Genomic DNA, 115,343 nt, shown 5'->3' on the forward strand with positions numbered 1-115,343 from the left:
TAACAGTGAGCGTTACGACGGATTGCACAATCCCGCCGTTGCCATCACTGATCTCGACGACGAAGCTGTCGGTGCCGTTGTAGTCGGCAGTTGGGATGTAGGTGTAGGCACCTGTGGCCGCATCCAGGGTGAGCGTACCGTTGGTGGGCGGAGTAGCGACCGAGTAGGCAAGGGTATCGCTGTCGGCATCATTAGCGGCCACTTGACCACTGAACGCAACATCTTCAGGTGTGGTGACGGCATAGTTGCTCGTCGCTGGGTCGAATATCTGGCCGGGGAGATTCGGATCGACAAGCTTGGGAACGTCATTTACTGGTGTAATTGTCAGCGTCAGTGTAGCAACATCAGTTCCGCCATTTCCATCGGAGACCACGTAAGTCACGACAGGTACGGCACCGCTATAATTGGCCCAAGGCGAGAAGCTATACGAGCCGTCCGAGTTGATTGTCAGTGTGCCGACACCATTTATCGTCGCGGTATCTCCCGCAAAAAAGACCGTGGCGTCGCCCGCGACAGCAAACAGGGAAACGATCATTGGGTCGCCATCTGGATCCGTATCATTGGCGATAAGGCCACTGGCAGCATCGACCGTTAGCGCACCATCCTCGATAACTGTAGCCGTATCATCGACTGCCGTAGGAACGGGGTTGCCTACCGTCACGATGAACGTTTGTGTAGTCGATAGGCCCGTACCATCAGGGCCGTCATACGCAGTGACAGTTACTGTATATGCGCCACCGATTCCGCCTTGGCTCGCGTCATGGGCAATCGTACCCGAAATGACCCCGGTCGCCGGATTGTACGTGCGCCCTGGTGGAAGTCCGGAGATAACATAGTTCAGCGTGTCACCGTCAGGATCAGAAAAATAGGACGATATGTCGTAATCGAAATTCTCGCCATCTACGCGCACTCGATCCGGCATCGACGTGCTTGCAGGGGAATCTTCGACCGCAACCATATTAAGCGTCAGCGTAGCAGTGTCGGTGCTCCCCTTACCGTCTGATACGGTATAGGTAATGATCGGAATCGGGCCAGCGTAGTTAGACTCAGGGACGAAAGTGTAGCTGCCATCTGCATTGATGGTAAGCATGCCGAAACCGACCATGTTGGCCGTAATACCAGCTGCGTAGCTCACCCCTTCTGCAACAAAATCGGTGATAACCAACGGGTCGCCGTCAGCGTCGACATCGTTGGACAGCAGTCCAGAGCCCGCAACAACGGAGAGAGTTAAATCCTCGGTTACGGTGCTAAAATCGTCCCCAGCGATGGGTGGATCGTTGCTTGGGATTATGCTCAGGGTTAGGGTTGCGGTAGCGTTGTCAGATCCGTTAGACACGGTATAAGTCGCGATCGGAACCGCACCAATATATTCTGGCGCTGGAGTAAAACTATAGGAGCCGTCGGCATTAATCGTCAGGGTACCTATGCCAGCCAGTGCTGCCGTATCACCTGCCGTGAAAGTGCTGCCATCTACCGTAAACTGGGTAATTAACATCGGTTCGCTACTTACATCATTTGCGAGCAGTCCGGCTGATGCATTAACATTCAGCGTGCTGTTTTCGGTGACTGAATTCGTATCGTCGGCCGTCAATGGGGGATCAACCAGATTGACGACAGTCATATCCACTCTTGCGGTATCCGTACCGCCATTGCCATCCGAAACGGTGTAAGTGAAGTCCGCCATGCCCACATATCCCAAGCTCGGCGTAAAAGTCAGCGTGCCATCTACATTCAGCGTCACGATTCCCCCCATCACGGCGACGCTTCCCCCGGATATGATCGCAGTGCCGTCAATCTGAGTGATGGTAAGGGCATCATTTTCGACATCAATGTCGTTTAGACGAGGGTCGAAGGTCAGTGCAACGCCTTCGTTAGTAGCGAGCGCATCGTCATTTGCGACGGGTAAGTCATTGACAGGAATCAATGTGATGGTTGTGGTCGCAACAGCCGAATTTAATGTGCCGTCATTGGCGGTGACATGGACTATTCGGTTTAACGTAGTCGGGTTGTCACTCGTATTACGGAATCCGATTCCTCTGATTGCTTCGGCATACGCTGCCTTGCTCGCGTTACCGGTGAGGGTGACGGTGATCTGACCTGGAACTGACTGTTCTATCAGCGCGGTGATGCCCGCTGGTGGTGATGATAAGATCATCAACTGATCGCCCGCTTGAGCGTTGGTAAGAACGATGGAGGCAGACTGCAGTGTTTGATTATCATCATCATGCACGCTGCTGTCCGTATCGGCGACCGAGATCGACGCAGATCCCTCAGTGTACGTCGTCGCGAAATCGACCCCGGGCGAAACATCTGCAGCAATGTCTCGACGAGTTGTGAGGACACTAATATTGTCAATTCTAATTGCGTCGTCGCTCGCTCCAAAAGGCTCGTTGTAAGCGAAGGTTAAATCGCCGGTCGGAGCAACATTGTCAGGCAAATTGAGTGTGACCCGATAAGTCGTGTATGCGCCGGAAACCGAAGTTAATATTGTAGAAGGGCTACCACTCGACCCATTGAGAAACGTAATTATGCCTACCGCGGTATTGTCGTTTGCCCCCGTACCTGCCGATCCATCGAAAACAGCATAAGCCACACCGCCGACCGAGACGGTGAGTCTCCCCGGCGGGCCAGCGTTGTTGTCCCATGCCAGGTTGAAAGTGAGTTGTACCGCCCCCGATGGGGCTTGTCCCACATTCCATCCGGCAATACCGCTCTGTGTAAGAACGGCGGGATTAGCTGCTTCCCAGCCATTGGCGGTAAAACCGGGTACAGCCCCTGGCGATGACCAGCCCGCAGAGCCAGTGAGTGACCCGTTTTGCACAACTTCGCTCGGTGTTACGCCTGAGTTGAGATCCACCACCGGCGGCTTGGGCGCAACCGTGTCGCGATAATCAAGATCGTAGAAGGGCGATAGTGCATCCGATCCATTGGCGGCAGTATCGTTATCACTGTCGGCAAGGTTGAAGGTGCCGGCGACAATATTTTCGTCATTGGCGTCGAAGCCGTCATTGGCATTGGATCCTTCGAAAATGTCGAGAAGTCCATCGTGATCGGTATCGGTAGTTGATGTAACACTAGTTGGCTGACCATCGCCGCGCTCGATGATGTCCGTAATACCATCAGCATCGGAGTCGAAATCAATCTGGTCACTTAGGCCATCACCGTCAGTATTGACCGGAATAAGCCCGACGCTAACTGCACTTGTTTTGTTGCCCACATTGGCGTCATAGGCGTCGTCAAGGCCATCTGCGTCGGCATCAACACCAGTTGGTGCAACATAAGTCGATGTCTTCTGCGCCTCCACATTGTCGGTGATTCCGTCATTATCAGAATCAATATCTAAATGGTCGAAAATCCCGTCACCATCTGTGTCGCGTGGCGCCGATGCTGCGGTGCGCAAAGCAAGGCCAATCTCACGAATCTGCGTAGTATTCCCGGCAGCGGGCCCGTAAATATAACTGCTTTGCGCGATGACACTGAAAGAAGCCACTCCAAAGTAGGTTTTGCTAAAAGTGTAGTAGTCAGGATTTGTATCCAGATAATGGTCAGTGCGCAGATTAGTGAGCACCTCTCTTCCGAGTTCATTACCAATAGAATCATAAAGTACGATGGTTACGTTTTGCAGACCATCCCCGGCCCCAGAACCATCGGTGGCCGAGTTATCGTTGGCTATAACAAAGGAATCAACCGTAAGTCCTCCCGTCGGCAGCCCAGAGGCGCCGCCGATGGTCAAAATGAAATCGGGGTAGTCAGCTGCAGTACCCGTTGGATCAATGGATAGTCCCGTATTTGAATACGATCCATCGGTGAGTTCACCGAGCGACCCGCCTGCGCTAACCGCGCCTGATAGAGTGGGAACACCCCAATAATTTGGCCCGACGTAGTCGGCTGGTGGGTACTGGGTATATTCTAGGACATCCAGGATCCCGTCATTGTCGTCGTCTATGTCAATACTTTCTATGATGTGATCGTTATCGACGTCGAGCGTTGGATTGTCGCGATAATCCAGGTCATTGGACATCGGCAAAGCGTCTTGGCCGTTCGCCGCTGTATCGTTGTCGGTGTCGGCGAGGTTGAAGATGCCCGCGCCGTCTATATTCTGGTCGTTGGCATCGTAGCCATCATTGACGTTTGATCCCTCAAAGATGTCGAGCAGGCCGTCGCCATCGGTATCACTGAGTAAGGTGACACTAGATGGCTGACCATCGCCGCGCTCGGCGATATCTGCAACACCATCGGCGTCGGAATCTGAATCCAGCTGATCAATCACGCCGTCGCCATCTGTGTCAACAGGTGTTAATCCAACACTGGCCGCACTAGTCTTATTACCGACGTTGGCATCATAAATGTCGTCAAGGCCGTCACCGTCAGCATCAACGCCGCTAGGCGTGATATAACCTGCAGTCGTTTGTGCTTCGATATTATCCGTGATGCCGTCGTCATCAGAATCTAGATCAAGCCGGTTTACCACACCGTCCCCGTCGGAATCCTTCCCTACCAAGATATTAACTTCGCTGAAGCCGATCTGGCCTGACCAAGCCGTCAGATCGTGGAATTCAATCCGTGCGACACCATTTAGCCCCCCGACATAAAACTGGAAGGGCTGGGAATTGTCCGGAATCGAGCCTGCATTGGAATAGCCCGTGATAGAACGGAGGACTGTTCCATCTGCTGCATAAATTCGGATTTCCCCTATTGATTGCACACCCTGTCCGTCGGCGAGGGCATTGCCGACGTTATTATAAAATTGGATAAATTGAACATCATTTTGAGGTTTCGTGAAGTTGTATTGAACTAAGTCGAGTTGTCCGGTGTAGTTGGCGTGATATCCATTCCCTCCATCGTTGGGGGCGATGATTCCGTCGATAGTTTCGTCTATCGACCACCCAGCTGTGGGTGTCGCCGATGCCGAGCCTGAACTAGGCGAAACAATGGTAAGATTAACCCCTTCGACCGTATCCAGAATGCCGTCGTTGTCATCGTCGATATCGGCGGCGTTGGCGACGCCATCGCCATCAGTGTCGATGGTGGTGAGCGTAGCGGTAGCAACGTTAGACGCCGTTGGAGCGGTGCCGGAAACAGCTGTAACCGTGATGGTGCGTGAGGTTGGTGTTCCATTGGTAGTCTCGAAACGTATGTTATTCAACGCCCTTTGGTAGTTAGCCAGCGTACTGTTGCCGGTCAGTGTCATTACGCCAGTCGCTGGATTGAACGCTGTGACAGTGATTCCGGTTACGCTAGCCGTCAAGTACAAATTGTCGGCAGCTGTTGGATTGATAAGGGTTATGGTCATCGACGTGAGATTGTTGCCCTCTGGATCGGTGACGCTAACTGCGAGTCCGATCGGAGTAGCCCCCTGATCATAATTCGCCGTGTAATTAGAGCCTGCCGTCGAAGAGTCAAGATCGATGCGTGGAGCATCCCCGACAGCAGTGATTGTGATGGTGACGTTTGCCGTCTCGGCCACGCCGCCGCCGGAGCTTACAGAATAGCTGAAGGTCGCGGTGCCGGAATAATCCGCCGCCGGCGTGAAGCTGAGTTTCTGTTGGCCCGCGTCATTGATCATAGTCACCGTCCCATTGGTGACATTGACGCTACCGTTCATAGTGATTGCCTGACCATCAACTGCGGTAATCATACGACCCGTATTTTCAAAGGTGTCGTTCGCAAGGACATCAACGATAATAGGGGTGTCTTCCAACGTAGTGGCGGTGTTAGCGACAATGTCTGCAACTGCAGTAACCGACTGTGCGACAACATCAGTTGCAGCAGAAAATGCCGTTGTACCGCCAGTGCCGTTGCCAGCAATATCGAAGCGACCACCATTGGTGCCTTGAGTCTGATCCCAAGCTCTAATAGTCAGGGCGTCGGCCATGGTGCCGTTATAGTCGGCCGTGGATTGGAAATAGATGCGCGATGTAGTGGCATTGGAGAGCAACAGCGCGTTGGCTTCGGAAACGCTGCCGACCTGAAGCCAGGTCGTACCGCTGTTGGTCGAATACCACCAGATGCCGTTGACAGAGTTTGTACCAACAATGGCGATGCCCTTGACCGCGCCCGTATCTACGTCGCTGACGTTAGTGTTGTTGATGTTGAGAGCCGCCAGCGTGACGTCTACGCCAACTGCGCCAACCGGTGCAGAAATATTCACATCTTCGTTAAACGCAGTTAGTGAGCGCACTACATCAGTCATTACCGGCGCATCGTTGACCGGCGCGACGGTCACCGCGATTGTGTCTGTGGCAGTGGAGAAAGCAGTGATCCCGCCATTGGTAGCGGTCGTAACCTTGGTACCCGCGGTGCCAGAGGTTTGATCCCAGCCGCGGAAGGTCAGCGCCGTGGCACCTCCCGTGCCATTGTAATTCGCAGTCGTCGGCTGGAAATAAAGACGGGTATTTGCATTATCAGCGAGTAGCAGCGCACTAGTGTTTGATACCGTACCTATGGCCTGCCAGTTCGCGCCACCATCAGTGGTGTACCACCACACGCCATTAGTAGGCGCAGTAGCAGTGACTGCAATGCCTTTCACTGCGCCTGCGTCGATATCGCTAATGCCTGAAGTAAAGCTTGAGACCAACTGACCGATCGCTGTTCCGTTCGCTGGCACTCCCGAGTCTTCCTGTCCGGTGTAGCTCAGCATTGGTGATGAATCGACGACTGGTGCATCGTTGACTGGACTGACATTAATAGTTGCATTATCGGTGTCGGTGAACGAACCAACAGCGCCGCCGCCATCTTTTGTAACTATCTGCAAATTCACCGGGCCATTGTAATTGACGACAGGCGTATAGGTGGGCGCCGAGGCGCTAGCCAGAAAAGCGTTGACCGCCCCGAGCGTTCCCGAAAGGGTTAACGTTCCTGTTCCAACGCCTGTTAGTGTGACACCGTTACCCGCCGTTGCGGACAGGACACCCGAATCCACGGTGAGTTGGACGATGTAAGTACCGTTTGCGCCATTATCGATGACTGAGATACCAGTGAGCTGGCCTGCCGTGTCTTCGGGAGTAATCCAGCCCGCAACGGGCAAGTTGTTGGCCGGCGCCTGCGGATCGTCACGGTAGTCGAGATCAGTTCCGCGTGGCGCTGCGTTGGAACCATCCGCTGCCGTGTCGTTATCGCTGTCGGCGAGGTTATAAATGTGATTGGTGTCGATGTTTTCGTCGTTAGGGTCGAAGCCGTCATTAACATTCGAGCCTTCAAAGATGTCGAGCAGGCCGTCATGATCCGTATCATTGGTGGATATGATGCTTGTCGCCTGACCGTCGCCGCGTTCAACGATGTCACCAATGCCGTCATTGTCTGAGTCGGAGTCAATATAATCCTTTGTGCCATCGTTATCGGTATCGACAGGGATCAGACCAATACTAGCGGCGCCGGTCTGATCACCCACCGCAGCATCGTAAACGTCGTCCAACCCGTCAAGGTCAACATCAACTCCACTCGGGGCAATATAACCGGCAGTCGTCTGAGCTTCGATGTTATCGGTAATGCCGTCATTATCTGCATCAAGATCGAGTCGATCGAGAGTGCCGTCATTGTCGATGTCGCTACCTGCGTAATCTACCAGTAACGTCATGTCGTCAAAGCCGGCATCGCCGTCGAGTCGTTGAGGGTAGTTTACCGAGTTGCTAGTTGAATACTGTCTTATCTCTATATTCGCTGCAGTACTAGAGCCGGTATTGAATGCGAAATTGCGATTGACCCAACCGCTGGAACCGTAATATTGGATTCCCCCCGTAATCGATACACCGTTGACAAGGACATCTAAATTCACGCCAGTGGTGGCCATGCGAAAGGAGAACGTCAGATTTTGATTAGGTCGGACATCAAGGCTTTCATTCCACACCACTGCCCCAGGGCGCCCTAGGACGTCTGGGAGGTCATTCGTAACTAGGTACGCACCCCCTGTTCCTCCAAATGGATTCCATGTCGCAGTATAATTCCCACCAGTAGAACCATTATCGACTACGCCATTATACGTTTCATATGATGAGGCGTATGGGCCTGTCATTGAATCTTCGATACTGGAATTGAAACCTGCATAACCTGCAGAAAAGTCACCGTTCGTAATTACGTTGCGAGGGCCCGGGTTTTCCACGGTGTCTAAGATACCGTCATTATCGTCGTCGATATCCGCGGCATTGACAACGCCGTCGCCGTCGCTATCGATGGGAGTAAGCGTTGCAGTTGCTAGGTTGGAAGCCGTTGGTACTGTTCCTGAAATAGCACTAAAGGTAATTGTACGAGGAGCCGTTGTAGCCGAAGTGCTCTCGAACAACACGTTGTTAAGTGCTGCCTGATATACGGTAAGCGTTGCGTTGCCGGTCAGTGTCAGTACCCCAGTTGCAACATTGTAGCTGGATGTAATTCCAGTTACGGCAGTTGACAACCATAACCTGTCAGCAACTGTAGCGCCCGTAAGTGTGACAGTCATCGATGTGAGATTGTTATTCTCGGGATCGCTCACCGTGATCAGATTTCCGAGGTATACACCACCCTGGTCGTAATTTGCCGTGTAATTTGAGCCGGCGGTTGACGAGTCAAGATCGATGCGTGGAGCATCCCCGACAGCAGTGATTGTGATGGTGACGTTCGCCGTCTCGGCCACGCCGCCGGAGCTTACAGAATAGCTGAAGGTCGCGGTGCCGGAATAATCCGCCGCCGGCATGAAGCTGAGTTTCTGTTGGCCCGCGTCATTGATCAGTGTCACCGTCCCATTGGTGACGGTGACGCTGCCATTAACCGCGATTGCTTGGCCATCAATAGCTGAAATCACACGACCTGCATTTTCGAAGGTATCGTTCGCAAGGACATCAACGATGATCGAGGTATCTTCCAACGTCGTGGCGGTATTGGCGACGATGTCCGCTACTGCAGTGACCGTCTGTGCAACAACATCAGTGGCAGCAGAAAATGCCGTCATACCGCCAGTGCCGTTGCCAGCAATATCGAAGCGACCACCATTGTTGCCTTGAGTCTGATCCCAAGCTCTAATAGTCAGGGCGTCGGCCATGGTGCCGTTATAGTCGGCCGTGGATTGGAAATAGATGCGCGATGTAGTGGCATTGGAGAGCAACAGCGCGTTGGCTTCGGAAACGCTGCCGACCTGAATCCAGGTTGTGCCGCTGTTGGTTGAATACCACCATGTGCCGTTGACAGAGTTTGTACCAACAATAGCGATGCCCTTTACCGCGCCCGTATCGACGTCGCTGACGTTAGTGTTGTTAATGTTGAGAGCCGCTAGCGTGACGTCTACGCCAACTGCGCCAACCGGTGCAGCGATATTCACATCTTCGTTAAACGCCGTTAGTGAGCGCACTACATCAGTCAATACCGGCGCGTCGTTGACCGACGATACACTCACCGCGATAGTATCGGTGACTGTCGATACGGCTGCGGCAACGTTACCAGCACCAGTTGTAGTCGATGCCTTTGCGCCTACGGTACCACTGGATTGATCCCACGCTTTGAAAGTCAGAGCGGTACCCGTAACCGCGCCGTTAAAATTCGCGGTGGTCGCCTGGAAATACAGACGCGTGCTTGCGGTATCAGCTAGGAGTAGGGCGCTCGTGTTGGAGACAGCCCCAACTGCCTGCCAGTTTGCCCCCCCGTCTATCGTGTACCACCAAACACCTTGCGTCGGGGCATTAGCCGTTATCGCAATTCCTTTAAGTGCACCTGGGTCAACATCCGTTATGCCGCCTGTGTAGCTGGAGAGGAGCACGCCCACATTTGTGCCATTCGTTGGGGCGGACGCATCCTCTACAGCGGTGTAAGTCAGGTTCGGCGTGGCGTCGAGTACGGGAGCGACGAGCAGGCCGTTCCAGTCGCGGGCGTCGACATTACGTGCCTCAATGGATCCTCTATTTCTTTCAAGATCCCAATCACCGCCCAGTGACGCGGCGCCAGTGTCGTCAGTAGATGCGGCGACATCTGCTCCTGTAACTTCGGCCAAAGTCTCTACGGCGGCAGACCCTGCGTCACCAAAACCGAAATCGCAGCCGTAGACAAGAATATCGCCATCAACACTTAGTGATCGTCCAATTTCTGCCAATTGGGCGTGGTAGGTGGTCTGCATACTATCCTGCGATAGGCTGGCATAGCCTACTTGCAAAACGCCTGCTTCGCCGTGGCTGATAATGTGTACGGAGTCGATATTAGTTCGACCCTGCAGCGTGTCGGCGATGAACTGGATCCCGTTGACGTTTTGCTCAATAAAGTGCACTTCTGCGCCGGTCGGCACGCTAGCGGATAGTTGATCTGCATCGGCCACGCCGCGATCTATGAAATAGACGGCCGTAGGCACTGCGTCAGCCTGCCTTGCCGACGGCGCTTCGGGTGCAGATTTTTGCGTGTTTTGTACCGCATCCAATGCGGCCACCAAATTTGCGTGATCTGCGGCGTCAGCCGGCGGCGGCGCGTGATGATCCTGTTGCGCCACATCCTGCACGGTCTGCGCGGCAGCAGCGTCCAGAAGTACGCGTGGCTCTAAAACTTGCAGAAACAAAGGGGAGGTCATCAGGGTGCCAGGCTTGGCCACGTTAGCTGAATTCTTGGAATGCTTGCCTGAATGGCGCGATTTATTATTCACAGCTGATACCTCATGCAGAATTTGGAAGTGCTATGGAGCACACCGGAGCGCCGCTGAAATTGACGCGGTGAACCAATGCAGCAAATACCGGAACGGCAAGGCCGGACGTCGAACGCCTTCATCACGCTCCGGACTCTCTTATCAACACATAGGCAACACGACGCAGAATGCGTCCACCCAAGCTTTGCGCCGCGCCGCGTATCTGCATCTCACCCCGAATTTCGGTCATTGGCAGTGCCTGCGACGCGTCTTCAACAGCGCTAATTACTTCGAAAACGGCATCTTCGGAGAGCGCCTTCCCTTCGTACTGTCGCGACGGGACTACGCCGCCATGTGTGGATGCGAGCATCCAGTTATAGAGTTGATCCGTCGCAGCTGCACCAATCCGTATGACCTTTAGGTTAATAGCGTCATGTATACGCAGGTCGTCCACAAATTCACCTTGATCACCTTTTTGTATACGCTTCACATCCGCTGCTTCGACATACCCTCGCGCCTCCAAAGCGCCAGGTTTGGCCACTAACACTAAACGGGTTTTGTCATCGATCCAGCGTCCTGGGGAAAGCTCAGGCGTCAATTCGGCCACGATTCCGTCGATGGGCGAACGCACTGCCAAACGGGCTCGCTCGCGCTCCAGACCGGTAATTCGATCTCGCTCCAGACTCAGTTCGTTTGAGAGCACTAGGGTTTCTGAGAGATCCCGCTGATCCGCGCCGCGGCGATTCAGTCGATCGAGCAGCAGCCGCTCGGTATCTCGAGCGTTCTTTACTTGTTGATCAATTTCCGGAGCTATCAGTGCTATCAATAACTGACCTGCTTGAACAGGATCGCCTTGTTGAACAAGCACCCTTTCAATCTGCGCGGGACGGGGGGCGAACGTTGGCATTTGCTGGGTGGCAGTCAGTACGGCCGGTATACGAACCGTATAAGGAAAGGGCACCAACAGTACCGCTAAGAGTACTAGCAGGACTGATGTAGTGATTCGGACACGGTTACCAGCCTCGTGGCGACGTTCAAGCCACACCTTAATTTCTCGCCAAATGGGCATGGCAATAAACCATATGATTTCTACTCCAAACAAAAACACCCCGAGCAATTTGAAGAAGTAGTGGTAGACCAGTAATGCAATGCCCAGGAACAAAAAGAAGCGGTAAATCCATGTGGCAAACGCGAAGCCAATAAGAAACGACCGGATGCGACCATAGAGAGGCTCGGGGGGATCGTCGCAGTAGCCGAAGAGCACCTCACGCATCCACCAGCGCGCCATTGCGAATGAGCGATCTTGCAACCCTGGAAAACCAATCAAGTCGCTGAAAAGGTAATACCCGTCGAAACGCATAAGTGGGTTGAGATTGACCGCAAGACTTAGCACCCAGCCGGTTGTTGCTAGTGCAAAGGCCGCGTGGCGCATGACACCATCGGGAAGGAATACCCACGCGAAGGTGGCCACTACAGCAACCAATAACTCGACCACCATGCCAGCAATGTCAATCAGAACGCGCTGTCGGCGTAGTGGTAACCGCCAGGCATCTGTGGTGTCGGTATAAAGAATGGGAGTCATCACGACGAATGCCACGCCCATGGTGCTCACCCGCGACCCCATACGAACGGCTGTATAACCGTGCCCAAGCTCATGAAGCGTCTTCACCAGCGCAAGACTCAAACCAAACGTAAGTACCCCGGCTACGGAAAACATATCTGGGAAAGTGTGTAAAAAAGCGTCCCATTGGCGGGATACCAAGTACAAGCTAAACAGTCCCAATATCGCAACAGCTATCCAGAAGAACGGCTGAAAAAAAATCGTAAGGAGAGGCAAGGTGCGGCGAAGGAAGGCATCTGGCCTGACTAGAGGAATTTTGAAAAACAGATAACCGTGTAGCAATCGGCTGCCGGGAGAGCGTTTGCCCGATGTAGCTAGTTGTCGCACTCGCGTAAAAGTCTGTTGGGGTACCGGACGCACAAGCTCATTACGTTGAAGAAATTCTATAAGTGTTGCGATTTGCTGATCATCCGGCCCGTGCCCGCTCACGCGAGCCACAGCAATACGCATAGCTCCCACGGTGCCAGCGCGCCATTGCGATAGCATCTGCATCGCATCGCGGTCGATAGTAAAAAAACGATGTGCCAGCGGGTCGTGGATTCTCCAGAGGCTATCTTGCTGGTAATTACTTCCACTTGCGCCCCCTTCAATCAAGCGCAAATCCTGACGCATTTCAGGCAGAGGCAGCGTATCGAACTCTATTGTTTCCGGCTGCGCAGCACTGGGTGGGGTTGAGGTATGCATGGCCCTAAATTCCAGTCCATTGACGCATAGCTGTAATTGGGCGGCGTAGTAGGTAATACCACAACGACACCGATTCACCATAAATCCTTGCGGTGCCTCGCAGGCCTAGCCGTTCAGGCGCGACGGCAGGATCCGTGATGTGTGCCGTTACCGTAAAGCTGGAAACGCCAGCTGCATCGGTTTCAGCCTTATAAGCGGCACGCACCACGCGCGCTTCGAGCGAATCCAATGGTGCCGCATCCAAGAACACCTTCACTCGTGCGCCCGCTTGCAGGTTAACGGCGTCAGAAACCGGCACCTTAATTTGGTACTCAACATTCTGCGGATCGGCCACGCGCATTATCGCTTCACCTGCCGCCACCGGACGCCCCACCCAGTCACGCGGGTCTCCGTACAATGCTACGCCCGCCTGCGTGGCATGCAGAATAGTTTTTTCCAACATCGCTTTTGCGTAGTTGCGCTCCGCAATGGCTACGCCTTCTTCGCTCTTGGCGACAGCCATTTCGCGTTTTGCCGAAATATCCTCCACTGAAGCCTGCTGCAGACGCAGCATCTTGGCACGGGCCACCTCCAGTTTTTGCGACGCTACTTCGAAGTCGCTACGTAGCTGAGTGTCTACCAGTTGAATGAGAGGAGTACCCTTGCTGACTTGCGCTCCCGGTAATATCAGGATTCGTTCTACTACACCTGGCATCGGCGCTGCCATTACCAATGGACTTTGCGGGGATACTTCAACCGGCGCAAGGGTGGTCAAAGGGACATGGATAAATGTAGATACAACCGTAAGGGCGATCAGCGCGATGTAGAGCTTGGTCTGATGCCGACGCAAAACTGTAGGCGGTTTACCACGACCTTCGATGGCGCTTAAGCCATGTGCGTAGGCACCAGCCAAACGCAAAGCGAGCGTTTGATGGGATTCTTCCCATTGAGTATTACGCGCAAGAAGCCAGCCAGCCTTCACCAATTGATCAGCATCCACAAGGGGCACCCACATCAAGTGACGCAAGGCGGCCTCGTCAGTGCAAGGATCTTGCGGATCAGCGTACGCAGGAAGATCGAAAACGTAGACACCGCTTTCGACGCCATGTAGCCGCCAAATGGTATCTACAATATGTTCATACCATCGTGTCATGGGTGAATCACGGTTGACGTTTGTCAGCCCAGACACCGCCACGGTTTTCCACCGGATTTTTAATTCACGACTGGTCGCGGAGAGTGTAAATCGAAGGGAGGTAGATGAAGACTTGGCTTCCAATACCAATGCCTGACCGAAAGGCAGCAATGCAATAGGTTCATTGGCCAAATGGTGCCAGAGAGCCTCGTTCGTCGCGCAACGGCGTAGCTCTCCTTCAATTCGAATCAGATCGGTGCTTGTAGTACTAATGGAGCTACGCGCCGCGCTGCCAGAACTTGAGCGGGCGTCAGCTCCCGCCGCAGTTGTATCCAGGCGGCGCGCCTTGAATGCTGAGGTTCCCGACCGCTGAACACGTTCTGATACGTTATCGGTCGACGACGACTCGGATTCATTTGAAGGTGGAGCTACGGGTGGCACCATGATTCGGTTACCTCTGTATACATCGCAAAAAAATTGAAAAGACTGTTAAAACGAGATCTGTCTACAAGAGCACAGGACACCGATGGTTTTAACCTTTCAATTTTTAGTGAAGCCCGCGTCTACGGTACCGTGACCGATTTCCAGTGCCGCGGACGGCATACAGCCTACTGAAATATTGCATTCAGACGCATTCCCTTTCAGAGCCTCGTGTGCTGATTGGTTTCGAAGTGTGGGATCAGCGGTTTTGCCAGAATCTGCAGGGTCGTTCTGCTTTTTGTCATTGAGCAACGCACTGCCACTCATTCCGGGAAGCACGCCATCAGGAAAAGTAACCACATCGGCGATAATTTTTATTGTCTGACTCACTGCATCCACAGCTCCCGAAATGCGCGTGACGGTTGCTTGGAGCGTGTCTCCGGTTTCGTCCACGACAAAGTGTATGGCCGAACCTCGCTTCAACCACGGGAGCCATTTCGAAGGCACAACCATATGCAATTCAAGCGGGCCGTCTTTGACGATTTTGAGCAGTTTTTCATTGGGTGGTGGTGTTTCGTCTACACGAACCATCGTCTCGACCACGCTGCCGGAAAAGGGCGCCAATACTTTGCAGCCAGTCATGCGTTCGCGAATAACATCAGCCTGGGCTTGACGCTCTTGATGCTTCAGACGGGCAACGTCGGCGTCAGCGCGCCCCGTTGCGTCCATTGTCAGCAACTCACTTTGGACTTGGGCGTTTCGTGCTTCCATTGCAGCATCCGCACGCGCCGCCCGTAATTCGGCATTGAGCCGACCGCAATCAAAGGCGACCAATATTTGCCCTTCTGTGAAGTGGTCACCCTCACGAAAGGCCATTTGCTGGATTCGCTCCGATACTGAAGACGACAACACGACCTCGCGTTCCGCGCGTAAAACACCACGTGCTGCATTTTCCGTAGAAGAAGCGGTATTGCCCCATGTTGAAGATCCTGATATCAGCAATGCTGCAACGAGCGCTGCAGAGCAGACGGTATGAATGGGCGAACGTCGAGAATCATTCATGGGTCATGCTCAAAAGTTTGCCGTCACTGTTAGAGTCTTCTTGCGCCTCTATCATCGCGACAGCATCCCGACGCTTGGCCCACATGACTCGCAGCTTTTCTGCCAGAACAGTGACCGGCTCGGCGGTACTCATACCTGATTCGATAGGATCTATGCCCAATGAGGCAAAAACGTTGGCGTATGCGTTTTGCAAGTCGGCCAGAGCCATGTCGTAGCGCATTTGGGATATCAAAGTATTCATTTGCTCGCGAATCAAGGTCTGTCGGCTAAGCTTCTCTACCTTGAACCCCGCGTCTATCTGGTGCTCTATTCGAGCCTGTACTTCATTGTATCGCTGAGTTGTCGTAAGCTCCTGGAGCCGCATTGTATACCGAGCACGGCTAACTTCTACCTGCAATGCTACTGCCGTCGTCAGCGCCAGCTGTCTCTGGTCAAGCAATTGGCCCTGTGCCTTTACCTTTTCTTTTTCGGCAGGAAGACGAAACACATTCATAAGATTCCAGCTGGTTTGAGCCCCCCATCCGACCCAGTTTTCGTTATACAGATAGCTATTGCTGCTTGCGTTCATGCCCCCAAAAATTCGTAGGCTAGGAAGCATCCGTAAGTATGCGGCTGTATTTTCCTTGTCGTTACTACGTAGTTGATAAGCGACTTCACGTAGTTCAGGTCGGTTCTCAATCGCGATGCGTAACCACGCCACCTCGTCTCCAGCATCTATGCCTGGTAATTCCAGGGGTTTCCAAGCAAGTGAGGGTGATGGCAGGGCGACTGTGTATCGCATACTCGGGGGCAGATTCATCAATGCGGCTAACTGGCGTTTGGCGACACTAAGCTCACGCCCTAAGGCTTGCACATCACGACGGATACCTAGTAATTCACGTTCGTAACTCAGGGGAGTCAGCGGGGCTGTGAGGCCTTGTTCCTCTTGCCGCTGCGCTTGCTCCAATGCCGTCTTGGTACTGCGTTCCAACTCATAGACGCGATCAAGCATCCGCTCAGCGCTTGCGGCTCGCCAATAAGCAGTACGCACATCCTCGATTAGCCTATTGATCACTTTGCGTCTACGTTCATCCGCAATGCTGACCTCGTCCGCGGCTTGCTGAGCGCGGACATACGCTAAGCCGAAATCCAAGACATCCCAACTCAGGGTCAAATCTCCGGAAACGACGTTTTTTTCTGACGAAGTCGAGGGCTCCAACGATGTCTGGCCTGTCAGCAGAGACTGACTGGTGCCCCCGGAATCATTGTTGCGTCCCGAATAATCTACTGTAGCGACGAATTTGGGCAGCATATTGTAATGAGCAAGATTTAGTTCTTTTTGACTCAAAGCCAAACTCATCATTTCAACACGAGCATCTAGATTGTATTTGATGGCGCGTGCCATCGCTTCGTACAAATCGATCGGCTTACTTATGGGCTCTTGACCCGCAGTAGCGCGAGCCAGAAGATCAACTGCACGAGCCTGGTTTTCGTAAGATTCAAAAGAACTCGGCTGAACAGCGCAGCCCGTCAAAACAATTGTCAACATTACGCTCGCCAAGGATGGCGCAAATTGCCAATTCAGAAGGGTGGAGGATTGTGCTTCAAGATGATAGGGAAGAGGTTTCATTACCACCACTCCTGTTCGCTCTATTCGAGACCCTGATTGGCCCGAATTCACGCACCATTTTACAGCAATAGATATTTTATTGACGTGCGAAGCCAGTTGCGACGCAAGTGAATCTATTTGACTGTTTTTTAACGATTTTTTAGCATCTAGTTTCATTGGTGAAGTTCAATTTATTTTTGTTACTAAAAACCCTAGCAGATGTTTTCAAATAATGCTCGGGCTTTTTTTAGCATTTGACCATCGGTGGCATGGTGGCCCTTTTATATACAGAAAGTATTAGTTGATTAGTTGGGCGGTAAAGCCGTTTCGACAAGACGCTCATGACGAAAAAAAGTTCAAATATATATATGGGCAAACAAAATTTTGAATCGTTGGAAATTTTCGCTAGGCCAAGCTAGCCTTTTTGAATGTTTTTGTTTTCGAATAGGTTGAAATCTGCGCTGGACAACGAGTAGGGAAGGGTAACGTTTGAAAGAGACAAATAATTCCAAGGTGCGTCGTGGTAATTCAAAGCCTGCGAGGATATATTCCTGGCTCACTTACACCCTACCGATATGTATCTTTACGGCCGGCATGGGGGTGTCCTTATTGATTGGAACGTTGGACGTTGCTGAAAGAAAAAATATTGCGGCGGGTAAAGTCATCGCTGCAGTTGCTGTACTGCGAGCGAAACTTGAGGGGAGGATAAGGTCGACGTTTGATGTGACCGAAGGGGTTGCCCAACTGATACAAGTCGATGGAGCTATGTCGGCTGATCATTTTTTTGGTATGTCGAAACAAGCGCTTGAAGCGAAACCTTTAATTCGCCGCATACTGTTTGCACCCAACGACGTCGTCCAGTTAGTCTATCCCGTTGCGGGTAATGAAGGGGTGTTGGGGATGAACATTCAAAAAATACAAATTTATAGAGAGGCAGTGTTAAGAGCTCGCGATGCCAAAGAGGCGATTTTGGCTGGGCCGGTTGAGTTGTCTTTAAAAAGGGGCGTCGGGTTTATATATAGAAGGCCCGTATTTCTAAACGCGGGGGAAGTTAGGGGGGGATATTGGGGCAGCATTTCAGTTGTTGCTGATATGCAGCATCTTTTAGTGCCAGTGTCTCAGAAGGAGGCTTCTGGCCTTCAAATTGCCGTGCGTGGAACTGACGGCCTAGGTTTTGATGGGGGAATGATTATAGGTGACCCTTTGTTATTTGAAGAACATCCAATTACCAGTGTTATTGATATCCCCGGTGGAACGTGGCAGCTAGGAGCGCTGCCCGTCAATGGATGGCCGTCCGATTCGATACTCGGTTCTATTCTCTTTCAAGGTTCAGTATTATGCACCGTTCTACTTACTATTTTTTCCGCACGGTTATGTAAAAGCCAGATTGTTATCCGCTTGCGCCACGCCGAACTTTCAAAGGAAGTTGAAGTTCGACGTGCGGCTGAGAGTTCCTTAAAGCAAAGTGAGAAGCGTTTTCGCTCCTTATTTGAGCGATCGCCGGATCCCACTCTAATCCTGGGGGAAGGTGGGTTTTGCACCCAAGCAAACGCCTCCGCTAGGGAAGTATTTGGTTATGACGATATGGAAATTTTTTCCACAATAAAGGCGAAGGATATTTCCCCTCCGTTCCAAAGTGATGGCCAATCAACGGAAGTCAAAGCTCGATTGATGCTACAAGTGGCGATAAAAACAGGGGTTCATCGTTTCGAGTGGTTACATAAACGTGCAGATGGAAGTATATTTCCAGCCGAGATTACATTATGCACTATGACTCTTGCTGAAAAACCTGCCTTGTACGCGGTTGTTCGCGACATTACAGCAAGGAAAGAAGCCGAGCATTCATTGTCGATCCAACAGGACTTGTTGCAAAATATCGTGGAAAACGCACCTTCCCTGATTTATATATATGACACAGAGGGCAGGCTTCAACTGTGCAATCGCTTGTTCGAGCAAGCTGCAGGATTTAAATTTGAAGAAATGAAAGGAAAGCAGCGAGATGATTTTTTGTCCATCGAAGAGACGAAAACCTTAAATAAAAACGATAAAAAGGTTTTGGCGGCTAAAGGAATTGTACGATTCGAAGATCGCTTGAAACGTGACGGCCAAGTTCGAGTATATTTGACAACAAAATGCGTTCTACGTGCCAAGGATGGAAAGCCAACCGGGATATTGGGCATTTCTACTGATATCACCGAAACCAAGCAAAAAGCGGAACAGCTTCGCCTCGCTGGTGTGGTAATAAGCCACACAGCCGATGGCGTTGTAATCACTAATTCTAGGGGGCACATTTTATCCATCAATGCGGCTTATGAAAAAATTACCGGCTATAGCCTGGAAGATTCCATAGGCCATAAGCCAAGCATGCTTATTTCTGAAAACCAAGACAGAGTTTTCTATCAGAATATACTGAAAAACCTAAAGAATGGTGGGTTTTGGAGGGGGGAGCTGTGGAACAGGAGAAGGGATGGAGCCCTTTACCCGATGTGGATGACGATTAATACGGTACACAATGAAGAGGGGAAAATCACAAATTATGTCGGTGTGTTTTCGGATGTTTCGGCGATCAATCAGTCTCTCGCTGAGCTAGAACAGATGTCACATTTTGATCCTGTTACAGCGTTGCCTAATAGGACGCTTTTTCATGAGCGACTTCAGCATTCACTTGAACTCTCTAAAAATACCCAATTAACGATAGCGGTGATGGTATTAGATTTGGACGGATTTAAAACAGTCAACGATAGTCTTGGTCACTCCATTGGCGATCTACTTTTGAAACAAGCGTCATCGCGTTTCTTGTCATGTGTACGATCCGGTGACACAGTTTCTCGTATAGGGGGCGACGAGTTTGCATTGATCTTGAATGATCTTAGAGATCCTGCTGACGCAATTATTGTATCGGAAAAACTTTTATCTTCCTTCAAAAAGCCATTTAGTCTTCAAGGTGCGAATATTTTACTCACTGCCAGTATAGGCATATCGGTTTCACCGCAGGATTCTGAAACACCTGAACAGTTGCTGAAACAGGCGGATTCAGCGATGTATGGGGCCAAGGAAAGCGGACGTAACAATTATCGTTTTTATCAGCCTGAAATGACGCAGCGAGCACAACAACGACTAGATAGTGAATATGCCTTGCGACGCGCAGTACAAAATAAAGAATTTGAAATTTGGTATCAACCAAAGATAAATCTTTCGACTCACACGCTTGTGGGTGCTGAAGCACTCATCCGGTGGCGCGATCCAGTTCGAGGACTGGTTCCACCAACGGATTTTATTCCTTTAGCAGAACAAACTGGACTTATTACTGATATTGGCGAATTTGCTATTGAAACGGTCTGTAAGGATATCAGGCGCTGGACGGATCACCAGCTGAATTATGGAGTTGTCGCCGTGAACGTGGCTTCATTGCAAATTGAGCGTAGCGATTTGCTAGAGGTAATTAAAGGTTTTCTTGAAGCGTATGTGTTGCCTGCCAAATCGTTAGAAATTGAAGTAACAGAAAGTTTGATGATGGCAAATCCGGAACACACCAAAATTGTTCTAAGACAGCTACAGCGCCTCGGCATAACCACTGCCATAGACGATTTCGGTACCGGCTATTCTTCGCTCGCATACTTAAAAATGCTGCCTATTAATAGTTTAAAAATTGATCGTGCATTTGTTTCCGGTTTACCTCATGATTCCGTTGACAGGGCAATTGTCAAAACGATCGTTGACTTGGGTCATGCTCTAGGATTCAAGGTCGTTGCAGAGGGGGTTGAAACTGAAGAGCAACATTCCTTTCTAAAAGATTCAGGGTGTGACGTCGGACAAGGATATTTTTACGGCCGACCCATGCATATCGTGGCCTTTGAGTCTTGTCTCGATAGATTAAGTAAGAATTTTTACACGATATAGTCACCTATTTTTGTGTTGGTATTAGTAATTTGCTTATGAAATAAATAGTTGACCGAGCAGGGTTGGCAAGCAATTTGAACGATGACTATAGTGACTATATCAGCCAGTTCGCGGTAGTAGGTGCTGATCGTAAGACGATCAGGAATCGCTTGCCTCACTCGAATGAATAGCTTCTACGAGTATCAAAAATTGTTTGACGGAGCCGCAGTTTGCATGAACTTACTGACTACACGACTATCGCGCTGGGACGGGACGGGTTTCGGGAGTCACAAATGCCTCTTTTGCAATTGCGTCTACCGCGCCTTCGACCTGATCACCGAGATGCTCGAGCAATAGGGGTTTGAACAAGTCGATTTCTCCTGCGTGAACTGGGGGCGGCACATTGACCCAAGAGTTCGCTCGACGTCTCCCAGGCATGTTGTGACAGCTTATCCTCGCAGCGACGTCCGCCGGCCATTATTCCCCGCTTGGATGAAAGACCGCCTGATGCGACGCAGTTTCCGCTGCTAAGGTGGACTTGCAATCATAAACTGGGAAACCGGCCCCCGCTGAACCGAAGTTTATATAGAAGGGTGGCTATTATTCATATATTCAAGAGGTGGAGAAGTAGCCGCGTCTGATCTTGCCTTTCACCTAGGCGTCGCTCATGATTACCCTTCATTGGAATGATAGGTTCGATGGATAAGCAACTCGCAGGCCTATTTTTTCTGGTGACCCCAGGATGGGTGATAATTGTCTTGTCTGTCATGTATTGAATGTCGCGTTGAGGGTCACAACAGTGGATGTAGTAGCACTAAGTAACAAATGAAGCGGGAGGCAGATCGGCTGCTCGGGCAGATTGTGCGTGCAGATTCGATGATTGTTGCGGTTAAGGTCGGGGCAGAGCGGATGGTTCATATTGAACATGGAGTTCGCCGGTGGGCTCAGAGCAGGTGTCGCCGAAAGGCTCTACAACACTTTTGATGATGAACTTGTGGAGCGGCAGAAAGTGCGGACATCTATCTAGAATGGCCCACCGCTTTGATAGAGTCGGCCAACCCGACACGTTCGGGTTTGGTTAGGCACATACCGATGTAATTCCCATCAATACCATTCGTCTAAGCAGCTCATTGCCCGTCATGTCAAGTGGTTTACCTTATCAGCGATACGCTGCCAGCGCGTAATGAACTGGCTTGGAATCAAATTTCGGGATTGTTTTTTTCAAGCAATGCAACGCTGTAATCGTAACCTGATATTTGCGGTACCGGCTTTTCCAAGCGTGCACGTACCAACCAAGCTCGCGTATTTGAGATATCAAATCCATTTTTTATCGAATAAAGCCGCTTTGCAAGATCGGTTGATATTCGGAAGTTACCGCATCCACCACTGCAGTACATTTCGACCCATTTTGTTGATTTTACTTGAATGTTTGCATCAGAATTGCAGATTAGGCATTTCATGCTAGATCTCCATGACGGCTTGCGTAGTGTAGTTGGCAAAAAAGGAGGAGGTCAGCAAAGTGGGAATAAAAAAGCGCGGCTTATGCCTTTATTGATATCAGCCTGTGTAGCGCCCCAGCACTACCATTTGCTCTGTGTTGCATCCAGTAGAAGTTTTGTAGTAGTGGAGTCTATCGAGAGCACAGCTTCGGGTAAATAAGGGTGGAAAACCTAGGTAGCTTAAAATGTTTCCTCCGTAAAATTAGTTGCATATCGCAATCCGCGTTGCTGTGCACCGACTATTTATTTCCAGTTTGCCATTGATTAGCTCTTGTTCCGCCACTGCAAGGGACGCTTCAATGGGAATCGATCATGTTGCGAACTTTGGCTAGCAACTCACTTATCTGGAATGGTTTAGTAAGCATCTCCATTCCGGCGCCGAGGAACGCTTGACGATTGGTCGCCGTTTCAGCATATCCAGTCATGAAAAGTATGGGTAAACGTGGACGCCAGCCGCGCGCCAGATCCGCCAAGTCGCGTCCGCTCATGTCAGGTAAGCCAACGTCCGTGAGCAGCAAATCGATTGTGGAATCGCTTTCTAGTTGATCCAGAGCCGTTTTGATATCCGGGGCAAGAGCGCAGCGATAACCGGCGTCCTGGAGTACTTCGGCGACAAACATCCGCACCGAAGGCATGTCTTCGACGATAAGTACGTGTTCACCAGCCCCTTGCGGATCGACAATTGGCGCAACATTGTCGACGTGCTTAGGTTCACAGGTGGCTGGCAACATGATCGTCACTTCGGTGCCACGTCGAGCGACGCTGCGGATGTGAGCACCACCACCTGACTGTCGGGCGAAACCGTAAATCATTGATAAGCCGAGGCCGGTACCTTGACCGAGCGGTTTGGTGGTGAAGAATGGGTCGAAAACTTTGTCGATCACACTGTGTTCAATGCCGGTGCCGTCATCCCGAACCGACAGTGCCACATATTCCCCGTCCTTTAAATTCGGATCACCATGGGTAGACGCGGCGTACGTATGAATCCAGATATTGCCACCCTCGGGCAACGCGTCTCGGGCGTTGATTACCAGATTGAGCACCGCACTTTCCAGCTGCACCGGGTCGACCAACGCGATTGCTGTTTTATTTGTTAGTTCCAGTTTAAGGCTGATGCGTTCGCCAATAGTGCGTGTCAGTAAATCTTCCAGCGAGCGCACATGCTCGTTGACATCTACCGGACGCGTGTCGAGCGGCTGTTGGCGTGAAAAGGCCAGCAAGCGGTGGGTTAAGGCAGCGGCGCTCATGGCAGAGCTCAGGGCCGCTTTTGCATAATACTGAATCTTTTCCGGTCGCCCATCAGCGACGCGCCTCTCGATTAATTCGAGGCTTGTTATGATCCCGGTCAACAGGTTGTTGAAATCGTGGGCTATTCCGCCGGTGAGCTTACCGAGCGCGTCCATTTTGTGCATTTGGAGTAATTGGGATTCGGCGCGCACGCGCTCGGCGACTTCCTTGGCCAGTTGCGTGGTGGTGTCGTCCAGTCGTGCCAAATTAAAGCGTTACCACGACATGATCGAAAACCGTTGCGGTGCCATCGCATATCTTCCATCAGCATCACCGGTTTGGCGAAGGGTTTCAGGGCAAAGGTTTCGGCGCCTGCAACACCGACACGTTCGGCTTCTTCACCATGGCCCAGGCCGTCGATGATCAGCGCGCTGATGTTGCCGTCTTCATAGGCCAGGTGCCAGACATCGCCGCACGCAGGATCGTCGTGCAGTGAATGCTGGCTGACCCCAAAACGAATGTCCGTTGCACGATCTGCGCGCGGATGCACCACGCCACGGGCATCGGCGTAGACACCAAAGACTTCGGTCGGGCGCGAAATCGAGCCGAGGCCAGTGCCTTGGGGGCTACCAGTCGAGAAACCATCGGCCAGACAAGCCTCCAGATCAAAACCGTGGGGGCGGTCAACGGCGAGCATTTCGGTGCCAAAGCTATTTGGGCGCGGCAACACCCGAAGGCGCATTTCACCGTGGCTGGCGTGCTTGAGTATGTTACTGGCAAGCTCTTTTGACACCAGCGCCCACGCCTCCGCCATCACCATCAAAACCATGAAATTCTGCGAGTTGCTGCGAGGAGCGTTGGGGATAACCCATCTGACTGCAATCCTGAATGGGCAAGACGTTTATCGACTCAGCAGTACTCATGTCCATCGGGTGATCGTTATTCGAGTGCCTTTGCCAGGCTCGGTGTCCAGTTCGAACTCTTCGACTAGCCGTTTTGCGCCAGTCAGACCCAGACCCATTCCGCTGCCGGATGTCCAGCCGTCGGTCATCGCCAGTTTGATATCGGCGATGCCTGGGCCTTCATCGCGAAACGTCAGACGCAGACCGACCTTGTGATCCTCATCGAGTATTTGCCAGTCCATGTCGCCGCCACCGCCGTACACCATGGTGTTGCGCACCAGCTCGCTGACGGCCGTGACCATTTTTGTCAGGTCGATCAGGCGCATGCCGCAGTCGGTGGCGAGCTTGCGCGCGGTCTGACGCGCGAGTACCACGTCTTGCTCGATATGGATCGGTTGAGTACCGCTACTGCGCACGGTCATTCTTGCAAAACTCGTACCTGCAACAGTTTCATTCCGCGCTCGACGTTCAAAGCGGTACTGACGCCTGGCAAGGTCATGCCGAGTTCAACCAGGGTAATCGCGACCGCTGGCTGCATGCCGACCAGCACGGTTTCGGCGTCCATGATTTTCGACAGCCCGGAAATCGTGCCGATCATCCGGCCAATGAACGAGTCGACCATGTCCAGTGCCGAGATGTCGATTAACACCCCGCGCGCCGAGGTTTTGCTGATGCGCTCGGACAAATCGTCCTGCAGGGTGAGAGCGAGCTGGTCGTGCATGTCGACCTGAATCGTCACCAGCAGAAAGTCGCCCATCTGAAGAATCGGTATACGTTCCATGCTTAAGCCGTCTTAACGAAGGTGGTACCCAAACGGGTCAGTGCCAGCTTCAGCGCATCGGCCAGATTGGCTTTGGTCACCACGCCTTGCAGGTCGAGGCCAAGGTGGACGATGGTTTGCGCGATTTGCGGGCGTACGCCGCTGATGATGCAGTCGGCACCCATCAGGCGGATCGCGGTCACGGTTTTCAGCAGGTGTTGGGCAACCAGGGTGTCGACGGTTGGCACGCCGGTGATGTCGATGATGGCGATTTCCGAGCCGGTATCAACAATGCGTTGCAGCAGCGATTCCATCACCACTTGGGTGCGTTGCGAATCGAGCGTGCCAATCATCGGCAGCGCCAGTATCCCGTCCCACAGTTTCACCACCGGGGTCGACAGCTCCAGCAGTTCTTCTTGCTGACGCTTGATCACCGCTTCACGAGATTTCTGGAACGTGCGGATGGTGTGCATGCCGAAGGCGTCGAGCAACTCGGAAATTTCCCAGAGTTGTTCGGCGAGCAGCGCCGGTTGTTCTTTGTAGTGAGCTTGCAGCAGGTTAAACAGCGGGCCTTTGAGGGAGAAAATGAAGCTGGCGGTTTGCTGCGAATCTTGGCCGAGCAGGGCGCGGCTGTGCGACAGCTTTTCGAGGAACTGGCGGGTGGCTTCCCAACCCGGCGTGTTGACGTTGGTGCCGTTGTCGTTCTCGAGGCCGCTGACCACCAGTTGCAGAAATTCGGAGGTTTGTTGCTGCAGGTCGTGTTCTTTCAGATTGCGCGCGGAACCGCTGGCTTGCAGGCCGTTGATCCATTCGCTCAGCAGTTGCGTTTGCTTGTTTTTCATCGCATCGAGTGTGCTGTTCTGCAGTGCTGCCATGTGCCTATTGCTCCGTAGCTAAATGGGGGGCCGAGCGATCGGGGTGTGGAAAATGACATCGGCATTCAAATTTTTTTTAGTAAGGCGAGACTTTACATGTTCACCTTGCTCCTAGCTTTTGATTTTTCAAGCATCAGTTCAACCAGCATTAATACTCGGGCATTGCGGTGCAAGCATTTCGTCGAAGGTTTCTCGCCTTCGAGATGAGGCTAGATTGCTGTGTTTATATACAGTGCCTCGCAGCGAGCTCTTACTCATGAATTTCGAAATGGCTAAATCGATCAGGCTGCAGCAATGGCACACAACCATTGCTGATAATGACTTTCGAATGCAAAACCCCGAGGGTCATCGGGAAACCCTCCTTGAAATGGCAGCGACACTGCTGAGGGAAGGACTGATAAATCCGCTCGAGCAATTCGACTTGAAGGAAATGGCTGATGCCGCTTATTGGCATATGGTGGAAGAGCTTCAGCATTCTCCAGACCACTACCGAGGTGCGTCGACTTACAACGTCGTACAGCTCGACAACGGAAAATTGCTGGGAACAATTAGACGTTCAATTTTTAATTATGCAAGTGATGCGCCGAGAGGGGCGTCATTTTCGTACGACGGTAAGGTCTACACCGACTCGGAAGGTGCTCGTCTGACTATGTGTCTTACTCAAAAAATCGGAACGATCACCGGGCTGATTTTGCAATTGTCAGGTAGAAAATACCGATTGATTGAAACTGAGCGGATGATCGAAGGGGTGACGCACCATCCTCTGTCTGACGGTGATACATACCGACTCTTTATAGATGTCGCCCAAATCGCTCAGGAAGCTCGTGATTTACGAGTTTTTCAAAGAGTTCGACCTCACATTCAATCAGCAGTCTTCTGCATTTGTCCCACCTGCCTCGATAGATTTGGCGATCGCGATGATTGTCAAAATTGCGCCGGCAAAGGTTTCGTGACGCGGACTTTCCCCCCGGTTCAGCGTTGAAAGCGTGTTGCACTGACGCTCTCACAGGATTTGAGTTGAAGAATTTTAGCCAATCTGCGCATAACTTTTTGAAGCACGACGCTTTGGATTGGGGAGAAGGTAGACGTTTGAGTGATTCAGGCTAACCAGCTGCGTTTTTGTACGTAGTGAATAGAGCGGGATAACAGACATATAGCCGATACGTGCCATAAACCTGAGAGATTGTGGCGGACAATGAATGCATGGGCATTTCTAGCTGTGAACATAAAAATTGACGAAGCGAAATGCTCTGCTTAGCTAAAGCGAACATGGCTTATAGAAGGCCAGCCATTATGTTCAACAGACGCAGAGGACAGCAACATGCCTGATGACCTAAGCAAAACCGGAAAATCGGATCGCGACAAGATTAACGTTAATCAGCCGCACGAGCTGCGAGATTGGGCGAAAAAATTCGGTGTAACTGAACAGCAGCTCAAAGACGCAGTAAACCAGGTAGGAGTGCAAGCTGAGGACGTTAAAAAGCATTTAGGGAAATGAGAACGACGCGCCTGCGGCAGGAGTCAAGGGTACCCACAGACGGGGGCTGTCTCAGAAACGGGTCACATTCCGTTCGAGTCGGACATTCAGGGCTCATGGGGCGAGGTGAATGTCGGGGTGGATTATCAGGCGGATCGGCGCACGACGTTTACCGCTTCGGCGGGGTATCGCCAGGGGGGCCATGGCGACAGTCAGGCTACGACGCCATGCTTGGGTTCAAAATCAACTTTTGAGAAAGCATACGAGCCGGGCGCCCGTCACACGATGGAATGAGCGGAAATTTAAGCGATTTTTGAATCGTACCGTTGATGGGGCGTCGCCAGATTCGTTTCGGACTCGTTCTGGGTCTCGCAGAAAACCGACCATTATTTTTTGTTTCAGAGAAGGAAAATAGCGCCATCAGGCAGTAAGGAGGGCTTTAACGCTTGCGATGACTACATCAATCTCGAATGGCTTTGAAAAAACGTCTACGAAAAGGTCGGCTCTCTGTCTACCTAGATGAGCCTGAGCGCCGCTCATCAGCATCAAGGGAATTGTTTTAAATTTATCTTGAGCTTTGACCGCTTCAGCAAATTCCAACCCTGTCATCCCGGGCATCATGTAGTCAGTAATAATGAGATCTGGCCGTTCTCTTTCGAGGATTTCAAGAGCTCTCAAAGCACTCCCGGCCGTAACCGTTAGGAACCCCTCATCCTCCAAAGCGAAGCTCAAGATGTCGGCGATGAGATACTCGTCGTCAATTATTAGAATTGTGGTCATTATTTTCTTTCTTCCCAAGTGAACGCCACGCACCGTACGCGTTGGGCATACCCTGGTCGCCGTCTCATTGCCATTCGCATTGTTCAGACCTTTTTCAAGACGATCCCGGTGTCGCTCATTACGATCTCAAGTCGGGAAGGGTCGTAAGCGCAGTCTCTAATCTTGAGAATCGAGAGCTGACGTTGAAGTTCAGTCTCATGCTGCCCAAATTGGATCAACAGAAGGTTATCCATGACCCCGGAAAGCTCCGGCGCAGAGCCAACCGACTGATCGTTCAGCAGTCGTTGAATTTCCCATGCAGCAATAACGGTTACTCCTCGCGCACGCAGTTCTGCCATAAGCGCAGAAAAAATTCCGTGCACTCGACTCTGGTCATAGGCGACCCTTGCCATGGCTACTAAATCATCGATGAAAACGCGCTTAATATGCTTTCGCTCAACGATCTCAAGAAGCTCATAAGCCAGACGGTCAATCAGGCCTGTTGATGCGGGGTTCCATACGAGGTGTAAGGCTCCAGTTTTTTCCAAAGCTTGGAAGCTAAAACCAAGCGCTTGTGCCTTGAAGCGCATTCTTTGAGGTGATTCGTGAAATCCGAAGAAAAGACCAGGGTGCTCAGGCGTGCACCCAGTTAGAAATTGCGCGCCGAACGAAGTCTTGCCTGCGCCGGACGGGCCCATGATCAAGGTGACAGACGACGACAACAAACCACCGCCAATCTGCGCATCAAGTGTCGAAATGCCGCTACTAACGGTCGTGAAATGATCACTGTCCATGAGCGCGGATCTTGTAAGGACGCTTTCTATCCTTGGATAGATGGAAATTCCATTTTCATTAATCTCGAATTCATGCCCCCCGGAAATCGCTGCACTCCCCCTGGTTTTGCGAAGTCGGATTTTTCTAACGGTCTTCGATTTTATTGACTCTTCACCCATCTCGATGACCCCGTCAACCATCGTATGCTCCGGGCTTCCATCATCAAGTTGTGAACTGGTCAGGAACAGTACGGTGCATCCAGCAAAGGCTGCATGCCCTTGCAGTTCTGAAATGAATTGCTTGGTATCCAGCGGTGATTCTGCCTTCGATCGAGCGTTTAGCAGTCCATCCAATATAAGAAGGCTCGATTTTTGACGGCTAATTTCTCTTCGTAAAAGCTTCACTACCGCGTCCAGGCCATCATTTTCCAAGGTGTCAAAAGCACTGACGAACTGGATGTTCTGATTTACCTGAGCTTTATCGTAGAAGCTCAACGTGGACAAAAACTCAAAAAGTCTGTCATGTGGCTCCGCTAGCAGTGTCGCAAATAAGACGCGACCTTCCTGCGCGATGTGGTTAAAACCAATCTGGTTGGCCAAGATGGTCTTGCCCGAGCCGGGTCGTCCTTGAATGATATAAGACGCACCCGCAATCAACCCCCCCTTCAGCAGGGTATCGAGCCCCTTGATTCCACTTTCAAGGCGTTTAAGCTGATTCAAATCGAATCCCTCTGCTGATGTTCATCAGGTCTAAAGATTAGGCGGGCCTTCCTAGAAAGCGTCTATCACCAGCATCCGCCGCGCTCGGTTATGTCGCAACGTGAGTACTGCATGACTGTCCATACCGTTACCGGACAGCAAGCGTCCTGGAGATTTCGGAGTGCCCCAAGTTTACTTCAACAACCGGGCGTTGCCGATTGCTTTCGGAATCAGCTAGCGAGTATCAGGATCTTATCGCCTAACTGCCCATTATTGGGGGCGGAAATTTGGCGGAGAGAGGATAGGAATGACCGAAATCCAGATTTTTAGGTAAACGATACGGATATTTTGGAGCGCACCCGAGGTCATCCTTATGTGGATAAATCCAGCATAAATACCAATCAGGAGGTGACGCTAATGCTTAGCTATCTATTCATAGGAGCCTCCGATGTAAACTTATCAGCGCGCTTCTACGAAGCTGTCCTTTCGCCACTGGGTTATCAGAACGAGTTAGCGGAGGGACATTTCTGCTTTTCGCTTCCTAGCACCGCTGACAAATGCAATGGCCCCGGAAGCGTACATATCGCCAGTCCCTTGGATGGTCGCCCTGCGTCAGCAGGTAATGGAATGATGCCTGCTTTTCGGACGAAATCTCGCAAACTGGTGGATGAAATCTATGCCGCAGGCATCGCTTGCGGCGGGACGGATGAAGGCAGGCCAGGAATACGTGAAGCTTATACAGATGACTTCTACGTCGCATATTTACGCGACCCCGTCGGAAATAAGATCGCTTTCTTTTGCAAAGGTTGAACTCAGCTGCGCATAAAGCAATCGGTATAAACCGCTAGATTTAGGGGCGTTCAGAGCCAAATGCATGGAGGAAGTCTCTATTTGGTTTGCGAAACCCACATCACAGGCTTTAGCGCAAAAGCGTGTGATTGAAGCTGGCGTGTATGGCTTGGAGATAAGTCAGTGCGTGTGCGGTGTATTCGTTGGATCCAAAATCTGAAGGACATTTCCCTTGCTCCAAGCATCCGCTCCTGGCGCTATGGCCGGAGAAGGAATATCAGCTCGCGCCTTCCTTCGTTCAGCGCTATCGATCCCTAGTCGAAGGTCTCTTTCGGCCACCAGCTTTGGATCGACCTGGCCTTCAGCTGTGAAACCCATCATTAGCTGAGGAACACCTAGTGGGAGGTTTTTATTGAGGTCTGTGTGCCACGTATGCCAGGTTTTTCCGTATGTGTGGATCAGCTTTTGCATCAATGCATGTTCAGCAATCTGCGGAATGCCGGGAGCGACTAATTGCCCCGACTTAACTTCTTGAACGTGACTATGCCATAGCGCTTTCTCAGGTTCGGGCAGAGTAGCAAATAACTGCTCGCTGATGATGTACTCAACCCCCATCAGCTTCGCATCCTTGCGATTGCCGTCATAAATAACGCACTGAATCACTTCCTCATTAAGAATGGCGCAATAATGATGTGCCTCCATCTGAGCATCGATGTGGCCATTGTAGAAATGGAAGCCGTCAAGATAGGCATTCAAGGCGTCCACTGGGGGGCGTGATTGAAGCAGGGCCGCCCCTGCATCTAAGGTTTGAGTGGAAGGGCTTTCAGCGGTGCCCGGCGCCCTCACTTTTGAGTCCGTGTTGTTCCCTGCGCACCCGGAAAGAGCCGTCAATAAAGTGAGTAGCGCTGTGAAATGTAGAGGTCTGAATGCGTTAAGGCCTGTCGCATCATAAACGTAGCGTTCCATAGTATTCTCCATGCTGCCTTTGATATGGCAAAAGCAACCCTACAACGAAAAAGCAGCGAATTTCGGACGTTCCGGAATGCAATGATCCCTCGGCCCGAACAACCGCCGAGGGAGGCGCATTCATTGATTACAGCCTTTTTTTGCCAAGCGAGTTATTTCTACGTTTTAGTGCAAACAGTACGCCACCCAATACAAGTGCGCCGATCGCAATGACTATCGGGGAATGGTTCGTGGGGGCACGCCAGCCACCCTCGATACGACGTTGCTCGTTTGAAGGGGAGTATAAATTTCCCGCAGATGAATGAGCTTGAGGGCGGTGTTGCAAAGCTAAACGAGTAAGCCAGCCAGAAATCTGTGGAAAACCTGGTATCAGGAAATGGGCTATCCGAGCCAACGTCGCGGCTCTGCCAACTGTCACGCTTTGTTTTGGACGTAATGCGCAGCGAACCATGGCAGCTGCGACAAGGCGAGGGTCATACACTGGCGGAGGCGGCTTTAGAGCATGGCCGGTGAAATCTCCACCATCACGAAAGCCTGGGGTATCCATAACGGCTGGATAGATATCGCATACATGTATGTCGGGAGATCGGTGAAGCTCCCCACGAAGAGCTTCACTCAATCCACGGAGACCATATTTACTAGCTGAGTAGGCTGCAGCGTAGGGTTGGGCAACCCAGCTACCTAACGACAACGTGTTGATTAATATGCCGCTTTTCTGCGATTTGAAATACGGCCAAGCTACGTATGCTCCACGCAAATATCCCAGAAGATCTGTTTGCAGTACCTGTTCGTGCGCTTCAAGGGGTGTTTCCTCGAAGCTGCCGACTGCACCCACGCCGGCGTTGTTAATCCATATGTCTATTCTTCCATCGCCATAGGAAGCGGCTTTTTTTGCCAAAGCGCGCATTTGGTCGCTGTTCGTGACATCCGTCGGCACAGCCATTGCCGACGCACCACGTTCCACGCATTCCCCAACTACATCACTTAGCGCTTCATAGTCCCTAGCCGCTAGAACCAGCCTGGCACCTTCAATAGCAAACGCGTGCGCCGCTGCTCGGCCTATCCCACTGGAAGCACCGGTGATGACCACCAACTTATCGTTCAACGTGTTAAACGACTTCTCGGGGGCAATCGCTGCAGACAAACTGGACTCGTCTGCGAACGAATCTTTCTTTGAGTGAAACTCGATTTCGTTCAGTTGCAAACGAGCACCGTCTGCCAGGGTTAACGTCAGGTCTTCTATCGTGCCTGCGAGACTCTCTGGAAAAATAGGATCTCCGTAAATATCAAGTTCATCATAAAAAAAACGCGTGCCCTCTAGCCAGCCGATGGCCGTCATCAACTCTGGGCCGAGGTAGTATTTACCGTCGAGAAAAAATCCAGGGAAGTGTCGAGTACGCTCAAGGCTTTCAACGACGTAGCGTATACCTGGCTTCATACCGCTCGAAGGGTCGATCATGGTTTTATCCTCGGTTTCGCTGGTGTAGCAATAGAGGACTGGCACCACCTAGCGTTCCATCAAAATGACGAGCAGTCCGGTATGATCCGAAGCAAAACCAATCCTATCTTTATAAAATTAATTCTTGCATGATGAGTAGTGGGCTAAAAATTAAACTCCATTGAGAAACTAACGGTTCTCTAGTTATAAGAAAAATGAAACTGACCGTTAAAAAGGACGCCTCTGTTTAACTCCTTGCATCCTGGATTAAATTGGCAGACTCTCTCCGACTTTACTCTCTTCACTGTATAGGTTGATGATAAAATCTTAACGGCTTAACAGAGAACCAAACCCAGTCTTTATCACGCAACATTCCAACCGGTTGACTATCAACGCTAAAAATAAAATTGCTTTCACTACCGTTTGGAAAAGTAAGCTCGATCATAGAAGGGTATGACAAATCAGCTATGTCGGGGGCGTAAATCCCTAGAGAGCCCGGAGCGTTGAAAAGATCAAATGTATTGTTGATGCCACTGTATTCCTGCTTGATACCTTTGTTGTATTGGAAAAGTACCTGATCAAAGGTCATATCTTCTCCTTCTCGAAAATACAAAATAATTATCCCGTACGCCCTTACCATTATCCGCTTCCTGCGTTCATTTATAGCTACAATTACGAATAAAGTTTAACCGAAGTATAGCTGGCGTGAGCGCCCTGAACAATAACCTATAAGTGTGTTGGTTTTATGGGCCGTTATGAAATGGTTTAAGCGCCGCTCCGATTTTGAATGTCATGTCCATTTTTATGCTTGGTAGGGGATCAAACTTTCGTCTTTCTGTAATCCATGCGCGAGTTTGATCAATGTCGAATCTTAAGCCTTGCAAAGTCATGCAGCTTAAGAGAATAGATGATAGCCGACAGCGTCCGCACTCTGGGCAATGGAGATCTTGAAAACAGCCGATTGTCGCGATTTGCGCCCCCTGGTGATCGCAAATTGGGCAGTTCATAAATACTTCATCACATAATCCTTTCTGTCTTGTTAATTCCATTCGAGCCGCAGGCCTGGATATTTGCAATTAATTAATAAATGACGAAATGCCACGCAAGCAGACAAGCATAGATGTATAGCAGTCGATTTATAAACTCGATAGAACGTTTGGCTATTGAAAAAGCGTGTTTTAATTCTATCTCTCGATGCGCAAATCGCTTCAGCGGTATAGCTGTTGTAGGGGAAATTCTGAAAATTAACCACTAGTGGTTCCTTCCCGCGTGATGTGCATTTGATTTCATTGTGTTTAATAGTCGTTAGGTCATCACGTCTTGAAGTGCACTCATCATTTTCTTGGAACTCCCCCACTGATGCTCCGTCCTCTGAGGGAGGGGAAGCTGTTTAATTCGGCACGCCCCGCAACTAACTTTCATTAGGAAGGCGAGGGTACGTCATGAACACAGCAGACAACACAACAGGAAATCAGGGTAGTCAACAGGATCCGCCCGCATCAGAACAAGATTATGAGCACCTCAAGGAGAACGTGTCGGACGTGTTGGGAGGTGCCAGGGAGCAAGCTGATGCTCAGTTTGGGCAATACCGTGACACTGCCGCCGATCAGATCGGAGCGTTTGCTGAAGGAGCAAAATCCTTTGTTTCCGAGCTGGAGGATAAGGATGCCCTTGGGGTTTCGCATTACTTGACGGATGTCGCAGAGTCGATGGCTGGATTAGCGGAAAATTTGCGAGGCAAGAGTGCTGAGCAGCTTCTGCATGACGGTGCGGAATTAGCGCGAAGTAATCCCGCTCTTTTCATTGCGGGCAGCATTGCGCTTGGTTTCGGATTATCCCGATTTCTTAAAGCAGGGGTGTCAACGGCCATTACGCCTACTTCCATTAGTGGAGCAGATACTCCAGCAGCGCGATCTGAACTGGCCTTCGGTGCGAATCGCCCCAACGAAACCTCAATTTCTCCCACCGCCAGCGCAAGTCCGGGCCTCGCGACGGGCAGCACTCCTTCATCCTCAATTCAATCTTCTAATCCAGCGAGCGACGTGCTAGCTCCGTCGTCCGATTCCTCAAGCCAAAAAGGAGAAATGTAATGGACAGAGACAATTCAGACTTGCCCGAAGCCCGACCACTTCCTCATCAGGAAGATGCATCTGTTGTTGGCCTACTGAAGCAGCTGTCTAGGGAAGTGCCTGCTTTATTCACCAAGGAACTGGCATTGGCAAAGGCAGAACTTCAATCCAGCCTCACTACTTTGAAGGCCGGTATCGCGGCGGTGGCGGGAGGGGCCATTGTATTCTTGGCGGGCTTTATAATCCTGCTGTTATCAGCAGTCTATGGACTGAGCCTTTTTATGGCTCCGTGGCTTGCGGCGCTTATCGTCGGTGTCGTTGTAATGATCATCGGCTTCGCGATGCTGCAGTCTGGTAAAAAACAATTCGAGCCCTCTCACTTTAAACCCGACCGAACGCTGGACGCTTTGAACAAAGATCAGGAAGCACTGCGGAGGAAAGTGTCATGAAAAGCGAGCTAGAGATGGAGTCTGAAAAAAGTCCGGAGCAGATTGAGCGGGAAATCGACGCACAACGCGCGAGTATTGGCAACATTGTCGATAAGCTCGAAAGTAAATTTACTCCCGGCCAAATTATTGATCAGGCGTGGGGATTGATGCAAAACAACGGTTCGGCTTTTATCGGCAATCTCGGTACCAGCGTCCGGAACAATCCGGTACCCGTTGTCCTGACATCGATAGGATTGCTCTGGATGATGATGAGTCAGAACCGCCCACCAGTACCTCAACCTGTTTATCGCACTGGCGCCGATGACAAAAAGGGTGAATGGGGAGAAGGTATCGCAGACGGCTTGGATAGCGCGCGCGACAGCCTTCATCAGACGACTGACTCGTTAAAGGAGGGCTACCAGTCGCTTAAAGAAAAAGCGGGACAACTTGGTGATAACGTAAGCGCTGCTAGTGAGAATTTTAGCTATACACTGCATGATGCTGGAGATCGTTTGAACCGCCGCACCCAGGTTGTGGGTCAGCAGTTTAACCAGCTACTGCAGGAGCAGCCATTGGTTGTAGCAGCGGCGGGCATCGCGTTGGGAGCTTTAATCGGTGCCGCGTTACCGGCAACCACTACAGAACAGCGCTACATGGGCCGCACCAGCGCAGGTTTGGTGGATAAAGTAAAAAAACAAGCCCAAGAAGGATATGAGGCTGTCCGCGATACCGTCACAAGAACCACTGACCAAGAGAATGGACAAGGGTCGACAGCATCGGATGGAAGATCCGCTTCTGATCCGTCGGCCGATCTTTCCCAAGGATTGGGTACTTCTTGAAGAAGATAATGGCGGAGGCCTTGGTAGGTCTCCGCCATTTTGTATGAACCATTTTCGCGGGGCCGACATGTTCCTAGCAAAAGCTTTCCTTTCCCGCCAAAACAGTGGGACATCGTGACCTCGTACTTTTAAACATACTCTTGAGCAGTCAGTAGATGAGTGGGTAGCGACGGCGTTTATGCTTTCACGAAAGGTGCCTGCGCGGATGCAAAAGGTTAGCGTGATGAAGACGACCTCGTAATTTTTATATGATGGTGGGCCACATTGACGAAGCATGGCGGCAAACAAGCTAACGCGAATTGGAGGCGCGGTTTTGGAAGACGACGATTTTGATTCAGGTCAATACGGTCGATGTCATCCAGTGAAGCGGAGCCTGCCCCTCGTCAGGATCCTTGAACGATCCTTTAACGCTCCGCTCAACTGAGAAATACTCAGGGTGAGAGCCATGAACGAATTCAAGCGTTTGCTGACACCAGTTCAAGAGACGCGTCTTTTGGCTTTTGATAGCTGGTACAAGGCATTTGAGGATCGTCGCCTGCGTTTGGATTGTCCTGATGCGTTTCATGAGGAGCTACTGCGGCAAGCGGACGAAATGGATCGCTTAGGCGTAGTGACTTGGGACGAATGGAGGGATTTAAGAATACTGGCGGATCAAGCTTATCTACGCACCATCGCTGGAGAGAATTACGTCTGAAAGCTTTGGAAATGCCATCAAGGGAGCGTATGGAATGTTCCGAATCTCTGTAGGTCAACCAAGTAATACTTGTGTGAGTGCAGCTCATGTCAATTGCCAACGAAACCGTTAAGTACCTGCGTGACAACAATTTGGTGGTGACTACAGCAGAGTCTTGCACGGCGGGAAAAATCGTAACTCTTCTTTCCGAGGTAGAAGGCAGCGGCGAATTTATTGAATGCGGCTACGTTGTCTATTCACCCCAAGCTAAGCAACGTGTGCTCCATGTCAGCGCACAGACTATCGCGACCTTTAACCTGACCAGCGTCCAGGTTGCGAGCGAAATGGTTACGGGGGCTCTGCGCGACAGCACAGCAAATGCTGCCATCGCCACTACGGGAATTCTTGGGCCGGACGATGTCGATGGCATCCCTGCAGGAACAATTTGTTTCGCCTGGGCGTTTCAGTCGAATGGTGAGTGCTATGTCTACACTCACGAACATCAGTTCTTCGGTGGGCGCTGCCAAGTTCAAGCGAAGGCGACTGACTATGCGTTGCGGTGGCTACCGCATTTTCATCAGCGTGCATGTGCTGGAGTGAGAGACGAGGCTTGATGAACGAGGACTCGAATCAACCCGACTTCAAGAGACGCGAGCACCCAATTCGCGAGGACATGCGCTATCAAATGAAGGTATGGCGTTTCGAGCGCATTGGCTGGTACTTGTTAGTGTTGATCGTGCTGATGGCGTTAGTCGGCTTGTTTTCCAGAGGATTACTCAGTTCAAGAGACGTGCACAGCGCTGACGGCAAATTGAGGGTGGAATATGAAATGTTCCATCGCAATGGATCCACCAACTCAATGAAGATCAGCGTAAGCGCGATGCCCGACTCTGCAGTGGAACTGGAATTAGCAGGCCAATTGTTGGACGGTTTCAGAATCGAAACGTTACAACCTGAACCCCTGCGCTCAAGAAGCTCTTCACAGGGCATCAGGCTTTGGCTACAAACCGACCTCGATGGGCAAGCGAAACTTTACATCACCCTGCGAGGGGATGGCCTGGGCTTCTTCCAAAGTCGAATCGTTTCACCAGGCACTAACGGTGTAAAGCTCGACCAATTCATTTTCCCATAGGTGATTTATGGATTCGGTATTACGTGCGGGTGTCATGTACCTGGCGCTTATGGTGCTATTCAAGATCGCCGGACGCCGTTCCTTAGCTGAGCTGACCACGTTTGATTTCGTTTTGTTGATGATGATCGGGGAGGCCACTCAGCAAGCCCTGCTAGGCGACGATTTTTCGCTGACCAATTCAATGATTGTCATCGTTACATTGATCGCTATTGATGTTGGATTATCGCTGCTAAAACAGCGGTCGGAATGGATATCGCGACTGATCGATGGTGAGCCCACCATCATCGTGGAGAACGGCAAACTCCTGCACAAACGACTTCGACATGCTCGACTGGTGGAGGCCGATGTGATGGAAGCTGCACGTTCCAGCCAAGGCATAGAAAAGCTTGAAGAGATCAAATTCGCAATCATTGAACGCAATGGGAAAATCTCAATCATCGCCCATGAAAACTGAAACCGTAGTAGGTAGCTGATTTAGCGGGACAGCGAAATTCGTTTGGAACACCTGCGTTTATCAGAGGCCTAATAATTAACAGACGCAGGAGGTTGAGTCATGTCAGAAGCTACCAGCTATTTCGCGATCGCCGTCGCCGTGATCATTGTGCTCGTCGATCTTTGGGCAATCGTCAGCGTGTTTCGAAGCGATAAGACTGTAGGGATAAAAGCAGCCTGGGCTATCGGGTTAATCATATTTCCGGTGCTGGGTTTGATCGTCTGGGGCGTTGCCGGGCCACGTGGCATTAAGGAAGGGCCAACGTCGCCTGAGCACAGCAAAGGATAGCAACCACCCGTTGGTCGACAGTATGTAAGGCTTTTGAATTAAGCCGAGCACATTCGCTTCAGATGAATATGGGATGGCATTCGGTCTCTTACCGAGTGAACCGCAGCCCTGATTCGCCTGAGGAGAAAGTCATGTTCCTACATAACAAACGACTCCATACACCGTGCGCGTAGCCCAGCCCAATCCCGGGTTGGCCAATCTCTTATTGGAACAATTCGGGGGGGCTCAAGGGGAGCTCGCGGCGGCATCACGCTACTTCACCCAGGCCTTGGCAGAAGATGATCCAGGCAGGAAAGATCTGCTGATGGACATCGCCACCGAAGAGCTCAGTCACCTTGAAAGCGTTGGCTCGATCATCGTGATGTTGAACAAGGGCGCCAAAGGAAAAATGGCCGAAGGAGTCGAGGAAGAGGGCGAGTTGTACCGCGCCATAAACGGCGCCGGCAACGACTCGCACATCACCAGTCTGTTGTACGGCGCCGGTGCTCCGTTGACCAACTCGGCATGCGTTCCATGGTCGGCAGCTTACGTCGATACCATCGGCGAACCCACCGCAGACATGCGCTCCAATATTGCCGCTGAGGCCAGAGCGAAAATTGTTTACGAACGGTTGATGAATGTCACCGATGACCCGGGTGTGAAGGAAGCCCTCGGCTTTTTGATGACGCGTGAAATCGCTCACCAGTTGTCGTTCGAAAAAGCCCTGCATGCCATTCAGCCGAACTTCCCCCAAGGCAAACTGCCGGGTATGCCGGAATTCACCAACGTCTACTACAACATGTCGCAAGGCGAGGGCAGCACACGCGGCCCGTGGAACGAAGGCGACGATTGGGATTTCGTCGAGGATCCCACGCCAGCCGTGGACGGTGGCAATGGCACTGCGACGGTGCAACTGAGCGCCGAGGACGAAGCGCTACTGATGGATATGAAACTCAGGACGATTTCCGATCCGGACAGTAACCCAATCACGGGCGCAGACCTGGGAGCCGGGGTACAAGGCGATCCTGAACGTTGAGCACGTCACCGCACGCCAGCCGGCAGTCGGATATTCAGCTTTTGCAGAGTGGACACTTCAATCATGACCAAGAAATCAAACCATCGTGATCCCAGTTTTACGCAAATGTTTATGGCCACAAGCGTCGCGTTTGAACGTGACGCGCAGCATGTGTCCGCGCGGTTTTTGCGAGCCCTCGCCGGATCCACGGGAAAACGCGTCCCAGGAAAATAGGAGACTGCCATGCCCGATCCCTTGACCTCCGCAGCCTCGTTCCGCTATTGGATCGCCCGTTTCTCAGGCTCGGGATGGGGCGGACGAGTCTTCTGGTCAGTACTGATTTGTGTGACCATTCTCCTGTTGATCAGCGGGTACGGCGCCTTCGTCGGTGCCAACCAACAAAATCTGCAATTTGCCTTCCTCGGCGGCTTTTCAGGCTTCGCTGCGACGGCCGCCGGAGCAGTGATTGCGATTGCGTTGCGCGATATCGCCTCGCGCACCCAAGACATCATGCTCGGTTTCGCCGCCGGGATGATGCTGGCCGCCAGTTCGTTTTCGCTGATTCTGCCCGGTATCGAAGCGGCTCAAGCGCTCTGCGGTAATCAATTGCTCGCCGCTTGTGTCGTCGTTGCCGGATTGGGATTAGGCGTCGCATTGATGGTCGGCTTGGATCGCTTCGTCCCTCACGAACATGAGAAAAGCGGCCGCCGTGGCCCTGACGCGCAGCGCGTCAATCGGGTCTGGCTGTTTGTCCTCGCGATTACCCTGCACAACCTGCCGGAAGGCATGGCCATTGGCGTCAGCTTCGCCAACGGCGACATGAAGGTGGGCTTGCCGCTGACCACAGCAATCGCCATTCAGGACATTCCCGAAGGTCTGGCAGTCGCTTTGGCGTTACGCGTAACCGGCATCTCCGCACTGCGGGCGGCGCTGATTGCGGTAGGTTCGGGGTTAATGGAACCGATTGGCGCCATCGTCGGTTTGGGCATTTCCAGCAGCTTTGCCTTGGGCTATCCCATTGCACTCGGTCTGGCAGCGGGCGCAATGATTTTCGTGGTGTCCCATGAGGTCATTCCCGAGACTCACCGCAACGGTCATGAGACTCCTGCGACTCTGGGGCTGATGCTTGGTTTCGGGGTGATGATGTTTCTTGATACGGCACTAGGGTAATGGGTGCCTTTTGTCCGGATTTGAAAATATTTTATGAACAGGTTTTCGGTGATTCAGTCAGTTTTGATGCACAGAATGTTTTTGTTTGTCCTGGTACTCATTGCGGATGCCCGAATGGGCAATACCATACTGACCAAAAGGAAAATTGACATGGCTAGAAAAACCGTTGAAGACTTGTTTATCCACGAACTCTCCGATGTCTACAGTGCAGAGAAACAAATTACCAAGGCGCTACCCCGTTTGGCTAAGGCTTCGACAAATCCGCTACTTGCTGAAGCCTTCACCTCTCACTTGGAAGAAACCCACGGGCAAATTGAGCGTATTGATCAGTTGGTAGAGCTTACAGGCCTGAAATTGAAGCGCATGAAATGTGTGGCGATGGAAGGATTAATTGAGGAGTCCAAGGAGCTGCTCGAAGAAATCGATAAAGGAGCTGTGCTTGACGCCGCGTTGATTGGTGCCGCACAGAAAGTCGAGCATTATGAAATCGCAGCCTATGGAACACTAATCGCCATGGCGAAGCATCTAAAGCTTAATGATGCGGCAGCCCTCTTAGAAGCTACTCTCACGGAGGAGAAGGGCGCGGATGAAAAACTGACGAAGATCGCCGAACAGGGCGGTAATCAAGCGGCTACCCTCGAAAAATAGTGCCGGTTGCACCTTCGTTTAATTTCATCTCTATTCCGTGGCAACCGCAAATTGCCACGGAGTAGTTAGGCTAATTGGCTTAGATTTCGCTGGTATCCTCTTTTGTCAAAAATCCTGACATCTCAGACATCAGAATTCATATCCTCCAAAAGCGGCGCAGAAATGTTTGGCTCGCCAAAAGAGCGTCTGATGTTTTATCGACAAGAAATCCAATACGAAACGAAAATACTGTCGAATCGAACGGACGCCTTTCTTACTGCTCAAGCGTTCTTGGTGATAGCGTTTACATCGTGCATGGCGAATGTTAACCCCGAATGGGGAAAGCTTTGTACGCTTGTCGTATCCCCACTGCTCGCTCTCTTAGGCGTTTTGAGTTCGATGAATGCTTGGCCTGGCATTCGATCGGCTTATGACATAATTGATCATTGGTACTTCAAGCAGAGCGAGCTTTTGCGCAGTGAGCCCATCATGGGCAGGGCATATGATGAAACGTCACTGTTCTGCAAGCGCGAGGCATCGCACAAGGGATATCGCAAAGCGCTGCTATTTTCTGTGGGAACGCCATACATCTTCGCTGTGTTCTGGCTAATAGTCGGTATTTGGTCGGTGGCCATCCAGTTCACTAACCCTTTCGATTAACAGAAAAACTTCGTTAAAGACATCCCTACTGCCATGTAATTTCTTGGAGCAACACCCGGTTTCGCAACTCCTACCAAAAAGCTTCTCAATTAGCATGCGACTCGGAAGTCGGCAGAGCCAGATTAGGAAACTGATTCGTTATTCGTACTTCTCCGTAGTATATGGACAATATAAGGTGCTAGGAAATGTTGCTCGTCAGGTGCTGTCACGGTCTGAGGATGCGCTATGGTTTTCTCGAAGTAATATTTCCACTAGTTTTCTTCAAAAGTTTATACCTTTTTGTTGATTCCAGTATTACCGTCCCCGTCGCCGACACATTTTGATCCATGATTGATATGCCTGCGTACGTTTAGCATCAGCCTGTGCTTTGGCTTCGATGAATCGAATCCAGGTGCCATTGTCTTTTTGACTTTCATCAAAGAGTCGATAGGCAATATCATCGAGTCGATCAGCCTCGAAAAATAGGCTTTTTATCCGCGCTGCCTCGTCATCCTCGTCAGCGCAATGGAAACCTGGCTCCTGGATAACCATGACTATCCCTCCGTCCAGACCACGGCTGCTGTTTCGCGCCATTTCACTTCTGTTACGCCGAACCGTTCCGCTTGCGGTTTCGACACTACCTTTAACGGAGGTCTACCTGGTTTAGGAATCGGAGCGATGCCGGCGTCACAGCTGGCCCAATGCCAAGCCTCCGCATTGCGCATTGATTTAGCACGAATGATGAATGACTTCGGTATCCCGTGAAGCTTGTACTCAATGACGAAAATATCAACATTACCCATGAGTTCCTCCTTTGGCTCATTAACGTAATGAGTCGCGCTGCAAAAAAAAATTCAAACTGTTTTCTAACAGTTATATGTTCGTGGATGAACTGTTTTCCAGCAACGGATCAGACCACTCGAACCCCGATTTCAGAAGGGGAGGTGTCGTGCATGTGTGCGCACAATCGGCTACTGAACGAGCGGAACGAGTAAGAAGCATTCCGGCAATGCGTAAAATTCGACGATCAGCCAATTGCTACACGCTGCTGAACTGTTGACGCGGTTCGTCATGCTCGCGGGGGGCTGTATACGACACTAGTTCAGACTCGTTCCGACTCGCGACGAACTGTATGGGTATTGGTAGACCATAGTTCTCCACTCAAACACGTCACCCTCGTGTGCTGAACGAGAGCCGTGAAGATCAACTCGTTCTCCTTTCGCGTTTCGTAACGGATGCATGTCAGTTCAGTCCCGGGCATCTTCATCATAGCCACGTAGATATGTGAACCTCTTCTCAATTTTGCACGTACGTTGCTAAGGATTGAAGTCAAGTGCGTGAATCTTTGATATAAACTGCCCGTTCGATTGTTCGATAATCGGGCCCTGATAAAAAAGTTCTTAAGTTAATTATTTGCTCATACAGAACGCTTAGGTATTCAGGTAGACGAGGAAATGAATGACAATTCAACTTTCTGATCTGCAACCATATTTAAGTGCAGTGAAGGCCGCTAGGTTGGCTCGCAATAACTTGTCGCGACAGATCATTAATGAGGAAGAGGCAAAGTCTTTGCTGCAGCTTGCCGACTTGACTTATTTTAAAGCATGTGACGAACTGGCCAAGCTCGCCGAACGGGCGAAAGCGATGACGCCTGAAAATTAAAGTCATTAATTAGTTCTTGGATTGCCGCTATATATTTTAATTGCATGTTTATTAAATGTGATTTTCTAGCGCGTTTGTCGGTGAATCAATTAATGATTATAAGTAAGCATGTTCTTCCTTTCTTTTAAGTGCACAAAAAGCAGAGTGGGAAGTAAATTGTTTCGTTAACATGCTTGACTATTATCATCATTTGTCAAAAACCAATTAAAACGGCTTTCGGTGAAAAATGATTTCCGCGCTTGAACTGCGCCACATAATCGAAGGTGGGTTCCTACCTTCAGCATGCATTTGCACCCTAAACCCTGACCGATCTCTACAGATTCGAATATTCGAACCAGTTACGGTCAGAATAGAACTGCTTGTCACGGGCATCGCTTCGGCGAAATTGACCACGAGCCGCGCGATAGTAAATCTGATCGCCGAACTGAAAAGTGAGATGGAGGGAATCCATCGCCTCCACCAAGAGGCGGTTGACGCCAAATGAAACGGGGTCACGCCCCGATCACTAGCTGCCTACCTGATTCACGATCTCCATATGGGGTGGGCAGGTTGTAGGAGTGTTGTAATCGCTATGATAAGACTATCCAATGACCAAGGCTTATGAAGGTAAATGGTTCCCAGAGGAACATTGGACGGGTCGAGTAAATAACCCGAGGTAAGAATTGCAGGTATGACTGGCCATTTTGCATTCACCATCTCGATCAGTTCTGTACCTTGTATCTGGCCTGGCACCCCGTGGTCAGCGATGACTAGACAGCAGCGTTGATTTGTCTGCAAGAGGTAGGTCAAAGCGTCATCTGCGGTAGTAAACGCTACGGATTCAGCTCCAATTTCCGTCAATATGCTTACCATCAAGGTTTGCAGTGTTGCATCATCTTCAACAACGATGACTTGCCCAACGATCGGTAATATACCTTCCCAATCCACCTTCACATTTGCTTCCTTAATCGGCCATTTAGGCTTGGTGGCCACATTCTGACGTGAGTTTGTCACTCAGAAAGAGCGCGCTGGTAGCGTAGCCCATGAGCGCAAATTTGAGCATTTTTATTAAGAAAAATTTTGAGCTGTGTCAATAAATCGACACTGGGGAGTTTTATATCCTTGTGAACCCCTCACGGAAATTTTCGTGTTGAAGGTGAGACCGTTTGTCCGAGACGCTTTTAATCGATTGAACGTAGGTTCTTACCCGTTTGACTGATAAATCAGAGCAGACAAATTTTTCCTTCGTCTGGCTAACGGGAGAACACCATGAAAGCAATCGTTTACAACGGCCCGCGTGATGTCAGCGTGCAGAATGTCGCGGATGCCAAAATTGAAAAACCCACCGATGTACTGGTTCGAATCACCACGACCAATATCTGCGGCTCGGATTTGCACATGTATGAAGGCCGCACCTCGATGGAGACCGGGCGGGTGTTTGGTCACGAGAACCTCGGTGAGGTGATCGAGGTCGGCGCGGGCGTCGATCGCGTTAAAGTCGGTGACCGTGTTTGCCTGCCGTTCAACATCGGTTGCGGGTTCTGCGAGAACTGCGAAAAAGGCCTTACCGGTTTTTGCCTGACCGCCAATCCCGGTAGCGCGGGCGCCGCTTATGGTTTCGCCGACATGGGCCCTTATCAAGGCGGCCAGGCGGAGCTGCTGCGTGTGCCGTATGCCGACTTCAATTGTCTGGTGCTGCCCGAAGATGCCGAGGAGCGCGAAGACGACTACGTCATGCTATCGGACATTTTCCCGACAGGCTGGCACGCCACGGAACTGGCGGGTTTGCTGCCAGGCGAGAGCATTGCGATATATGGCGCAGGCCCGGTTGGCTTGATGGCGGCGCATTCGGCAATGATCAAGGGCGCGTCGCAAGTCTTCGTCGTCGACAACCATCCCGACCGTTTGAAACTGGCCGCGCAGTTGGGTGCGACCCCGATCAATTCACTGGAAAAAGAAGCGGTGGATCAGATTCTCAATCTGACCCATGGCGAAGGTACCGACCGTGGTTGCGAGTGCGTCGGTTATCAGTGCTGCGATCGCCACGGCCATGAAGCCAATCACTTGACCATGAACAATCTGGTTGCCTCCACCAAAGCTACCGGCGGCATCGGCGTCGTCGGCGTGTTTGTCCCGCAGGATCCGGGGGCCGAAAACGAGCTGGCCAAGCAAGGCAAGATGGCCTTCGACTTCGGCTCATTCTGGTTCAAAGGGCAGCAGATCCGTACCGGTCAAGCCAACGTCAAACACTACAACCGTCGCCTCGCCGAGCTGATTCATCACGGCCGCGCCAACCCGGCGCAAATCATCTCGCATCGCCTGAAACTCGCCGAAGGCCCAGGCGCCTACAAGCACTTCGATGCGCGTGATAACGGCTGGACAAAAGTGGTGCTCAAACCGGCGACTTGAGCCGTTCTGCAAATCGTGCCGGCTGCACGAAGGCCGGCGCGGATTCTTACCGTGGAAGCTGAATCACCGCACCTGACATCGGTGTGAGGGAACAATAATGATTAAAAACCAGCGCAAAATCGTCTTTGCCTTATCCGCCATTGCGGCCATCACCTTGATTAACGGTTGCGCCCGAGACCCGGAAAAACCGTCAGTCACGCAACTCGCCGTGAGTGGCACCAAAAGCATGCTGCGCACAGACGCCGACATGCAGAAAGTCCTGACCAAATTCGCCAGCTTCGACGGCAAGGCCATTGAAAAAATCACCCCCGTTGAAGCGCGCCAGCAACCGACCATCGCGGGCGCCGTCAAAGGCGTGCTCGCCGATCAAAAACGCGACGCTTCGCCCACCGTGCTTGTCCCCGGCGTGACCACTCGCGAGATCCAGGTGCCCGGTGCCGCAGGCCCCATGCCGGCGACGGTGTATACGCCAGAGGGCAACGGGCCGTTCCCGGTGGTGTTGTATTTCCATGGCGGCGGTTGGGTGTTCGCCGATCGCAAAGTTTATGACGGCGGCGCGCGTGGCTTGGCTAAACAGGCCAACGCTGTGGTGGTTTCGGTGGACTATCGACTCGCTCCGGAAAACAAATTCCCCGCGGCGCACGATGACGCCCTGGCCGCTTACCGTTGGCTGACCACCAAGGCATCGACCGTGAATGGCGATCCGAAACGCCTTGCGCTGGCCGGTGAAAGCGCCGGTGGCAATCTCGCCGTGGCCACCGCGATCGCCGTTCACACTGCCGGGTTGACGGCGCCAAAGCACGTGTTGTCGGTATACCCGGTTGCTCAGTCGAACACCGACACCGAGTCCTACATGAAGTACGCCGATGCCATTCCGCTCAACCGTCCGATGATGCTGTGGTTCATTTCACAGACCACCCGCAGCGCGGCAGACACCAAAGACCCGCGCATCGATCTGGTACACGCCAACCTGCAAGGCCTGCCGCCGGTGACATTGATCAATGCCGAGATCGACCCGCTTCGCGATGACGGCGCGCAACTTGAACAAGCACTGCGTAGCGCCGGTGTGAGCGTCGAACGCAAGCTTTATTCCGGCGTGACCCATGAGTTTTTTGGCACGGCAGCCGTCGTGGAAAAAGCTCAGGAAGCACAAACCTATGCTGGCGAGCGAATGAGAGCTGCGTTCTCGAACCAACAGTGAAAGCTCATTTAGACATTGTAAAATCGCAGCTCTTACGGAACACCTATCCGATAAAACTAATTTCCAGCGCAGGCTGACGTTTTAATAAGACGTATTACAGGAGGACGTTATGAACCGAGTATGGGCATATTTTGGTCTGTATTCATTGATGATTTTGCAAGGCTGCTTCGAGGGTAAGAATGATTCACCAAATAAAAAAGGCGATACAAGCAAGTCGTCGTTACAAATTCAACAAGGAAGTCTCTAATATTGATTCATAATGCCGCCCGAGAAGGAATGAAGAAAGAGAAATAATCAAAGCGACGAGGCGGGCGGCATTCGGTCACGAAAACTGTCGAAAAGTAAGAGCGTGCAAGAGAACGCAGCCGCACTGCGAGTGAAGAGCGAACAAAGGAAACCTAAGATGAGTAAAATTCTTGCCTTTTATTGTCATGTGACATGCGCAGAAGTCTTTAACGCATCAGTTTTTGCGGTTCTCATCCCCAAACCCCTAGGTTCAGGTCTGGATTTGCAGCCGCCTACCCCGAACCGATTATCAGGTAAATCCCCTCTATTTTGAACGGAACCCCCTTTTTTGCTGCCTGATGGGAGGTAGGGGTTGCCGGCGGAAATCTCGTTCATGCCCATAGCGAGCTTCCCGCGAACGCCAAGTGCAAGGTTTGTTGTGGCTAGGTGACGTAAATGATCTGGGCTTCTAGTCTGAAATTGGGAGATAAATGATGCGTGCCATTCCCGATGAAAATCTGCCTGATGAACCCTTGCTCTTCGAAACAACCTTCGAGCGGATGTCGTCCGACGAATCTAAAATCAGCGAGCAATTAGCTGAAGTACTTCATTCGATTATGGAGACTACTTTCAAAGATAGCGGGCATGCCATTAGGGGGGTTCACGCCAAATCGCATGGGCTATTGCGAGGAAGTATCACAATTCTAGATGATCTTCCCGTAACGCTCTGCCAAGGTGTATTCGCTACGCCAGGAAAACTGCCGGTAATTTTGCGCTTTTCGACAAATCCCGGAGATATCCTTGAGGACAACGTCTCTACTCCCAGAGGCTTGGCCATGAAGATTATAGGGGTTGAAGGGGCGCGTTTGCCTGGGAGCGAAGGGGCTATCACTCAAGACTTTGTCATGTTAAATGCCAAAGCTTTTGCCTCGCCAACACCGAAAGCATTCTTGAAAACATTGAAGCTGTTAGCGAAAACTACGGACAGAGTACCCAGAACGAAAAAGGCACTATCAGCCCTTCTTCGCGGCGTCGAAAGAACCCTAGAATCCGTTGGCGCAGAGAGTGCAACGTTGAAAAGCTTGGGAGGACATCCACAAACACATATTCTTGGGGAAAGCTTTAACACTGCATTGCCGATATTGTACGGGCTCTACTATGCAAAAATCGCCGTAGTTCCGGTTTCATCGTCATTAATTGCTTTGACTAACAAGGTTCTTGATTTGTCAGACAGCCCGGACGCATTGCGCGACGCCGTAAAAGAATTTTTTGAACAAAATAATGGTGTGTGGGAAGTGCGTGTTCAATTGGGAACAGATATCGAAAAGATGCCAATTGAGGATGCTTCTGTTGAGTGGCCGGAAATTTTGAGTCCCTATATAACGGTGGCTCGTATAGATGTAGGTCGTCAGTCTTCTTGGAGCGAAGAAAAAATTAATGAGATTGAAGAAAAAATGTCGTTCAGCCCTTGGCATGGCATATCTGCTCATAGACCTTTGGGAGGTATAATGCGAGTGCGCAAACCTTCTTATGAAATGTCTGCAGGCTTTCGGGCGTTACATAATGGATGCCCTATCCATGAACCCCGTGGCTAGAAGTATTTGTGAAGTCTGCGTTAAAAGAAATACCGAAATTTTAAACATCTATCTGAAGTTCTAGTCCTCCGTCGTCAAGTCTTCGAACATGAACCACATTTCCGACAAGAGTATCTTGGCTTTTGAACCTTAAATTTACGGAGTGAGCTTTGTGCAGATCGTCTGGAACAGGCGCTTTGATGATGATTTGGAACGCTCCAGGCGTTATGGCCAGAACTTCAACTTCGCATTCGATGATTTTTGCGATGGGCCCAAGAAAAGTATCAATTAGGTAGTTCAAATGGCATTCGATATTTTTCATCACAGCCTCTTTTTTGTTTAATTTTCAGCTTTAAAGAAGATGATGTTCAAAGAGGTCGAAAATCGAGCATGCCGCGCCAGTCCCAAGAATTATAAGCATTAATAAAACTGTCATTACTAACGGCTTCGAGCGCATTTTCTAGATACCGACTGCTTGAGACTACTTAACTATAGACTGATTTTTTTTGACATTCCATAATTCGACTAATGGGGATGGGGTGACTTTAGGCGAGACGATCGCCGCAACGGAGCTGCTACTGATACGACGCCATTCCTTAAGCACGGTCTTTAATCAACGCAGAATCCTCAAAATCTCAAAGGCGGCTTCCCGCGCGTTGGGTCGACTCCAGCGTGGCGTCACGCAGCGTCTTCATCACTTGTGTTGCGACCGTCGGTATGTGAAAAAATCGAACGGTAAAAGCAGCCTGCATCTCCAAGCTATATGCCCCCAACAATGAGGGTGTAGAGAGGTGTTTATGAACGATGAACTAAAGGAACAAGGTGGAACCGGGCAGGACGATCCAGTACCGACGTCTCCTGATCCTTTGTCCCCTGGTCGTACGGAGGTTGATCCGACCCGTGAGCCCGGTATTGACGAGTTACCTGGTAACGAGGGTGAGCGACCACTCGAGGATGATGATACGGGCGTTGATCCGGACAAAGTAAGGGAGGAAACGGACAACGCAGTAATGGATCAGCAACAAGACCCCCGTTGACCTGCATGATGCGCGGTGAGAGAGCGCCGTCCCGACCGGAGCTCTTTTTCACCTTTTAGGTAAGAGGCATCACGATATTATCTACGATATAAAAAGATCGGAATGAGGAAAAATTCCCATGGATAATACCCGTAAAGACGAGAAACTTGCTGAATGGCGCGGACTTTTGGAAAATTCAGAGTCAATCGCATGCGAAGGTGAGCGTTACGACGAACTTCTAAAACGGGCAGATATTTTAGAACAGGACGGAATAATTTCTTCAGCGGAATGGCGGCAATTAGTTCGCGAAGCGGCAGCGATTTTTGACAGGCGTATTGTGAGCTCGGAAGACACAAATCAGTATTGAACGAATCAGATTTTATGCCAAAAACCCGTGAAACATAGCGGGTTTTTCTAACGTAGCTTCATTATGAATTAGACCAGGATTAGACGCTATCTCAGTCGTATTACTCCAAAAAGTAAACTTCATGTCTCCCTCCGGCACAAAGGACAGGAGTTTGGAAGCTCTACGGGAAAGTTTTTATTTATTATGAATGCTAATGTGTTTGCGAGTCGTCGGTAAGTTTGTTGGGAAGGGCGACCGTTTGTCATGTCAACAAATATTAGGAAGTGGTTTCGCTGTCAATGATTCATCGAGTCATAGGATTTGACAGGATGTGGGGGTGAAAATTCATGAATGATCTTGATGATTTCCGAATGCGCTCTCATGAGCTGCTGCTAGATCTCGATTCCGCTACGTGCAGAATGATGATGCTCGTTTCTTCTCGCACGACGAATGGGCCAGAATGGAGCGACGCGGTAAACGAACAACATGCATGCTTTGAGCGCTGGATGACCTTTATAAATTATGGCAGCGAGCAGGAATCACTTTGACGCGCCGTCGGCAATGGATAATCTTTGTCGATACCATTCGGTGTGAAAATCTTGCGCTTCCATCAACAGTTGTTGTAGCTCCGCCTCGTCAATCAAGCCAACTTGCCGCAACGATCGACAGTACCCCAAGGCCCCGTGGTAAAGTTTTTTAAACGCATTTTCCTTTCTTGCGTCTGCAAAAATATGGAAGTGGCTACGTGCCTTTGCTACGGCTACGGCCTTAATTAATGGCATGGTAGGGCTCCCCTGTATTGCTTAATAGCCTTGAGCCATCCGTGGAAATTTTAGGAGAGCCCACCCAAGCCGTTCGTCCCAGACACTAGAACTCTCGGTAGTGCATTTGTGCTCTCGTTTGCACTCGCAGCTCGTCCTATTCAGTCGGGCGGGTTGTGATCACCTCAGATCCTGTAACTCGTTGCGACAGGCTACCAGGAAGCTCCTGAGTCGCTGAGGGGTTGAGCTCTATTTCTTGATTAACTCCCAGTGAACTGTACTGTTCTCGTAGTTCTCGCAGTTCACGGGCGCTCATTTTGTCTAACCCAAGCGTCGCATTTTGCGCTTCCTTGGTGGCTCGAATTAGCTCATCAATTTTTAAATGAAGTATGTCGTTGTCGCGGTTTTGGGTGTTCTGGATCAAAAAAACCATCAGGAATGTGATGATCGTAGTGGAGGTATTGATGATCAATTGCCAGGTATCGTTGTAGTGAAAATACGGGCCTGTGAGGGCCCAGAGACAGATTAGAGCTAACGCACTCAGGAACGTTTTCGAGCTACCAGCCCAATTGGAAAGGGATTGACAGAATTTTGCGAATTTCATGATGGCAGGCTCTGGTGATGATTTCTTATAGACCTTTGAAACATCTTGAAATTCTTTCTTACAATTCTTTTTTTTGCAGCGATGGGTTTTGTGGGGGCGACAGCGATACCGCGATCACGGCATGGAGTCCGTTTGGGAGACAGAGCCTTCAAATGGAGACCGGGAGCTTTCTGATGACCAATAAAAAGCCCGCATCGCTGCGGGCTTCACACACGTCACACCACGGGTAGTCCTGCCCGCTCATAATTTAGGCATTGCTTTGTTCAAATCGTTTGAAAAAAAAGTTGTAAGTCGATCAATGGCAAGCGAACCAGCAGATCGTTGACGAGGTGTGAGGATGTAGGATCGCGCGCGATTACGCCGGTCGTTCCTTCAGCCGTCCAGCTTTAAGAAGATGAATCGCGCTGCTGGTGAAGGTGGATGGAGTCTATCTATGGATTCGAAGGTGACGGTCGTGGCTTCAGGTGGCTAAAGATGGTGTGACTTGCAGGCTTTTTCCTTGTTGAACGGCATGAGCGACCGTGCCCTTAGCTCCGCCGATGTCTTGTAAAAAAGCCAATGCGTATGAGCGGGTTCATGGTTCCTCGATGCGTGTATGCTTTGGCCGGATTAAACGTCTGTTCCTATGGCAGGGAAGGGCGTCTTCAGTTCAACGTTTGAGGGTTTTGAGTTTTGTCCAAAATTCCTTGGTTCTTCGTCCAATGAATGCCCAAAACTTAGACAATGGCGCAGACTCTGTAGAGCGCCTCACTGCTTTGCACAGCTACGAAATCCTTGATACTCCGAGGGAAGATGATTTTGATGAGCTTGTGAACCTCGCGGCATCTATCTGCGATGCTCCCATTTCTGTCGTGAACTTGATTGACAGTCATCGCCAGTGGTTTAAGGCGGAGGTGGGACTAGGGATTTCGGAAACACCGCTGGATGCCTCCATTGGCTTGAGAATTATCAAGTCTCTTACTAATCAGCTGCGTGGGGAATTTTCAATCGTCAACGGTCACCCAGGGGTACAGTGTCTACTTAGTTTCCCGAATGACTAATGGAATCTGAGACTATGCGGCTCATGTGCGTAGTTGAGCACCGTAATATCTTCGCAGGGAGGTTCACCCCGCTAAACGCACAGGGACGAGCTGTTGGGTTGCGAATGGCGAGGTAAACACTTCAAACCCTAGCTCAAACCGGTCAAGCATGCCAAGCAATCTTGGCTTTTTTGCAGTTCTGTCGATCGGCGGTTTTTTTGACCTTTACGGCACATTTTTTCTGTAAAAGCTTATTACGCAGAAGAAATGCGAATAGGCACTGATTTCGCAGCAGGCACTTTGCTCCGTTCAGCATGGTGCCACAGAGGCACCAGTGGATTGCATTCCGGGTAATAACCAGCAACGCATCCTTCTGGAATGTCGTATGCAACTATTTCGAAGGGCCCCACTTGCCGGATCACTTCAGGCTCGATAGCGGTCGTCAGCAGGACACGTTGCCCTACCGAGAATCCCAATCGGACGATATCGTTGCAATGCATAAAAATGATGTCGCGCGTCCCGTGAATACCGCGAAATCGATCGTCGTAGCCGTAAATAGTCGTATTAAATTGATCATTGCTACGGATGGTCATCAGTTGCAAAACCTCCCGAGACAATTCCTCGGTGAGGACATCATCGTCCTCGTTGAGCGTTTTTGGCATGACGAACTGGGCTTTACCACTCTTTGTTTTCCATTTTCGCTCTGCTACGGCTATTGGACGGTGAAAACCACCAGGTTCAATCATTCTATTTTCCATATTGTGGAAAATTTCTGGATAAGTAGATGCAATGGCGCTTCTGATTTTTGAATAATCTTCACTCCAAGCCCGCCAATCAATCTTGGTGCTGGATAGGGTAGCTAATGCCAAGCCTGCGACAATGTTAGTTTCCGCGCGAACATTGGAGCCAACCGGCTCCGCACTGCCGCGCCATCCGTGCACGCATCCAGTGCTGTCTTCCGTCGAGTGAGTTTGCTCAAGTCCGTTTTGACGGTCAATTTCAATCCTTCCCAAGCAGGGAAGCAACCATTGATTTTTTGCAGGGACTAGATGTGTGCGATTGAGTTTGGTGGCAATCTGTACGTTCAAGTGAAGGGTTTGCCACGCTGGTTCCATACGAAGTGTGTCGGGAATAGCTCGAAGGAAGTTACCGCCCAGTCCGATAAAACCACGTACTTGTCCTGTTAGAACGCCTTCGCATGCATCGACCGTACAGAGTCCCTTTTCTCGAGGAACTTTGAAGCCAAACTGCTTCTCGATGAGCTCAATAGGAACTTTATCGGGATCTTCGGTAATCCCGACTGTACGTTGCCCCTGGACGTTGGAGTGCCCCCGAACTGGGCAAATACCTGCACCAGGTTTACCGAAATTGCCCCGCATAAGCAGAAGGTTAACCAGCATCTGAACGTTCTCGACGCCGTGTCTGTGCTGGGTGAGTCCCATTCCATAAATAAACATCACACGCTTACTTTTTGAGTACACCTTTGCTGCTGCTTCTAAAGCTCCACGAGATAGACCTGAACGGCGCTCTATTCGCTGCCAGTGGCAGGCGCGTACGAAAGCGAAAAAGCTTTCGGAACCCTCCGTGTGTTCCTGGATGAACTTGCCATCCAAATATGGTTCTCCATTATTTTTCCGTTGTTCATTGTCCATCTCCAAGAGCGCTTTCGCGATCCCGATCACTGCGGCCGTATCGCCGCCGATCGATATTTGATGATACTGCGTACTTATAGTCGTTGATTCTGGCGTTAGCATTTCAATCGGTGACTGTGGATTTACAAACCGCTCCAGGCCCCGCTCACGTAATGGGTTGAACGTGATTATCGGCACGTTTCTTTTACGGACATCTTGTAGCTGGTGCAGCATCCTCGGACTATTACTGCCAACATTCTGGCCGAAAAAGAATAAGCAATCTGTCTGGTCAAAATCTTCAAGTGTTACCGTGCCAACAGGCACACCTATGCTTTCCTGTAAACCCACAGAAGTGCTTTCATGACACATGTTTGAGCTATCAGGGAGATTGTTAGTCCCATAGGCACGGGCGAACAATTGGTACATGAATGACGTTTCCAAAGACGCCCGTCCCGAAGCGTAGAAAACGACACTGGTCGGCACCATGGGCTTCAAGAGGGCACCTATTTCTGTGAACGCCTGATCCCACGTTGTTTCGACGTATCGATCAGATTCAGGATCGTAGCGTAACGGGTGAGTTAAGCGCCCGTGTTGCTCAAGATCGTAATCTGACCAACTACGTAGTTCCGACACCGTGTGGCCTTCAAAAAATACAGGATCTGTTTTAAGTGATGTCAGTTCCCACGCGGTCGCTTTCGCGCCGTTTTCACAAAATTCCAGGGCGTGCGGTTTTCCTGGTTTGGCCCAAGCGCAGCTCACGCACGCAAAACCGCTAGGCTTGTTTTGCTTGACTAAGGCGGCGACCCCCTTTGCGAAGGCCTGCTCTCGCCATAAAATTTTCATCACTGATTGTGCCGATCCCCACCCCCCGCATGCATGGGAATACGGACGGAAATGCGCTTTGGGATGGATGAGCATCGGGAGCTCCAAACGGCTAATTGGGGTCAATAGCTTTGGGACGCGATAGCGCAGAAAAAGGTTCGACAAAAGTGCTGTGCGGTCAATATAAAAGAAAGAGTTTGGCCAACTCTCTTGGAGCAGTTGGGGTATTGCGCAGGGTCTCCCATCCAATTGCATGGAATTGACATAAGTTTCCATTCAACACAAATGTCGCGTGGTTAAACGCGCGCCCACATAGCTGTTGACTCTGATAGGAATAGGCAATGCTCTAAGATAAACAGGCATAGGTGACCGAGTTTTCGATAGATATCATGGCTTCGTCCCTACTTATTGGAAGTCGCCATGAACAGCAGAAAAACCATCTTCATCACGGGGGTGAGCACTGGCTTCGGCAACGCGTTGGCGCAAGAAGCTCTTGCAGCGGGCCACCGTGTCATAGGTACCGTGCGTAGTGAAAGCGCCCTGCGCGCCTTTCAGACGCTCTCCGTGGATCATGCTCATGGGGTGATTCTGGATGTCACTGACTTCGCCCGGATCGACAGCGTAGTAGCTGCTATTGAAGCAACCCATGGCCCAGTCGACGTGTTGGTCAACAACGCCGGCTACGGTCATGAGGGCATCTTTGAAGAGTCGCCGCTGGAGGAAATGCGTCGCCAATTCGACGTCAACGTGTTCGGCGCGGTAGCGGTGACCAAGGCTTTCGTGCCTTATTTTCGCAAGCGTCGCACTGGTCATATTCTTAATATCACTTCTATGGGCGGCACCATCACGATGCCGGGGATCGCGTACTACTGGGGGAGCAAGTTTGCTCTCGAAGGTATCTCCGATACGCTGAGCAAAGAACTGCTACCTTTCAACATCTTCGTGACCGCCGTGGCACCAGGCTCGTTTCGCACTGACTGGGCCGGTCGTTCAATGCAGCGCACCCCACGAAGCATTGCTGACTATAACGCCAGTTTCGACCCGGTACGTAAGGCCCGCGAAGAAAAGAGCGGCAAACAGCTTGGCGACCCGCGAAAAGCGGCGCAAGCGATGCTGCAGGTTATTGCCAGCCCTACACCACCGGCACACTTATTATTGGGCAGTGACGCGCTGGGGCTGGTACGTGACAAGCTAAATCGCACGGCTAGGGAGATTGATCAATGGGAAGCGCTGACCCTTACCACCGACGGTTGAGCGGCCAGCGGAGGGGGACATCAATGAATCGGGCCGACTCACGCACCTCTCGCATGGTGCATTTGATGGAAACCCTCGCGCCGGTCGAGGGCTACAACCTCAGCGCGCTAGAGGATATCCGCTTTTTGCGTTCGAATCGGCCACTTACTCGCACTCCGGTGCTGTATGACCCGGGTATCGTGATCCTGTGCCAAGGGCGCAAGCGTGGCTATCTGGGCGATGACGTATACGTTTATGACGCCCAGCACTATCTAGTGGTATCCGTCCCAGTTCCTTTCACCATGGAGACCGATGCCAGCGAGGCGCAGCCAATGCTGGCGGTCTACATGCGCCTCGACTTACAAATGGCCAGCGAGTTAATACTGCAAATGGATGAAGCTCTCAGGCCAAGTGATGCCCAGCCCAAGGGCATGTATGCCTCGCCGATGGACGATTTGCTGCGCGCCTCGACGCTACGTTTTCTTGAGGCGATGAGCAGTCCGGTCGAAGCGCAAATACTTGGGCCGTCGCTGGTGCGGGAGATCTATTACCGCATCCTAACCGGCGAGCAAGGTGGCTCGATGCGCGCCGCGCTCAATCGCCAGGGTCACTTTGGTAAGGTCACTCGTGCGATCCGGAAGATCCATAGTTGCTACCAGGAGCGCTTGGATGTGGTGTCCCTTGCCCAAGAAGCGAGCATGAGCGTGCCCAATTTTCATCTGCACTTTCGCAGCGTGACGGACTCGTCGCCGATGCAATACCTGAAGTCGACGCGCTTGCACCAAGCGCGATTACTGATGCTACGCAACGCTATGACCGCTTCGACGGCGGCGTTCAATGTAGGCTACGGAAGCGCCTCGCAATTCAGCCGCGAATTCAAACGTTTCTTTGGGCGCACGCCCCAGGCAGAGATCGAATGGATGAAGGCGACCTACGCACTGCCTGCGCCGTCCACGCCATCTATGTACGTCTCGTCACATTAGCGATGAGCCGACCCGCTGCTCCGGCAACCCCAGTACCGTCGCTGTCCGCACCTGCCCAACATACTTTGGGCGGTTGAACGGGCGCCATTTATGCGGCAGCAACTTGGTAATCTCATTTGCCCGGTGCGTCAGCCGCGTCAGCACATCTTTGAGATAAGCATACGGATCATGCCCGTTGAGCCGCGCCGACTGGATCAAGCTCATGATCGCCGCCACCCGTTTGTCGCTGCGCAGCGAACCTGCAAAAAGCCAGTTTTTGCGAACCACCGCCCACGATCGGATTTGGTTCTCGCACCAATTATTGTCAATGGGTACGGCCCCGTTATCGAGATAGCGCGACAGCGCCGTCCAGCGTGTAAGGCTGTAATCCAAAGCTTTGCTGATCGCCGAGCCGTCATGCACGATCTATCGCTGGGCGATCATCCAGGCAGAGCATCCATCACCGGTACAGTTTTTTCTTGTCCTATTAGGCGGCGTAAATCCGGCTCAAGGTCGCGGACTCCGCTATCGATTTCGTAAAGCAACTGGATGTAGCGCAAGGCCTGTTCGGCGAGCTGGCTCTTGTTGGTGGCGTGCAATTCGAAGAACCTGCGGCGCGCATGGGCCATGAAAGGTCGCGTAGGCAGCCGCGCTTTTGGTCGGACAGTTCACTTTGACAGTATCACGCGGGTCTGGGATTTCAACGCAGATATTCGATGATGCAGCTTGCGAATTTGCGCCGGCTAGCTGCACGGGTAACGGAATAAAAGCAGGTTGCAGCTCCGTGTTTTTTTGCGTTTGCACCCGAATCCACTTGTGGACGAGGTTCGCGTTGAGGCTATGGCTCAGCGCGACGCTGGCAATCGAGGCACCGGGCTGGGCGCGCTCATGAATGACTTGGACTTTGTATGAATTGGAGTAGGAACGGCGTTGTGGCTGCATGAAATACCCGCTTAAAAGGCTAGAACTGGTGCTCACTTAAATTTAAGTGCACACCATGTCTTGGCTTTGCAGGACTGGGGTAGATGACTTGGCCGGACGGATACATCTAAAACTCTAAAATTTTCTGATCTCCCCCATAGCTTCTGCGATCGTTGCTAATGTCGTCTCTATGTCGCTCAATCCAGCTGATAGGGTGTCGAAAGAGAGGCGAATAGCTTCGGGACTGTCCACAGTCTGGTGCCCTCGCAATGAGGAGTGTTTTTCTGCTTCTTCGAGGTCTTCAATTAATTTTCGTAACGCACGAAGCTGGGCAAATATGGCCGGGAAAGGATGGGCAGCGTAGGTCATCAAAGTGTCCGAAGAGTTAATGGAGGTCACATGTTGATGACCAACTATCTGGGCTAGAGTTTTCAGAGTTCAGACAGGTGGCTATGCTATTTTGGCGGGCCGCCTCTGTGCTCAGCTTTTACCCCGGTAGTCCTTTTCGGTCGGGCTTTCTTCACCGGATTGACAAGCGAGGCGTCGATGCTGCCATCTTCGGCTGCGCTAGCCGGAACTAACGTTATCCCCGTAACACAGACAGCCAGCCCCGGCAGTTTTGTCTCAGGTTCGTCAGCCTTTGTGATCGACGTACCCGAAGCATTGAAATGCATCGTAAGCCCCCAATAACCTGTGTTGATATTCTGCTCGCGCAAAAGCGCCACGATCAAATCTTGAATTGAAAAATCCATCGCGTTGTTCGTCATGAAATGTGCCCCAAAAACACGCCGAAAAATTAAGCTTAGAACATGCTGGGCTTCAGTGAAAAACTCTCAAACACCGTATCGTTTATTTCCTCCTGAGGGGATGCAGTAGCGCCCCCTTTCGGGCCCGTGCGTTCGCTTGATGAAGAGCAGTGGGAAGACGACTTGATTGTAGGCGGCGGTTTTGGGAGGTTAATTGACGGCTTTTGAGCTGGCGGTTTCACTGCTGTGACTGCACAGTATTTCGCTTCACCGCAAATTTTCTGAGCCGAGAGCCATCTTGGTGGAGCTCCGTCTGCGCGGATGCGAGCCCAATTTTCTTTTGTTTCGAGAACCTGCCCCTTGTCACCCCGCCGGCCGCTGTAAACGACTCGCCACCAGACCCATCCCTCACGTTCAATGCTCCGGCATTAACGAATTGTTCAGGTGGTAACGCTATGGGGGCTGCAGCGGAGAATTTAGTAATAGATGAATGCTGCGGGTTAGGGTTGTTTTATTGGGCGTAGCGATTCCGCGTGATTGGACGGGTGATACTTCCTTTTCCCCATGAGCCAATAAAGTCCGAGGAGCACCAAGAGGGAGAAGAACCAGGCGTGCTTTGGTTGCGCATATTCATCGCCCTCGTTGTCAGCCGATCAAGCCCTGGCTGATGATAGTCTGTAGATATGCAGAGGTTAGCCCGTGGGCTCACTGCCGAAATTTGGAATAAACGCACGATGCGGTTCGTTATCCACCTTAGAAACCAGTCCGTTAGGGGCTTGGAAATCTACTGATGCCGCGAACTTTCACGATCCGTTGTCTGTCGACCGTGAGCGATTGTGCGGTGTCATATCCCTGCACATCTCCTGAGCATTCACCGTCTGCACCTGGGGGACGTTATGAACTGTCTAATTTGTGTTGGCATCGCAGAGCGCATTCTTTGCGCAGGGCCATGGGAGGAGAGAGTTTGTCCGGAATGCGGCCATTATCGTGTATGCGATGAGCTACTGCTGACGTTGATAGACAAAGGTCAAATTTTCGACGTGAGTAAAACAAGGCAATGGCTGCTGGCGAAGAGTGAAGACGGCGAAGTTCCAATGGTTAATATCACCGAAGCGCTTCTCATGTCTTGACTACCGATAACGTCCGTTCAAAGACCACGCGCTTCTCAAAGCAATGCTTCATGCAAACCTACGTGGATTAAACAATGTTCGATGACTTTCTGCTCGAAACTGTGAGGCTTCCAGACGCTACATTGCGTGACAGACACGGCGGCCAAGGAACACCCGTGCTTTTGCTTCATGGCCATCCTCGAACTCATGCAACCTGGAATCTCGTCGCCCCATTGTTAGCTCGGCATCACACGGTCATCTGTCCTGACCTCCGAGGTTTTGGTAAGTCCTCCATACCTGCAGATACTCCTGACCACGCCGGATCATCAAAACGCGCTAAGGCAAACGACTGCGTCGCTTTGATGCGCTATTTAGGGCACGAGCGCTTCGCCGTTATCGGACATGACAGGGGTAGCTACACCGCCTTTCGTCTCGCGATGGATCATCCAGATAACGTAACTCAACTAGGTATATTGGATGCGGTGCCAATCGTTGAAGCTCTCGATAGATGCGATTCAACGTTCGCCAACCGATGGTGGCATTGGTTCTTCTTCGGCCAGCCCGAAAAGCCTGAACGAGCAATCCTCGCCGATCCCGATGCTTGGTACGGCGGATCCCCAGCGCTGATGGGTGAAGAAGCCTACTTGGATTATCGGACGGCCATCCATGATCCGGCAACAGTCCACGGTATGGTTGAAGATTATCGTGCGGGATTGGGCATAGATCGTAGGCACGATGAAGAAGATCGCAGGGCAGGGCGGCGGGTATCGTGTCCCACCTTGATTTTATGGTCACTGCGCGATGATCTAGAACTGTTATATGGAGACGTATTATCTGTTTGGGAACCATGGACAACGAAATTATGGGGGCGAGGGTTGGACTGTGGTCATCATATGCCCGAAGAGGCCCCGTTAGAATTGGCGAACGAGATTCTCGCTTTCCTGAGTGAGTGCTGAGATAAAAACCCAGCGTGGAACCCTCTGGCGCCGTGTCTTGCCTGAATGTAGCGGTTTAGGTGGAAAGCGAGAAAGTACACGTTTTTAAGACATGGGACTTCGTTCCGCAAACCGCTTAGCAGTAACGCTTTCATCTATGGCTCAAATCGCATTTTAATGGTCATGCCAGCAGGGTAGGCCTTCAATATGAATTGTCCTGAGGGAGAAATATCGTTATGCCAACGATCAATGCACTCATCACCGGCGCTAACAAGGGTATTGGACTAGAGATTGCGCGCCAGCTGGGCAAGCGAGGCTATACGGTTTGGTAAGGCAGCCGTGACAAAGGGCGTGGCGAAGAGGCTGCAAATGGACTTCGTCAGGAGGGAATTGACGCTCGCTGTTTACTGCTCGACGTCGTTGACGCTCAGAGCATTAAGTCAGCTGTTGACCGTCTCGAAAATGAAATCGATGCGCTCGACGCATTGGTCAACAACGCTGGAATAAATTTCGGTCGCCCACCGGTTGCCAGTTTAGAGTCGGTGGACGAAATACGAGGGATCTTTGACGTTAACGTTTTTGGCGCAGTCAGAGTCACCCAAGCGTTTCTACCCTTGCTGCGCAGATCATCGGCAGCGCGAATTGTGATGATGAGCAGCGGCCTTGGGACAATTGCTTCAACGCTGGATTTAACGAGTGTGAACTGGGGAATCGGCTCCGCAGGGTATTGTGCATCGAAGACGGCTCTTAACATGTTTACCGTTAAGCTAGCGAAGGAATTAGCGGAGGAGGGAATTAAGGTGAACGCCGCCGACCCGGGTTTAACAGCGACCGACCTTAATGGCCACATGGGTAACCGCAAACCGGAAGATGCAGCTCCGATCGCAGTTCGCTTGGCCACACTTGACAGGTTTGGGCCCACGGGTGGGTTCTTTCTCAACGATAACGCGGACACGTGCCCCCCGAAACATCGTTGGTAGGTAAAATGAAGACGCGTTTTATCAACGGTTCAGACGTGGTGCCGCCCTTCAGAAAGCTCGTGTCCCAACAGTCCACGACAGTACGGGCAACCACAGTACATTCATCAATACATACGTGCCGGCGTGAAGTCCGGCAATCGGATGTGCTCTCGCAGGGAAGCATGCACGCCAGTCACCACCGTCAGGAGATTTGTCGTTTTTTTTGCGATGGACTCAACGGAGCCCCTTAACGCACTAGGATCTGTGGCCACGAATCAGCCTATATCTTCGAATTCCTCCTTGTCCTGACGCCTTTTCCACTAGACTTAGAACGTTCTCTGCGGCCCTTAAAAACCACATTGGCGCCTCAATTTTTTAAAAGGAAAAACGCCCGTGTCCTCGCCATGCCTAAACGATCTCCCCGAACCCTATTTCACAAAATCGCTCGCGCATTTGAATGCGATCCAGAACGCTCCGTCGCGCCATGCCTTATTCGAAGCGCTGGATATCGGATTGAATTATCTTCGAGAGTTGAGCGCTCGACACGTTTTGACCCTAGAGGAAACGGTAGAGCTTGGCCGACTATGGGGAGATGCGGCAGACAGACGCTTGCGGGCTTTACCTGAGCAGGGCGCGCCTGCTTCGATCCATTTTTTTACGAAAAATCCCCCCCTTGAGACAACACTCGATCCGGTCACGCAAAATGCTCTTCTGCATTTACTATCATTAGCTGAACGAGATACGGGTCAGTCGCGCAAAGCCGCCAATTTCTTATTAGCGTGGTGGAATGCTGTTGAAAATGGTGGATTTGATCTTACGGATCTTTATGGTTTGAACCAAGAGTCTGCATCTGCTTGCGCCGTTTTATTTGGTTGGGTAGCAAAACACGATGACACCCCTAAAAAACTTGGTTATGGCACTCGGTTTGAAGCTCTGGCCTTAAAATGGCGCTCACGAGAATAGCACTGCAAGCGACAGCGACTGTGCTGACTTTTAGCGATTGACGGGTAGCTTGGATCTCAATGAGTCACTCGACTTGTACCATTTACGGTCAAAACTTTTACTCTCTCTCCTGTCCGAAATACCTCATTCTCTTGAACCTGTTGAACGTAGGCCCGCATGCTTCCGTCATCTTCTCGGACGGTAATCTCAACGCCTTGGGTGCGCATCAAACCTTCTTCAGTCGCGGAGCCAATGAGTCCTCCAGCAACTGCGCCTATGACCGCTGCAACGATGCTACCCCTCCCGCCGCCAATTGCACTACCTCCTACTCCTCCAACAACAGCACCTGCACCCGCTCCAATGGGTGTTTTTGTACCCTCAATTTTGACCGGTCTCAATGAGTAAATAGTCCCCATCCTAACCGTTTGCGCTGCTCGCGCGTCATCTCTTGAGTACGAGTCACCGCCTAAATTCTGAGCACAGCCTCCGACGCCTAATAAGCTGGTTAACAGAATTGCCGCCGAAGATAAAGCTACAGATGTTTTCATCATGGATACTCCTACGTAATACGTTTGACACTAATTCCATCTAGCTGTCACGCAGATCTTTAGTCTGATTGGCACTTCAAAACCCAAAAGTCATACTGTGCAGTCATGACGAAAAAATGGCCCCTTTCTGTGTCGACGAGGAGAAAATTACCTCTTTGACATATTGGCTTTTATTGCCTATCAGCAATCAGCACTGCCATGCCAAGCTGCTCGACCAATGTTGGGTAGAATGTTGCTCTGGCGAGTTAATATTGTTGAATTTTTAAGGGGGGATGCAGATATGTGTTTTTCTCTCTGACTGACCAACGAAAAATATGGTGACGGAAACCTCTAACGGCATATTCGAACGTGAGAAATTTCACGGCTTGGCCTAGTTTTAAAAGGCACCTGTAGCTATGGATGCCGACTCTTAGATTTGCATGGAACACACTGGGCACAAAGTGAGTCTACTTGTTCGTAGCCGTTATGGAGAACCAAGATGCCAGAAGAGACGCTCAAATTATTAGAGAAATTGCTACTTGCTCGCGGCCCGGGTGGCCAGGAAGACGAGGTACGTGAAATTTGCTTCAACGAGCTGAGCAAATATTGTGACGATGTTTCGATAGACGATGCAGGGAATGTGAGAGGGTTAATCAAGTCACATGCGGAATCGAAGCGTGAACGACCCATTCGCGTCATGGCCCACCTCGATGAAATAGCCATGATTGTCAAAAAAGTTAGAAGCGATGGATCTCTTGAAGTGGTGGCGCTGGGTGGGGCGAAACCTATCAGCTTTGGCGTGTGCCCCGTAGAAATCATGGGAAATGCCAAGTGCCTACCTGGCGTCCTATCATATGGATCCATGCATAACAGCGGCACTTCTTCCCAAGGTCAAGACGTACTGAAAGGCGCAGTTACGTGGGAGGACGTTTATGTCGTAACTCGGTGCACCGTGGCTGAGCTGGCTGACGCAGGAGTACGACCGGGTACGCGGGTAGTTCTTAGCAAACACTGGCGTCGGCCCTACACATTGAAAGATGCAGTGGCAGCACACTTTCTTGACGACCGTGCCCCCTTAACAGCCGTGATAATGACTGCGCAGCGGCTAAACAGCAGACGGCCAGAGCTTAAGCAAGACGTATGGATAGTCTGCACAACGCTGGAGGAGGAGTCGAATGCCGGGGCGTTGTATGCAGCCTCTCGGTTACCTGGGGATACCACCATCGCCGTCGAAGTTGGCCCTGTGTTAGCCGAGTATGGAACCATTCTGTCTGCAGATCCAATTGTGAACACGGGTGATGAAAAAGGTTATTACACCCGTTCTGTTGTCGACGAGCTTATCAAAGCCGCTGAGTGTGCGGGATACACCCCACAAGTTGCGTTGTTAGTGAACTTCGCGTCCGACGCCAGCGCGGTGATGAGCGCGGGTATCGCCGCTCGCGCAGGTTGCCTAGCAATTCCAACTGAAAATACGCATGGTTTTGAGATTGTGCTTCTAGAAGGCATTGATGCCTGTGCAGCGACGCTTACTGAGTACCTAACCAAAACCATGGACGAATGATGCACGCGTCACTGTGCCTAGCTATCTTTCTTTATATTGCCTCGCGTCGGAATGAAGGAGTCGTCCATTGGTTATCGCATGCCTAGGTTGGGGGTCGTTGATTTGGAAACCTGGTCGCCTGCCTCTGTCGACCGGTTGGTTCGAGGATGGCCCTCTCGTTCCGATTGAGTTTTCAAGGGTGAGTGATGGCGGCGAATTGGCTACCGCCATCTGTATAAATGCCCCAGTCTGTAGAGTGTTTTGGGCCGTATTGAATGTTCAATCACTCGAGGAGGCCTGTGATGCACTGCGCGGCCGGGAGCAGATACCGAAAGATCGCCAGGATGGTGTCGGGGTATATATTTGCGCTGGAGCGGGGAGGGGGATCATCGCTGAATGGGCTTCGGCTCATCAGGTAGATGCCGTGATTTGGACTGCGCTTCCCCCCAGGTTCGAGAATGTTGAGGGACTCATCCCCACCGTTAATGATGCGATCTCATATCTTTCGAACCTCACTGGAGACACGCTGGATCATGCCCGAAATTATATTACTCAGGTGCCACAACAGATCGATACGCCCTATCGGCGTGAAATAACGCAAAGACTAGGGTGGCACGATTAACCATTTGAATCCGGTTTTGTATGAGTAAGCCCATGAAGGAACCTCGGGTTGATGAACAAATGCCCCTATGTTTGATGCCGACCAATTGTTGTTGGTATTTTTAAGGGTAAGTAATGGTCAGTCTCTTGTTTTGACAAGTGCGTTTAAGAGGCGCTGTAAATTTTCTCCGATTGTTCGGTCAGTCATTGCGGGAAATCTCCTGAGATTCATGCTACTACTTTTGATGACTGACGTCGCCTCCGGCGTTGGCTGTTGAACAACGCCCCGTCGATAAAGGATTCGTAATAACATTAAACGTCGATTTGCGCACAATCTACGTATGGACTCGGCGAACTAACTGAATTGACCTGTCCAGGTATCTTCGGAGGATGTCGTTGTTCGCCGATGACGATCGAGCCGGTTTCTTTGGTTCAGCGATCGCGTTTATTGTGGGTAACCTACCCGAAAAGTAAGTCATACTTGTCCCCAAGGTTAAGAATATACAAACCTGTTCCTAAGCAGCGATCAAGATTTAGTGGCATTTCCGCCACTCCTAAGCATAAAAAAGTGATCTGTCGAGAGTTTGTCCAGTTAGTTTGGCAGGATTCTCTGCTGCGCTCTGAAGCGCGCTACTCTTGTTCAATTGCCCCCATTCTTTAAAGCTGATTGGAGCGCCGTTTATGCTTAATGGATCAGTTGCTAGAACGCGATACGATCGCGGGTTGGAAACATTCAACGATCGGCTAAAAATTTCGTTATGCTATTCCGGAATCAGCTTAGAGCAGTTTGTTATTAAGCTGGCACCTTACTGCAACTGCACTGAAGTAGAAATCAGCGAATGGTTAAGGGGAGTCAAATGTCCTCTTTCGGCGCAAATTCCGCGAATAGCAATGATATTGAATGTCAAGATAGTCTGGCTACAAACCGGTCTTGGTGACATGCGATGCTCTGTCACTCCCTAACCAATATTCCTAGTGAAATACAGGCTGTCATCGTCGTCAATGAGCGATTGCTAGAGAAGCGGTCAGCCTGAGCGTGATAGCACATCCGTACAATTCGTAACTACCTCAAAGCGCTAATCTAAAATGGTAGAAAGCTTGCCGGTTGGCGAGGCTGTTACGGTTTCTTTGGGGAACGAGGAAGTTTTCTATAACAGGAGTTGGGAAAGCCGTTTTTTCTTTAGTTTAAAATCAGTTTCTCGAAAAAGTAGGATTTCGGGGCTGAAGCAGGCAATGCAAGACAACCTACTTATATTTTGTTGCAGGAGCGCGTATGAAAATTAATGAGCTGCTAACCCGTTTGGCAATGACTTTCGTCGTATTGGCATCCCCTTCAGCGTTTGCCGAACCAGCTAAACCCACCATTGTTCTGGTGCACGGTGCTTTCGCAGGATCAAGCAGCTGGAATGGGGTCATAAAAATTCTTGAGAAAGATGGATACACTGTTGTTGCCGCCGCAAATCCGCTGCGTAGCGTCAAGAGCGACGCTCAGTCCATTCAGAACCTCGTTAAAAGCATCAAGAGTCCAGTCGTGCTCGTCGGTCATTCCTACGGCGGCCCGGTGATAAGTGAAGCGGCTTACGGCCAGGCGAATGTGAAAGCTTTGGTGTATGTCGCTGCGTTTGCACCTGAAAACGGTGAGAGCGCCGTAGCACTAACGGGTAAATTTCCGGGAGCCACCCTTGGCCCTACTCTCGACACGCCTATTGCACTGGAAGGCGGCGGCAAAGATCTTTATATCCAGCAGGATAAATTTCCTAGTCAATTCGCAGCTGACGTACCCGTGGCCGATGCTCGCCTGATGGCGGCCACCCAGCGCCCCGTTACTGAAGAGGCGCTAAACGAAGCGGCAACAGATGCAGCATGGAAAACAATTCCGTCGTGGTGGATCTTCGGTGATAAGGACAAGAATATTCCTCCACAAGCGATGGCATTCATGGCTGACCGTGCTAAGTCCAGACAGACCGTTGTAGTGAAGGGCGCATCTCATGTGGTGATGGTTTCGAACCCTCGGCCAGTGGCGCAAATAATCGAGGCAGCTGCAAAGTCTTAATGGGATAGCCGAACCATCTAACAAGAACAATTGAAGTATTAATTAGCGCTCACGTGTTTAGTCATCATCTTTCGCGTAATGGCGAGAGTTGGAGGTACCGTGCCAAACCAAATCCGTACTCAATCCAGTTCACGTAGACAAATACTTAAAGTTGGCGCTACGGCGCTAGTCGCCAGTTCGATTACCGCCATTGGGATAGGTAGCGATGTTGCCCAGGCGGGAGCTACGGCCCCGATTCAAAAAGGACAGAACGCGATGACCAGCTTCACTACAAGTGACGGCACCGAAATCTTCTACAAAGATTGGGGCACGGGACAGCCGATTGTATTCCACCACGGCTGGCCTCTCAGTGCAGACGATTGGGATGCACAAATGCTGTTTTTCGTTTCCAAGGGATATCGAGTGATCGCGCATGATCGGCGCGGGCATGGTCGCTCCACGCAGACCTCGACCGGCAATGACATGGACACCTATGCTGCTGATGTAGCTGCCTTGGTCGCTCATCTGAAGCTAAAGAACGCCGTGCACATCGGCCATTCCACCGGCGGCGGCGAAGTAGCTCGTTATGTTGCCCGCCACGGTGCTGGCCATGTCGCCAAAGCTGTGTTGATCGGCGCGGTTCCTCCTGTAATGGTGAAGTCAGCCAACAATCCTGGCGGACTTCCGATCGACGTGTTCGACGGTTTCCGCTCTGCACTAGCTGCCAATCGTGCGCAGTTTTATAGAGAAGTACCCATTCCGTTCTACGGTTACAATCGCGAGGGCGCCTTTGTTTCTGAGGGGGTTAAGGAAAATTGGTGGCGCCAAGGCATGATGGGCGGTGCTAAAGCACACTATGACTGCATCAAGGCTTTCTCGGAAACCGATTTCACCGAAGACCTTAAAAAGATCACAGTTCCTGTGCTGATCCTACACGGCGACGATGACCAAATCGTTCCGATTGCTGACTCAGCGGAGCTGTCCATCAAATTAGTAAAAAACGGTACGCTTAAAATCTACAAGGGCTATCCACACGGAATGTGCACCACCCATCCAGAGGTGATCAACCAAGACCTATTGGCGTTCATCAAAGTTTGATCTGCAATAAGCCTCCTCCTAAGTTGGAGGAGGCTGTGTAACTCCAACTGTTGCAGCCACCGCAAGCCAGCCAACCGCGATAACCATCAGCTAATGTTGGTTGTCTCGGACAGCGCACGCCAATCTTTTATCTCTCCTAGAACACGGTTCATTTCCGAAGAAGCGATGCTGACAGCGTCGGCACCGACAACAAAACACAATGGCGGTTGTGGATGTTGGGCCACGTTAATAAATGTACTTGCGAGCTTTTCTGGATCGCCAGGCTGTTGCTGGTTATAGTTGTCGAACTGACTTCGTAGGGTGGTAGAGGTGCTGGAGTAATCCTCTAGTACGGAGTCACCGTATCGCACTGAATTTGCTGCCAAGAAATCAGTACGAAAGTAGCCTGGTAAAACGCTAGTGACTTTGATACCAAACTGCGCGACCTCATCTGCTAAAGAAGCTGAGAAACCTGCAACCGCAAATTTGCTTGAACAGTAAACGGTTGCGCCAGCGAACCCGGCCATGCCTCCTATCGACGAAACGTTAAAAATGTGACCGAAACGTTGGGTTCGCATCAGGGGCAGCACCGCACGCGTCACGTGCATCAAGCCAAACACGTTCGTTTCAAACTGCTCTTTAATTGCGACCTCGCTGACTTCTTCGAACTGTCCTAACTGTCCATACCCCGCATTATTAATCAGAACATCAATACGCCCGTATCTTGCAACCGTGGCCTCGACTGCAGATTGAGCTTGGCCCGGTACTGTTACATCTAATGACAGAGCGAGTAGACACTCAGCTTTTTCATTTGGAAATGCCGCTTGAATCGCGCCCGCGTTGCGGCTCGTTGCTACAACACGATAGCCCGGGTTGAGGGCCACTCGGACAATCGCAGCGCCGAGCCCGCGACTTGCTCCCGTGACAAACCAAACGGGAGCTTCAGATATCGGACGGTTCAAATTAGATAGAGTCATTAAGGATACTCATGGTGGTTGTGCAACCAATCTAAAAGAACGGCAGGAGCATGCGTTAGCCTAATACTGGCTAATTCTTGCCCAATGCTAGTGACATATCCACGTTGTGAATGGCTGGGAAACTATCATTGATTCATTTGGCCGGTATGACGATCTGCGAAACAAGACTTTCTACCCTGCAGGAGTCGATATAGAACAGCAGGCTCAATGGGCGTTCTCATTCTTCGTCCAGCAACACGAATTCGGATACTGCCTGCCTCCCCATTTTAGTCGTGCTCGTCTGTTGAGACGGCGAACTCAATCCGGACGGCGACATACATAAGCGCAAGTCTGATAAGGAAACTCGATAGTCTCGTGTCCGCGTAGCGCCGGGTGGGTCTGAATCAAATTCATCAGTTGCTCCGCCACCCTGTCTTTCTCCTCAGCAGGAAGCGCCGCGATGAAGCTGACTGACAGAAATCGATCAAGGATCACAGACTTTGCGCTGCCTTTATGGGTGTAATTGAAGCAGGTCAATTCGGGCTCCGAGAAACGGCCGTTGTTGAACGGACGGCGCCATTTGCCGGTATGAAAGCGTGGGGTATCGCCTTCGTAAGGCGTGATGATCTCAGTGATGGCGGCCACCCAGTCGACTGACTCGTCGCGCACGTTCCAGACCAGCCCGAGCCGGCCTCCCGGTGTAAGTACGCGGTGAATCTGGTGCACCACGGTGCGCTGGGTTCTTACGCAACGGTGTATTTGCGAAATTCAGTCGAGCAGGCCGACGTGATAGCGTTTTTGACTGGCATCACAGGCATCGAGTGCGTGCTAACTCGTGCGCAAGCCGCTGACCGCTTCGAATTGCCGGAAGACCGTATTGGTGATTTGATCGTTCTCGCGGAGCGGCTGACGGTGTTAGGGACTGCGGCCGAGGAACACGACTTATCCGGACTTGTGGTGCCTTTGCGCTCACACGGCGGCGTGTCCGAGCAAAAAGTACCATTGATTTTCAACCGCAAGTTGTCCGGTTTCAGCAATCCCGATCGCCTTCGTAACTTCGACATCATCGATATTGCGCTTAACCATTTGACTTGATTCCATGATGTCGCTGCGCTTGCCTTGTTTCACGCAAAGACTTGTAAGCGCAGCGAAGGCGTGGGCATAGCTATATCACTGGAAAAATCGCGGTAAACGACGTTCCACAATCTGCAGTGGAACTCACCGAAATCGTTCCCCCGTGCGCCGTAACGATTTCACGAACTATGAATAGACCGAGTCCTACACTGCGCAGCTCGCTATCTTTTTCTGAGCCGCGCTTCATGGGTTCAAACAGCTCTGCGACAGCCGATTCCGGAATCACTGGGCCGAAATTGTGAACCACTATGCTCGCGTGGTCGCTTTCCACTTGGGAGGTCACAGTAATAGGTTGCAGCAGGTCGCCGTAGGCAACACTGTTTGCCACTAGGTTTCCAATGATCTGTTGGATTCGATCTGGATCAAGTCTCACATCGCCGTTCCCCAATGTTTGATGAACGATTTCCGCATCGGGGAATGCTAGTCGAAGTTCTCCAACACCCTGAGCAACTATGGAGTGCAGCTCTAGAGTAGATAGGGAAACCGCTATGCCGCGACCCACTCTTGCCAGCGCGAAATCCAACAAATCTGCGATCATTCGATGGGCACGATCCGCAGAACTGCTGATGTGGTTGAGCATGACCTGTTCTTTGCCGCCAGGCATTTTCCGATTGAGAATTTCTGTGGCCATCTTGATGGCCGTTAACGGATTTTTGAGGTCGTGGCTGACGATGGCAACCATCTGCTCAGCAAATAATGCCCGTCGCTTGGATTTTTCGTAGGCGGTGTTGAGCTTCTCCTGAACCTGCGCGAGGGCAGCGTCGGCAGCCGTCTTTTTGGCCAAAAGTTCCTCTGCCAGCTGTCGTGCTTTCAATAACTCCAGTTCGTACCTGTCTCTGTCAGCGGTGCAGAACAACGCCAACTCATAGTAAACCCCTGACTCATGCTGCCGACGTACGCCGTTGAGGAGCATTGAAATGAGCGATTTATCCCGGTGGATCAAATCGAGTTTGACCTCTGCCACTGAGCCCTGCATCCGCATCAGAGGTGCCCAATGTGTCTGATGGAAAATTCGTCCGCCCATCGTGAGCAAGTTTTGGAATCGCTGGCCTTCCAGCTCACCTGGCCCACAACCGATCCAAGTGCAGAAGGTTTGATTGACGCGCACTATGCTTCCGTTTTCGAGCGTGACGATCAGGCCGCAAGGGGCATGGTCAAATAGCGAGTCTGGGTCGGGGAGGCCTGCTGTTTTACCTGCCATCGCTAGCTTCTGTCCAAGGCAGCAGGAACCTGTCCATAGCTTCCGAGCAAGCGCTCGGTGCACTCATGTGCGGGCAATGGCCAATATTGTCCACAAGGCAAAGTGTGCTGTTGGGCATTATTTGATGCAGGTATTCGCCGACAGCGAGGGGGGCAATGATGTCGTCCGTGGACTGTAAAATCAGCGTCGGAGTTGTCAATCCGCTTACGTCCTCCCGGTTGTCGGACATAAACGTCACGCGGGCAAAATGCTTGGCTATTTCAGGATCAGTACGACAAAAGCTGTTGGTGAGCTTCTCGCTTAGATCGGGTTGGCCGGGTGCGCCCATAATCACGGGTGCCATTGTGCTTGACCATCCGAGATAATTGCTATCGAGGGTATGGAGTAAGGACTCAATGTCATCGAGCGTGAACCCTCCTGTGTAATCTCCGGTATCGATATAGCAAGGCGAAGGCCCGATCATCACATGAGCAGCGATACGGTTTTGGTGAGCGCGATCTGTCAAAGCACCGATCATGGCGCTGACGGAGTGACCGATGATAATGACTGGGCCAACAGCGAATTCATCGATTACCTCAGTTAGATCCTGCGCATAACCCTGCAGCGTTCCGTATTTGTTCCGTTCGTAAGCTTCCAAGTCGGACTGCCCAGCACCGACCAGGTCGTAGAGAACTACCCTGAATCGACTGGTGAAATGCTCAACCAGGTAGCACCACATGGTTTGATCACAACCAAAGCCGTGGGAAAAGATCAGCGTGGCCGAGCCGTCGCCTACTACATTTACGTTATTGCGGTGCAGGACAGACATGCTAGGTGCTCAGAATGATTCAGATGGAAACTCACGTGCAGCTCGCAGTGTAGACAGCAGCATCCTCTACGTCATCGTCGGGATGCAATAATGCTGATATCTGGTTCCTGCTCAATAGCTGCGGCAGCGCATAATGCTGTCCACTCTTCGGGATCGAGTAGAAAAATGGAAATGCGCCCCCCTTTCAGGCTAACGATGGCAGTGGCCCTTTCGGACTATCGTCTGGCCCAGGGCGAGATCGTTACCTGCATGGAAATGGAACTGCATACGGTGAGATTTGGCGGCAAAAGCCGTTGAGACTGGATCGTGCGTTAGACGTGTGGATGCAGCTACCTAGAAAGTATTAGGGGCTGAGAAATCGCTAGTTTTGGGTGGATTCCCTTACCTACATGACGCTCATAGAGCGTTTGCTGGCAGAGGCGGGCGGTATAACCCTCGTTCAGGATGGAAGCCCACAATGCTGAGTCATTGATATAGGATGATCAGACACTGACCTGCTCGCGAAACACGCTCAGGTAGTTTGTTTTTCCAAGGCCGTAGGTTCAACCCTCAAGCGGGATCAGCTGCATAATGGTCATCGGCTCCGGGTGAGTTCGTAGCAGAGTCAAGCCATCTAGGGTGCCGGCTGCTTTACCGTTGTAAAAAAAGACCCCCTCTCGAATCTCACCGCACTGCTCCTGCTTAGGCCCCTCGAAATAGACGCCCTTTTGCACATAGCCTATGCGATCACCATCAAAGTGAAGTTCATAAGCTGTGGATGGATCGTACTGCTCTTCAACCATTGTGGTGACTCCGTTTTACAGCTGACACCGATCCGGAGTGGAGTGGTGAGGTCTTTTTTAACATCCGATGAGGATATGAATGCCTCCCGTCGAGCTGGTAGAGAAAAGGCCTTCCCTTTTGGTTAAACAAACCTAGAGGGAAGGCTTTGTTACCTGAGGCTGGGCTCAAGCCCATGGGACATTCAATTTACCGGGTTCGATTGAGCCTTCATCTTATCCTCAATTTTTGCATCTACTGCAGCACGAACTTGATCAACACTGAAGCTCGCGGGTTTTTGGCTGGGTGGATAATCGATGAATGTCTGCAAAAACGCTGCTGACTTCATGACTGCCAATTCGGTTAAGTAGACGTTCTTCGTAGCCCAGTCGTAGTATTGATCAGAAACGATATCTGCTCGTTCAAATGGATCCATGCGCAGATTGAATATTTTCGGTACACGCAGGCACACGAAAGGTTCACTCCATACCTTGAAACCACCCGGGGCACGCTGTTCGCAGAAGACCGCTTTCCAGTTATCGAAACGCATCGACACCAGCACGCCATCGTCATTGAAATAGTAAAATTCCTTGCGTTCGCTATTCGGCGTCTGGCCTGTCAGGTAAGGCAGTTGGTTGTAGCCATCCAGATGCACCTTAAAGTTGGTTCCTCCCGAAGTCGGTGCCCAACCCTTTAGTAACTTGTCTTTCACACCGGCGTCGCCAGCGGCGGCCAACAGAGTTGGAAACCAGTCAAGACCAGAGAACATCTCGTTGGAGACCTCACCCGGCTTGATTTTGCCCGGCCAACGGATAATAGCCGGTACACGATACGCACCTTCCCAGTTGGAGTTCTTCTCGTTACGGAACGGCGTAGTTGCCGCGTCCGGCCACGAGAACTGGTTGGGGCCATTGTCGGTGGTGTATACGACGATGGTGTTCTCTGTAATTTTCAAATCATCAAGGGTTTTAAGCAATTTTCCGACGTCGCCGTCGTGCTCGATCATGCCGTCTGCGTACTCGTTGCCCGGCATGCCACTCTGACCTTTCATCGAGTCGCGAACGTGGGTAAACAAGTGCATGCGCGTAGTGTTCATCCAGACGAAGAAAGGTTTGTCAGCCTTCACCTGTTTCTCGATAAATGCTTGCGCAGCGGCGGTGGTTTCGTCGTCAATCGTTTCCATGCGCTTGGTATTTAGCGCGCCGGTGTCTTCGATTTTACCGTCGGCGAAGCTATGGATTACGCCGCGCGGAGTGAAAGCCTTTGTAAACTCCGGAGAGTCCTTGGGCCAGTTTGGACGTTCTGGTTCTTCTTCGGCGTTCAGATGATAGAGGTTGCCGAAAAACTCGTCGAAACCGTGGTTTGTCGGGAGATATTCGTCACGGTCACCGAGGTGATTCTTGCCGAATTGACCGGTGACATAGCCTTGGGACTTTAGTGCTTGGGCGATAGTGATGTCACGCTTTTGAAGCCCGACCGTCGCTCCCGGAAGACCGACTTTCGAAAGGCCGGTACGCAAAGGCGTCTGACCAGTGATGAATGAGGATCGACCAGCGGTGCAACTGTTCTCCGCATAGTAATCGGTGAACATCATGCCTTCTTTCGCTATCCGGTCGATGTTTGGCGTTTTGTAACCGACAACACCCATCGAGTAGGCGCTGATGTTGGTCTGTCCGATGTCATCACCGAAGATCACAAGGATGTTGGGTTTTTCAGCCGCTGTGGCAGTTGCCGACAGCGCCATCACCGAGGTCGCCACTAGGGCGAGCTTGGGTAGCCACGTGCGTATGCGATTCATTGAGTACTCCTTTCGCTAGATTTCGCCGCTATTTGCGACCAACTCAGTTCCGATCCCGCCTATTTATTTCCGTTACGTCTGCTTGGCCATTTTCGCAAACGCCTAGCCACTTGGACGACATGTCAACGATAGTCCAGTCGCGGGTTTTTGCTTCATCTTCCGACGACGAAGTCAATTTGGTCGCGAAGAATGTGACGGTGTGCAGCTGATGAGGCAAAAATACTGCTCGTTTTTTTCCGTGCATGAATTACCGTTTTCGTTGCGTAGCGCAACATTTTGAAGCGGTAGGCTGTGGAACCACTTTCTATAAGAAACAAATGTGTATTCGCGTCGGCGAATCAACTCTCCGACTATAAGAAGAGAACTGTTAATACGAATATAAGTGGTTGTTTCCACGGCGCAGATACATCAGTCATCACGAATTACTTTGCTGAAAGAAGGTTTTGGCTGAGTGCTGTTTATATTGCTCGATTCATCGAGCTCGGTTTCTCGAGGTGAAGATATGAATAAAGTGCTATAGATCTCTTCGAATATCGCCTGCTCAAAAAGCTTAGTGTCTCGTGACTCTCTTTGGAATAATGTGCTTTTGAGTTTCTGCGGCCAATATATCGCTACTACGCCACCATATGCGTTTCGCGATGCTACTTTGTGCCGAAGTTGCATAGAAAATTCGCGATTTGGTTCTACTACAACATGAGCTATGCCACAGACCTTCCTTGCGAGTCTGTCAGGGATTACAGAGTATTGATTTTTATTGCTCGCGCTCACGTAGATCACTGGAAGTTTGCAGTTTATATTCGTTTTTATTATTTCCGCAGCTGTTTGTTTTCCGGCGCATGAATCTTCTAATATGACGGGATAAACAGTTACGGTTAATTTGCCGTCAAAGCCTCCCCCGAATTTGCTAATGAGGTTAAACAACAATGTTGGCTTTAAGGTTTCCAGATGCTCGTTCCAGATGTCGGTCGCGGCACGCGTGATCGAAACACTGACCCAGAGAGATTTTGGCATTGTTAGGATGTGTACATCAATTGCTGTGAATGTATGAATTGCATTGTTTCTATACTTGATGAAATTATTTTCTCTGTTTTTGGATTGGAACACCTCAATACTCTCTAAATCCTCGGAATAAACAAAGCACCCCTGGCCCCTAAGAGATTCAAGGATTATTTCCGTAACCTTTGTGAATGGCAGATCTATTAACCACTGAAGAGTTTCAAATAAAATCTCCTCCCGGGAAGCACATTGGTGAAGTGGGAAACAAAACTCCGAGCGCATAATTATCTCCTAGACTTTATAATTTCCTATGAGCAAGGGGCATTTAGGTTTCGAGTTCAGCTAACGTGCTGTTGGAGCGTGCAGAGCTAGTTTAGACTCGAATTTCCGAATAAAGGAAAGCGTAGCATCTGCAACGATTCATAGATGAGACGTAGCGGCTGTTTGCTTTTGGGAAGGGTTCATGAGGATCTTAGAGAGCTATACAGGCGGAGCGCGCAGGTGTGGGAAATGGAAGCCGGCAAGCCCCGCGACTGACTACAGGGCTCGCTTATGACTGCCGTCCGCCATGAGGAGGTACGTCACAAATCCTGAATAGAGATCTTCTTTTCAATAGCGAGCTAGTATCAATCCATTTGAATCTCAGTCATATCCATTGACCGACCCTATACCTGCGCTCCACCAGGGAGGCGGAACATGTCATTGAATTCCGAATCTGCACGACCCAAAGACTTCATCGAAATGTTACCCCCTACGTTTTCACCTACGTGCCAGAGCTCAAATTTCGGGAGGTTGAGCCACGCCGGCGGCTTCGCCTCTACTGGAAAAGCCGATTTGGTTTGATAGGTGGCGACACCTTCCATTATCGAGACCAGAGCGATACCGTGAGTTTGTGCATACTTTATCGCTCCGGATTGAAATCCTGATGTAGTAAAAAGCAGTCCTTAATGAGCGCCCAGAGACCTGATTTTGTCGTGCAGCACCTGAACCAGCTCACGTTCAACCGGGTGACGGTGTTTCTTGCACTCAATTAGCACCGTGAATTCGGCGCCTCCAAAGGCTTGAAATTTCGCCAGTACATCGATCTGGTAAGTGGAGTCGTAAGCCTCAAGCTTTACGTTGTGAATGACCTCGAGCGAGGTCAGCTCACCACTCTGTTTGAGAATCCATTCCCTGACTAAATACTCGAATTCAGTCGCTGTGATATCGAGATTGGGATTCGCCATCGGTGGAAACATTTGACGTCCTTAAACTGAGTGATTGTCCGCACATCTTGTAGCTGGTGGGTGGCTGTACAGCCCCAGCGGCTACCGTGAAATTATCGCGAGCGGAGCCAACCGTCCATTTTTCCAGCCTACCGGCCTCAAATAGCGTTGGCGTTCCTAAATCTGAAGGCTTGAGAATCTATTGTCTTTCACAGGGAAGGGAATTACTCGAGGATCTCTTCATTCGCTGCGACCCTGTGATGATCGACCTTCGATATCTTCGACCCTCCTTTGTCCAGCAGTGCTGAGCTAACTCGTCAGTGACGTCGATGATCTCCGATCACCAAAGTAGGCGGTGGTGTGAGGATAATGAATGCCCACCAAAGAGACTTTTGTCGTTGAGCCGCAAATGCTTGAAGCCGCACGGGGGATGGAATGAGCACTCCTACGGCTCCGAGTCGCTGTGTTTGCGAGGATTGTCATAACTCAATTGCGTGTTGCCCCCAACGTCAGCTGAAAGCTCATCTGGGACTACAGTTGAGGATTTCATCTAGATGAGTCATCTACCCGTTCCTGCAGGTGCAATAAAAGGGCCTCTTTCAAATCGAGCAGCGCCTCACACAGTCGCCGATCTTCCCGAGCATCACCTGAATTTGGTTTGAAAGCTTGCGCGTGCCGAAGTAGAACTTCGGCATCGTTTGTGTTGAGGTCAAAAGTGATCATGTGGATCCTGGAGTTTGGAGGAGGGGAGCCTTAACAGGCGAAACCATGGCTAAGCCTATCGAGGTCTGCTTTTACGACTTCATATCCCTCTTGACTGTGAGCCATTTGCAACCGAGAACAATCACTGGCTTCTACTGCCGGTTGATTCAGCCAATGATCGGCTTTGGGTTTGTTGCCAAAAATTTGCTCAGCCTGGCGCTGAATCAGCTCAACATAATTCATTATCTGACCCGCTTGAGACCCATTGACGAAGGGTGACGGTATTTTGATTTCGAGCTTTTCTCTCGGGTAGCAGAAGAGTACCGGCGGTTGGTGCACGTGTTAATGAGGCTACCTAAGGTAACGTTGTGAGGAGAGCGGTGCATCGATCTTTGCGAACTGGAGCTGTGAAACGCGGTTGCTAACGTTTATTCCCGGCGCGGGCCATTCTCACGCTCTGACGAGCCTTGCTGCCCTTGGGTCTAGGTAACCACCCAATGAAACCATCAGAAAAAAAATAGCAGAGCGCGAAGGGCTGCAATCGATAATTCGCTAAATCAGCTACGGCAGAGTATCCGGATTTTGCAGCTAGCGACTCTGTGGCCTTCGATAATTTTATCGTAGAAAAGACAAGGAAGGGCATTAGCCTCGTCCAGGCGCTTGAGGCATTGGTCGCGCTCAAGCACAGTCACCGATCATGAGCCTCCGAATTGGCTTTATGGGCATGTATCTGATACGCATCCAATCAATCTGTGCTGCTCATCCATTCTTCAACTTGGAAGTCCCAACTTGGAGTACAAAAATCAAGTGTTGGCCAATAATTCTGGAATTTTCTATAATCCAGCTTCAACGCCTCTGTCCGTGATTTTTTGTCGATCACGGCCCAAGCGCAACACATTCTCTCTTTCCAGTCTTCCGCAGCGAGCAAGGCATCTCCTATATCAAGTTTGCCTCCGAGGCCGTACAGTCGAGAGTTGAAAAAATCAACTGCAACGTGAGCATAGTTAGGTTGATGGAGGGCAACCGCATCGGCAAAGTTATAGAGCAAGCCGATCCCTTGGAAAATCGAGCGCGTGATCGACTCTTTTTTTCTGTCGTGTGCTGTGTTTCTAACACACGTCCAGCATTAGTTTGTAATAGACGGACATCGATGGAGAAGGTTGGCATGATCAGATCCTCATTCTATTAGCATTTCGGTGCATACTTTCCTACGATTCCGCAGTGGGGATTTCCGCACAAAATCGTGAAACATCATGTTGAACGAGTCAAAGCCAGGCCAATAATTTTTATTTTCCTCGTCGTCATAGACATATCCGAGCGCAAGTGCTTGTTCTTGATAGCTCAAAATCGGCCAAGTAAGGGTGAAACGCTCCCGCCAAGTTTCAGCTCGCACAAGAGCACACGCAGTCTCCCAGTCCAATGACGCCAGATTACCCAACGCATCGGTAACATTGGTTTCACGGGTAATTTCTTCCCAATCATCTACGAGCGCTTGCATTTTGTCAAACACATACAAGATCCAGCCGATAGTTTGAAATTTGCACTCGCGCACTGACTGCGGAACATCACCCAAGTCATTAAAAATCACAAAAGCAGTTTTGGTATTTTCTGAATGCTCAACGTGAATAGAATAAGACTCCACTGCATAACTCCTTTTTATTGTTGTATGAACAAGCTAGCATGAGAGTTTTTTACCTTGCAAGAGAGTTTTGCTTGACAAAAATCAAGTGATATATATACAGGCATCCTATTAAGCAATGAGGACTTAACAAGGCCCTGCTCAAATGATGCAGAAGAGTTAACCCTGGAAAACCTGATTTTATCGATGAGTGATAAGACCGACCTATGACCTAGCTTATCGCTTGGTAATAGTCATGAATTCACTGCGCCGAGTTTACCTGGCTCGATTTAGATGACTTGTCTCAAAGCCAAGGGGAGGAAAAGTACTGCAAATTTCAGCAGAAAAAGACGGTTTCTGTATGCCCAAATACGTCGCAACAGGCTAGGAGCAGTCACTCCACAATGACTGGAAAATGTCTACTGCTTACATGCTGGTCTTTTTGAATATCCTGCGAGCATAACCAGCCCGTTGGCGGCCTTGTCCGCCAGCAGGCATGACGTCAGCTCGGGAAGCTATCGCGATAAGCCCAATGTTTGGCTTGGTGGTCGGGCGGGTAATCAGGCACGGCCCTCGTGTAGACGGCAGGATCAGCCACTGACGCTCTGTGGCGGCGACACCAGCTCAATCCGCGTGACCCACGGCGCTTGAAAATAGAACCAGCGAACGCCGTCCGGCTTGGTAATGGGCTCGTTGAGAAGGGTCACATTCAAGCGCGTGAGGGTAGCCAGGCTGCCGTCCATATCAGCGGTACGCAAGGCCAAATGGCTGGCACCTGCGTCGTCACCGTGGGGTTGGGTTTGATTGATCTCAGTGCCTTGGTATTGAAATAACTCCAGCTTCGCGCCGCCGTCCATTTGCAGCATCACAAAACGTTGCAGCTCGCTGGAGCCATGCCAGCGGAATTGGCTTTTCCACTGATCCGGAATCTTGACAGGGCTGATATCCGAGATCACCCGTGCGCCCATCAGGGCGGAGAAAAAGCGCGGGGCGGCTTCGATATCCGGCACATTGATGCCAACATGATCTATGGCCGAAACTTGAAGCTGTGCGGCTGTGTCTAGAGCGGTGTGGCTTTGCGAGGATATGGTCGCTGCCTGAGTAGCGTTAGTCAGGATCACGCTGATGGCCTGCAGTGGCCAGTGCAATAGGTTCATAACCTGTCCCTCTCGAAAAGGGTTGGCGGGCGCTCGTGACAGTCGCCCGCTGGGTGGTCAGATTTGCGCCTGGCCGCCGTCAACAAATAGCTCGATACCGTTGACGAAGCTTGCGTCATCCGAGGCGAGGAACAACGCGGCGCTGGCAATCTCGTCCGCTTCACCAACACGGCCCATGGGGATCAGCGACGCCAAGTAGTCAAGCAAGCCCTGCTGCTGAGCGGCATCGGGGCCGGCGAGTTCAACCAGGCCAGGAGTGCGGGTGGCTCCGGGGCTGATGGTGTTGATACGCACTTGGCGGTCTTTCAAATCCAGAATCCAGTTCCGGGCAAATGAGCGCACGGCAGCTTTGGAGGCGGCGTATACGCTAAAGGCTGCAGTGCCCGAGCTACCTGCAGTGGAACCGGTGAGAATCACCGAGGCTTTTTTGGCCAGCAGCGGCAGTGCCTTTTGCACAGTGAACAGCACGCCTTTGACGTTGCGATTGAAGGTGTCGTCGTATTGCTGCTCAGTGATGTCGCCCAGTGGCAGCATGGAGCCGCCACCCGCATTGGCGAACAACACATCAATTCGGCCGTGAGTCGCACCAATCTGGTGGTACAGCGCGTCAAGCTGATCCAGGTTGGTGGAGTCCACCCTGACGCCGGTGGCGTTGCCGACAGTGGCGACGGCGGCGTCCAGTTCGGCTTGGCGGCGGCCCGTAATGTAAACGTGGGCGCCTTCCTGAGCGAAGCGTTTGGCAGTTGCCAAGCCGATGCCCGTCGTCCCGCCGGTCACCAGTGCAATTTTGCCTTCGAGTTTGTTAGTCATGGTCGTTCTCCCGTATTTCGATTGAGTGAGTTGCGGTGTGGGAGAAGCTTATCGACGGCGCAGAAGTTTCAAAATAGAATTGTCTGAAACCTATCGTTGCAGAATTGAAATGAGCAGACTTCCAGATTTTGAAGGGTTGGCGATGTTTGCCAAGGTGGCCGAAGAGGGCTCTTTCGCCGGCGCGGCGCGTGTCATGAGCGTGTCGGTGCCAACGGTATCGCGGGCGGTCGCACGGCTGGAGGAGCGTCTCGGTGGGCGATTGTTCAACCGCACGTCGCGGCAACTGGCACTCACCGAATTCGGGGCGAGCATGGCGGCCAAGGCCGGAGAGATTTATCGGCGCGCTGAAGAGGTGGAAAGCGAAGCTCAGGATTTATCGGTTCAGCCACGCGGCCAAGTACGCCTGGCCATCCCCATGTCGTTTGGTCTGCGTTGGGTGGCACCCCTGATGCCGCAGTTAATCCGGCAGTATCCCGAGCTGTCGATTGACCTGCACCTTTCAGACGCCTCGGTAGACCTGATCGCTGAGGGCTTTGATGCGGCATTACGCATTGCCGTATTGCCAGACTCCTCGCTGGTTGCACGGCATCTATGCGCTGTCACCCAATACCTGGTCGCCTCACCAGCTTATCTAGAGACCCATGGCCATCCTGACCAACCCCGCGAACTGGCGGCCCGCACTTGCCTGAGTTATGCATACCGAGCCCGTAGCCAAGTGTGGCGGTTCACCCATAAAGACGGCTCTGAAGAAGACGTGGTGCCCAGCGGCCCGCTAAGAGTGACCAACTCGGATGCGTTACTGCCGGTGTTGCTCGAAGGCCAGGCCATCGCCGAACTGCCCGAATTTATCGCCAGCGAATACTTGAAAGACGGGCGCTTGGTCGTGGTGCTACCAGAATGGAGTATGACCCGTGGCGGCTTGTATTTCGTCACCCCCTCGGCACGCACCCGGCCGGTTAAAATCAAAGCGTTGTCGGACTTCTTTGCCGAGCATTTAAGTCAGCCCGAATGGCGATGGCCGTCATGAGTCCACGAAAATAGCTTTCAATTTTGAAACGATGACTTTCATTAGCGTCTATTTTTGAAAAGCGATAAATCTCTTAACGTGATCAGGTCAGCACCTACAGCGTGCCCATCCCTTATACGTTTCGGAGAAAATCGTCATGAAAAATGCCGTGGAATTACTTCAAAATTACCTGGATGCCATTCAGACGCCGCACTTGGCGGCAGCGCTTTTCGTGGAAGATGGAGTGCTGGAGTTGCCCCTCCTGAAGTCGCTGGGCATTCCCCATCGTGTGCAAGGTTTTGCGGCTATCGAGGGATTTATCGGCTAATTGCTCGGTAAAGTGCCGGACTTCAAATTTCGCAACGTTCGTTTTCTAATCGACACACCCGATCAGGCGTTTGCCGAATACAGCGTAGAGGCCTTGGTGCCTTCCACTGGTCGCATCTATCGGCAGATGTACGCCGGCCGCCTGGTGGCCAAAGACGGCAAAATTCAGTTGCTGCGCGAATCCATGGATACCGTGGCCGCTGCCAATGCGTTCGCGCCGGTTGGGCCAGAGCAACCCCATTAAATCGCGATGCTTTTAAGATTAAAAACTCGCGGCTAGAAAGTCTTCTGCAGGAGAGCTGTTTTACTTGCGAGGAGGGGATTTAGTCGCATGCTTTTGTCCTTATGTGTTGGGCATAGAATGTCCGCTTCTCGCCGAAAGCGGTCGGTCGTGAGTGGCAGCTATCGGCCAAAAGCAGACGATCAAAGATGGCAGGTATCGACCCGAAGCGGGCATTACTAAAGCGTGTTGAGTCGTGCCTCAGCCGCTCCGGTCTCGAGCTATTGCGCTACTTGCGACAAAGCATGAATGACATCCGCAACCATCTTTTCAGCACTGTTCATCCCGTCAATCCGTAAGACCGGAGCGGTCTGCTCTGATAGCCACGCCTCGTGCCACGCCCGGTTGCGTCCTGAAAAGTTCGGATCGTCATACTGCGAAGCCCATTCCCGAAAGGCTACATGTATCTCATGCATGTCACCGCCCGGTGCTATCCGATCTCCAAAACGCTCCTTTTCACGGGCGGCCAGCCGTTCTAGGCGAGTGGGTGTTGGAGTTACAACGAAAACAATCAGATCGACATGGGTAATCAGCGCTTCTCCCCAGACCATGCAAGAACCGGTCAACACCCAATCGTCATCACCGAACTTTTGCTGGATCAATGACACGCGCTCACTGGGAGTTCGCTTGGTCGTAAAAGGAGGGTCAGTGGGCATCCAAAAGTAATCATCGACATCGACCTGGCGTACACCGAGCAGAGTTGCGACGTTTTGACCCAAAGTAGTCACGCCCGCACACGAAGCACCTGTAATGTAAATCCGCAATTTTTCCTCCATGAATACAAGTCTGTTTCGAGGCAGGCAATATATCCCTTACTCGATTGGGTCTCACTTTTTTCTGGGCTGCAAATGACTGCTTCTGGCCGGTAGCTGTCGTTAGGAACGGCAGCTATCGGCAAAAAGCAGTCATCCGCGATCACCTGCGTTCGGCCAGCGTCGGCATCACGCACGAAGGCGCTGAACTATATCCAGACATCGTTTAAGGCAGTTCTTTCGCCATCTTCATGGCCCGTGTTCAAAATGCCTCGAGGCTCGATCATCATCAGTTTTGCTTCACCTTGTGCAGCAGTTCTATGTTCGACGCCGCGAGGCACCACGTAGAGTTCGCCCGGACTTACATGGACGCAGCCATCCGGCAGGTCGATGCGCAAGGTGCCTTCCAGTACAAGAAATGCCTCGTCGGTCTCGGGGTGTGAATGCCAGATGAACTCTCCTTCGATTCGCACAACTTTAAACTGGTAGTCATTCATTTCCGCAACAACCCTGGGGCTCCATTGTTGTTCGATTAGCGAAGCCTTATTCACCAGGTTTACCGGGAGTGATACTTGTGGGTGACGTGATTCAGACATGACGGTTCCTCTATCGTTGGAGTCGTCAGCCTATCGAGCCATGAGTCGGGCGCTCTTGTACGATCCTGCAAGTCAGCGTGCGGCCCGCAATCGTTCCAGCCAACGCATGGGTGGGGCACCGTAGCACCGCGTAAAATGTCGCGTCATATGACTTTGATCGTGGAAACCCGCAGCAAGAGCGGCATCTACCAAGGTGAAACCGTCCAGCACCAATGCACGGAACTGATCCAGACGGCGTAGGGTGACAAACCGGTAAGGACTCGTACCGTAAAGCGTCCGGAAGTCGCGTGACAGGCTCCAGCGCTCACGCCCGCTGGCATTCTCCAGCATTTCCAGCGTAATGCATGAGTGCAAGTGTTCGAGAATGAATGCTCTGGCACGCTCGGCTGCGCGGTAATCCAGACGCTTGCGCCCTCGCGGCTTGCCCCCGACCGCACGCAACGCAATCGCCAAGTCATACAGCGCGTCCTGTTCCTCCAGAGGTTCCAGTGGATGGTTCACCGCTTGCACGAATACTTCACTGGCGTGGTACAGACGCGGATCGCTCGAAAGCCCCCCCGTGATAAAGGGCAGCGGTTCTCCGCCCAAAACGTTCTGGATTAATGCCGGATCAACGTAGGCCATTCGATAACGAAATCCAGCATCGGTGCCAGCCATACCGTCGTGAAGTTCGTCAGGGTGAAGCACGAGCGTATTGCCGGGAACACCGTGGCGCAGCGACCCTGCATAGTGAAAGCTCTGTACGCCCGCCAATGTACGACCAATCGAGTAGGTGTCGTGTCGATGCGGATCGTAGCCATGGCTACCGAACCACGCTTCGATACGTTCGATCCCACCAGGTTGAACACTGCGGATTACCCAGTCGGCGTTGGCACGTTGGCAATTTTTCTGATTCAAGAATGTACTTCTCCGTGTTCTCGCAGGGGTAGTGGAATCTGCCTGTCGGGAATATACAAGTACGGTTATTCAGACGGCTGTTTTTGACTGTTTTTGCATCCAAGTAAGCTATTGGCCGGCTGCGGTCTGTCATGAGGGGCAGAAAATCGGCCATTACCGGTCAGTTTAATGCGAGGCCACTTAATCTCCCTACTCATAGTGAGCGTGAACGCTTGCAGCCCCTCATGAAGGGCAGCTGACGACCAGCAGCAGTCATTTCAAAGAGAGTGACAAGCAGCTCCGCAGATGACATTGTCTGCCGGCAAGCCAATTCAACTTCCGGCTATCGAGTCAATTTGCATGCAGGTCTCGCGCAGATCAAACTTGCCAGGACTTCCACTTTTCCTGTAACTCCAAATGCCCGATATGTTGCTAAAAACTGCGTTGCCTGGTGTCATGCTCAGGCGATGGCGTCTGTTACATCGGGTCAAACAATCCCATGCCGCAGAGTTGTTTGGAGTCACGCAATCGACTATCTCTCGCTGGGAGAGTGGCGTATTGGAGTTGGACTCCTATGCGAATAAAAAGCTTGAGGAGTTGCTGGCCGCTCGTCTTACCACAGCCGCTGATCAAGCGCTGGCCCGAATAGTTCGTGATAGCTCGCAACCCGTTCATCTCATGTGTGATTTGACGCACCGGTTGCTTGCTTGCTCTTCTTCGCGGGCAGCCCAGTTCGCGAGTCCGATCAGTGAACTGATGGGCTGTTCGCTTTGGAGATTCGCTACGCCAAATATCATTACCAAGGAATTGGCGCTGGATGAATTGGGTTGGCGGGAAGCCTTCGCACCACCAGCGCTGGAGTTTCTAACGGGCAACAACAATTCGCCCATCGTTCCGATCAACCAAAGCCTGTGCCGCTGGACACGTATCCTCCTTTCAGACGGAACAGCAGCACGCTTGATTGAATCGCTCTAAACGCTTCGACCTGCATATTTTATGCGTGGACGCTGCACACGTTGAGATTTAGTCTGATGTGAACGCGGTGAGCAGCATTCTGTCCGCCGGCTAAGTCAGAGAATTTTATGGACATAGAAAAAATTAAAGGACGTCTCGAATTTCTGCGCGAGACGGAAAAGCTCAAGGATGTACTCAGAAGTGCGCACACCTCTTCAGGCCGCACTGAAAGCACCGCAGAGCATAGCTGGCGCCTTTGCCTGATGGCCATCGTCTTCGAGGATTACTTAATCGGACTCGACATGCTAAAGATGCTTAAGATGTGTGTTATTCACGACTTGGGAGAGGCTATTAGCGGAGACATCCCCGCCGTCAATAAAGACTCGTTCCCCAACAAAAGCGAGCAGGAAAGAAACGACCTCTTGCTTTTAACCGCTGCCCTGGATGAGTCAATAAAATCAGAGATATTGGCTCTTTGGGATGACTATGAAAATGTTCTTTCGCCAGAGGCAGTAGCCGTCAAGGCGCTGGATAAGCTGGAGACGATGCTCCAGCATAACCAAGGCAAAAATCCACCGGACTTCGATTACAAATTCAATCTCGCCTATGGAAAAAAATACACAGATGCCACCCCTCTATTTGAGACTCTTCGCAATATCATCGACATAGAAACCAAAGAAAATATGCTTGTGAATCCGAAATAGACAAGCCCACAGCATTGACTCCCCGGTGTGAGTGACGCGGACGTCGAGTGTCCCTGACAGGCTTCCTTGGCGGGACTGGAAACCACGTAATAGGGAATGACTGCTTATGGCCGAAAGCATTCAAAGGCTGAAGTTTAAATAACCGTGCTGATATCCCGATAGACAGCTCTTCGACCCCGCGCGGAATTAGGGAAATGCATTCATGGATCAGAAGAAGGCCAACGCGCCAATACCGACTGGATATTCCGCAGTGTCGATCCGGGGGGATTGAACGTATCGAAGCGTGGTTCGGCAGCCACGGCTATGATCCGCATCGACAGGACACTTACTCAATCGGTCGCACGTTGGCGGGCACACATAGCATCACGCAATCGCTGCGACCCGGTGACCCTGCGTCACCCCGACGAACTTCACGACGGTACGGCGGACACCTATGCTGGCTTTCGTCATCGAATGACCTAAGTTGATCCGGCGTTAATCCCAAAACGTTTTGGGAGGAGAACCCCTGCCTTTTATCGCGGGGGACTTTTCGAGACCACGCCAGTGAAGCATTCGTGCAACCGGTGAACCATTTCCTGGAGCCCCTGGAGGAACAGGACGCGGCGAACGACTTGGCAATTTCGTTGCACACCGTCGGGGGAAATCACCGCAGATGCAAGCATCTAGATCACCACGCAGCCGGGCGTGTCCGAGCATTCATCCTCGAACATCTGTACTCAAACATTGCATCACGTGATGCCAGCCGGTTACGCCTTTGGCGTGTCCAATGATGTTGATCCATCGATTCTTTTTTTGGGCAGAGAAAGCCAAGGGATGGCTTCTCTTTGTTGCCAAACACGAGCGCGGCTTGGCGTTGGATCTGCTCAATGTTGTTAGCTTTTTGCTCCCTGGCTTCTTTTTGCTGCTAGCGCTTTTCAATTGGCCGGCGAGGTGGAAGCTGATGTTTTGGCGCAATATTCACGAAACGCCTTGATGCCGCGCGTGATGACCAATACAGGCTTAATCATGTAGCGGTAGCTGACGAACAAATTGAGTGCGATCCAGGCTAGCTGGTAGGACGAACCGTGAAAGCTTCGGTGGTTGGCGCTGTTTTCCCAGAAACCATAGGCAACGAAAATAGTAAAGATCGCAACCGTTAACGGAAAGATACTGAGCCTCCCTAGGGAGACGCCAATGAAGGGGATTGAGACCACCGAACGAACAGGCTCTCCTGCCACCTGAATCGCCCAGATTCTGTTGACCTTGTCCTTACCCAACTGTGTCGTCACTCGAACCCGATCCCCCGCCCTGACGTGAGCGTCCAGGGCATCCGGGATTTCGATCGGTTCTAGTTTTTTGCCGTCAATTTTCCAAAAATGATAGCTCACCATGTCGCCGCCGAAGCCGCGCGATTTCTCATCGAGCCGGCCATCTACGATCTGCATTTCCTTCATCTTGAGTCCCTGTCCTTGCGTCGCTGAGTGATGGCAAAAGGATATTTCTACCGAATACTAAGGAATACTTAGTATGTCGTCAAAGCGAATCTAAGAATCTCTTAGCCTTTCGGCGATGAGAAAATGGGCACGTTCGGCAAGCGTTTGAAAGAGGCGCGCATGCTAAGAGGCTATTCACAGGAGCGTTTGGGGATTGACGCGGGCATTGATCCGGCCACGGCTTCCGCGCGGATGTCTCAGTACGAAAAGGGCGTCCACCAGCCTGGTGAAAGCATCGTGAAGCAGATCGCTGCAGTCATGAATCTGCCGGTGGCGTATTTTTACTGCGAGGACGATGAGACGGCGCATCTGCTGCAGTGCTTTCATTTGTTGAAAGCGGAGGATCGCAAGGATGTGGTTGATTGGGTTGAGCGGCTGGCATTGGGTGGGTGATATACATGCCCAAACAGAAGACTGAAGAAGCTTTTCCCGACAGCACAAGTAACGTATGAGTAGACCAGAACGTGACAAAGTAGGTGGGAGACAAGCATGAGTTACTGGGAAATGAGGATACTGAAGCAGCCCGGATTCGACCCCCAATTGCCGGGGGCCGGATATAAGACTGCCAAAGAGTACAGTCGCAAGCTTGCGATAGTGGGTAGTGGTTTGTTCGTGGGATGTGGGGCGCTTTTCTTCGTGCCGCTTACACAGCCTCTAGCGCTAGGATTGGCGGGAGCTCTGCTCGTCCTTGCTTGCATCGTGGGGCGTGAGTACAACAAGCATGCTCATGAGTTCGTGAAGCACACCTCATTGCCCCAACTGATCAGAATTTTTGCCCCTACCTGGCGTTACATGTTGATGACAACCATTTTGTTGGGAGTTGGGCTAGGTCTGACTGAATGGAGCGTTTTCGCCGAGAAGAAGGAAATGCTGTTAGGCGTGATGGTGTCGGGGAGCTTTTTCGATTTACTAAAAAGCTTCCTCACCGCCAAATAGTTGCTCATCAAGCGGTTGGCTTTCTCGTCGTTGATTGCCCGCCGCTCAGATAAGCCTATCAGCAATGTTTGCAGCATCAGCTCGCTGCTCGATGCCATGATATTTCGTCATTTTTGAACCGACGAAGCCGAAGTCTGATCTTCTGCTGGGTCATGGTAGGAGATGCTCTTGATATACCAAGAGGTTTCGCCGGTTGGAGTATGTACCGTTGCTTCGTCGCCTTCCTCTTTCTTGAGTAGGGCCCGAGCCATAGGTGAATCGATCGAAATGTAATCGTTGCGGCCATAAATTTCGTCATAGCCCACGATCCGAAATTTTTTTACGTCTCCATCGTCATTCTCAACTTCGACCCAAGCCCCAAAGAAAACCTTACCCTCTTGCTCGGGGGAATAGTCGACAACCTTCACGTCCTCCAATCGCTTACGCAAATACCTGACCCTTCGATCAATCTCGCGCAGCAGTTTTTTGTTGTACTGGTAGTCCGCGTTTTCGCTGCGGTCTCCCAGCGATGCCGCCCAAGCGACTTTCTGGGTTATTTCCGGGCGATATACACGCCACAGATGATCAAGCTCTGCTCTTAAGGCGTCGTGGCCACCGCGAGTAATGATGTTTGTGGCCAAAACGGCCTCCTGTTGAAAAGTTATTCATGCTCAAGGGGGCGAAGCAGATTGCCGTAAGCGAGGATCAGATCTTCTTGCGGATTGATGAGCTTGTAGCAGCGCACATAGACAGAGACTAACATGCGAGAGTGAGCGTTCGTACCCGAGGGGGAAGCACTCGGGGGAGCCCAACGGATGTTGAGTATTTGAGCTAATTACTGGCTGTAAAAATGCTGGCCCAGGAGGCTACTCAACAAATCTTCCAGTACCACGGACTCTTCAAGGCTCAGTTCAAATTGGTCATAGCTCTCGATGAAATAGGTGATCCTTTCGTAGTGGTAATCAAGCACCTTGCTGACGACGAGCTTGCCCTTGAGAAAGTGCACTTCACCTCTGCTTGCAGGATGAAGTTCCATCATCAGGTTTTTGATGTCATCCACTTCCAGTTCATATCGATGCTCATCGATTTTCAAAAGCAGGGTGTCACCACGCCACCGGATATCAGTGAACCTGTCCCGGTTGGCACTACATATCCCGAAGGGTCTCAAAACCTCATTCGCTCTTTTGAATTTTTCGTAAAGCTCTTCAAGAGGTGGAAGTCCGATGAAATCAGAGTGGATAACGTTATTCCTAAAGTCTTTTAGCTTCTTGGCTTCTTCTACAAACTCAGGCCAATACTCCGGGATTTCAGGAAGCAGGGGGTAATCCCCCAGCATTTTCTGAACGATGTATCCGAGTGGCTTTTGGGGGGCAGCACCTGACTTTCGGTGGACATAGCTAACAATGGATTTTTCGAACTCGATAGCTTCAAAGCGCAGGTCATCAACGGACGGCACTCCGTAGCCCGGTAATTCCTTGAAGTTTCTTTCAATGAGGGTGTTCAAATTTTTCTTGCGGCGTAGGCTTTCAAACATCTAGATATCTGTTCCTTCGTCGGGATGGGCCCTGAGGTTGATGAGTCGCCGTAGCGCCAGTGTGCTTAGTCATCTTCTGATGGCGAGTATCGAGGTATTGGACGATGGCATATTCGGTATTGCCAGGTTCTTACGCTCGCTTTATCCAACATCCGTAGCGCCTCTCCGGATTCGAATGGCGCTGAGTCGCTCTTCTGCTAAGCAGGTGACAGCGGCTTGGGTGTTACTGGTTTACCAGGAATCGAGAGCGTCTTGAATGTTTCGATTTTCTCTGACTCCAGCTCCTTCAGGATCGTCTCTTTCGCATCGTTTTTGTCAATCGACTTGCCTGTGTTGTCGAAGGTGATCTGCTTGATCCGTAGCTCGATTTCGCTGTCCTTGTTCTGGCCGGCAGAGAATTCTGGGAAACCAAGGGAAATAACGCAGTGGCCATCGAGGCCCGAGGTGCTGAAGCGAAATTTCGCGTCTAGGCGATGCAAAAACAGGCTCGGGCGATAGGACGCGTTTGAGAGAAAGTCCGAATGTTCCAAGCTGAACCCCTTCAGATCCAAGTTGCGAATTTTCTCTTTCATCCAGCCCAAATCGGTTGGAAGTAGATTGTCGGGATCAGGCGCTATACCAATGTCTACGATTTCGATAAACGAGATCGCCACCAACTTGCTGTGCTGAGTCAGACCCAAAAGATATTTGAATCTGTTTTCATTGGTGAAATCGCAGAAGCGTATGGCTGTGACTGTCTCGCTCTCGTCGATTTGCTTGACTGATTTGAAGTGTGAGACCAAGTGCTTAGACATCGCTTTATTCGTGGTTCTTGTCTCAGGGGCGCTATGCGTGCTGATCAGAATCAGTTCATCCTGAGCCTTGTTTTTCTTGATCTCGATTGACCCCTTGAAGGTCTTGTGCGAATCCGCCCAGCTTTTGGATCGATCAATTCGCTCCAAAAGGTAATCCATCCGGATGGTGTCGAGGTCTTTGTTGACGGGATAGAAACCAGGCGTGCCCAGTACCTTGAAATTCACGAAGTCGAGGTCAAGTAGCTTGTTTACATCGATCGAATCGGGAACCGAGTCGAGCAGCGTGTCTTGTCCTTGCCACCTGATCGTTTGAGTGGTGATTTTCGGATTGTCTTCCTTCGTCGTATAGGCAAGCTGTAGCTGTGAGAATTCGCTAGGCCTGATCAGGGACAAAGTCAGAGCAGGGATAGACTGTTCCTTTTCCTGACTGTTGATGAAGACACCACGACTTTTAAGTACTGTCTTAATATCAGCTGCGCCGATGTAGGGTTGGGCTAGGTAGGTGCGCAGGGCTTCGCCTTGCGGCAGGATCGAGTCAATATTCTGATTACTCACTGTATCAACCTCTGAAATCTGCCTGGTAAGACTCCACATCTACTATGGAGGCGAATTCTTTGTTCGCGATCGCCAACTTGGCAATATTTGCGATTTCCTCGTGTTCAACGTAGTTGAAGTCAGGGAAGGCAAGCGTGACCTTATGCGGAAACTCAAGGGCGATCGCCATTGAAAATCCGATCATGCGTTTCACCGCTTCCTCGCTGAAACCATCCTGGCAGCAGATGACCAGATGCTTCTTGCCATACTCCTGAACAAAGAAAGGTATGAGTCCGCTGTTGAGGTATTCGGGAGGTAAAATTGGGCCGTTAGTCAGCCTCTGGATGGGGCTGACATTCTTCCCTGTTGAGGGATACAGGAAGCTCACGTTCTCACCTCCGAAAGTGTTTCTAACGTAAGTGATGGTGTCGAACAGGAAGCTCGCGCGGTAGTTGTCGATCACATAGATGGTTCCATAGTTGGAGTCATCCAGCTTGCGCGAACCTGCGACCAAACTGACCACATCTGCCTCGGCATCTGATTTTGCGCTAAGCCAAAAAAGGACGCCTGCGATTGCTTGGGAGCTTGCACCGTTGTAGCCCGAATTGATGGACTTTTTAACTGTCGAGCGATTAAAGCATTCGACTGTTGTTGCCAGGTCGACGAAGTGTTCTTTGAATTTGGTTCCCGGTGAGGTGGGATAGGGCACACTCGAAAACTTGGACGAAATGACCATGTGCTTGAGCACGCCATCTTCAAGGGGGGACAGGCAGCTGAAGATGAAGTCCGCCCCATGCGTCTGCCTCGGGTTCTCGGACATGCTGTGTGGCTTTGGCTTGACGCAGTCGATGCTTGTTCCTTTGAGTGCCGCTTTCCATCCGATTAGGTTCAGCAGAGTCTCTACAACGTGTTCCCCACGTTCACCCAATTTCTTTGACCATTCGCCCATCACAAGTCCTTTATAAGCCGAGACGCATCAACCCAATGTGAGCCCAACGCTACGGAGTCTGAGCGGCGATGTCTAGTGGCACTTTGTCCACAAAACTGAAGTACAGCGTCGTGTACTGCGGATTGCTGAATATTCAACTGATAAACAGCATACCGTACGGTATTTTGCTGGAAGGCCTGTCAGTTACTGTGCATCGACAGTTATCCGGGCTCTGAGTCATTCATTTTGTTTATCTATTCGGCTTCAGTGTCTGGGTGAAAAAATGTGCTTCCTTTGGTCTCATCCTCTTCAAGCTGGAAGTAGCGGTCAGCAATTTTGAGGGTCGGGAACGTCTGAATCGGCGGCCTTTGTGATGAATTTGCGCTCTCGATGACCTCCAAGTCCGACGCATTTACAGATCCAATTAAATTCGGCGTGGTGTGGTTTAGGGTGACGAGTTCCATGACCATGACCTTGAACGGTGAGTGAGAGGCCTCCATCTCGAACCTGAAATGCGGAGGATCTGCCGGGAGCCGTCTGGCTGTTTGCCGGCTTGGGGTATGGCTCTGCTAGGATGAATTCGTCGTCGGCCTAGTCTGAGTTGCTAAGTTGCCTCCTGCACCATTGTTTTCAGATGGCTCAAACCTGCAACTCGGAAACTCAAGGAAGGATCATGTCCAAACCAAAATTGCCTCCTGAGTCTGAGGTAGTGACCTGGCTGCAAAGGCTTATCGAAAACGACCAGTTGCTCGAAAACATTCAAGGCCAGGAAATCATCACCTCCATCACGGATGCGATCGGGCAGGATTTTTTCATTCCATCCTTCGGCATCGATTACATCTCTCGGCGCGCCTCAGCGGAGGCTGCTGGGCATGTGCTGGGCCGTCTAGGATTGCTGGAGATCATTTCAATCAACACCAGTATCTCGCTCACCAAGGGTGAAGTGCTGCGCCCCGACATTCTCTGTTTCAATCCCGAGTCGAAGACCCTAGTGGTTTTTGAGGTTAAACGAGCCAGTGAGACCGAGCGGCAGACCGTTACCGAGCTTGCAGGATATGAACAGGAACTGCGGAACCTGCTCCCATTCCTAGGCAATTTCGATATTTGTTTTGTCGTGGTGGCTGCAGATTGGTCGACGCTACTGACACACGCAGTCGGTAGCATGAATGCATGGTCGGGAAAGCAATGCTTGGCGCTCAAGTTGATATCTACTGAGTCCTCATTTGAGTTGCAGGCTCATCTGCCTGAAGCATGGCATCTCACTGGTAGTGTAAGACTGCCACCCGAAGCACTGCCCTCGATCGATCTGTACCTGCACGAAAAATCGACTGATGCCATCGTCGATTACGATGATGGTGAGAGTGATGGTGGAAACGCTGGGGGGAGCGGTGTTGACGAGCGATTTCCGCCACGTTTGGTGGTTACCGCGATGGATATTATTGCTCGTGCAGGTGACCGGGCTGGATCACACGGTTTCATGATGCTGTGGCGGGATGTCAATGGCCATGGGCGAGGGCGGTGGTGCATCACCCTGTGCGCCATCGATCCCTACTCGATGTACGCCTGGTGCAAGGAGCACGGCTTACCCCAGCGTGTTTCTGAGGCTTCTTTGTTCCTCGACAGCCGCAAGGCCGACATCGCGGGTCAGACGCCTACCACAATCTACGACCTTGCCACCGCAGCCTACCCGATACTGAAGGAAAAGTTTGAGCCTAAGTTCAGCGGAGATTTTTGTTGGCAAATGAAGGCTCGGCAATATCGTTTGAGAGGTGTGCCTACCAGGTTTGAGTTCTGGGGTAGTCTCGGTCAGCACGCGCGCGAGTTCGTCTGTAACACTGCCGTCCGGAACTGGTACATCCCCTGTATGAGCCGCAACCAACTCGACTGGACAGACCCTGCCGTTGCGATGCCATTGGTAGAGAACCTGTCGGTGGGAGTGCCGTTTTCAGGGGGGACAATCAAGTGCAGTGATGCCTTCCTCGTGGGCCGGGCGCTGGGTGATCTCGCCTTGGCCGCCTTCAATGCGGCTCCAGACAAAGAGCATGCCGCGAAAATTGAGCCCATGGTTGAGTGGGCGCAGTTAGAGGTGCTTCGATACGCGATCGAAATGAAGCAGATGTCTGACGTGACGGAAGAAATCGCCACGCCAATACCCATGCTGTCCAATGATCCATCCAGGAGGCTACAGGCAACGGAGGATCTTGCGAATTGGGTGCGGACGGATCTGATCAGTGATCGGCATCCGTTCCACCAGGCGTGTTTTGATCTGGGTTTACGGGAAGCAATGCTGTTCAGATTGTCCGAGGAGGGAAGTATTGACCGCTCTCCTCCTGATCAACCTCACGAAGCCGCCTTTTTAATCCGACGCATCCTGAAAGGGGCGATTCTGCGGATGAGGGGCAGCCAAGGTCAGCTTTTACAGTCTGCGGGATATCGCCATTTCGAGGAATATCTGGCCCCGCATTTGGCTTCTTGTGAGAACGAGCAGGGTGAGGTCGACGGCTTGCGTTTGCACGCAGTGCTTGATGGGATTTCAGATATTGAGCTTCTCAGAGCGTTTCCAGAGACACTCGTAAAGGGGATCGACTCAATCATTCCAGTCGTTCTTCACACTGTTAGCTCTGCGTTTCCCGTGACTGTCGATTGGGAGTGGTTGAAGTCTGGGGTGAGGGCGTTGTTCGAATCGGGAGATCATCGCCCTGCAGTTATTTTTAACCAGGACGGTACGGTAGGTACTGGTCGGATGATGGGAATCGGTAAATTCCTCTCACCCATCACCGATCCTGACGTGGAGGTTTATCTTCTAGATGAGACTTCTGCACGGAACATCGCCATCAAGATGACGTGGGAGGAGGCCAAAGATTTCTATGCTGAACGGAGCATGGGCATTGGGTGAATACTCTCAGCTAATTGGGCTCTGCGTCCTTCTACAACGGGCGATTTGCTCATCGAGCATCCTCTAAGGCTGCAAGCTAGCAGCTGAAAGGCGCGAAGGGGGCTCGGTCAACGCTAAAGCCGCGCGTTTATCCACTCCCAAACATTCTTGCTGAGCCACCCTTGGTGTTCTCCATTGTTGAGCTTGGTGACAAAAATGCTGTCATTCAGGTCAAGTTTAAGTCGAAGATCGTCAGAGATCTGGTTGGCCGTGGCGTTGCTGGCAAGCCATCGAACAGACTCCAATCCAGCGTCGCTGACATTTGGATAGCGGTTCAAATGCTGGGTGAAAGATTGCCGAGCTTGGGCGTAATTGCCGCGTTCCTTATTGAGATTCCATGTCACCATAAAAACAGCCATTGATTACTCCTTGGTGAGCCGAGTTGGCTCCGGCAAGCCTATGCCAAGCCTTTTGGAGGGGCTATATGATCATGAGCTTTCTTTACTAATGTACTTTCATGGCAAGCGTTTTTCGTTTGATGGCAACCGTTTGGGTGAGTGATGATTTTTTAAAGAATCCATTCTCAACCTCGTTGCCCTTCATTTCGTCACGAGTCATTCACCGCACCACTTAACCCTGTCTAACCTCTGTTCGCTAATATTTTGCATAGACGGGTATCGTCACGGGATTAACTACCGAGACGTCGGCCCGTCAGTAAACATCTTCTGCGAGATCGAGTAGCTTGCTCAATGGAGCGGTTTTTACGCTCTGCATCACATCGAAGCTGTCCATTATCTCGCCACCCAGCAATTCGAGAAGGTGCTCAAACAGCTTGTAGTGGTGGTGCTTCTGATCAAGGTTTTGCCAATCGCTAAGGGCGGCTTGGGGAAGTACGGCACTTGCTGACACAGACTGGGGGATGAAGAAGGGGCAGAACATGCCTGAGGTTACGTCAAAGCCATCAGCGCGCGCCGTACTGGCGAAATCCATGCTCATGAAGGATGGGCGGTGCAGAAGCTGCACCGGGGCATGGAATACATTGCTGTCGATGAAAGCCTTGAGAGACCAGTTATCCATGCTGCTGCTGAACTCGCCAGGTACTACGTAGATGGCGGGCCGGAACTGTCCCAGAAAACCTGTAGGATTCACCTGAAGCCGGTCTTCATATTTTTCCGGGGTAAAGAATGAATCACGAGCGACGCCGTTGCTCACGTCCACGATTACTATCTCGCCAGCAGCTGGCTTGTAGGCCAAAATCTCATCCAGACTGAGTTCAGGGCAATTAATGCGGAGTGCTTCCAGTCGATTTTTGGTCGCTCTACCGGCTCGAACAGATAGAGGGTAATCCGCATAGATGTAAGTGCTCTTCAAGCGTAGGGATTTCGCGATGACGGCGAGGTTCCTTGACACGGTGGTCTTGCCTACACCGCCTTTCAAATTGCTCACCGCGATGACTAGCCCTTCGCTGGGGAGCCGCACCCTGACATCATCCTGAGTCATCAGCTTTGAGCGCACCAGCTCGGCGATCCATCCCATCAAGAAAGGGTCGACCGGCCTCGTTCCACTGAGCCAACGACTGATCGTTTCGGGGGCCGTTCGTTTGCCGTCTTCCCGAAGCCCGCTGACCTTCTCGGCTAACGCAACGCTGCTGAGATCAAGATATTTCATGGCTCGCTTGAGCAACACTGCATTCATCATGAATGATCCTTGGTCATTTTTATGATTTGAAAAAATGACCATAGGTCAACATTTCAAATGCTGCTAGTCGATGATGGCTCCGTGCGGAATTAAGAGGATGCCGGCGAGCGGGGGGAGCGTGATTGCGGATTTTATGGCGGATTTGGGGGAAGCTTGGAATCCATCAATGAATACCATCAGAGAGCACCACGTCGGCAAATTCGGTTAGGTTCCTGTAGGGGGATCAAACTCGCTCGCACCGATGGCAGTGAAGAAGGTTTCTCCTACAAACGCTGCATTACCGGTGTCGTCCAATCGCCACATGGCAAGGTGTGTGAGGCATTGAGGTTTGTTGTGCGCTCTCAAATGATCGCATTTCGTGACGCGCTGGGCATGGCGGTGAAGTGCGCGGTGAGCGGGGCGATCATCACAGATCGAAAGAATTTGCACATCGATCACAGGGAGCCGTTCTGGATTCTACTGGAGCGATTTTGTGAGGATCGCCAGGTCGATCTGACCACTCTTGAAACGTACGCAAATGGAGAGAATTTGGCGTTGGTCAATCAGAAGTTGTCTTCAGAGTTTGAGGAGTACCATCGTCTGCATGCTGCGCTTCAGCAACTTTCGAAGGCTACCAATGTAGCGGAGGGAGGGCGGACTGGCGTACCGTTCACTACGAATACAGCAGAACCAACCGCAAGGCACATCGCGTACTCAGCCACATGATTTTTACCGTACCTGCGCCACAATCCTGGACTGCGTTCTAACCAGCAGCCCAAGGCCATCGGGGGAGCTCGATCCGATTAATCCCCAAGGTGTCACGGGATATCTGCGGTGCGACTCGGAGCGGCGGAGCTGGTAACAGGACTGCTCCTTTGCGATTAAGGCCTGTTGTTACCCAATGGGTTCCAAATTCATACCGGATCGATCGAAGGCCGAGCTTGGGTAGAAGAGTACGAGCTGGTCGTCAGTATGAACTGTGTCTACGTATTGGCCTACTCGCATCACGAGAGCGGCCCCCCCCAAGTGAGACGGTTCATAGATAGCCTGCTCAGCGTGGCGGCTGCATTGTTGACTTTTGAAGCGATTTTTAGCAGGATTTCGGACGGGCCATCCTGGCGGCCTTCAGTCCTAGATCCTGTGAAGCAATCGCGCCAGCGCTGTATGCAATACCCAAAAACCATTCCTTTTTCAGGTGGTGGAGACTAGGACGCCAGCACCTGACGAGGAATAGTCATGAAGCATGTTGAATCTCAACTGCACCAGCATATTCGATACCTGGCAAAACAGCGTTCCGCTCTCCCAATTAGGCCGACTAGCCCAGCCGCGCTCTCTCTGTACAAGCGTCAGACTGCCGGTGAGCTCAAACTGAACCATTGGCTCCAAATCACGGCCCGAGAGATGGGAATCGGCTACAACGAAGTCTCGAAAGAAGGTAAGGCTTGTGTAGCCTACTACGAAAAAAACCTATCAAATGGCGCCTGGGATCAGCCTGTACAGCTTCTCTACACACCACAGCTCTTCGAAGCTCAACTGAAGGTTCTGGTTGAGGCTGCGGATAAATGCCATCCGATTGGGTTTGTTGCGCGCAAACGTGGTGTTTCCTTTGAGCAATTCCACTTCAGCCAAGAGCTGTACAATCATCTGTATACGGTTGTGGAATTCGACTGCCTCAGTTTCGAGGGCCTGCATGCGCCTAATAGCGTCTTCAACTCGGCTTGGGCAGAATCCGCAACGAATTTTATGGGGGCTAACTTGGAGCGTTGCCGATTCATGCACATGGACGATTTGTATTCAACCTGGCCGGGGATTCACGTGTACGAAGGTAACTTTGCGCGCGCAAATCTCACCGGCGCCGATATGCGCCGTTCCTATCTGCGCAGCTCAGACTTCTTCTCGTGCAAACTTGAGGGAGCAGACCTTCGTGGGGCCAACGTCAACGAATGTGGTTTCGGGGGATCTCATGGGAAATTTCTTTCCTCGAAGCCAACCGATCAGTATTCAATGAGACATAAGCATGCCTTGATGATCTAGTTTCTCCTTCGTCACATTGATCTAAACGCGATAGAGCGATGTATTACTCATTGGGAGTACATCGGTGCAGGTGGGCGTGGCCATAAAGCCAAGCACCTGGTGTTAAGCCGGGTGCCTGGTTCACATGAAAGCGTGCTCACATCTTCGGTTGAATGAAATCCGATATGTCTCAGCCAGACTTTAGAGGTGTATCTGATACCTGGATGGTCGACATCTAGCCGTTAGCCTGCGCTAGTGACCTCACTAAGCCTCAGCTACAATCGCAGGGACGCCCTACGAGATGTCTAGCTGATGGATAAGCTTCCCATTCCTGCATATGTTCTGGCCGCCATCGCTGACGCTGTTTCCGAGACGGAAACGCATGCGAGCCTGGATAACCTTTTTATGTACGCGGAGGCACCCGGTGATCCACCTGACGGAAGCAAGGCTGTAAAGGCGCTTGAGTGGCTTCGACGAATCAACAAGGAATGCGGCGAACTCTCCCTTTCCGTCATTGGGCGCATTATTGAAAAATACATGGAGCCGCCGGAACCGAGCACGAGCTTCTGGCAACCAGAAGCAGCCATTGAGGCTCAAAAAACCAGGGTAAATAGGATCAAGGACAGCTTAGCCAGAGCAGGATTCTCTTACAGCCCTGGAGGGATGTTACATCGAGGCCAGGGGATAGCCACCAAGTCGCTGGCAGAATTGGTTAAGGCGCGAAATCTTGAAGTCATCGATTTTGAGTTCGAGCGAGCTCTGAAAAACGTCACCGCAAGCCCCCGTGAAGCTGTGTCTGCAGCGTGCAACATTCTCGAAACCATTTTCAAAATCTATATCGAGGAACACTCTCATCTCACTATGCCTGCTAAACAGGATCTTCAGGCTGTGTGGAAGGTTGTCAAAGTCGATCTCGGCCTGGACGCGTCGATTATCGAGGAGCGAGATTTGCAAGAGATCATCAGTGGAATCATGGCAACAGTTAATGGCATCGGTGCGTTGCGCACACACGGCAGTTCCGCTCACGGTTCAGTGAAACGTCCCTATAAACTTAAACCCCGACATGCTCGGCTAGCTGTGCATGCTGCCCACACCATCGCCGTGTTTGTGCTTGAGACCTGGGACGAGCGAGTATCGAAATTGCCTGTTTGACCAAGCTAGTAAGCAAACCTCGAAAAAGTTTTAGCGATCCCTGGAAAAGAGGTCATCTATACTCATTGTCTCAAGCTGGTTCGGCTCAGCTCGATGCGAGATATAGTGCTGATCTGCGTCCTCAAAGTAGTTTCTCATCCGCTCACGGACATCGAATGCATCCACGATCTCATCGATCATTGCGTTGGTTGGTGCGATCTGCCAGCTCGTAAACTTATCCTGGATCATATGCTCGAGTTGCTTGCATGCAGCAGAATAATCATCACCGTTTGTAAACACGTCCCCATCGTCGAACATGTCATCCAGCGCGTCGTACATGAAGTTGTGAGCGAGAGTTGAAAACGGCTCAGTGGCGTCGTGGATCTCGTTGAGTTCGAGCTCCGCGACAAGCTCTCCTAATACTGGCAGCTCCTCACTCCCGACACCAAAGGTAATGACTTCCAAGACGAATTTTTGCAACTCTTCCAATGGGATTAACTCGAAGCCGAAAGACGTTTTTATCAGTCTTAAGCTGTTTATGAATTTGTGTGTGATGGGGCTGATCAATAGAGCTTGAGCTATTCTCTTTAGACGCTGAATACTTTCCCCTGACGCTCTGGAAATTGGGGCGACTGCAATAGAAGGGTGCACTCTAACGGCGCACAGATAGAGTTTCGAAAGATATTCTGGGTCACAACCTTTAAAACTCAATGCCTCCTCGTGTTCGAGAAGTGAAATTAGCATTTCGCCTTTTGAGTTGTGCCCAATCAACTTGTTTACCGACATGTCCAGCAGCACGTTGAGCGCACTGAGGTTGCGCAGACTCTTGAAGACACTTTCGAGCGAATCTATTAAGCCTGAGTAGCGATGCAGCACAAAGTCCCCTAGCGATGGGTTGAACAGCTTGTAATAGACCTTGTCGCCTACCACGATTCGCGTTATTAGTGAATTTGACAAGTGGCGTATGGCATAGTGAAAGTCACGCTTGCCCACAAAATTAGCGTGTCCCGGCATGAGCAAACCGCTGGCATACGCTGCAGCTAAATCGTGCTCCAGTATGTTCTGGCCATTGAACGCCACCAGCAGCACGAGAAATCGGCCAAAGTCGTCTAGTTGCGCGTCAAATGGATGAGCCCAGATTTTTGCTGGGTTATCCAAAAGATCCTGAATGTATTCCCAATATCCAGCAACTGCCACGTCGTCTAAGCGCTGAGGGTCTGTGATGAATTGAATAAGCCGCGGATTGAAATTCCGATGGTTGATTACCTGACGGTATCGCTTTTCGATATAAAATTGGTCTATGTGCTCGGGAGAAAGCCCGGAATGCCAAATGTGATTGTAGAGGATATGGGCTTTGTCCAAGCTTGAAAGCGAGTCGAGCTTGATCTCCATTTCATTTCTGTGAACGTTGTTATGCTCAAAGACATCATTGAGGATTCGTCCTTGATTCAGGATCGTGGAACGCGACGTCAGTACAAATCTCTTCGTCGCCCGGTCACGCCTTACCCGCTTGATAAAGTTGACGATCTGGCTACCTTCATGACCTGACAGCGCTTCGAGGTAATTTCGTCCTAGGAAATCGTCGAAGTAATAGAGCTGGTGCCGATCAGGCGCGTACGCTTGCTCTGCCTCTTGGATGTGCTCACTAATGCACGTGAGCTCGAAACCATCACTCGCGTAGAGCAGAATAAGCTGCTCCGCCAGCGTTGTTTTTCCGATGCCTGGTTCGCCCGTGATGATAACGGTAGCGAGCTCGTTCAGTCTGTCCACGGCCGATTCGAAATTGAGGGTGTGGACGAAGATTTTTGACTTCTCTAGGATGTCTCTCATCATGGCTTCGCTGCGGCCATTGATGGCGTTGTTGATCAAGCTGAACAGAACATTAGAGCTGCTAATCCATAGCTTAAAGTGCCGACGTTCAACCTCGGTATGTCTGGCAAGAAGATCGTTCAGATCCTCCCGACCATAGACTTCGATTGGGCAGGACGCCCGAGGGCGTAGAGCCGCGACCAGTTCTTCCTTGTTCAGCCTCGTAAGCGAATGCGAAACCGCTAGAAGGTAACGCTCTGGGTTAAGTGCAGCAACCTTTGACGCCTCGGAGTTTCGTAGGTGTGTCACTAGCTGAGGGAATGGAGTGCCAGGGCGGTGCTTGGCTTGCAAGATCCATTCAGTGCCAGTCAGTGTGAAATACCGCCCATCAACTCCACCGTCGCGGCCAGGCTTGAATCGTTCAAACCTGACGCATTTGTCGGCGCCGATAAGATCAGTGCACAGCACTTCAAACTCTTTGTCGTTGAGACGCGAAAAGTCGTATTCGTTCACTCGGGCACCCGTTCCATGACAGTTTGTTAAGATAGCATTCTGCTGGCCTTTTGCTCAGTTGGGCGCGAGCTTTCGCTTATACAGCAGTGAGCGGGAATGCTTTCCGCGAACATCTCGAAAGGAGGATTCCCGAACCGAACGCCTGGGCTTTCGTTTGACCGCAAACAGCCAGACTGGCGATGGGTACAAGCTTTCCCTATTCGACCTCAAAGAAGGTGTAGAGCTTTTCGCTGCGACGCCGCTGCGTGCTGACGACCAGAACGGATTGGATGAGAACAGGCTCGTGTTGATTATGAAGGCCTCTAGGGGAGGGGAGTACCCATACCCGTGGCGGGGCGCTGGTGGATGGGGATGCTGCGGATGCAGCGCTGCTGGGCTCGACCACCTATACGGACGTCATTCTGACTGCGCAGTCCATGCTGAAACGTAGGCCTTGTATGGTTAAATTGGAGAGGATTTTGGGTGCTCTGATCAGATCACCGCGCTGGGAGCGGATAACAGCCCGGTGTGGAAGCCACCGCGTTGAAGGCGCAGCGGCTTGCGCATGGGGCTCTTGGCCAAATTCGCAACGCTATCGGTTGTTAAGACAGGTGCTGAGCTGTGCCCCGAAGATCAGGATGATGAAGAGGGTGGACTCGTTAAGGGAAAAAAATATTAATAAGTGCATGTCTAAAGGCGATAAAGCATTTAACTAAACTAAATGTTTATTTAGTTTAGTTAAACAGGCCTTTTAGGGATAACATCCGTGAAAGGATAGGGTATGCCTACAAAATCCTAATCACGCCAAGCAATGACGACCTTGGGTCTAGCAGTACAATTTTTGTAGCGTCTCGAATCAAGGCGGGGTATTGATTCCATGTTTTCTCTACCAGTTAACTCTGAACTTCAGTCGCGATTTTTCAATCCCAATTTTCTAAGCGAGTACGAACGTTTGTCTTCGTAGCTGCTGTAGTAGATATCCTGCGTAGTGGCCAAGTTGTTGTGACGTAGATCCATCTGTAAGTCCTTGGCGTCTCGCCAGGGGGCATCAAGTGTCGCAGCTGTATGCCTTAGCCAGTGAGTGGAGGCCAGTTGCAGAGCCTCGATCTCGCCAGACTGACGACCTTCGCTCACCATCTCATCAACGGCTCGGTTGAACAGTTCCTGGATTATCGAATGAACCATTCGTGTGGATAACCCTGGACGACCATTCAAGGTCGCAATCAGAGGGGTCTGCTCATTAGGTAGTGGCAGTTCAGACAGCCCCATGAAGCGCCGGTAGCGCTTTAGGTACCGATCAATGTATTCCGGCCTAACCGCTACCTTGGCGGCTTTGTCACCCTTACCAATGAGGTGGAACCACCAGTTGCCTTCATGATCTGCCTTGAATGAGCCCATCGTGGGCTGCCAATTCACCCGACCACAGACATCTGAAACGCGTAGGTACATCGAGAATAACGTCGCGGCAATGAACAGTGTGCGTTCATTTCGCTCAGGAGCCGTTGCTGCCATTTTTTCAGCGGTGGTCAGCACGAAGTCCCATTGAAGAGGCGTAAGGGCGCGTCCGGTTTGCTCCATGGAGCGCGACGCTTTGAAGCGCGATTTCTGTTTGATCGACCTGAAGGGATTCGCAGACGTCAGGCCCTCATCAAGACCGTATTCGTACAAGCTGCTGCAAACCGAAAAAACCTGGGAAATACTCCCTCGGGATGGCTGGTACGGAGCACGGGTACCCGGGCCGTCATGATCAGCGGCATCAAGCGTGCGATTCGCTGTCTTCACCGAGAATGGGCGCCAGCGTGGATTTGGGCACAGCCCTGAATCTTTGTCGGACGCCACGATTAGAAACCTGCTGCGTGTCACGGGGCCAAGCCAGTCCATAGGTGGACTCATGCAGAACTCCAAGAAAGCTTCGGCGTCTGCGCGACGCAGCTCCATGATGGGCTTCTTTCTGATCAACAATGCCCAAAGCAGCAGGCGCTCCGCATGGGTGCGATACGAAACGAATGTCGCCTCGACGTTGGAGTATGAACGCAGAAAACCACTGACAGCTTCGAAACCGTTCATGGGTTTTAGCTGCGCATCAAAGTTCGCCAGATAGTTCATCACAAGCGGTAGGCTCGGGTCGGGTTCATCGCTAGTGTGATTGATGAATTCTTTATAGGTGTTGAACAGCGGATGCGGGCTCGGCATCTCGCTATCCTTCTTTGAATGCTGGATTGCAGACTTCCGATTCTGGGAGTTATCGGAAGTAGGGGACTTACTATTTCGTTTTTTCGAGGCGAGCGCGTCCGTCTGCCTGGATGAATCACTCATCACCTAGCCCTTACCATTTGATCGAAGTCATGTAGGTTATACACAGCAAGCTTGGCTTTGCAAGTACGCTCTTGGAAAGTTTCACTGGCAGCGAGGCAACTAACTACGCTTTAGTTATATATTGAGAGTTATGGTCGAATGTGAATTAGGAAATTTCGACCGAACGGCTGCACGCCCCAAACCGTAAGGGATCAGCACTTGAACCGTCCAGATCTTGAGAGGCGCCACTGCTACTTCAGATGGGTGGGCTGGCCTTCACGAAAGACGTGACCTAGGAGGTCACTTTTAAAAGATTCGAGCATTTTTAAAAGTGTTTAGTCGTACAGCTGCGAAAATACGGAGGTACAGCAGTTTTTCGCCATATTTAGCGGGCTTGATCATTTTTAAAAGTTTCGGCCATTTTTAAAAGTTAATGTTTTGAACGTGCAGGGCTCCTTGAAAACGACCAGTTATCAGTTAATGAAAAAGACTATTGAAATCCAAAACCATTAGTGATTTATAATGAAGCTTCTTCGAAGCTTCAGCATTTAAGCCACCTTTAGATAGTCTCCTTCCGCGTAAATAGCGCTGTTCTAGGCGCTTGAATCTCTCCTAAGCTGACATATTGGTCACGCGCTCCAACATCTATCTACGCTACGCACGATGACGGAGTTAGTCCGCAACCAGGCTGAGTCTTCACGCCGAGGGCGAGGTTCACATCACCTCGGCATGGCTCCCAATTTTTGTCCTTGATATTCGACCTTTTGTAGATAATCGTGCACCGGCGGATGAAACTGAAACGATCTGACGGTGAGCGATTGAGCCTATGCGGCTAGTCACGTGTTTGGAGCGCGTCTCAGCTCTCAGCAAATCGCAAACCGTTGCATTCATTGGGCTACAGGCGTGGTCACTTTTAAAGGGTTCAGCCATTTTTAAAAGAGGTCTCGCATCCTGGCGCTTTGTTGCACTGAACGAGCCTGGTCGAAATGAACGCTTAACAGGACGCATGGAAGCCTTTTTGCTCGGCATACGCGGTCTCGATCCCACAAAAAAATGACCAAACCATGCGTTATGGCCGATGCTGCCAGAATTAAAAAACACTGAAATGGAGATTGCCGAGGGGGTTGATTGCTTGCGAAGCCCCGGATTGCGAGGCTTTCGAGGTGGAAACGCTAGGCGCCACCTTAGGCGCCATCTTTAAGGGAGGGCCACAAGTGAGGTGAATTTCAACGGGTTGCTAAAGGCTTTAGGGAAAGAGGTTCTGAGAGCGATGCAGGAGATTGAAATGCTGTGCGCAACCACCCCAACCTCGTAATACTTTGTTACGTGTAATGTATATTATGTTAAATCATGTATTACGGAATGCTGTTCACTAGCTCTCTGCATCACGGCTTCGATAAAGCGCTTGGTGCGGTTCTGGCCGCCTTTGCGACGCTCAATACACACGCCGCCGAAACGTATGAAACAGGTGAAGGCACACTCTTTCGCAGCCTGTTTGGCGACACGCTTGAAAAGGACTATGGCATTCAGGTGTCCAACCTGCTGGACATCGCCTATGTCCGTAATAACCGCTCGACACACGACGAACGCGAACACGGCTTGAGCAATTTGCCGCTGACTGGATATGCCGATGAAGGCCTGGAATGGGGCAGTTTGCACCTGTTCATCGACAAGGCGTTAAAAGGCAATATGGTGCCAAGGGTCACTCCCCTGCCCGGCCCGTCACCTACCGAAGCATCGTTTGGTTTTACTTTCGAAATGCTCTATGGGCGCAATGCCCAGTTCGCCCGTACCCTGGGCTGGGATGCGCATTGGGATGTGAACTCTCCGGGCGATGATGATCTGGCAAAAGCCCAACGCGACAAACAGAAATTCCTCGCATTGCCCAACTTGGCCGCCACTGCGTACTTGCCCTATGGCCCCGGTATAACCGCCATGGCCGGGCTCTTTGGGCCTGCATTGGGTTATGAAATCCCACCGAACTTGCGCGAAGCACGCAACCAATTCGCCAGTAAAACCTACGCATTCGTCAGCGAGCCAGGCACCGTTGCCGGTGTCACTTTGGGCACACGCCTGTACAACGGAAAGTCGGCCATCGTCGGCGCCGAGCTAGGCGTTGTGCAAGGCTGGAACAACCTACGTGACAACAACGACAAAAAGTCGCTGATGGGCGCGCTGCGTTGGCGCACTGCCGATATGCAAACCTGGATTGACTACGAATTCATTGTTGGCGATGAACAGAACGACAGCTATAGCGACGTACAGGCACCAACTTCGCGACTGGTGTCAGCGAGTGGACAACTCAAACAACAGCATTCCCTCAATGGCTGGCATCGATTCGACACCCACTGGTCAATGGGTGCGGAAGTCGTTTACGGTCACCAGGCTGGCGACGGCAAGGCTTCTACCGTCGATGTCATCACCGGGCCTGGTTTTGATGGTGCTCACTGGTGGGGCGCCAACGCCGTGCTCACCTATCAGCAGCGTGCGGATCTGTCCTATTCCGTGCGCGCCGAGCACTTTGCCGATCCCGATGGTTTTATCCTGCTCCCGACCACTACTGCACGCGGAAATTTCAACGCGGTCACTGCTGGCTTACGCTACGACCTGAACAAAAACATCTCTCTGCGACCGGAAGTGCGCTACGACACGTTCGATGGCAATGCCGACGATCACCCGTTCGGCGCAGGACGTGATCGTACGCAACTGACCGGATTGGTCGAGGCACTTATTTATTTCTAACCTGCGGTGGCTGGGCTTAGGCCCGGCCACCCAACGCCCCCGCAGAGTTATTCATGATCGAATTTCATCGAGTCACTGCTTTTCAGCAACAAACCAAAGTACTTGACCAACTGTCGCTGAAAATTGCGCCGACAGAGCGCGTAGCCATTCTCGGCCCCAACGGTGCTGGCAAAAGTACCCTGTTGAAGCTGATTAACCGCGAACTTTATCCGGTGGCGCAAAATGACAGCTACATAAAACTGTTTGGGGACGAGGCGATTCACCTCACGCAGTTGCGCGACAAAATCGGCTTCGTTTCGCAGGACCTTCAAGAAAACTACACGCCCTACACCACGGCATTAGGAGTGGTTGTCTCAGGCTTCTTCGGCGCCATCGGCAGTCATGAACATTTGCAAGCAACCATTCAGCAAATCGAAAAAGCACGAGAAATGTTGGCAAGACTGCAAATGTCCCACCATGAATCGAGCATGTTCCAACGTCTGTCAACCGGGCAGCAACGCAGATTGCTGTTAGCCCGTGCGATGGTCCATGAACCGCAGGCACTGATTTTTGATGAGCCCGCCAATGGTTTAGACATGGGCGGCGCCAGTGCCATGCTCGGTTTGTTGCGCGCCTTCTGTAGCGAGGGGCGTGCTTTAGTACTCACCACCCACCATGTTGATGAAATCATTCCCGAAATCGACCGTGTGGTATTGATCGATAAGGGCCGAGTGATCGCTGACGGCCGAAAAACCGAAATACTGACGAGTGAAAACCTGTCGAATTTGTTTCAGACATCATTGCAGGTCATCAAAAAAAACGGCTGGTATCGGTGCTGGAACCATCCAATGTAGCGAACTGGAGTAGTCGATACGTGGTCATGCTCATGATTGCACAGAGGGGGTATCTGACAGCATTTTCCCCAGTAGCCTCATTAGACACTTAAGCTCCTCCGTGGTGAGGCACTCCGTAAATTCATTCATTGCAGCGGCCTCCATCGGCGGGAACATCAATCTCAGTGTTTCACCTTTATCGGTCAACACTAGCCGCACCTGACGTCGATCCTGATCGTCCTGACTACGCACGATCAGACCTTTGCGCTCAAGGCGATCGAGCATTCGCGTCATCGAGGCGCTGTGAATGGAAAGGTGTCGACACAACGCGACCGCAGTGTCATCGCCACGACCTACAATCCTCAGCACTTTGAGCTGTGCAGCAGTTATGCCGAGTGGCATCAGATGTCGATCCAGCAGCCGGTCTTTAAGTGCGGCAGTCTGCCCTAGCAATATTCCGAGGTGGACTGTTTTGAAACTGGCGGCTGAAAAATTGGCCATGTGCTCCCTCCTCTTTCAATGCATGGGCAGATCGTTGTGGATTTTCCCGCCGCGCTCAATCAATCAGCTCTCGGGCACCAGAATCTTCTGAATGGCTGGGCCGATGATCCGCACCAGTTCGTCATGTTCTGCAGCCACCATCATCGGCACGCCGATGATGCGTCGGCTGACCACCATGCCGACCAGCAAGGACGCTGCGAGGCCGGATCGCAGTTTGGCTTCAGGTTCCAGATGCTCGTGAGTACCGCCGAGCAATCGCGATTGAATGAAGGCGCGTAACTGATCGCGTGCCTGGTCATTGACGAAGGCGCCACGCAACGTGGCCATCAACGGTTCCGATTCTTCCGGTATGCCCTCCCATGCCGTGAGAAAAGCGCGCACTACTCGTTCGCCCAAGTGTTCGTCCGGGCCTTCATAGAGTGCGTCGAAACGCTCCAGCGCAGAGGCCGGAATTGCCATCACCGCCGCAAAGAGTTCGTCCTTGGAGCGGAAAAACTGCATCACTTGCGCCACGTCGACGCCTGCGTCTGCTGCCACCAAGCGGATAGTCGTGGCGGCAAAACCGTCACTGGCAAAACGCGCACGTGCCGCTTCTAGAACCAGATGCCGCGTGCTGTTGGGGCCTGGCCGACGCCCACGACGCGGCGCAGGAGTGGTTTCTTTCTTCATAGTCATATCCAAATTATTACGAAACATCGTCCATATCAACGAGTGTTGAATTATTTTCTCGTCCGCCGTACCTTACTGGAATCGATCCCATAATCAAGAACAATAAGGAATCCAGCATGAGTCTGTCTCCTGCACCTGCACTGAGTCCCGTATTGACAGGTATTTTTGCCGGCCCGATCGCCGGACTCAAATATCAGACCCCCACCCTATCCGGCGTGACCTCCGGCAATGGCGAATTTCACTACCGCGCCGGCGAGGCCATCAGCTTTCGGGTCGGAGGGATCGTGTTGGGCGCCATACCGGCCGCACCACGCCTGAATCTCGCGCAACTGGCCAATCGTGTCGACGGCAAGATCGACAAGTTGCTCGATCCTTCGGTCACCAATCTCGCCCGTTTCGTGCATACCCTGGATCAGCAAGGCAGCATCGAGTCAGGCGTAAAAATTGCGCCGGTTGTGCACGAGCTGATTGGCGTCACACCGATCAATTTCAGTCCACCGGTGATGCCGATGGGCCAAGGCGGCGTGGTCGATTTTGCCAACGATCCGAACCTGCTGCAGATTCTCGAAACACTCAACGCTACGCCCGGTGTGTTCACAGACAAAACGCCGCGTACACTGTGCGATGCCGCCACCAGCCGTAACGAATTGCGCCGCAATATTCGCGGCATCATCAAGATGACAGATGTGCGCATTCCCTTGCGCGACGGTTCATACGTTTGCGCCGACGTCTTCCGGCCTGCCGAGTCGGGTGAATATCCGATCGTCATGAGCAAGGGCTTTTACGGCAAGAGCTTTTATCACGACTGCATTTGCAACGAGGCCGACGTTCTGCGCAAGGAGCAGATGGAGGATCGTTATTTTTCCGGCAATCCGGATGGCGCCCAGTACGAAAATCACGAGACCGTCGACACCTCGGTGTGGGTGCCGGAAGGCTATGTGTGCATCCGCGTCGACGCGCGTGGCGTTTGTAAAAGCCCAGGGCTGCAAGCGCCCTTCAGCGTTCAGGAAGCCGAAGATTATTACGACGCCATCGAATGGGCAGGCACTCAGCCTTGGTCCAATGGCAACGTCGGTTTGTGGGGCATGTCGTACCTGGCGATGGCCCAGCACAGTGTGGCCAGCCTGCAGCCTTCGCACCTCAAGGCGATGATCGCGCAAGGCACCGACGCGGATATCTACAACGAAGCCCTGTACGGCGGCGGCATCTTCGGCTCCGGTTTCTGGAACTGGTGGTGGAAGATCTGGTCCGGCAACAACCACTGTGGCGAGCGTCTGGAAAACGACTGGATGGCCCGCGTGCTGGCGACGCCGTTCAATGACATCAACGCCTATGGCCCGCGCGGCAGCATCTTCATGCGCCCGGACATGAGCAAAGCCACTGCCCCGGTGTGGATCGTCGGCCCGCAAGTCGGTGCGATCATTCACCAACTCGGCAGCAGCGAAACCTACATCCGTTCCTCCGCTGCCAAAGCGCGCAAATTCGATTTCGCCGATGCCTGGTTCCCGGACTCCTACAGCAACAAATCGATCGCCGAACACATGCGCTATTTCGATTACTGGCTCAAGGGCATCGACAACGGCGTGATGGATGAAGCGCCGGTGCGGGTGCAGGTGCGAACCGGCAGCGGAGCTCACTTCGTCCTGCATGAAAATGAGTGGCCGATAGCGCGTACCGAATACCGTCGCTGGTACCTCGATGCTCGCCCTTCAGACTGGCAAAACGACGGTCGTCGTCCCAATGCGCTGCGCATCACCGAGTCACTGCCCACCGAACAAAGCCGCGCCGAATACGATGCGCACCTTGATCTGGGCATGCCAACCCTCGCACCGGCAGGCTCCAGTGACGGCACGCCACGTTGGTCGACCGGCATTTCGTTTGTCAGCGAGCCGATGAGCGAAGACATGACCCTCGCCGGCTACATGAAGGTCGGGTTGTGGGTGGAATCGACCAGCGAAGATATGGACGTATTTGTCTCGCTGCGGGTTCTTGATGAACAGGATCGCGAAATCCGTTACGAATCCGTGGTGCTTCCGGTGGATCCGGTGCACATCCATCCGGTCGGGCATGGCTTGTTGAAAGTGTCCCGCCGTGCGCTGGATGCCGAACGCACTACCGAATATTGGCCGGTGCACACCCACCTGGAGAAAGACTGCGCGCCGCTGCAGCGAGGAGACATCGTGCCGGTCGAAATCGGTCTCAACCCGAGCACCGCGAGGATCCGCAAAGGCTGCCGTCTGCTGGTGGATATCCAGCCTTATGCGCCGGCCGGCGTACCGGTTCGTGCCTATGACAAGAGCTATCACGTCGATGCCGTGAACCGCATTTACACCGGACCGGAGTACCCGAGCTACCTGCAACTGCCGATCGTTCCCTGACCGATCAAGCGTTGTAGCCTTGAACGGAACCATGGTGTTCACCTGACGTAATGAGGTGAACACCATGCCCCCAATCAATCAGTGGCGATTGCACACTTTGGCGGTGGCAGCAGCGTGTGCTGAATCGCCGGGGCAACCGCCGCCACCAGCGTCTCCCGATCGGTCGCGGCAAGAATCGGCACGCCGATGATTTGTCGTCCGGTCACTATTCCCACCAACATGGACAACGCCAGGCCTGCGCGCAGGCGCGCGTCTTGACCAAGCGATTCGCCTGCGCCTGCAATCAATCGCGACTCAATGTAGTCGCGTAGTTGATGACGCGCCTGCTCGTTGACCATCGCATTTCTGAGCATCGCCATCAGCGGTTCCGACTCTTCTGGCGCTCCCTCCCACGCCTGGAGAAACGCGCGAACCACGCGCTCCCCAAGATGCTCGTCGGTGCCAGCGAAAACGGCGCCGAGCTTCTCCAGAGCCGATTCCGGAATATTCATCACCGCCGCAAACAGCTCGTCTTTTGAACGGAAAAACTGCATGACCATGGACACGTCAACGCCGGCATCGGCGGCCACGCGGCGCATCGTGGTCGCACCGAAACCGTCGCTGGCAAAACACGCGCGTGCCGCTTCAAGCACCGTTTGGCGGCTGTTGCCCGAGCCAGGACGCCGCCCGGTTTTGATTTCTCGGGCATCCGCTGTGGTGAGTTCTTCATTGATTTTCATGGCGCCGATATTTCCCTGTGCGTGGTCATTTTTCTTTGTTCAGTGTGTCGAGATACATGCTATACATAAAAACTCAACACGTGTTGAGTTAATCAAAAATCAGACCTACACTCGCGCCGCTGCACTGCGCAAATCCAAGATCTGCACTACAAGAGGACCTCTTCATGAGCGATACCCTGCAGACTTTTACCCACGCCACAGCGTTGTTTGCTAGCGATAGCGGACACGATGCCTGCACGCTGCATACCGGTGTGTTTTCCGGTCCGGTTGCCGGGCTCAGATATCAGACTTCTACCCTTAACGGGATGACGAACGAAAACGGTGAGTTCCACTACCGCAAGGGCGAGCGGGTTGCCTTTCTGGTGGGCAACACACCGATCGGTTCCGCACTCGGCGCACCCCGACTCAATCTGGCAGACATCGTCAGCCGCGTGGACGGCAACATCAACAAGTTGCTCGACGCTGGACTGACAAACATTGCACGCTTCCTCTGCTCGCTCGACCGCGATGGAAACCTGGACGGTGGCATCTGCATCGACCCGGCAGCACACGAAATTATCGGCCAGTATCGCCTCAATTTCCGCCACGATATTTCCTTTGCCGGCCTCGCGCTGAACCCGGTGCTTGAGTTCGAACAGGATCCTTTGATCGCATCGGTGCTCGCCGAGCTTTCGGCCGCCGGCGTCTTTACCGATCGCACACCGCGCCAGCTCTGCCATGCGGCGACGGCACGCAATGAAGTCCGGCGAAACATACTCGGTATTCTGCGTTTCAAGGACGTCAGAATCCCCCTGAAAAACGGCCTGCACGTGTACGCGGACGTGTTCCGTCCGGCCAACCCTGGCCGCTTCCCGGTCATCATGAACTGCGGCCCTTACGGCCGAGCGTTCTACCATCACTCGATTGCCGACGACGCCGACTTTGTCGCCCACGAGGACATGGAGGAGCGCTATTTCCACGGCAATCCCGAAGGGCAGGTGTTTGAGAACCACGAAACAGCCAACTCGGTGGATTGGGTGCCGCATGACTATGTGCTGGTGCGTGTGGATGGCCCGGGCTCAGGCAAAAACCCGGGAACACTGGCGCCATTTGGCATAGAAACGGCCGAAGCCTTTCGCGATGCGATTGACT

The 115,343-nt window shown here is 51.6% G+C and carries 100 protein-coding genes and 7 pseudogenes (1 of these 107 running past the window's edge); 51 read left to right on the forward strand and 56 right to left on the reverse strand.

Annotated features, from left to right (window positions below; all coding sequences use genetic code 11):
• The 5 genes from ACIP66_RS02845 to ACIP66_RS02865 form a co-directional block, all read right to left on the reverse strand.
• Window positions 1-10,372 (reverse strand): tandem-95 repeat protein (locus ACIP66_RS02845; protein ID WP_400645171.1); only part of this gene is annotated, 10,372 nt, incomplete at its 3' end.
• Between the two features lie 340 nt (window positions 10,373-10,712).
• Window positions 10,713-12,875, reverse strand: a complete 2,163-nt coding sequence (locus ACIP66_RS02850) for an HlyD family efflux transporter periplasmic adaptor subunit (RefSeq protein WP_400645173.1) — start codon at window positions 12,873-12,875, stop codon at window positions 10,713-10,715.
• A 4-nt stretch (window positions 12,876-12,879) separates the two neighbouring features.
• Window positions 12,880-14,178 carry an efflux RND transporter periplasmic adaptor subunit gene (locus tag ACIP66_RS02855; protein ID WP_400645176.1) on the reverse strand — a complete coding sequence of 433 codons (1,299 nt, stop codon included), beginning with the start codon at window positions 14,176-14,178 and terminating at the stop codon, window positions 12,880-12,882.
• A 348-nt stretch (window positions 14,179-14,526) separates the two neighbouring features.
• On the reverse strand, window positions 14,527-15,468 hold the full coding sequence (locus tag ACIP66_RS02860; RefSeq protein ID WP_400645179.1) for an efflux RND transporter periplasmic adaptor subunit: 942 nt from the start codon (window positions 15,466-15,468) through the stop codon (window positions 14,527-14,529).
• Window positions 15,461-17,077, reverse strand: coding sequence for a TolC family protein (locus tag ACIP66_RS02865; protein ID WP_400645182.1), 1,617 nt, complete (start codon window positions 17,075-17,077; stop codon window positions 15,461-15,463). Before ACIP66_RS02865 ends, ACIP66_RS02860 begins: the two co-directional genes overlap by 8 nt.
• A 468-nt stretch (window positions 17,078-17,545) precedes the next feature.
• Between ACIP66_RS02865 and ACIP66_RS02870 the strand changes: the two genes are divergently transcribed.
• Window positions 17,546-20,956, forward strand: a complete 3,411-nt coding sequence (locus tag ACIP66_RS02870; protein ID WP_400645185.1) for an EAL domain-containing protein — start codon at window positions 17,546-17,548, stop codon at window positions 20,954-20,956.
• 1,178 nt (window positions 20,957-22,134) lie between these two features.
• On the opposite strand, the gene ACIP66_RS02875 is transcribed toward ACIP66_RS02870, so the two are convergent.
• From ACIP66_RS02875 to ACIP66_RS02900, 6 genes and pseudogenes are all read right to left on the reverse strand, one after another.
• Window positions 22,135-22,395: a hypothetical protein gene (locus ACIP66_RS02875; protein WP_400645188.1), complete on the reverse strand. Its 261-nt coding sequence runs from the start codon at window positions 22,393-22,395 to the stop codon at window positions 22,135-22,137.
• Window positions 22,396-22,730: 335 nt separating this feature from the next.
• Window positions 22,731-23,936 (reverse strand): annotated as a pseudogene (locus ACIP66_RS02880) (response regulator); the annotation flags it as partial.
• Window positions 23,933-24,584: pseudogene (locus tag ACIP66_RS02885) on the reverse strand (ATP-binding protein); the annotation flags it as partial. The pseudogenes ACIP66_RS02880 and ACIP66_RS02885, both read right to left, overlap by 4 nt.
• Window positions 24,581-24,985, reverse strand: a complete 405-nt coding sequence (locus ACIP66_RS02890; protein ID WP_400645190.1) for an anti-sigma regulatory factor — start codon at window positions 24,983-24,985, stop codon at window positions 24,581-24,583. The pseudogene ACIP66_RS02885 and the gene ACIP66_RS02890, both read right to left, overlap by 4 nt.
• On the reverse strand, window positions 24,982-25,344 hold the full coding sequence (locus ACIP66_RS02895) for an STAS domain-containing protein (protein WP_400645193.1): 363 nt from the start codon (window positions 25,342-25,344) through the stop codon (window positions 24,982-24,984). Before ACIP66_RS02895 ends, ACIP66_RS02890 begins: the two co-directional genes overlap by 4 nt.
• A 2-nt stretch (window positions 25,345-25,346) precedes the next feature.
• Window positions 25,347-26,198: an STAS domain-containing protein gene (locus ACIP66_RS02900; RefSeq protein WP_400645196.1), complete on the reverse strand. Its 852-nt coding sequence runs from the start codon at window positions 26,196-26,198 to the stop codon at window positions 25,347-25,349.
• Window positions 26,199-26,454: 256 nt separating this feature from the next.
• On the opposite strand from ACIP66_RS02900, the gene ACIP66_RS02905 reads away from it, so the two are divergent.
• Both ACIP66_RS02905 and ACIP66_RS02910 read left to right on the forward strand, forming a co-directional pair.
• Window positions 26,455-27,180 carry a hypothetical protein gene (locus tag ACIP66_RS02905; RefSeq protein ID WP_400645198.1) on the forward strand — a complete coding sequence of 242 codons (726 nt, stop codon included), beginning with the start codon at window positions 26,455-26,457 and terminating at the stop codon, window positions 27,178-27,180.
• Window positions 27,181-27,519: 339 nt separating this feature from the next.
• On the forward strand, window positions 27,520-27,696 hold the full coding sequence (locus tag ACIP66_RS02910; protein ID WP_159811722.1) for a DUF3606 domain-containing protein: 177 nt from the start codon (window positions 27,520-27,522) through the stop codon (window positions 27,694-27,696).
• Between the two features lie 399 nt (window positions 27,697-28,095).
• On the opposite strand, the gene ACIP66_RS02915 is transcribed toward ACIP66_RS02910, so the two are convergent.
• Both ACIP66_RS02915 and ACIP66_RS02920 read right to left on the reverse strand, forming a co-directional pair.
• Window positions 28,096-28,455, reverse strand: coding sequence for a response regulator (locus ACIP66_RS02915; protein ID WP_400645201.1), 360 nt, complete (start codon window positions 28,453-28,455; stop codon window positions 28,096-28,098).
• Between the two features lie 83 nt (window positions 28,456-28,538).
• Window positions 28,539-29,927, reverse strand: coding sequence for an ATPase domain-containing protein (locus tag ACIP66_RS02920; RefSeq protein ID WP_400645204.1), 1,389 nt, complete (start codon window positions 29,925-29,927; stop codon window positions 28,539-28,541).
• 354 nt (window positions 29,928-30,281) lie between these two features.
• On the opposite strand from ACIP66_RS02920, the gene ACIP66_RS02925 reads away from it, so the two are divergent.
• Window positions 30,282-30,716, forward strand: a complete 435-nt coding sequence (locus ACIP66_RS02925) for a VOC family protein (RefSeq protein ID WP_400645207.1) — start codon at window positions 30,282-30,284, stop codon at window positions 30,714-30,716.
• A gap of 159 nt (window positions 30,717-30,875) precedes the next feature.
• Here the strand turns inward: ACIP66_RS02925 and ACIP66_RS02930 are convergent, their stop codons facing one another.
• From ACIP66_RS02930 to ACIP66_RS02940, 3 genes are all read right to left on the reverse strand, one after another.
• Window positions 30,876-31,661: an OBAP family protein gene (locus tag ACIP66_RS02930; protein ID WP_400645209.1), complete on the reverse strand. Its 786-nt coding sequence runs from the start codon at window positions 31,659-31,661 to the stop codon at window positions 30,876-30,878.
• A 127-nt stretch (window positions 31,662-31,788) separates the two neighbouring features.
• A complete protein-coding gene (locus ACIP66_RS02935; protein WP_400645212.1) occupies window positions 31,789-33,120 on the reverse strand; it encodes an SDR family oxidoreductase in 1,332 nt (443 codons plus the stop codon).
• Window positions 33,121-33,400: 280 nt separating this feature from the next.
• Entirely contained in the window at window positions 33,401-33,688 is a 288-nt protein-coding gene (locus tag ACIP66_RS02940; protein WP_400645215.1) for a hypothetical protein, read from the reverse strand.
• 853 nt (window positions 33,689-34,541) lie between these two features.
• Between ACIP66_RS02940 and ACIP66_RS02945 the strand changes: the two genes are divergently transcribed.
• The 12 genes and pseudogenes from ACIP66_RS02945 (at window position 34,542) to ACIP66_RS03000 (ending at window position 42,472) form a co-directional block, all read left to right on the forward strand.
• Entirely contained in the window at window positions 34,542-35,189 is a 648-nt protein-coding gene (locus ACIP66_RS02945) for a hypothetical protein (RefSeq protein ID WP_400645218.1), read from the forward strand.
• Window positions 35,189-35,617 carry a phage holin family protein gene (locus tag ACIP66_RS02950; protein WP_159811717.1) on the forward strand — a complete coding sequence of 143 codons (429 nt, stop codon included), beginning with the start codon at window positions 35,189-35,191 and terminating at the stop codon, window positions 35,615-35,617. The genes ACIP66_RS02945 and ACIP66_RS02950 overlap by 1 nt, the downstream gene beginning before the upstream one ends.
• Window positions 35,614-36,435, forward strand: a complete 822-nt coding sequence (locus ACIP66_RS02955) for a DUF3618 domain-containing protein (RefSeq protein WP_400645221.1) — start codon at window positions 35,614-35,616, stop codon at window positions 36,433-36,435. Before ACIP66_RS02950 ends, ACIP66_RS02955 begins: the two co-directional genes overlap by 4 nt.
• 445 nt (window positions 36,436-36,880) lie before the next feature.
• Window positions 36,881-37,129 carry a hypothetical protein gene (locus tag ACIP66_RS02960; RefSeq protein WP_400645223.1) on the forward strand — a complete coding sequence of 83 codons (249 nt, stop codon included), beginning with the start codon at window positions 36,881-36,883 and terminating at the stop codon, window positions 37,127-37,129.
• 86 nt (window positions 37,130-37,215) lie between these two features.
• On the forward strand, window positions 37,216-37,722 hold the full coding sequence (locus ACIP66_RS02965; protein WP_400645226.1) for a CinA family protein: 507 nt from the start codon (window positions 37,216-37,218) through the stop codon (window positions 37,720-37,722).
• Window positions 37,722-38,240 carry a hypothetical protein gene (locus ACIP66_RS02970; protein ID WP_400645228.1) on the forward strand — a complete coding sequence of 173 codons (519 nt, stop codon included), beginning with the start codon at window positions 37,722-37,724 and terminating at the stop codon, window positions 38,238-38,240. Before ACIP66_RS02965 ends, ACIP66_RS02970 begins: the two co-directional genes overlap by 1 nt.
• Before the next feature lie 7 nt (window positions 38,241-38,247).
• Window positions 38,248-38,694, forward strand: coding sequence for a DUF421 domain-containing protein (locus ACIP66_RS02975; protein WP_400645231.1), 447 nt, complete (start codon window positions 38,248-38,250; stop codon window positions 38,692-38,694).
• Between the two features lie 99 nt (window positions 38,695-38,793).
• The gene (locus tag ACIP66_RS02980) at window positions 38,794-39,021 is read left to right on the forward strand and encodes a PLD nuclease N-terminal domain-containing protein (RefSeq protein ID WP_400645233.1); all 228 of its coding nucleotides are present in this window, start codon (window positions 38,794-38,796) and stop codon (window positions 39,019-39,021) included.
• Window positions 39,022-39,152: 131 nt separating this feature from the next.
• Window positions 39,153-40,036 (forward strand): annotated as a pseudogene (locus ACIP66_RS02985) (manganese catalase family protein).
• A gap of 222 nt (window positions 40,037-40,258) precedes the next feature.
• Window positions 40,259-41,185, forward strand: a complete 927-nt coding sequence (locus ACIP66_RS02990) for a ZIP family metal transporter (RefSeq protein WP_400645236.1) — start codon at window positions 40,259-40,261, stop codon at window positions 41,183-41,185.
• A 150-nt stretch (window positions 41,186-41,335) separates the two neighbouring features.
• Window positions 41,336-41,833 (forward strand): ferritin-like domain-containing protein, encoded by a 498-nt coding sequence (locus tag ACIP66_RS02995; protein ID WP_400645239.1) that lies wholly within the window; start codon window positions 41,336-41,338, stop codon window positions 41,831-41,833.
• Window positions 41,834-41,935: 102 nt separating this feature from the next.
• Window positions 41,936-42,472, forward strand: coding sequence for a hypothetical protein (locus ACIP66_RS03000; protein WP_400645241.1), 537 nt, complete (start codon window positions 41,936-41,938; stop codon window positions 42,470-42,472).
• A gap of 294 nt (window positions 42,473-42,766) precedes the next feature.
• On the opposite strand, the gene ACIP66_RS03005 is transcribed toward ACIP66_RS03000, so the two are convergent.
• Window positions 42,767-43,003 carry a hypothetical protein gene (locus tag ACIP66_RS03005; protein WP_400645244.1) on the reverse strand — a complete coding sequence of 79 codons (237 nt, stop codon included), beginning with the start codon at window positions 43,001-43,003 and terminating at the stop codon, window positions 42,767-42,769.
• 2 nt (window positions 43,004-43,005) lie between these two features.
• Window positions 43,006-43,254: a DUF6555 family protein gene (locus tag ACIP66_RS03010; protein ID WP_159811714.1), complete on the reverse strand. Its 249-nt coding sequence runs from the start codon at window positions 43,252-43,254 to the stop codon at window positions 43,006-43,008.
• Between the two features lie 655 nt (window positions 43,255-43,909).
• Between ACIP66_RS03010 and ACIP66_RS03015 the strand changes: the two genes are divergently transcribed.
• Complete coding sequence (locus ACIP66_RS03015) at window positions 43,910-44,113, forward strand: hypothetical protein (protein WP_400645246.1); 204 nt, start codon at window positions 43,910-43,912, stop codon at window positions 44,111-44,113.
• A 226-nt stretch (window positions 44,114-44,339) separates the two neighbouring features.
• Window positions 44,340-44,597, forward strand: coding sequence for a DUF1652 domain-containing protein (locus tag ACIP66_RS03020; RefSeq protein ID WP_400645249.1), 258 nt, complete (start codon window positions 44,340-44,342; stop codon window positions 44,595-44,597).
• Between the two features lie 38 nt (window positions 44,598-44,635).
• Here ACIP66_RS03020 and ACIP66_RS03025 read toward each other — a convergent pair whose 3' ends face one another.
• Entirely contained in the window at window positions 44,636-45,085 is a 450-nt protein-coding gene (locus ACIP66_RS03025) for a response regulator (RefSeq protein ID WP_400645251.1), read from the reverse strand.
• Between the two features lie 276 nt (window positions 45,086-45,361).
• Here ACIP66_RS03025 and ACIP66_RS03030 point away from each other — a divergent pair, with 276 nt between their 5' ends.
• The 3 genes from ACIP66_RS03030 to ACIP66_RS03040 all read left to right on the forward strand — a co-directional run bounded on the left by ACIP66_RS03030 (window position 45,362) and on the right by ACIP66_RS03040 (window position 49,522).
• On the forward strand, window positions 45,362-46,501 hold the full coding sequence (locus tag ACIP66_RS03030) for a glutathione-independent formaldehyde dehydrogenase (protein ID WP_400645254.1): 1,140 nt from the start codon (window positions 45,362-45,364) through the stop codon (window positions 46,499-46,501).
• 97 nt (window positions 46,502-46,598) lie between these two features.
• Window positions 46,599-47,702, forward strand: coding sequence for an alpha/beta hydrolase (locus tag ACIP66_RS03035; protein ID WP_400645257.1), 1,104 nt, complete (start codon window positions 46,599-46,601; stop codon window positions 47,700-47,702).
• 719 nt (window positions 47,703-48,421) lie between these two features.
• Window positions 48,422-49,522 (forward strand): catalase family protein, encoded by a 1,101-nt coding sequence (locus ACIP66_RS03040; RefSeq protein WP_400645260.1) that lies wholly within the window; start codon window positions 48,422-48,424, stop codon window positions 49,520-49,522.
• A gap of 40 nt (window positions 49,523-49,562) precedes the next feature.
• Here the strand turns inward: ACIP66_RS03040 and ACIP66_RS03045 are convergent, their stop codons facing one another.
• A complete protein-coding gene (locus ACIP66_RS03045) occupies window positions 49,563-49,823 on the reverse strand; it encodes a hypothetical protein (RefSeq protein WP_400645262.1) in 261 nt (86 codons plus the stop codon).
• 475 nt (window positions 49,824-50,298) lie between these two features.
• Here ACIP66_RS03045 and ACIP66_RS03050 point away from each other — a divergent pair, with 475 nt between their 5' ends.
• From ACIP66_RS03050 to ACIP66_RS03060, 3 genes are all read left to right on the forward strand, one after another.
• Window positions 50,299-50,538: a hypothetical protein gene (locus ACIP66_RS03050; RefSeq protein ID WP_400645264.1), complete on the forward strand. Its 240-nt coding sequence runs from the start codon at window positions 50,299-50,301 to the stop codon at window positions 50,536-50,538.
• A gap of 118 nt (window positions 50,539-50,656) precedes the next feature.
• Window positions 50,657-50,884, forward strand: coding sequence for a hypothetical protein (locus tag ACIP66_RS03055; RefSeq protein WP_400645266.1), 228 nt, complete (start codon window positions 50,657-50,659; stop codon window positions 50,882-50,884).
• A 326-nt stretch (window positions 50,885-51,210) separates the two neighbouring features.
• On the forward strand, window positions 51,211-51,411 hold the full coding sequence (locus tag ACIP66_RS03060) for a hypothetical protein (protein WP_400645269.1): 201 nt from the start codon (window positions 51,211-51,213) through the stop codon (window positions 51,409-51,411).
• Here ACIP66_RS03060 and ACIP66_RS03065 read toward each other — a convergent pair.
• Window positions 51,403-51,645, reverse strand: coding sequence for a hypothetical protein (locus ACIP66_RS03065; protein WP_400645272.1), 243 nt, complete (start codon window positions 51,643-51,645; stop codon window positions 51,403-51,405). The genes ACIP66_RS03060 and ACIP66_RS03065 overlap by 9 nt on opposite strands.
• 136 nt (window positions 51,646-51,781) lie before the next feature.
• Window positions 51,782-52,228 carry a low affinity iron permease family protein gene (locus ACIP66_RS03070; RefSeq protein ID WP_400645273.1) on the reverse strand — a complete coding sequence of 149 codons (447 nt, stop codon included), beginning with the start codon at window positions 52,226-52,228 and terminating at the stop codon, window positions 51,782-51,784.
• 701 nt (window positions 52,229-52,929) lie between these two features.
• On the opposite strand from ACIP66_RS03070, the gene ACIP66_RS03075 reads away from it, so the two are divergent.
• Window positions 52,930-53,268, forward strand: a complete 339-nt coding sequence (locus tag ACIP66_RS03075; RefSeq protein WP_400645276.1) for a hypothetical protein — start codon at window positions 52,930-52,932, stop codon at window positions 53,266-53,268.
• Window positions 53,269-53,501: 233 nt separating this feature from the next.
• On the opposite strand, the gene ACIP66_RS03080 is transcribed toward ACIP66_RS03075, so the two are convergent.
• Complete coding sequence (locus tag ACIP66_RS03080; RefSeq protein ID WP_400645278.1) at window positions 53,502-55,796, reverse strand: FdhF/YdeP family oxidoreductase; 2,295 nt, start codon at window positions 55,794-55,796, stop codon at window positions 53,502-53,504.
• Window positions 55,797-56,120: 324 nt separating this feature from the next.
• On the opposite strand from ACIP66_RS03080, the gene ACIP66_RS03085 reads away from it, so the two are divergent.
• Window positions 56,121-56,954 carry an oxidoreductase gene (locus ACIP66_RS03085; protein WP_400645281.1) on the forward strand — a complete coding sequence of 278 codons (834 nt, stop codon included), beginning with the start codon at window positions 56,121-56,123 and terminating at the stop codon, window positions 56,952-56,954.
• A 23-nt stretch (window positions 56,955-56,977) separates the two neighbouring features.
• On the forward strand, window positions 56,978-57,916 hold the full coding sequence (locus ACIP66_RS03090) for an AraC family transcriptional regulator N-terminal domain-containing protein (RefSeq protein WP_400645284.1): 939 nt from the start codon (window positions 56,978-56,980) through the stop codon (window positions 57,914-57,916).
• Here ACIP66_RS03090 and ACIP66_RS03095 read toward each other — a convergent pair.
• The 4 genes and pseudogenes from ACIP66_RS03095 to ACIP66_RS03110 form a co-directional block, all read right to left on the reverse strand.
• Window positions 57,908-58,524 (reverse strand): annotated as a pseudogene (locus ACIP66_RS03095) (transposase); the annotation flags it as partial. The gene ACIP66_RS03090 and the pseudogene ACIP66_RS03095 overlap by 9 nt on opposite strands.
• Entirely contained in the window at window positions 58,421-58,837 is a 417-nt protein-coding gene (locus ACIP66_RS03100) for a transposase (protein ID WP_400645287.1), read from the reverse strand. The gene ACIP66_RS03100 and the pseudogene ACIP66_RS03095, both read right to left, overlap by 104 nt.
• Before the next feature lie 114 nt (window positions 58,838-58,951).
• The gene (locus tag ACIP66_RS03105; protein ID WP_400645290.1) at window positions 58,952-59,185 is read right to left on the reverse strand and encodes a hypothetical protein; all 234 of its coding nucleotides are present in this window, start codon (window positions 59,183-59,185) and stop codon (window positions 58,952-58,954) included.
• Between the two features lie 86 nt (window positions 59,186-59,271).
• Complete coding sequence (locus ACIP66_RS03110) at window positions 59,272-59,583, reverse strand: hypothetical protein (RefSeq protein ID WP_400645293.1); 312 nt, start codon at window positions 59,581-59,583, stop codon at window positions 59,272-59,274.
• Window positions 59,584-60,766: 1,183 nt separating this feature from the next.
• On the opposite strand from ACIP66_RS03110, the gene ACIP66_RS03115 reads away from it, so the two are divergent.
• From ACIP66_RS03115 to ACIP66_RS03125, 3 genes and pseudogenes are all read left to right on the forward strand, one after another.
• Window positions 60,767-61,627: an alpha/beta fold hydrolase gene (locus ACIP66_RS03115; RefSeq protein WP_400645296.1), complete on the forward strand. Its 861-nt coding sequence runs from the start codon at window positions 60,767-60,769 to the stop codon at window positions 61,625-61,627.
• Between the two features lie 329 nt (window positions 61,628-61,956).
• Window positions 61,957-62,586: pseudogene (locus ACIP66_RS03120) on the forward strand (SDR family NAD(P)-dependent oxidoreductase); the annotation flags it as partial.
• 372 nt (window positions 62,587-62,958) lie between these two features.
• Window positions 62,959-63,528 carry a hypothetical protein gene (locus tag ACIP66_RS03125; RefSeq protein WP_400645299.1) on the forward strand — a complete coding sequence of 190 codons (570 nt, stop codon included), beginning with the start codon at window positions 62,959-62,961 and terminating at the stop codon, window positions 63,526-63,528.
• 56 nt (window positions 63,529-63,584) lie between these two features.
• Here ACIP66_RS03125 and ACIP66_RS03130 read toward each other — a convergent pair whose 3' ends face one another.
• On the reverse strand, window positions 63,585-64,055 hold the full coding sequence (locus ACIP66_RS03130) for a glycine zipper 2TM domain-containing protein (protein ID WP_400645302.1): 471 nt from the start codon (window positions 64,053-64,055) through the stop codon (window positions 63,585-63,587).
• A 478-nt stretch (window positions 64,056-64,533) separates the two neighbouring features.
• Here ACIP66_RS03130 and ACIP66_RS03135 point away from each other — a divergent pair, with 478 nt between their 5' ends.
• The 3 genes from ACIP66_RS03135 to ACIP66_RS03145 all read left to right on the forward strand — a co-directional run bounded on the left by ACIP66_RS03135 (window position 64,534) and on the right by ACIP66_RS03145 (window position 69,304).
• Window positions 64,534-65,595 (forward strand): M42 family peptidase, encoded by a 1,062-nt coding sequence (locus ACIP66_RS03135; protein WP_400645305.1) that lies wholly within the window; start codon window positions 64,534-64,536, stop codon window positions 65,593-65,595.
• A 1,885-nt stretch (window positions 65,596-67,480) separates the two neighbouring features.
• A complete protein-coding gene (locus ACIP66_RS03140; protein ID WP_400645603.1) occupies window positions 67,481-68,227 on the forward strand; it encodes an alpha/beta fold hydrolase in 747 nt (248 codons plus the stop codon).
• 255 nt (window positions 68,228-68,482) lie between these two features.
• On the forward strand, window positions 68,483-69,304 hold the full coding sequence (locus ACIP66_RS03145) for an alpha/beta fold hydrolase (protein ID WP_400645308.1): 822 nt from the start codon (window positions 68,483-68,485) through the stop codon (window positions 69,302-69,304).
• Window positions 69,305-69,390: 86 nt separating this feature from the next.
• Here the strand turns inward: ACIP66_RS03145 and ACIP66_RS03150 are convergent, their stop codons facing one another.
• Window positions 69,391-70,260 (reverse strand): SDR family NAD(P)-dependent oxidoreductase, encoded by an 870-nt coding sequence (locus tag ACIP66_RS03150; protein WP_400645311.1) that lies wholly within the window; start codon window positions 70,258-70,260, stop codon window positions 69,391-69,393.
• A gap of 297 nt (window positions 70,261-70,557) precedes the next feature.
• A pseudogene (locus ACIP66_RS03155) lies at window positions 70,558-70,959 on the reverse strand (SAM-dependent methyltransferase); the annotation flags it as partial.
• Here ACIP66_RS03155 and ACIP66_RS03160 point away from each other — a divergent pair.
• Window positions 70,951-71,334, forward strand: coding sequence for a hypothetical protein (locus tag ACIP66_RS03160; RefSeq protein WP_400645314.1), 384 nt, complete (start codon window positions 70,951-70,953; stop codon window positions 71,332-71,334). The pseudogene ACIP66_RS03155 and the gene ACIP66_RS03160 overlap by 9 nt on opposite strands.
• 70 nt (window positions 71,335-71,404) lie before the next feature.
• Here ACIP66_RS03160 and ACIP66_RS03165 read toward each other — a convergent pair whose 3' ends face one another.
• From ACIP66_RS03165 to ACIP66_RS03190, 6 genes are all read right to left on the reverse strand, one after another.
• Window positions 71,405-72,574, reverse strand: a complete 1,170-nt coding sequence (locus ACIP66_RS03165; protein ID WP_400645317.1) for an ATP-binding protein — start codon at window positions 72,572-72,574, stop codon at window positions 71,405-71,407.
• Complete coding sequence (locus ACIP66_RS03170) at window positions 72,564-73,382, reverse strand: alpha/beta fold hydrolase (protein ID WP_400645319.1); 819 nt, start codon at window positions 73,380-73,382, stop codon at window positions 72,564-72,566. The genes ACIP66_RS03165 and ACIP66_RS03170 overlap by 11 nt, the downstream gene beginning before the upstream one ends.
• 542 nt (window positions 73,383-73,924) lie before the next feature.
• Window positions 73,925-74,164 (reverse strand): hypothetical protein, encoded by a 240-nt coding sequence (locus ACIP66_RS03175; RefSeq protein ID WP_400645322.1) that lies wholly within the window; start codon window positions 74,162-74,164, stop codon window positions 73,925-73,927.
• Between the two features lie 182 nt (window positions 74,165-74,346).
• Entirely contained in the window at window positions 74,347-75,939 is a 1,593-nt protein-coding gene (locus ACIP66_RS03180) for an arylsulfatase (RefSeq protein WP_400645325.1), read from the reverse strand.
• A gap of 408 nt (window positions 75,940-76,347) precedes the next feature.
• Complete coding sequence (locus ACIP66_RS03185) at window positions 76,348-77,217, reverse strand: hypothetical protein (protein WP_400645327.1); 870 nt, start codon at window positions 77,215-77,217, stop codon at window positions 76,348-76,350.
• Between the two features lie 662 nt (window positions 77,218-77,879).
• Window positions 77,880-78,173, reverse strand: a complete 294-nt coding sequence (locus ACIP66_RS03190) for a restriction endonuclease (protein ID WP_400645330.1) — start codon at window positions 78,171-78,173, stop codon at window positions 77,880-77,882.
• Window positions 78,174-78,908: 735 nt separating this feature from the next.
• Between ACIP66_RS03190 and ACIP66_RS03195 the strand changes: the two genes are divergently transcribed.
• On the forward strand, window positions 78,909-79,121 hold the full coding sequence (locus ACIP66_RS03195) for a hypothetical protein (protein ID WP_159812317.1): 213 nt from the start codon (window positions 78,909-78,911) through the stop codon (window positions 79,119-79,121).
• Between the two features lie 466 nt (window positions 79,122-79,587).
• Here the strand turns inward: ACIP66_RS03195 and ACIP66_RS03200 are convergent, their stop codons facing one another.
• The 4 genes from ACIP66_RS03200 to ACIP66_RS03215 form a co-directional block, all read right to left on the reverse strand.
• The gene (locus ACIP66_RS03200) at window positions 79,588-79,890 is read right to left on the reverse strand and encodes a hypothetical protein (protein ID WP_400645333.1); all 303 of its coding nucleotides are present in this window, start codon (window positions 79,888-79,890) and stop codon (window positions 79,588-79,590) included.
• Between the two features lie 129 nt (window positions 79,891-80,019).
• A complete protein-coding gene (locus ACIP66_RS03205; RefSeq protein ID WP_400645336.1) occupies window positions 80,020-80,484 on the reverse strand; it encodes a hypothetical protein in 465 nt (154 codons plus the stop codon).
• 566 nt (window positions 80,485-81,050) lie between these two features.
• A complete protein-coding gene (locus ACIP66_RS03210; protein WP_400645339.1) occupies window positions 81,051-81,617 on the reverse strand; it encodes a VOC family protein in 567 nt (188 codons plus the stop codon).
• A 57-nt stretch (window positions 81,618-81,674) separates the two neighbouring features.
• Window positions 81,675-82,427: an SDR family NAD(P)-dependent oxidoreductase gene (locus ACIP66_RS03215; RefSeq protein ID WP_400645341.1), complete on the reverse strand. Its 753-nt coding sequence runs from the start codon at window positions 82,425-82,427 to the stop codon at window positions 81,675-81,677.
• A gap of 109 nt (window positions 82,428-82,536) precedes the next feature.
• Here ACIP66_RS03215 and ACIP66_RS03220 point away from each other — a divergent pair, with 109 nt between their 5' ends.
• The 3 genes from ACIP66_RS03220 to ACIP66_RS03230 all read left to right on the forward strand — a co-directional run bounded on the left by ACIP66_RS03220 (window position 82,537) and on the right by ACIP66_RS03230 (window position 84,004).
• Entirely contained in the window at window positions 82,537-83,454 is a 918-nt protein-coding gene (locus ACIP66_RS03220) for a LysR family transcriptional regulator (protein WP_400645344.1), read from the forward strand.
• A 136-nt stretch (window positions 83,455-83,590) separates the two neighbouring features.
• Window positions 83,591-83,761: a hypothetical protein gene (locus ACIP66_RS03225; RefSeq protein ID WP_400645346.1), complete on the forward strand. Its 171-nt coding sequence runs from the start codon at window positions 83,591-83,593 to the stop codon at window positions 83,759-83,761.
• Window positions 83,762-84,004 carry a nuclear transport factor 2 family protein gene (locus tag ACIP66_RS03230; protein ID WP_400645349.1) on the forward strand — a complete coding sequence of 81 codons (243 nt, stop codon included), beginning with the start codon at window positions 83,762-83,764 and terminating at the stop codon, window positions 84,002-84,004.
• Between the two features lie 257 nt (window positions 84,005-84,261).
• Here ACIP66_RS03230 and ACIP66_RS03235 read toward each other — a convergent pair whose 3' ends face one another.
• The 3 genes from ACIP66_RS03235 to ACIP66_RS03245 all read right to left on the reverse strand — a co-directional run bounded on the left by ACIP66_RS03235 (window position 84,262) and on the right by ACIP66_RS03245 (window position 86,285).
• On the reverse strand, window positions 84,262-84,804 hold the full coding sequence (locus ACIP66_RS03235) for an adenylate kinase (protein ID WP_192564976.1): 543 nt from the start codon (window positions 84,802-84,804) through the stop codon (window positions 84,262-84,264).
• Between the two features lie 197 nt (window positions 84,805-85,001).
• Entirely contained in the window at window positions 85,002-85,388 is a 387-nt protein-coding gene (locus ACIP66_RS03240) for a cupin domain-containing protein (protein WP_400645352.1), read from the reverse strand.
• 72 nt (window positions 85,389-85,460) lie between these two features.
• Window positions 85,461-86,285 carry an AraC family transcriptional regulator gene (locus ACIP66_RS03245; protein WP_400645354.1) on the reverse strand — a complete coding sequence of 275 codons (825 nt, stop codon included), beginning with the start codon at window positions 86,283-86,285 and terminating at the stop codon, window positions 85,461-85,463.
• Between the two features lie 396 nt (window positions 86,286-86,681).
• Here ACIP66_RS03245 and ACIP66_RS03250 point away from each other — a divergent pair, with 396 nt between their 5' ends.
• From ACIP66_RS03250 to ACIP66_RS03260, 3 genes and pseudogenes are all read left to right on the forward strand, one after another.
• Window positions 86,682-87,239 carry a helix-turn-helix domain-containing protein gene (locus ACIP66_RS03250; RefSeq protein ID WP_400645357.1) on the forward strand — a complete coding sequence of 186 codons (558 nt, stop codon included), beginning with the start codon at window positions 86,682-86,684 and terminating at the stop codon, window positions 87,237-87,239.
• A gap of 107 nt (window positions 87,240-87,346) precedes the next feature.
• Window positions 87,347-87,922: an HD domain-containing protein gene (locus ACIP66_RS03255; RefSeq protein ID WP_400645360.1), complete on the forward strand. Its 576-nt coding sequence runs from the start codon at window positions 87,347-87,349 to the stop codon at window positions 87,920-87,922.
• Between the two features lie 198 nt (window positions 87,923-88,120).
• A pseudogene (locus ACIP66_RS03260) lies at window positions 88,121-88,647 on the forward strand (AraC family ligand binding domain-containing protein); the annotation flags it as partial.
• A gap of 189 nt (window positions 88,648-88,836) precedes the next feature.
• Here the strand turns inward: ACIP66_RS03260 and ACIP66_RS03265 are convergent.
• Window positions 88,837-89,355 (reverse strand): hypothetical protein, encoded by a 519-nt coding sequence (locus ACIP66_RS03265; protein WP_400645362.1) that lies wholly within the window; start codon window positions 89,353-89,355, stop codon window positions 88,837-88,839.
• 123 nt (window positions 89,356-89,478) lie between these two features.
• On the opposite strand from ACIP66_RS03265, the gene ACIP66_RS03270 reads away from it, so the two are divergent.
• On the forward strand, window positions 89,479-89,787 hold the full coding sequence (locus ACIP66_RS03270) for a helix-turn-helix domain-containing protein (RefSeq protein WP_400645365.1): 309 nt from the start codon (window positions 89,479-89,481) through the stop codon (window positions 89,785-89,787).
• A gap of 96 nt (window positions 89,788-89,883) precedes the next feature.
• Window positions 89,884-90,330 (forward strand): hypothetical protein, encoded by a 447-nt coding sequence (locus tag ACIP66_RS03275; protein WP_400645367.1) that lies wholly within the window; start codon window positions 89,884-89,886, stop codon window positions 90,328-90,330.
• 107 nt (window positions 90,331-90,437) lie between these two features.
• Here the strand turns inward: ACIP66_RS03275 and greB are convergent, their stop codons facing one another.
• From greB to ACIP66_RS03300, 5 genes are all read right to left on the reverse strand, one after another.
• Complete coding sequence (gene greB / locus ACIP66_RS03280) at window positions 90,438-90,950, reverse strand: transcription elongation factor GreB (protein WP_095048474.1); 513 nt, start codon at window positions 90,948-90,950, stop codon at window positions 90,438-90,440.
• Between the two features lie 194 nt (window positions 90,951-91,144).
• On the reverse strand, window positions 91,145-91,843 hold the full coding sequence (locus tag ACIP66_RS03285; RefSeq protein ID WP_400645370.1) for a hypothetical protein: 699 nt from the start codon (window positions 91,841-91,843) through the stop codon (window positions 91,145-91,147).
• Between the two features lie 197 nt (window positions 91,844-92,040).
• Complete coding sequence (locus tag ACIP66_RS03290) at window positions 92,041-93,192, reverse strand: hypothetical protein (RefSeq protein WP_256579890.1); 1,152 nt, start codon at window positions 93,190-93,192, stop codon at window positions 92,041-92,043.
• 4 nt (window positions 93,193-93,196) lie between these two features.
• A complete protein-coding gene (locus ACIP66_RS03295) occupies window positions 93,197-94,120 on the reverse strand; it encodes a hypothetical protein (protein WP_400645373.1) in 924 nt (307 codons plus the stop codon).
• Window positions 94,121-94,353: 233 nt separating this feature from the next.
• Complete coding sequence (locus ACIP66_RS03300) at window positions 94,354-94,563, reverse strand: hypothetical protein (protein ID WP_400645375.1); 210 nt, start codon at window positions 94,561-94,563, stop codon at window positions 94,354-94,356.
• Window positions 94,564-94,772: 209 nt separating this feature from the next.
• Between ACIP66_RS03300 and ACIP66_RS03305 the strand changes: the two genes are divergently transcribed.
• A complete protein-coding gene (locus ACIP66_RS03305) occupies window positions 94,773-96,995 on the forward strand; it encodes a hypothetical protein (protein ID WP_400645378.1) in 2,223 nt (740 codons plus the stop codon).
• Window positions 96,996-97,108: 113 nt separating this feature from the next.
• On the opposite strand, the gene ACIP66_RS03310 is transcribed toward ACIP66_RS03305, so the two are convergent.
• Together ACIP66_RS03310 and ACIP66_RS03315 are read right to left on the reverse strand one after the other, a co-directional pair.
• Complete coding sequence (locus tag ACIP66_RS03310) at window positions 97,109-97,393, reverse strand: hypothetical protein (RefSeq protein ID WP_400645381.1); 285 nt, start codon at window positions 97,391-97,393, stop codon at window positions 97,109-97,111.
• A 292-nt stretch (window positions 97,394-97,685) separates the two neighbouring features.
• Window positions 97,686-98,669, reverse strand: a complete 984-nt coding sequence (locus ACIP66_RS03315) for a ParA family protein (RefSeq protein WP_400645384.1) — start codon at window positions 98,667-98,669, stop codon at window positions 97,686-97,688.
• 156 nt (window positions 98,670-98,825) lie between these two features.
• On the opposite strand from ACIP66_RS03315, the gene ACIP66_RS03320 reads away from it, so the two are divergent.
• From ACIP66_RS03320 to ACIP66_RS03330, 3 genes are all read left to right on the forward strand, one after another.
• Entirely contained in the window at window positions 98,826-99,377 is a 552-nt protein-coding gene (locus tag ACIP66_RS03320; protein ID WP_400645386.1) for a hypothetical protein, read from the forward strand.
• 510 nt (window positions 99,378-99,887) lie between these two features.
• Window positions 99,888-100,685, forward strand: a complete 798-nt coding sequence (locus ACIP66_RS03325) for a pentapeptide repeat-containing protein (protein ID WP_400645389.1) — start codon at window positions 99,888-99,890, stop codon at window positions 100,683-100,685.
• A gap of 291 nt (window positions 100,686-100,976) precedes the next feature.
• Window positions 100,977-101,816 (forward strand): abortive infection family protein, encoded by an 840-nt coding sequence (locus ACIP66_RS03330; protein ID WP_400645392.1) that lies wholly within the window; start codon window positions 100,977-100,979, stop codon window positions 101,814-101,816.
• 30 nt (window positions 101,817-101,846) lie between these two features.
• On the opposite strand, the gene ACIP66_RS03335 is transcribed toward ACIP66_RS03330, so the two are convergent.
• Together ACIP66_RS03335 and ACIP66_RS03340 are read right to left on the reverse strand one after the other, a co-directional pair.
• Complete coding sequence (locus ACIP66_RS03335) at window positions 101,847-104,117, reverse strand: hypothetical protein (protein WP_400645395.1); 2,271 nt, start codon at window positions 104,115-104,117, stop codon at window positions 101,847-101,849.
• Window positions 104,118-105,002: 885 nt separating this feature from the next.
• Window positions 105,003-106,412, reverse strand: coding sequence for a tyrosine-type recombinase/integrase (locus tag ACIP66_RS03340; RefSeq protein ID WP_400645398.1), 1,410 nt, complete (start codon window positions 106,410-106,412; stop codon window positions 105,003-105,005).
• Between the two features lie 1,341 nt (window positions 106,413-107,753).
• Here ACIP66_RS03340 and ACIP66_RS03345 point away from each other — a divergent pair.
• Both ACIP66_RS03345 and ACIP66_RS03350 read left to right on the forward strand, forming a co-directional pair.
• Entirely contained in the window at window positions 107,754-109,133 is a 1,380-nt protein-coding gene (locus tag ACIP66_RS03345; protein WP_400645401.1) for an outer membrane beta-barrel protein, read from the forward strand.
• 53 nt (window positions 109,134-109,186) lie between these two features.
• Complete coding sequence (locus tag ACIP66_RS03350) at window positions 109,187-109,966, forward strand: ABC transporter ATP-binding protein (protein WP_400645404.1); 780 nt, start codon at window positions 109,187-109,189, stop codon at window positions 109,964-109,966.
• Between the two features lie 30 nt (window positions 109,967-109,996).
• Here the strand turns inward: ACIP66_RS03350 and ACIP66_RS03355 are convergent, their stop codons facing one another.
• A complete protein-coding gene (locus tag ACIP66_RS03355) occupies window positions 109,997-110,446 on the reverse strand; it encodes a MarR family winged helix-turn-helix transcriptional regulator (RefSeq protein ID WP_400645406.1) in 450 nt (149 codons plus the stop codon).
• Between the two features lie 63 nt (window positions 110,447-110,509).
• Window positions 110,510-111,115, reverse strand: a complete 606-nt coding sequence (locus ACIP66_RS03360; RefSeq protein WP_400645408.1) for a TetR family transcriptional regulator — start codon at window positions 111,113-111,115, stop codon at window positions 110,510-110,512.
• A 116-nt stretch (window positions 111,116-111,231) separates the two neighbouring features.
• Between ACIP66_RS03360 and ACIP66_RS03365 the strand changes: the two genes are divergently transcribed.
• Window positions 111,232-113,493, forward strand: coding sequence for a CocE/NonD family hydrolase (locus ACIP66_RS03365; RefSeq protein WP_400645411.1), 2,262 nt, complete (start codon window positions 111,232-111,234; stop codon window positions 113,491-113,493).
• Window positions 113,494-113,567: 74 nt separating this feature from the next.
• Here ACIP66_RS03365 and ACIP66_RS03370 read toward each other — a convergent pair whose 3' ends face one another.
• Window positions 113,568-114,212: a TetR family transcriptional regulator gene (locus ACIP66_RS03370; RefSeq protein WP_282351938.1), complete on the reverse strand. Its 645-nt coding sequence runs from the start codon at window positions 114,210-114,212 to the stop codon at window positions 113,568-113,570.
• 164 nt (window positions 114,213-114,376) lie between these two features.
• On the opposite strand from ACIP66_RS03370, the gene ACIP66_RS03375 reads away from it, so the two are divergent.
• Window positions 114,377-115,343 carry the start of a CocE/NonD family hydrolase gene (locus ACIP66_RS03375; protein ID WP_400645413.1) on the forward strand. Its footprint extends 1,388 nt past the window's final position, so only the first 967 of its 2,355 coding nucleotides appear in the window; its start codon is at window positions 114,377-114,379; its stop codon lies beyond the right edge, outside the window.

Origin of the sequence: Pseudomonas sp. NPDC088429, from assembly GCF_044753305.1 — a bacterium.
GTDB classification, from domain to species: domain Bacteria; phylum Pseudomonadota; class Gammaproteobacteria; order Pseudomonadales; family Pseudomonadaceae; genus Aquipseudomonas; species Aquipseudomonas rustica.

Bases quoted from the DNA above. Each gene is read 5' to 3' on its own strand.
- ACIP66_RS02860 (WP_400645179.1), bottom strand. From the start codon at position 15,468: ATGAATGATTCTCGACGTTCGCCCATTCATACCGTCTGCTCTGCAGCG.
- ACIP66_RS03010 (WP_159811714.1), bottom strand. From the start codon at position 43,254: ATGGGTAATGTTGATATTTTCGTCATTGAGTACAAGCTTCACGGGATA.
- ACIP66_RS03355 (WP_400645406.1), bottom strand. From the start codon at position 110,446: ATGGCCAATTTTTCAGCCGCCAGTTTCAAAACAGTCCACCTCGGAATA.
- ACIP66_RS02900 (WP_400645196.1), bottom strand. From the start codon at position 26,198: ATGGCAGCACTGCAGAACAGCACACTCGATGCGATGAAAAACAAGCAA.
- ACIP66_RS03225 (WP_400645346.1), top strand. From the start codon at position 83,591: ATGAAAAATGCCGTGGAATTACTTCAAAATTACCTGGATGCCATTCAG.
- ACIP66_RS03210 (WP_400645339.1), bottom strand. From the start codon at position 81,617: ATGAACCTATTGCACTGGCCACTGCAGGCCATCAGCGTGATCCTGACT.
- ACIP66_RS03035 (WP_400645257.1), top strand. From the start codon at position 46,599: ATGATTAAAAACCAGCGCAAAATCGTCTTTGCCTTATCCGCCATTGCG.
- ACIP66_RS03195 (WP_159812317.1), top strand. From the start codon at position 78,909: ATGGCTAAGCCTATCGAGGTCTGCTTTTACGACTTCATATCCCTCTTG.
- ACIP66_RS03370 (WP_282351938.1), bottom strand. From the start codon at position 114,212: ATGAAAATCAATGAAGAACTCACCACAGCGGATGCCCGAGAAATCAAA.
- ACIP66_RS03325 (WP_400645389.1), top strand. From the start codon at position 99,888: ATGAAGCATGTTGAATCTCAACTGCACCAGCATATTCGATACCTGGCA.
- ACIP66_RS03090 (WP_400645284.1), top strand. From the start codon at position 56,978: ATGAATCGGGCCGACTCACGCACCTCTCGCATGGTGCATTTGATGGAA.
- ACIP66_RS03070 (WP_400645273.1), bottom strand. From the start codon at position 52,228: ATGAAATTCGCAAAATTCTGTCAATCCCTTTCCAATTGGGCTGGTAGC.
- ACIP66_RS03045 (WP_400645262.1), bottom strand. From the start codon at position 49,823: ATGAAAAATATCGAATGCCATTTGAACTACCTAATTGATACTTTTCTT.
- ACIP66_RS03080 (WP_400645278.1), bottom strand. From the start codon at position 55,796: ATGCTCATCCATCCCAAAGCGCATTTCCGTCCGTATTCCCATGCATGC.
- ACIP66_RS03310 (WP_400645381.1), bottom strand. From the start codon at position 97,393: ATGGCTGTTTTTATGGTGACATGGAATCTCAATAAGGAACGCGGCAAT.
- ACIP66_RS03305 (WP_400645378.1), top strand. From the start codon at position 94,773: ATGTCCAAACCAAAATTGCCTCCTGAGTCTGAGGTAGTGACCTGGCTG.
- ACIP66_RS03345 (WP_400645401.1), top strand. From the start codon at position 107,754: ATGCTGTTCACTAGCTCTCTGCATCACGGCTTCGATAAAGCGCTTGGT.
- ACIP66_RS03055 (WP_400645266.1), top strand. From the start codon at position 50,657: ATGGATAATACCCGTAAAGACGAGAAACTTGCTGAATGGCGCGGACTT.
- ACIP66_RS03170 (WP_400645319.1), bottom strand. From the start codon at position 73,382: ATGTCTGTCCTGCACCGCAATAACGTAAATGTAGTAGGCGACGGCTCG.
- ACIP66_RS03050 (WP_400645264.1), top strand. From the start codon at position 50,299: ATGAACGATGAACTAAAGGAACAAGGTGGAACCGGGCAGGACGATCCA.
- ACIP66_RS02990 (WP_400645236.1), top strand. From the start codon at position 40,259: ATGCCCGATCCCTTGACCTCCGCAGCCTCGTTCCGCTATTGGATCGCC.
- ACIP66_RS02930 (WP_400645209.1), bottom strand. From the start codon at position 31,661: ATGGAACGCTACGTTTATGATGCGACAGGCCTTAACGCATTCAGACCT.
- ACIP66_RS02890 (WP_400645190.1), bottom strand. From the start codon at position 24,985: ATGACCGTGCGCAGTAGCGGTACTCAACCGATCCATATCGAGCAAGAC.
- ACIP66_RS03100 (WP_400645287.1), bottom strand. From the start codon at position 58,837: ATGCAGCCACAACGCCGTTCCTACTCCAATTCATACAAAGTCCAAGTC.
- ACIP66_RS03255 (WP_400645360.1), top strand. From the start codon at position 87,347: ATGGACATAGAAAAAATTAAAGGACGTCTCGAATTTCTGCGCGAGACG.
- ACIP66_RS03110 (WP_400645293.1), bottom strand. From the start codon at position 59,583: ATGACGAACAACGCGATGGATTTTTCAATTCAAGATTTGATCGTGGCG.
- ACIP66_RS02935 (WP_400645212.1), bottom strand. From the start codon at position 33,120: ATGATCGACCCTTCGAGCGGTATGAAGCCAGGTATACGCTACGTCGTT.
- ACIP66_RS03145 (WP_400645308.1), top strand. From the start codon at position 68,483: ATGACCAGCTTCACTACAAGTGACGGCACCGAAATCTTCTACAAAGAT.
- ACIP66_RS03270 (WP_400645365.1), top strand. From the start codon at position 89,479: ATGGGCACGTTCGGCAAGCGTTTGAAAGAGGCGCGCATGCTAAGAGGC.
- ACIP66_RS03150 (WP_400645311.1), bottom strand. From the start codon at position 70,260: ATGACTCTATCTAATTTGAACCGTCCGATATCTGAAGCTCCCGTTTGG.
- ACIP66_RS03130 (WP_400645302.1), bottom strand. From the start codon at position 64,055: ATGAAAACATCTGTAGCTTTATCTTCGGCGGCAATTCTGTTAACCAGC.
- ACIP66_RS03275 (WP_400645367.1), top strand. From the start codon at position 89,884: ATGAGTTACTGGGAAATGAGGATACTGAAGCAGCCCGGATTCGACCCC.
- ACIP66_RS03135 (WP_400645305.1), top strand. From the start codon at position 64,534: ATGCCAGAAGAGACGCTCAAATTATTAGAGAAATTGCTACTTGCTCGC.
- ACIP66_RS03250 (WP_400645357.1), top strand. From the start codon at position 86,682: ATGCCCGATATGTTGCTAAAAACTGCGTTGCCTGGTGTCATGCTCAGG.
- ACIP66_RS03360 (WP_400645408.1), bottom strand. From the start codon at position 111,115: ATGAAGAAAGAAACCACTCCTGCGCCGCGTCGTGGGCGTCGGCCAGGC.
- ACIP66_RS03315 (WP_400645384.1), bottom strand. From the start codon at position 98,669: ATGAATGCAGTGTTGCTCAAGCGAGCCATGAAATATCTTGATCTCAGC.
- ACIP66_RS03295 (WP_400645373.1), bottom strand. From the start codon at position 94,120: ATGGGCGAATGGTCAAAGAAATTGGGTGAACGTGGGGAACACGTTGTA.
- ACIP66_RS02955 (WP_400645221.1), top strand. From the start codon at position 35,614: ATGAAAAGCGAGCTAGAGATGGAGTCTGAAAAAAGTCCGGAGCAGATT.
- ACIP66_RS02910 (WP_159811722.1), top strand. From the start codon at position 27,520: ATGCCTGATGACCTAAGCAAAACCGGAAAATCGGATCGCGACAAGATT.
- ACIP66_RS03175 (WP_400645322.1), bottom strand. From the start codon at position 74,164: ATGGTTGAAGAGCAGTACGATCCATCCACAGCTTATGAACTTCACTTT.
- ACIP66_RS03065 (WP_400645272.1), bottom strand. From the start codon at position 51,645: ATGCCATTAATTAAGGCCGTAGCCGTAGCAAAGGCACGTAGCCACTTC.
- ACIP66_RS03285 (WP_400645370.1), bottom strand. From the start codon at position 91,843: ATGTTTGAAAGCCTACGCCGCAAGAAAAATTTGAACACCCTCATTGAA.
- ACIP66_RS02850 (WP_400645173.1), bottom strand. From the start codon at position 12,875: ATGCATACCTCAACCCCACCCAGTGCTGCGCAGCCGGAAACAATAGAG.
- ACIP66_RS02905 (WP_400645198.1), top strand. From the start codon at position 26,455: ATGAATTTCGAAATGGCTAAATCGATCAGGCTGCAGCAATGGCACACA.
- ACIP66_RS03075 (WP_400645276.1), top strand. From the start codon at position 52,930: ATGAATGCCCAAAACTTAGACAATGGCGCAGACTCTGTAGAGCGCCTC.
- ACIP66_RS03215 (WP_400645341.1), bottom strand. From the start codon at position 82,427: ATGACTAACAAACTCGAAGGCAAAATTGCACTGGTGACCGGCGGGACG.
- ACIP66_RS02970 (WP_400645228.1), top strand. From the start codon at position 37,722: ATGAACGAGGACTCGAATCAACCCGACTTCAAGAGACGCGAGCACCCA.
- ACIP66_RS03020 (WP_400645249.1), top strand. From the start codon at position 44,340: ATGATTTCCGCGCTTGAACTGCGCCACATAATCGAAGGTGGGTTCCTA.
- ACIP66_RS03005 (WP_400645244.1), bottom strand. From the start codon at position 43,003: ATGGTTATCCAGGAGCCAGGTTTCCATTGCGCTGACGAGGATGACGAG.
- ACIP66_RS03240 (WP_400645352.1), bottom strand. From the start codon at position 85,388: ATGTCTGAATCACGTCACCCACAAGTATCACTCCCGGTAAACCTGGTG.
- ACIP66_RS02960 (WP_400645223.1), top strand. From the start codon at position 36,881: ATGAACGAATTCAAGCGTTTGCTGACACCAGTTCAAGAGACGCGTCTT.
- ACIP66_RS03030 (WP_400645254.1), top strand. From the start codon at position 45,362: ATGAAAGCAATCGTTTACAACGGCCCGCGTGATGTCAGCGTGCAGAAT.
- ACIP66_RS03180 (WP_400645325.1), bottom strand. From the start codon at position 75,939: ATGAATCGCATACGCACGTGGCTACCCAAGCTCGCCCTAGTGGCGACC.
- ACIP66_RS03015 (WP_400645246.1), top strand. From the start codon at position 43,910: ATGACAATTCAACTTTCTGATCTGCAACCATATTTAAGTGCAGTGAAG.
- ACIP66_RS03190 (WP_400645330.1), bottom strand. From the start codon at position 78,173: ATGTTTCCACCGATGGCGAATCCCAATCTCGATATCACAGCGACTGAA.
- ACIP66_RS03105 (WP_400645290.1), bottom strand. From the start codon at position 59,185: ATGACCTACGCTGCCCATCCTTTCCCGGCCATATTTGCCCAGCTTCGT.
- ACIP66_RS03115 (WP_400645296.1), top strand. From the start codon at position 60,767: ATGTTCGATGACTTTCTGCTCGAAACTGTGAGGCTTCCAGACGCTACA.
- ACIP66_RS03165 (WP_400645317.1), bottom strand. From the start codon at position 72,574: ATGGCAGGTAAAACAGCAGGCCTCCCCGACCCAGACTCGCTATTTGAC.
- ACIP66_RS02965 (WP_400645226.1), top strand. From the start codon at position 37,216: ATGTCAATTGCCAACGAAACCGTTAAGTACCTGCGTGACAACAATTTG.
- ACIP66_RS02980 (WP_400645233.1), top strand. From the start codon at position 38,794: ATGTCAGAAGCTACCAGCTATTTCGCGATCGCCGTCGCCGTGATCATT.
- ACIP66_RS02940 (WP_400645215.1), bottom strand. From the start codon at position 33,688: ATGACCTTTGATCAGGTACTTTTCCAATACAACAAAGGTATCAAGCAG.
- ACIP66_RS02995 (WP_400645239.1), top strand. From the start codon at position 41,336: ATGGCTAGAAAAACCGTTGAAGACTTGTTTATCCACGAACTCTCCGAT.
- ACIP66_RS03365 (WP_400645411.1), top strand. From the start codon at position 111,232: ATGAGTCTGTCTCCTGCACCTGCACTGAGTCCCGTATTGACAGGTATT.
- ACIP66_RS02865 (WP_400645182.1), bottom strand. From the start codon at position 17,077: ATGAAACCTCTTCCCTATCATCTTGAAGCACAATCCTCCACCCTTCTG.
- ACIP66_RS03040 (WP_400645260.1), top strand. From the start codon at position 48,422: ATGCGTGCCATTCCCGATGAAAATCTGCCTGATGAACCCTTGCTCTTC.
- ACIP66_RS02915 (WP_400645201.1), bottom strand. From the start codon at position 28,455: ATGACCACAATTCTAATAATTGACGACGAGTATCTCATCGCCGACATC.
- ACIP66_RS03060 (WP_400645269.1), top strand. From the start codon at position 51,211: ATGAATGATCTTGATGATTTCCGAATGCGCTCTCATGAGCTGCTGCTA.
- ACIP66_RS03220 (WP_400645344.1), top strand. From the start codon at position 82,537: ATGAGCAGACTTCCAGATTTTGAAGGGTTGGCGATGTTTGCCAAGGTG.
- ACIP66_RS02950 (WP_159811717.1), top strand. From the start codon at position 35,189: ATGGACAGAGACAATTCAGACTTGCCCGAAGCCCGACCACTTCCTCAT.
- ACIP66_RS02875 (WP_400645188.1), bottom strand. From the start codon at position 22,395: ATGAAATGCCTAATCTGCAATTCTGATGCAAACATTCAAGTAAAATCA.
- ACIP66_RS03265 (WP_400645362.1), bottom strand. From the start codon at position 89,355: ATGAAGGAAATGCAGATCGTAGATGGCCGGCTCGATGAGAAATCGCGC.
- ACIP66_RS03140 (WP_400645603.1), top strand. From the start codon at position 67,481: ATGACTTTCGTCGTATTGGCATCCCCTTCAGCGTTTGCCGAACCAGCT.
- ACIP66_RS03300 (WP_400645375.1), bottom strand. From the start codon at position 94,563: ATGGAACTCGTCACCCTAAACCACACCACGCCGAATTTAATTGGATCT.
- ACIP66_RS03350 (WP_400645404.1), top strand. From the start codon at position 109,187: ATGATCGAATTTCATCGAGTCACTGCTTTTCAGCAACAAACCAAAGTA.
- ACIP66_RS03340 (WP_400645398.1), bottom strand. From the start codon at position 106,412: ATGAGTGATTCATCCAGGCAGACGGACGCGCTCGCCTCGAAAAAACGA.
- ACIP66_RS03185 (WP_400645327.1), bottom strand. From the start codon at position 77,217: ATGCGCTCGGAGTTTTGTTTCCCACTTCACCAATGTGCTTCCCGGGAG.
- ACIP66_RS03330 (WP_400645392.1), top strand. From the start codon at position 100,977: ATGGATAAGCTTCCCATTCCTGCATATGTTCTGGCCGCCATCGCTGAC.
- ACIP66_RS02895 (WP_400645193.1), bottom strand. From the start codon at position 25,344: ATGGAACGTATACCGATTCTTCAGATGGGCGACTTTCTGCTGGTGACG.
- ACIP66_RS03085 (WP_400645281.1), top strand. From the start codon at position 56,121: ATGAACAGCAGAAAAACCATCTTCATCACGGGGGTGAGCACTGGCTTC.
- ACIP66_RS02975 (WP_400645231.1), top strand. From the start codon at position 38,248: ATGGATTCGGTATTACGTGCGGGTGTCATGTACCTGGCGCTTATGGTG.
- ACIP66_RS02945 (WP_400645218.1), top strand. From the start codon at position 34,542: ATGAACACAGCAGACAACACAACAGGAAATCAGGGTAGTCAACAGGAT.